113 protein-coding genes and 1 pseudogene are annotated in these 113,852 nt (G+C 55.6%); 50 read left to right on the top strand and 64 right to left on the bottom strand.

The window, feature by feature from the left end; genetic code table 11:
- Nucleotides 1–93: 93 nt before the first annotated feature.
- Nucleotides 94–954 (top strand): LysR family transcriptional regulator, encoded by an 861-nt coding sequence (locus F153LOC_RS17025; protein ID WP_102103915.1) that lies wholly within the window; start codon nt 94–96, stop codon nt 952–954.
- A 452-nt stretch (nt 955–1,406) separates the two neighbouring features.
- On the opposite strand, the gene F153LOC_RS17020 is transcribed toward F153LOC_RS17025, so the two are convergent.
- Entirely contained in the window at nt 1,407–2,534 is a 1,128-nt protein-coding gene (locus F153LOC_RS17020) for an MFS transporter (protein ID WP_102103916.1), read from the bottom strand.
- 106 nt (nt 2,535–2,640) lie between these two features.
- On the opposite strand from F153LOC_RS17020, the gene F153LOC_RS17015 reads away from it, so the two are divergent.
- Complete coding sequence (locus tag F153LOC_RS17015) at nt 2,641–3,435, top strand: helix-turn-helix domain-containing protein (protein WP_102103917.1); 795 nt, start codon at nt 2,641–2,643, stop codon at nt 3,433–3,435.
- A gap of 256 nt (nt 3,436–3,691) precedes the next feature.
- Here F153LOC_RS17015 and F153LOC_RS17010 read toward each other — a convergent pair whose 3' ends face one another.
- Together F153LOC_RS17010 and F153LOC_RS17005 are read right to left on the bottom strand one after the other, a co-directional pair.
- Nucleotides 3,692–4,573 carry a hypothetical protein gene (locus tag F153LOC_RS17010; protein WP_102103918.1) on the bottom strand — a complete coding sequence of 294 codons (882 nt, stop codon included), beginning with the start codon at nt 4,571–4,573 and terminating at the stop codon, nt 3,692–3,694.
- Between the two features lie 44 nt (nt 4,574–4,617).
- Nucleotides 4,618–5,175, bottom strand: coding sequence for a hypothetical protein (locus F153LOC_RS17005; RefSeq protein WP_102103919.1), 558 nt, complete (start codon nt 5,173–5,175; stop codon nt 4,618–4,620).
- Between the two features lie 491 nt (nt 5,176–5,666).
- Between F153LOC_RS17005 and F153LOC_RS17000 the strand changes: the two genes are divergently transcribed.
- From F153LOC_RS17000 to F153LOC_RS16985, 3 genes are all read left to right on the top strand, one after another.
- Nucleotides 5,667–6,242, top strand: coding sequence for a hypothetical protein (locus F153LOC_RS17000; RefSeq protein WP_102103920.1), 576 nt, complete (start codon nt 5,667–5,669; stop codon nt 6,240–6,242).
- 89 nt (nt 6,243–6,331) lie between these two features.
- Entirely contained in the window at nt 6,332–6,568 is a 237-nt protein-coding gene (locus F153LOC_RS16995) for a hypothetical protein (protein ID WP_102103921.1), read from the top strand.
- A gap of 605 nt (nt 6,569–7,173) precedes the next feature.
- Nucleotides 7,174–7,707 (top strand): GNAT family N-acetyltransferase, encoded by a 534-nt coding sequence (locus F153LOC_RS16985; RefSeq protein ID WP_102104133.1) that lies wholly within the window; start codon nt 7,174–7,176, stop codon nt 7,705–7,707.
- Here F153LOC_RS16985 and F153LOC_RS16980 read toward each other — a convergent pair.
- Together F153LOC_RS16980 and F153LOC_RS16975 are read right to left on the bottom strand one after the other, a co-directional pair.
- Nucleotides 7,700–8,110, bottom strand: a complete 411-nt coding sequence (locus tag F153LOC_RS16980) for an ASCH domain-containing protein (protein ID WP_199174650.1) — start codon at nt 8,108–8,110, stop codon at nt 7,700–7,702. The two genes, F153LOC_RS16985 and F153LOC_RS16980, sit on opposite strands and share 8 nt — an antisense overlap.
- Before the next feature lie 25 nt (nt 8,111–8,135).
- Entirely contained in the window at nt 8,136–8,546 is a 411-nt protein-coding gene (locus F153LOC_RS16975) for a helix-turn-helix domain-containing protein (RefSeq protein ID WP_102104135.1), read from the bottom strand.
- A 71-nt stretch (nt 8,547–8,617) separates the two neighbouring features.
- On the opposite strand from F153LOC_RS16975, the gene F153LOC_RS16970 reads away from it, so the two are divergent.
- Together F153LOC_RS16970 and F153LOC_RS16965 are read left to right on the top strand one after the other, a co-directional pair.
- A complete protein-coding gene (locus F153LOC_RS16970) occupies nt 8,618–9,103 on the top strand; it encodes a DUF2938 domain-containing protein (RefSeq protein WP_102103923.1) in 486 nt (161 codons plus the stop codon).
- 143 nt (nt 9,104–9,246) lie between these two features.
- Nucleotides 9,247–10,137 (top strand): oxidoreductase, encoded by an 891-nt coding sequence (locus tag F153LOC_RS16965; RefSeq protein ID WP_102103924.1) that lies wholly within the window; start codon nt 9,247–9,249, stop codon nt 10,135–10,137.
- Between the two features lie 22 nt (nt 10,138–10,159).
- Here F153LOC_RS16965 and F153LOC_RS16960 read toward each other — a convergent pair whose 3' ends face one another.
- Nucleotides 10,160–10,465 (bottom strand): cupin domain-containing protein, encoded by a 306-nt coding sequence (locus F153LOC_RS16960; protein ID WP_102103925.1) that lies wholly within the window; start codon nt 10,463–10,465, stop codon nt 10,160–10,162.
- 279 nt (nt 10,466–10,744) lie between these two features.
- Between F153LOC_RS16960 and F153LOC_RS16955 the strand changes: the two genes are divergently transcribed.
- From F153LOC_RS16955 to F153LOC_RS16940, 4 genes are all read left to right on the top strand, one after another.
- The gene (locus F153LOC_RS16955) at nt 10,745–11,581 is read left to right on the top strand and encodes an alpha/beta fold hydrolase (RefSeq protein WP_102103926.1); all 837 of its coding nucleotides are present in this window, start codon (nt 10,745–10,747) and stop codon (nt 11,579–11,581) included.
- A 145-nt stretch (nt 11,582–11,726) separates the two neighbouring features.
- Nucleotides 11,727–14,003, top strand: coding sequence for an FdhF/YdeP family oxidoreductase (locus F153LOC_RS16950; RefSeq protein WP_102103927.1), 2,277 nt, complete (start codon nt 11,727–11,729; stop codon nt 14,001–14,003).
- Nucleotides 14,004–14,016: 13 nt separating this feature from the next.
- Nucleotides 14,017–14,757, top strand: a complete 741-nt coding sequence (locus F153LOC_RS16945) for an AzlC family ABC transporter permease (protein WP_102103928.1) — start codon at nt 14,017–14,019, stop codon at nt 14,755–14,757.
- Nucleotides 14,757–15,077 carry an AzlD domain-containing protein gene (locus F153LOC_RS16940; RefSeq protein WP_100779875.1) on the top strand — a complete coding sequence of 107 codons (321 nt, stop codon included), beginning with the start codon at nt 14,757–14,759 and terminating at the stop codon, nt 15,075–15,077. Before F153LOC_RS16945 ends, F153LOC_RS16940 begins: the two co-directional genes overlap by 1 nt.
- 7 nt (nt 15,078–15,084) lie before the next feature.
- On the opposite strand, the gene F153LOC_RS16935 is transcribed toward F153LOC_RS16940, so the two are convergent.
- From F153LOC_RS16935 to F153LOC_RS16845, 19 genes are all read right to left on the bottom strand, one after another.
- Complete coding sequence (locus F153LOC_RS16935; RefSeq protein WP_102104137.1) at nt 15,085–15,873, bottom strand: phosphate/phosphite/phosphonate ABC transporter substrate-binding protein; 789 nt, start codon at nt 15,871–15,873, stop codon at nt 15,085–15,087.
- Nucleotides 15,866–16,828, bottom strand: a complete 963-nt coding sequence (locus tag F153LOC_RS16930) for a fatty acid desaturase (RefSeq protein ID WP_102104136.1) — start codon at nt 16,826–16,828, stop codon at nt 15,866–15,868. The genes F153LOC_RS16935 and F153LOC_RS16930 overlap by 8 nt, the downstream gene beginning before the upstream one ends.
- 120 nt (nt 16,829–16,948) lie before the next feature.
- On the bottom strand, nt 16,949–17,875 hold the full coding sequence (catA, locus tag F153LOC_RS16925; protein WP_102103929.1) for a catechol 1,2-dioxygenase: 927 nt from the start codon (nt 17,873–17,875) through the stop codon (nt 16,949–16,951).
- Between the two features lie 38 nt (nt 17,876–17,913).
- Nucleotides 17,914–18,204 (bottom strand): muconolactone Delta-isomerase, encoded by a 291-nt coding sequence (catC, locus tag F153LOC_RS16920; protein ID WP_100779872.1) that lies wholly within the window; start codon nt 18,202–18,204, stop codon nt 17,914–17,916.
- Nucleotides 18,205–18,215: 11 nt separating this feature from the next.
- Entirely contained in the window at nt 18,216–19,331 is a 1,116-nt protein-coding gene (locus tag F153LOC_RS16915) for a muconate cycloisomerase family protein (protein ID WP_102103930.1), read from the bottom strand.
- Complete coding sequence (gene pcaD / locus F153LOC_RS16910) at nt 19,315–20,094, bottom strand: 3-oxoadipate enol-lactonase (protein WP_102103931.1); 780 nt, start codon at nt 20,092–20,094, stop codon at nt 19,315–19,317. The genes F153LOC_RS16915 and pcaD overlap by 17 nt, the downstream gene beginning before the upstream one ends.
- Nucleotides 20,095–20,104: 10 nt before the next feature.
- Nucleotides 20,105–20,767 (bottom strand): 3-oxoacid CoA-transferase subunit B, encoded by a 663-nt coding sequence (locus F153LOC_RS16905; RefSeq protein WP_102103932.1) that lies wholly within the window; start codon nt 20,765–20,767, stop codon nt 20,105–20,107.
- Nucleotides 20,764–21,450, bottom strand: a complete 687-nt coding sequence (locus F153LOC_RS16900) for a 3-oxoacid CoA-transferase subunit A (RefSeq protein ID WP_102103933.1) — start codon at nt 21,448–21,450, stop codon at nt 20,764–20,766. The genes F153LOC_RS16905 and F153LOC_RS16900 overlap by 4 nt, the downstream gene beginning before the upstream one ends.
- Nucleotides 21,447–22,703: an MFS transporter gene (locus F153LOC_RS16895; protein WP_199174658.1), complete on the bottom strand. Its 1,257-nt coding sequence runs from the start codon at nt 22,701–22,703 to the stop codon at nt 21,447–21,449. The genes F153LOC_RS16900 and F153LOC_RS16895 overlap by 4 nt, the downstream gene beginning before the upstream one ends.
- Before the next feature lie 92 nt (nt 22,704–22,795).
- Nucleotides 22,796–23,290 (bottom strand): flavin reductase, encoded by a 495-nt coding sequence (locus F153LOC_RS16890; protein WP_100779866.1) that lies wholly within the window; start codon nt 23,288–23,290, stop codon nt 22,796–22,798.
- Between the two features lie 10 nt (nt 23,291–23,300).
- A complete protein-coding gene (locus tag F153LOC_RS16885) occupies nt 23,301–24,233 on the bottom strand; it encodes a PDR/VanB family oxidoreductase (protein ID WP_102103935.1) in 933 nt (310 codons plus the stop codon).
- 9 nt (nt 24,234–24,242) lie between these two features.
- Nucleotides 24,243–24,977, bottom strand: a complete 735-nt coding sequence (locus F153LOC_RS16880) for an SDR family NAD(P)-dependent oxidoreductase (protein WP_102103936.1) — start codon at nt 24,975–24,977, stop codon at nt 24,243–24,245.
- A gap of 10 nt (nt 24,978–24,987) precedes the next feature.
- Nucleotides 24,988–25,467 (bottom strand): aromatic-ring-hydroxylating dioxygenase subunit beta, encoded by a 480-nt coding sequence (locus F153LOC_RS16875; RefSeq protein WP_102104138.1) that lies wholly within the window; start codon nt 25,465–25,467, stop codon nt 24,988–24,990.
- Nucleotides 25,467–26,780: a Rieske 2Fe-2S domain-containing protein gene (locus F153LOC_RS16870; protein ID WP_102103937.1), complete on the bottom strand. Its 1,314-nt coding sequence runs from the start codon at nt 26,778–26,780 to the stop codon at nt 25,467–25,469. The genes F153LOC_RS16875 and F153LOC_RS16870 overlap by 1 nt, the downstream gene beginning before the upstream one ends.
- A 2-nt stretch (nt 26,781–26,782) precedes the next feature.
- On the bottom strand, nt 26,783–27,313 hold the full coding sequence (locus F153LOC_RS16865) for a nuclear transport factor 2 family protein (RefSeq protein WP_100779862.1): 531 nt from the start codon (nt 27,311–27,313) through the stop codon (nt 26,783–26,785).
- Nucleotides 27,314–27,317: 4 nt separating this feature from the next.
- On the bottom strand, nt 27,318–27,677 hold the full coding sequence (locus tag F153LOC_RS16860) for an IacB protein (RefSeq protein WP_102103938.1): 360 nt from the start codon (nt 27,675–27,677) through the stop codon (nt 27,318–27,320).
- 22 nt (nt 27,678–27,699) lie between these two features.
- On the bottom strand, nt 27,700–28,827 hold the full coding sequence (locus tag F153LOC_RS16855) for an acyl-CoA dehydrogenase family protein (RefSeq protein WP_102103939.1): 1,128 nt from the start codon (nt 28,825–28,827) through the stop codon (nt 27,700–27,702).
- A 96-nt stretch (nt 28,828–28,923) separates the two neighbouring features.
- Nucleotides 28,924–30,048, bottom strand: coding sequence for an amidase (locus F153LOC_RS16850; protein WP_102103940.1), 1,125 nt, complete (start codon nt 30,046–30,048; stop codon nt 28,924–28,926).
- A 333-nt stretch (nt 30,049–30,381) separates the two neighbouring features.
- Nucleotides 30,382–30,855, bottom strand: a complete 474-nt coding sequence (locus tag F153LOC_RS16845; protein WP_100779858.1) for a MarR family winged helix-turn-helix transcriptional regulator — start codon at nt 30,853–30,855, stop codon at nt 30,382–30,384.
- A 245-nt stretch (nt 30,856–31,100) separates the two neighbouring features.
- Between F153LOC_RS16845 and hpaX the strand changes: the two genes are divergently transcribed.
- From hpaX to gap, 3 genes are all read left to right on the top strand, one after another.
- Complete coding sequence (gene hpaX / locus F153LOC_RS16840) at nt 31,101–32,489, top strand: 4-hydroxyphenylacetate permease (protein ID WP_102103941.1); 1,389 nt, start codon at nt 31,101–31,103, stop codon at nt 32,487–32,489.
- A 31-nt stretch (nt 32,490–32,520) separates the two neighbouring features.
- Nucleotides 32,521–33,501: a GlxA family transcriptional regulator gene (locus F153LOC_RS16835; protein WP_102103942.1), complete on the top strand. Its 981-nt coding sequence runs from the start codon at nt 32,521–32,523 to the stop codon at nt 33,499–33,501.
- 77 nt (nt 33,502–33,578) lie between these two features.
- A complete protein-coding gene (gap, locus tag F153LOC_RS16830) occupies nt 33,579–34,589 on the top strand; it encodes a type I glyceraldehyde-3-phosphate dehydrogenase (protein WP_102103943.1) in 1,011 nt (336 codons plus the stop codon).
- Nucleotides 34,590–34,634: 45 nt separating this feature from the next.
- Here the strand turns inward: gap and F153LOC_RS16825 are convergent, their stop codons facing one another.
- Nucleotides 34,635–35,822, bottom strand: coding sequence for an MFS transporter (locus tag F153LOC_RS16825; protein WP_102103944.1), 1,188 nt, complete (start codon nt 35,820–35,822; stop codon nt 34,635–34,637).
- A gap of 116 nt (nt 35,823–35,938) precedes the next feature.
- Here F153LOC_RS16825 and F153LOC_RS16820 point away from each other — a divergent pair, with 116 nt between their 5' ends.
- The gene (locus F153LOC_RS16820) at nt 35,939–36,895 is read left to right on the top strand and encodes an AraC family transcriptional regulator (RefSeq protein WP_100779853.1); all 957 of its coding nucleotides are present in this window, start codon (nt 35,939–35,941) and stop codon (nt 36,893–36,895) included.
- 11 nt (nt 36,896–36,906) lie between these two features.
- Here the strand turns inward: F153LOC_RS16820 and F153LOC_RS16815 are convergent, their stop codons facing one another.
- Nucleotides 36,907–38,289 carry a carbohydrate porin gene (locus F153LOC_RS16815; protein WP_100779852.1) on the bottom strand — a complete coding sequence of 461 codons (1,383 nt, stop codon included), beginning with the start codon at nt 38,287–38,289 and terminating at the stop codon, nt 36,907–36,909.
- A gap of 415 nt (nt 38,290–38,704) precedes the next feature.
- Here F153LOC_RS16815 and F153LOC_RS16810 point away from each other — a divergent pair, with 415 nt between their 5' ends.
- Nucleotides 38,705–40,402 carry an alpha,alpha-trehalase gene (locus tag F153LOC_RS16810; RefSeq protein ID WP_102103945.1) on the top strand — a complete coding sequence of 566 codons (1,698 nt, stop codon included), beginning with the start codon at nt 38,705–38,707 and terminating at the stop codon, nt 40,400–40,402.
- 60 nt (nt 40,403–40,462) lie between these two features.
- On the opposite strand, the gene F153LOC_RS16805 is transcribed toward F153LOC_RS16810, so the two are convergent.
- Together F153LOC_RS16805 and F153LOC_RS16800 are read right to left on the bottom strand one after the other, a co-directional pair.
- Nucleotides 40,463–42,565 (bottom strand): TonB-dependent siderophore receptor, encoded by a 2,103-nt coding sequence (locus tag F153LOC_RS16805; RefSeq protein ID WP_102103946.1) that lies wholly within the window; start codon nt 42,563–42,565, stop codon nt 40,463–40,465.
- A gap of 118 nt (nt 42,566–42,683) precedes the next feature.
- Nucleotides 42,684–42,938 (bottom strand): GlsB/YeaQ/YmgE family stress response membrane protein, encoded by a 255-nt coding sequence (locus tag F153LOC_RS16800; protein ID WP_100779849.1) that lies wholly within the window; start codon nt 42,936–42,938, stop codon nt 42,684–42,686.
- 207 nt (nt 42,939–43,145) lie between these two features.
- Between F153LOC_RS16800 and F153LOC_RS16795 the strand changes: the two genes are divergently transcribed.
- Nucleotides 43,146–43,877: a flagellar brake protein gene (locus tag F153LOC_RS16795; protein ID WP_100779848.1), complete on the top strand. Its 732-nt coding sequence runs from the start codon at nt 43,146–43,148 to the stop codon at nt 43,875–43,877.
- A gap of 36 nt (nt 43,878–43,913) precedes the next feature.
- On the opposite strand, the gene emtA is transcribed toward F153LOC_RS16795, so the two are convergent.
- The gene (gene emtA / locus F153LOC_RS16790; protein ID WP_100779847.1) at nt 43,914–44,525 is read right to left on the bottom strand and encodes a membrane-bound lytic murein transglycosylase EmtA; all 612 of its coding nucleotides are present in this window, start codon (nt 44,523–44,525) and stop codon (nt 43,914–43,916) included.
- 111 nt (nt 44,526–44,636) lie between these two features.
- Between emtA and ldcA the strand changes: the two genes are divergently transcribed.
- Both ldcA and F153LOC_RS16780 read left to right on the top strand, forming a co-directional pair.
- A complete protein-coding gene (gene ldcA / locus F153LOC_RS16785; RefSeq protein WP_102103947.1) occupies nt 44,637–45,551 on the top strand; it encodes a muramoyltetrapeptide carboxypeptidase in 915 nt (304 codons plus the stop codon).
- Between the two features lie 97 nt (nt 45,552–45,648).
- Entirely contained in the window at nt 45,649–47,385 is a 1,737-nt protein-coding gene (locus tag F153LOC_RS16780) for a potassium/proton antiporter (RefSeq protein ID WP_100779845.1), read from the top strand.
- 40 nt (nt 47,386–47,425) lie between these two features.
- On the opposite strand, the gene dadX is transcribed toward F153LOC_RS16780, so the two are convergent.
- Complete coding sequence (gene dadX, locus F153LOC_RS16775) at nt 47,426–48,496, bottom strand: catabolic alanine racemase DadX (protein ID WP_102103948.1); 1,071 nt, start codon at nt 48,494–48,496, stop codon at nt 47,426–47,428.
- 12 nt (nt 48,497–48,508) lie between these two features.
- Nucleotides 48,509–49,807: a D-amino acid dehydrogenase gene (locus tag F153LOC_RS16770; protein ID WP_102103949.1), complete on the bottom strand. Its 1,299-nt coding sequence runs from the start codon at nt 49,805–49,807 to the stop codon at nt 48,509–48,511.
- A 323-nt stretch (nt 49,808–50,130) separates the two neighbouring features.
- Between F153LOC_RS16770 and F153LOC_RS16765 the strand changes: the two genes are divergently transcribed.
- A complete protein-coding gene (locus F153LOC_RS16765; protein ID WP_100779842.1) occupies nt 50,131–51,663 on the top strand; it encodes a SpoVR family protein in 1,533 nt (510 codons plus the stop codon).
- Nucleotides 51,664–51,767: 104 nt separating this feature from the next.
- Here the strand turns inward: F153LOC_RS16765 and fadR are convergent, their stop codons facing one another.
- A complete protein-coding gene (gene fadR, locus F153LOC_RS16760) occupies nt 51,768–52,487 on the bottom strand; it encodes a fatty acid metabolism transcriptional regulator FadR (protein ID WP_100779841.1) in 720 nt (239 codons plus the stop codon).
- Nucleotides 52,488–52,688: 201 nt separating this feature from the next.
- On the opposite strand from fadR, the gene nhaB reads away from it, so the two are divergent.
- Both nhaB and dsbB read left to right on the top strand, forming a co-directional pair.
- Nucleotides 52,689–54,227 carry a Na(+)/H(+) antiporter NhaB gene (nhaB, locus tag F153LOC_RS16755; protein ID WP_102103950.1) on the top strand — a complete coding sequence of 513 codons (1,539 nt, stop codon included), beginning with the start codon at nt 52,689–52,691 and terminating at the stop codon, nt 54,225–54,227.
- Between the two features lie 144 nt (nt 54,228–54,371).
- On the top strand, nt 54,372–54,902 hold the full coding sequence (gene dsbB, locus F153LOC_RS16750) for a disulfide bond formation protein DsbB (protein WP_100779839.1): 531 nt from the start codon (nt 54,372–54,374) through the stop codon (nt 54,900–54,902).
- Between the two features lie 43 nt (nt 54,903–54,945).
- Here the strand turns inward: dsbB and F153LOC_RS16745 are convergent, their stop codons facing one another.
- From F153LOC_RS16745 to F153LOC_RS16735, 3 genes are all read right to left on the bottom strand, one after another.
- A complete protein-coding gene (locus tag F153LOC_RS16745; RefSeq protein ID WP_100779838.1) occupies nt 54,946–55,389 on the bottom strand; it encodes a YcgN family cysteine cluster protein in 444 nt (147 codons plus the stop codon).
- 93 nt (nt 55,390–55,482) lie between these two features.
- The gene (locus F153LOC_RS16740; RefSeq protein WP_102103951.1) at nt 55,483–56,142 is read right to left on the bottom strand and encodes a fumarylacetoacetate hydrolase family protein; all 660 of its coding nucleotides are present in this window, start codon (nt 56,140–56,142) and stop codon (nt 55,483–55,485) included.
- A 47-nt stretch (nt 56,143–56,189) separates the two neighbouring features.
- Complete coding sequence (locus F153LOC_RS16735) at nt 56,190–56,465, bottom strand: YcgL domain-containing protein (RefSeq protein WP_102103952.1); 276 nt, start codon at nt 56,463–56,465, stop codon at nt 56,190–56,192.
- Nucleotides 56,466–56,588: 123 nt separating this feature from the next.
- Between F153LOC_RS16735 and minC the strand changes: the two genes are divergently transcribed.
- The 3 genes from minC to minE are packed head-to-tail and all read left to right on the top strand — an operon-like array spanning nt 56,589 to nt 58,405.
- A complete protein-coding gene (minC, locus tag F153LOC_RS16730; RefSeq protein ID WP_102103953.1) occupies nt 56,589–57,296 on the top strand; it encodes a septum site-determining protein MinC in 708 nt (235 codons plus the stop codon).
- A gap of 23 nt (nt 57,297–57,319) precedes the next feature.
- Nucleotides 57,320–58,132 (top strand): septum site-determining protein MinD, encoded by an 813-nt coding sequence (gene minD / locus F153LOC_RS16725; RefSeq protein WP_100779834.1) that lies wholly within the window; start codon nt 57,320–57,322, stop codon nt 58,130–58,132.
- 3 nt (nt 58,133–58,135) lie between these two features.
- Nucleotides 58,136–58,405 carry a cell division topological specificity factor MinE gene (gene minE / locus F153LOC_RS16720; protein WP_010432714.1) on the top strand — a complete coding sequence of 90 codons (270 nt, stop codon included), beginning with the start codon at nt 58,136–58,138 and terminating at the stop codon, nt 58,403–58,405.
- A 51-nt stretch (nt 58,406–58,456) separates the two neighbouring features.
- Here the strand turns inward: minE and rnd are convergent, their stop codons facing one another.
- From rnd to F153LOC_RS16695, 5 genes are all read right to left on the bottom strand, one after another.
- Nucleotides 58,457–59,584 (bottom strand): ribonuclease D, encoded by a 1,128-nt coding sequence (gene rnd / locus F153LOC_RS16715; protein ID WP_102104139.1) that lies wholly within the window; start codon nt 59,582–59,584, stop codon nt 58,457–58,459.
- A 72-nt stretch (nt 59,585–59,656) separates the two neighbouring features.
- Nucleotides 59,657–61,342 carry a long-chain-fatty-acid--CoA ligase FadD gene (fadD, locus tag F153LOC_RS16710; RefSeq protein ID WP_123427621.1) on the bottom strand — a complete coding sequence of 562 codons (1,686 nt, stop codon included), beginning with the start codon at nt 61,340–61,342 and terminating at the stop codon, nt 59,657–59,659.
- A 203-nt stretch (nt 61,343–61,545) separates the two neighbouring features.
- Entirely contained in the window at nt 61,546–62,130 is a 585-nt protein-coding gene (locus F153LOC_RS16705; protein ID WP_100779831.1) for a Slp family lipoprotein, read from the bottom strand.
- 37 nt (nt 62,131–62,167) lie between these two features.
- Nucleotides 62,168–62,863, bottom strand: a complete 696-nt coding sequence (gene tsaB / locus F153LOC_RS16700; protein ID WP_102103955.1) for a tRNA (adenosine(37)-N6)-threonylcarbamoyltransferase complex dimerization subunit type 1 TsaB — start codon at nt 62,861–62,863, stop codon at nt 62,168–62,170.
- 65 nt (nt 62,864–62,928) lie between these two features.
- The gene (locus tag F153LOC_RS16695; RefSeq protein WP_100779829.1) at nt 62,929–64,839 is read right to left on the bottom strand and encodes an ATP-dependent DNA helicase; all 1,911 of its coding nucleotides are present in this window, start codon (nt 64,837–64,839) and stop codon (nt 62,929–62,931) included.
- A gap of 127 nt (nt 64,840–64,966) precedes the next feature.
- Here F153LOC_RS16695 and F153LOC_RS16690 point away from each other — a divergent pair, with 127 nt between their 5' ends.
- Complete coding sequence (locus tag F153LOC_RS16690) at nt 64,967–65,311, top strand: RidA family protein (protein ID WP_102103956.1); 345 nt, start codon at nt 64,967–64,969, stop codon at nt 65,309–65,311.
- Between the two features lie 5 nt (nt 65,312–65,316).
- On the opposite strand, the gene F153LOC_RS16685 is transcribed toward F153LOC_RS16690, so the two are convergent.
- Complete coding sequence (locus F153LOC_RS16685) at nt 65,317–65,502, bottom strand: YoaH family protein (protein ID WP_100779827.1); 186 nt, start codon at nt 65,500–65,502, stop codon at nt 65,317–65,319.
- Between the two features lie 61 nt (nt 65,503–65,563).
- Here F153LOC_RS16685 and pabB point away from each other — a divergent pair, with 61 nt between their 5' ends.
- The 4 genes from pabB to F153LOC_RS16665 all read left to right on the top strand — a co-directional run bounded on the left by pabB (nt 65,564) and on the right by F153LOC_RS16665 (nt 70,840).
- The gene (gene pabB, locus F153LOC_RS16680) at nt 65,564–66,922 is read left to right on the top strand and encodes an aminodeoxychorismate synthase component 1 (RefSeq protein WP_102103957.1); all 1,359 of its coding nucleotides are present in this window, start codon (nt 65,564–65,566) and stop codon (nt 66,920–66,922) included.
- 3 nt (nt 66,923–66,925) lie between these two features.
- Nucleotides 66,926–67,504, top strand: a complete 579-nt coding sequence (locus F153LOC_RS16675) for a CoA pyrophosphatase (protein ID WP_102103958.1) — start codon at nt 66,926–66,928, stop codon at nt 67,502–67,504.
- Between the two features lie 183 nt (nt 67,505–67,687).
- Nucleotides 67,688–69,052, top strand: coding sequence for an L-serine ammonia-lyase (gene sdaA, locus F153LOC_RS16670; protein WP_100779824.1), 1,365 nt, complete (start codon nt 67,688–67,690; stop codon nt 69,050–69,052).
- Between the two features lie 189 nt (nt 69,053–69,241).
- A complete protein-coding gene (locus F153LOC_RS16665; protein ID WP_102103959.1) occupies nt 69,242–70,840 on the top strand; it encodes an EAL domain-containing protein in 1,599 nt (532 codons plus the stop codon).
- A 6-nt stretch (nt 70,841–70,846) separates the two neighbouring features.
- Here F153LOC_RS16665 and yoaE read toward each other — a convergent pair whose 3' ends face one another.
- The gene (gene yoaE, locus F153LOC_RS16660) at nt 70,847–72,406 is read right to left on the bottom strand and encodes a CNNM family cation transport protein YoaE (protein WP_102103960.1); all 1,560 of its coding nucleotides are present in this window, start codon (nt 72,404–72,406) and stop codon (nt 70,847–70,849) included.
- 463 nt (nt 72,407–72,869) lie between these two features.
- Between yoaE and manX the strand changes: the two genes are divergently transcribed.
- The 5 genes from manX (at nt 72,870) to mntP (ending at nt 77,027) form a co-directional block, all read left to right on the top strand.
- Entirely contained in the window at nt 72,870–73,832 is a 963-nt protein-coding gene (manX, locus tag F153LOC_RS16650) for a PTS mannose transporter subunit IIAB (protein WP_102103961.1), read from the top strand.
- A 48-nt stretch (nt 73,833–73,880) separates the two neighbouring features.
- Nucleotides 73,881–74,681 carry a PTS mannose transporter subunit IIC gene (gene manY / locus F153LOC_RS16645; protein ID WP_022648448.1) on the top strand — a complete coding sequence of 267 codons (801 nt, stop codon included), beginning with the start codon at nt 73,881–73,883 and terminating at the stop codon, nt 74,679–74,681.
- A 12-nt stretch (nt 74,682–74,693) separates the two neighbouring features.
- Nucleotides 74,694–75,545 (top strand): PTS mannose transporter subunit IID, encoded by an 852-nt coding sequence (locus F153LOC_RS16640; RefSeq protein WP_154125742.1) that lies wholly within the window; start codon nt 74,694–74,696, stop codon nt 75,543–75,545.
- 54 nt (nt 75,546–75,599) lie between these two features.
- Entirely contained in the window at nt 75,600–76,058 is a 459-nt protein-coding gene (locus F153LOC_RS16635; RefSeq protein ID WP_102103962.1) for a DUF986 family protein, read from the top strand.
- 402 nt (nt 76,059–76,460) lie between these two features.
- Nucleotides 76,461–77,027: a manganese efflux pump MntP gene (mntP, locus tag F153LOC_RS16625; protein WP_102103963.1), complete on the top strand. Its 567-nt coding sequence runs from the start codon at nt 76,461–76,463 to the stop codon at nt 77,025–77,027.
- Here mntP and rlmA read toward each other — a convergent pair.
- From rlmA to mgrB, 7 genes and pseudogenes are all read right to left on the bottom strand, one after another.
- Nucleotides 77,024–77,839, bottom strand: a complete 816-nt coding sequence (rlmA, locus tag F153LOC_RS16620) for a 23S rRNA (guanine(745)-N(1))-methyltransferase (RefSeq protein WP_102103964.1) — start codon at nt 77,837–77,839, stop codon at nt 77,024–77,026. The genes mntP and rlmA overlap by 4 nt on opposite strands.
- Before the next feature lie 66 nt (nt 77,840–77,905).
- Nucleotides 77,906–79,624, bottom strand: a complete 1,719-nt coding sequence (gene ftsI, locus F153LOC_RS16615) for a peptidoglycan glycosyltransferase FtsI (protein ID WP_102103965.1) — start codon at nt 79,622–79,624, stop codon at nt 77,906–77,908.
- A 219-nt stretch (nt 79,625–79,843) separates the two neighbouring features.
- Nucleotides 79,844–80,053 (bottom strand): transcription antiterminator/RNA stability regulator CspE, encoded by a 210-nt coding sequence (gene cspE, locus F153LOC_RS16610; protein WP_001062678.1) that lies wholly within the window; start codon nt 80,051–80,053, stop codon nt 79,844–79,846.
- A gap of 12 nt (nt 80,054–80,065) precedes the next feature.
- Nucleotides 80,066–80,210, bottom strand: a pseudogene (locus F153LOC_RS16605) (DUF2627 domain-containing protein).
- Between the two features lie 521 nt (nt 80,211–80,731).
- Entirely contained in the window at nt 80,732–81,721 is a 990-nt protein-coding gene (locus F153LOC_RS16595) for an MBL fold metallo-hydrolase (RefSeq protein WP_102104140.1), read from the bottom strand.
- Between the two features lie 22 nt (nt 81,722–81,743).
- A complete protein-coding gene (locus tag F153LOC_RS16590) occupies nt 81,744–82,034 on the bottom strand; it encodes a YebO family protein (RefSeq protein ID WP_102103967.1) in 291 nt (96 codons plus the stop codon).
- 73 nt (nt 82,035–82,107) lie between these two features.
- On the bottom strand, nt 82,108–82,251 hold the full coding sequence (gene mgrB / locus F153LOC_RS16585; RefSeq protein ID WP_100779813.1) for a PhoP/PhoQ regulator MgrB: 144 nt from the start codon (nt 82,249–82,251) through the stop codon (nt 82,108–82,110).
- A 160-nt stretch (nt 82,252–82,411) separates the two neighbouring features.
- On the opposite strand from mgrB, the gene F153LOC_RS16580 reads away from it, so the two are divergent.
- Nucleotides 82,412–82,651: a YobH family protein gene (locus F153LOC_RS16580; protein ID WP_102103968.1), complete on the top strand. Its 240-nt coding sequence runs from the start codon at nt 82,412–82,414 to the stop codon at nt 82,649–82,651.
- Nucleotides 82,652–82,711: 60 nt separating this feature from the next.
- Here F153LOC_RS16580 and kdgR read toward each other — a convergent pair whose 3' ends face one another.
- Nucleotides 82,712–83,503, bottom strand: a complete 792-nt coding sequence (kdgR, locus tag F153LOC_RS16575) for a DNA-binding transcriptional regulator KdgR (RefSeq protein WP_100779811.1) — start codon at nt 83,501–83,503, stop codon at nt 82,712–82,714.
- A 178-nt stretch (nt 83,504–83,681) separates the two neighbouring features.
- On the opposite strand from kdgR, the gene F153LOC_RS16570 reads away from it, so the two are divergent.
- Complete coding sequence (locus F153LOC_RS16570) at nt 83,682–85,055, top strand: MFS transporter (protein ID WP_102103969.1); 1,374 nt, start codon at nt 83,682–83,684, stop codon at nt 85,053–85,055.
- Nucleotides 85,056–85,109: 54 nt separating this feature from the next.
- Here the strand turns inward: F153LOC_RS16570 and htpX are convergent, their stop codons facing one another.
- From htpX to F153LOC_RS16550, 4 genes are all read right to left on the bottom strand, one after another.
- Nucleotides 85,110–85,991 carry a protease HtpX gene (gene htpX, locus F153LOC_RS16565; protein WP_100779809.1) on the bottom strand — a complete coding sequence of 294 codons (882 nt, stop codon included), beginning with the start codon at nt 85,989–85,991 and terminating at the stop codon, nt 85,110–85,112.
- A gap of 193 nt (nt 85,992–86,184) precedes the next feature.
- Nucleotides 86,185–88,233: a carboxy terminal-processing peptidase gene (gene prc, locus F153LOC_RS16560; protein WP_102103970.1), complete on the bottom strand. Its 2,049-nt coding sequence runs from the start codon at nt 88,231–88,233 to the stop codon at nt 86,185–86,187.
- 19 nt (nt 88,234–88,252) lie between these two features.
- On the bottom strand, nt 88,253–88,939 hold the full coding sequence (gene proQ / locus F153LOC_RS16555) for an RNA chaperone ProQ (protein WP_100779807.1): 687 nt from the start codon (nt 88,937–88,939) through the stop codon (nt 88,253–88,255).
- A gap of 97 nt (nt 88,940–89,036) precedes the next feature.
- Complete coding sequence (locus F153LOC_RS16550; protein ID WP_100779806.1) at nt 89,037–89,534, bottom strand: GAF domain-containing protein; 498 nt, start codon at nt 89,532–89,534, stop codon at nt 89,037–89,039.
- A 131-nt stretch (nt 89,535–89,665) separates the two neighbouring features.
- Between F153LOC_RS16550 and yebS the strand changes: the two genes are divergently transcribed.
- From yebS to F153LOC_RS16525, 5 genes are all read left to right on the top strand, one after another.
- On the top strand, nt 89,666–90,949 hold the full coding sequence (yebS, locus tag F153LOC_RS16545; RefSeq protein ID WP_100779805.1) for a membrane integrity lipid transport subunit YebS: 1,284 nt from the start codon (nt 89,666–89,668) through the stop codon (nt 90,947–90,949).
- Nucleotides 90,918–93,551, top strand: coding sequence for a PqiB family protein (locus F153LOC_RS16540; protein WP_100779804.1), 2,634 nt, complete (start codon nt 90,918–90,920; stop codon nt 93,549–93,551). The genes yebS and F153LOC_RS16540 overlap by 32 nt, the downstream gene beginning before the upstream one ends.
- A 75-nt stretch (nt 93,552–93,626) precedes the next feature.
- On the top strand, nt 93,627–95,069 hold the full coding sequence (gene rsmF, locus F153LOC_RS16535) for a 16S rRNA (cytosine(1407)-C(5))-methyltransferase RsmF (RefSeq protein WP_102103971.1): 1,443 nt from the start codon (nt 93,627–93,629) through the stop codon (nt 95,067–95,069).
- A gap of 104 nt (nt 95,070–95,173) precedes the next feature.
- Nucleotides 95,174–95,413, top strand: coding sequence for a YebV family protein (locus tag F153LOC_RS16530; protein WP_100779802.1), 240 nt, complete (start codon nt 95,174–95,176; stop codon nt 95,411–95,413).
- 105 nt (nt 95,414–95,518) lie between these two features.
- Nucleotides 95,519–95,710, top strand: coding sequence for a YebW family protein (locus F153LOC_RS16525; protein WP_100779801.1), 192 nt, complete (start codon nt 95,519–95,521; stop codon nt 95,708–95,710).
- Here F153LOC_RS16525 and pphA read toward each other — a convergent pair whose 3' ends face one another.
- Nucleotides 95,711–96,355, bottom strand: a complete 645-nt coding sequence (gene pphA, locus F153LOC_RS16520; RefSeq protein WP_102103972.1) for a protein-serine/threonine phosphatase — start codon at nt 96,353–96,355, stop codon at nt 95,711–95,713.
- 168 nt (nt 96,356–96,523) lie between these two features.
- Here pphA and F153LOC_RS16515 point away from each other — a divergent pair, with 168 nt between their 5' ends.
- A complete protein-coding gene (locus F153LOC_RS16515; protein WP_102103973.1) occupies nt 96,524–97,465 on the top strand; it encodes a VirK/YbjX family protein in 942 nt (313 codons plus the stop codon).
- A gap of 405 nt (nt 97,466–97,870) precedes the next feature.
- Here the strand turns inward: F153LOC_RS16515 and F153LOC_RS16505 are convergent, their stop codons facing one another.
- The 3 genes from F153LOC_RS16505 to yobA are packed head-to-tail and all read right to left on the bottom strand — an operon-like array spanning nt 97,871 to nt 99,473.
- Nucleotides 97,871–98,209, bottom strand: coding sequence for a YebY family protein (locus tag F153LOC_RS16505; RefSeq protein WP_100779798.1), 339 nt, complete (start codon nt 98,207–98,209; stop codon nt 97,871–97,873).
- A gap of 15 nt (nt 98,210–98,224) precedes the next feature.
- Complete coding sequence (gene copD, locus F153LOC_RS16500) at nt 98,225–99,097, bottom strand: copper homeostasis membrane protein CopD (protein ID WP_102103974.1); 873 nt, start codon at nt 99,095–99,097, stop codon at nt 98,225–98,227.
- A gap of 1 nt (nt 99,098) precedes the next feature.
- On the bottom strand, nt 99,099–99,473 hold the full coding sequence (yobA, locus tag F153LOC_RS16495) for a CopC domain-containing protein YobA (RefSeq protein ID WP_102103975.1): 375 nt from the start codon (nt 99,471–99,473) through the stop codon (nt 99,099–99,101).
- A gap of 137 nt (nt 99,474–99,610) precedes the next feature.
- Between yobA and F153LOC_RS16490 the strand changes: the two genes are divergently transcribed.
- The 3 genes from F153LOC_RS16490 to exoX all read left to right on the top strand — a co-directional run bounded on the left by F153LOC_RS16490 (nt 99,611) and on the right by exoX (nt 101,295).
- Complete coding sequence (locus F153LOC_RS16490) at nt 99,611–99,841, top strand: DNA polymerase III subunit theta (protein ID WP_100779795.1); 231 nt, start codon at nt 99,611–99,613, stop codon at nt 99,839–99,841.
- 110 nt (nt 99,842–99,951) lie between these two features.
- The gene (locus F153LOC_RS16485) at nt 99,952–100,608 is read left to right on the top strand and encodes a carbon-nitrogen hydrolase family protein (RefSeq protein WP_102103976.1); all 657 of its coding nucleotides are present in this window, start codon (nt 99,952–99,954) and stop codon (nt 100,606–100,608) included.
- Between the two features lie 24 nt (nt 100,609–100,632).
- On the top strand, nt 100,633–101,295 hold the full coding sequence (gene exoX / locus F153LOC_RS16480) for an exodeoxyribonuclease X (protein WP_100779793.1): 663 nt from the start codon (nt 100,633–100,635) through the stop codon (nt 101,293–101,295).
- On the opposite strand, the gene ptrB is transcribed toward exoX, so the two are convergent.
- Entirely contained in the window at nt 101,292–103,355 is a 2,064-nt protein-coding gene (gene ptrB, locus F153LOC_RS16475) for an oligopeptidase B (protein ID WP_100779792.1), read from the bottom strand. The two genes, exoX and ptrB, sit on opposite strands and share 4 nt — an antisense overlap.
- An 87-nt stretch (nt 103,356–103,442) precedes the next feature.
- The gene (locus tag F153LOC_RS16470; RefSeq protein WP_102103977.1) at nt 103,443–104,093 is read right to left on the bottom strand and encodes a tellurite resistance TerB family protein; all 651 of its coding nucleotides are present in this window, start codon (nt 104,091–104,093) and stop codon (nt 103,443–103,445) included.
- 177 nt (nt 104,094–104,270) lie between these two features.
- Here F153LOC_RS16470 and purT point away from each other — a divergent pair, with 177 nt between their 5' ends.
- The gene (gene purT / locus F153LOC_RS16465; RefSeq protein ID WP_102103978.1) at nt 104,271–105,449 is read left to right on the top strand and encodes a formate-dependent phosphoribosylglycinamide formyltransferase; all 1,179 of its coding nucleotides are present in this window, start codon (nt 104,271–104,273) and stop codon (nt 105,447–105,449) included.
- Nucleotides 105,450–105,526: 77 nt separating this feature from the next.
- Here purT and kdgA read toward each other — a convergent pair whose 3' ends face one another.
- The 3 genes from kdgA to zwf all read right to left on the bottom strand — a co-directional run bounded on the left by kdgA (nt 105,527) and on the right by zwf (nt 109,725).
- Complete coding sequence (gene kdgA / locus F153LOC_RS16460; protein ID WP_102103979.1) at nt 105,527–106,165, bottom strand: bifunctional 4-hydroxy-2-oxoglutarate aldolase/2-dehydro-3-deoxy-phosphogluconate aldolase; 639 nt, start codon at nt 106,163–106,165, stop codon at nt 105,527–105,529.
- A 39-nt stretch (nt 106,166–106,204) separates the two neighbouring features.
- Nucleotides 106,205–108,016, bottom strand: a complete 1,812-nt coding sequence (gene edd / locus F153LOC_RS16455) for a phosphogluconate dehydratase (protein ID WP_100779788.1) — start codon at nt 108,014–108,016, stop codon at nt 106,205–106,207.
- Nucleotides 108,017–108,249: 233 nt separating this feature from the next.
- Nucleotides 108,250–109,725 carry a glucose-6-phosphate dehydrogenase gene (zwf, locus tag F153LOC_RS16450; protein WP_100779787.1) on the bottom strand — a complete coding sequence of 492 codons (1,476 nt, stop codon included), beginning with the start codon at nt 109,723–109,725 and terminating at the stop codon, nt 108,250–108,252.
- 358 nt (nt 109,726–110,083) lie between these two features.
- Here zwf and F153LOC_RS16445 point away from each other — a divergent pair, with 358 nt between their 5' ends.
- The 3 genes from F153LOC_RS16445 to tssD form a co-directional block, all read left to right on the top strand.
- A complete protein-coding gene (locus F153LOC_RS16445) occupies nt 110,084–110,953 on the top strand; it encodes a MurR/RpiR family transcriptional regulator (RefSeq protein WP_100779786.1) in 870 nt (289 codons plus the stop codon).
- Nucleotides 110,954–111,058: 105 nt separating this feature from the next.
- The gene (pyk, locus tag F153LOC_RS16440; protein ID WP_100779785.1) at nt 111,059–112,501 is read left to right on the top strand and encodes a pyruvate kinase; all 1,443 of its coding nucleotides are present in this window, start codon (nt 111,059–111,061) and stop codon (nt 112,499–112,501) included.
- A 219-nt stretch (nt 112,502–112,720) separates the two neighbouring features.
- Nucleotides 112,721–113,852: type VI secretion system tube protein TssD (gene tssD / locus F153LOC_RS16435; protein WP_146003476.1), on the top strand; the 1,132-nt coding region annotated here is incomplete at its 3' end.

The following is a 113,852-nucleotide window of genomic DNA, read 5'->3' as shown; positions in this document are numbered from 1 at the left end:
GGTCTCCTCTGTTCGATAAAACAAGTCTAATGCTTTAATATTTTGATGAATAGCGCTATTTTATGATGATATTAATCGAATAAATAAATCATTATGAATAAAACAACGCTGGAACAATGGGCAATCCTGGACTGTGTGTTCACTACCGGCAGCTTTGCCCGCGCCGCCGATACGCTACACCGCAGCCAGTCTTCTATTAGCTATAATCTCGCGCAGCTCCAGACGCAACTGGGCGTGACGCTGCTGGTTCCAGAGGGGCGTCGTACGGTATTAACCCCAACCGGGGCCACGCTGTTGCGCCAGGTACGCCCGCTCCTGAAAACATTTAGTTATGTGGAGGCCCAGGCTGCAACTCTGCAGGAGGGGATGCGATCGCAGCTTAATTTGGTGGTGGACGTTATCTATCCTCGGGAGCGCCTGTTCTCTGCCCTGCAACAATTCCAGCAGCGCTGGCCGACTATTCGGGTGAAGCTAACGGAAGTCACCGAGAGCATGTTCCCCACCATGTCCGCTGTGGACGATGCTGATGTGATGATCGTGACCGACCGGCAAAATATTACTGGCCGGGGAGAGTGGCTAATGAACGTGGATTTTATTGCCGTGGCACATCGCGATCATCCGCTGCTGTCGGTATCCGGCACATTGACCGAAGCATTGCTCAGCAACTGGCCACGGATACAAATAGCAGATGGCGGGAAAGCGGCCACAGGGGATAGCCAAAACTGGGATTTCTCCACTCTGGATGCGGCGGCAGGCGCTATCGCGGCCGGACTTGGATACGGCTGGCTGCCGCAGGCCTCTATTCACCAACAACTGGCGGCAGGCATACTGCAACCATTGCCCCTCAGCCACGGCTCGCACCGCGTCACGCCATTACATATCATCCTGCGCCGGGATGTTCCGCCCGATGAACCGGTCAGTTTCCTGATATCAGCCCTGAAAAAGGCGCTGTAAACCACACCGACAAATGCGACATGCCGGTAAGCGCCTGATTACATTATTATATCGTACTCCCGTTGCAGTACGATATAAGCTTGTTATTGGGCGTCTGCCTGTTTGCTGGGGGACCTTATGACGTCAACGTCACACCGCCTTTTACCTCGGTGCTTTTCTTTAGTGTGCCGATTACGTGGTGGAACAACTTCGGCGTTATCGGATGCTTTGAAACACCCTACCCTTATCAAGTGTCGCGAGTAGTGCAGCCATTCTGATGGTGTTCAGGGAGCAGTGGGTTTGAAATATGAGAGTCCGCTTAGTGCCATTAGCGGACATTAATGGCTCAAGGAAGCAATAATTGCTAAAAGTAGTTCTTAGCTAACCGGACTGGAGTTGGCGTAAACCATTCAGTATTGCACCGGGAACCCATTCTCTAACAGGTTCCCGAGTTAATATTAAAGCCAGCAGCCTTAGTGGCGTGAAAGGCTGCAAAACCAGGCTATTACTGCACAAGCGGTCAGAACCAATCCCAGTTGTTGCACGATACCGGCAAGTCCCAGCATCATTCCCAGCAACATATAGTAGACTAATCCAAACAACGCTCCGGCCGCTCCGGCCTGTTCACGGTATTGGCTCAGGGCCTGGCTGAGCACGTTTGGAATCGCGATGCCATAGGCAACCACAATCCCGGCCATCGGCAAAAGGATCCAGACAGAATGCTGTAATATCCATGCTGCGATACCGGATAACAGGGCCAGCAGGCAGGCATTCTTCACCAGTTTTTCTGGTGACAAACCGATAGACAACAGTTTCCGGTTCCAGAGACTGCCCGATAGAGAAGCTAAAGCCAGTAAAATCCCCGTCCATCCGAAAGCACGGGGACTCCAGCCCAGTTGCCCGAAAAGAAACGGTGCCAGGCTGTAGTAACTGAAAAGCATCGTATTGAGCAGCGCAATAAGCATTGCATTTTTCCACAGCCTTCCATCACCCGCCATTCGGTAACCCAGTCCGCCAAAACGGGCACTGGAAGTATTTTCCGACCGCGTTTCAGGCAGCAATAATGCGGTCAGTGTCAGCAACGCCAGGGCCAGTGTCACCAGCGCAACGAACACGCCTGTATGTCCGTACAGGCTAACCAGCCAACCTCCACTTACCAGACCGAAAACCGGGCTTATTGCCAGCGCCGCTCCCATTACGGAAAAGACACGGGCTAAGACCGTTGATTCGTAACTATCCCGTAACATGGTCTGAACGACAACGGACCCGGCAGCTGCCCCCATGGCCGCCACCATGCGAGCCAGGAGTAAAACACTAAAGTCTGGAGTTACAAGCGCCAGTGCGGAACCGGTCCCGTAGCACAGAAGTCCGGCCATCATCGCCGGTCGCCGACCAATACGGTCACTTAGCCAGCCCCAGAGTGCAACGCCGACGGCAAACGCGACAAAATAGACTGAAAGTGTCTGCGTGGCACGTTCACTGCCTACCTGAAAAGCACGGGCGATGTCAGGCAATGCAGGGCTGTATATGGTTTCCACCAGTTGGGGAAACATAATCAGTATTGTCAGTAGCCACAACGGTGGCTGCTTATTGGTATTCATAACATTAATCCCTTAAATAAGCAGAACATGCGGCTATTATTGTGGAAATTTTCTTGTCACATTATAATTATAATGACTTCATATATTTAAAATCGGACATTAAAAAATGAAGATAAGCCCTGAAGATTCTTTCGATCCGGATCAGTACGATGAACCGGTTATCGGAATTGCATCCGATATGGGGATACATGATTCAGGGATGCATAGCCATCTTCGTCATCAGTTACTTTTTTCGGCAGCGGGAAGTATCACAATTGAGCTGGATAATACCCTTTGCCTGCTCCCACCCCGGCGTGCTGCCTGGATTCCTGCCGGCACGGTTCATCGTGCCATTACGAATGGTTCAATGGCCTATCGTTCTCTTTACTTTTCAAATAGCTTACCGCTATCGGCATTACCCCTGCAGATTGTAGAAGTTAATCCCCTGTTCTTTGAGGTGATCGAGCGGATGGCATTCTGGCAATGGGGAATGCCCGCAGAACAACAAAGCAGTCTAATCACTGTTTTCTGGGAAGAAATTAAAAATGCTCAACGTGAAAACTGGACGTTACGGTTTCCTTCAGATAGTCGACTTAATACCTGGCTGGACACGGTCCGCGAAGGCGAATTACCCCCACGGCTGGGCCAGTTAGTCCAGAAGGTCGGTGCATGTGAACGCACGATAAGCCGTATATTTATCCGGGAAACGGGAATGAGTTATCAGAGCTGGAGGCAACAGTGGAGGCTGCTGAAAGCGATGGAAATGTTGTGTGACGGTTGGTCGCTAAGTCAGGTTGCACAGCAGCTTGATTTTGTCAGTGACAGTGCCTTTATTGTCTTCTTCCGCCAATATACGGGGACAACGCCGACCCGCTACCTCCGGAATTCAATTGCTGAACATCAGGACGTATCTTCGGTTTAACAGCCAGTACGAACCTATTTTAATCGAGCTGCCATTGCGTTCTTCCATATTTAGCCGATGTGCGCTGGCAGAGGGTGAGTCGAGAGTTGATCGTAAAAGGTGTCCTGGATATTTTTGGGCATGATAACGTTCTGAATGCATTCTCTCTGAGACTCATCAGGAAGGCTGTTTATTGAGATTCTGGTTTCTATCAGACAGTGGTGTCATGTGTGCGAAGGTCCGCTTCTCGCTCAAAGCGGACTTTCTGTTTAGTCAGTTAGTTCCAGTATTCATATTTCGCCGTCATTACGGCGTTATGTTTGTCCACATACTGTTTTCCTGTCCGATCGGTTGGGGTGATCGTGATATCCATATTGGCATGTGTGCACTCTCCATGTGAGTTCCACTCCTTGCAGGTGGTCAGTTTTTTTTCAATCGTGAAATACGTCTGGGTCTTGCTCAGGGTCAACTCACGGCCCTCGTTGTCATAGCCATACTCTTCGATGGTTGAAGGTGATTGGGTTTTGATCAGGCGATGATTATCATCATAGCTATATACAATCGTATTATTATCTATCGCCATACTTCCTTTGCTTACCGCGCTTGCCAGTAATCCTGATGAATTAAAGGTGTAGTCGATTGTGCCAACTGCGGTTTTGTCTTTATCTCCCGGTTTTGTAGCCACGAAAACGGAACGATTAATCGCGCGGCTGATTATTTCTTTACTGTTAAGCTGGTACATTCCCTCAAGAGTCTGCCGATATATCTGCGTGGTTTTCTGGCTGTTTTTATCGGCTATGACCCCGTTTGAGTCTACCTGGATGCGCCAGCCAAATTCCGTTTTATTCAACTGAATATCAGAGGTTGCCGTGAAAACGCCGTTCTGGCCCGTTGAGGCTTTGACCTCTTTCATATGGCCGCTTATTAGCTCACCGCATTGACTGAAGTTGCTTTGAAGCGATGTGCGGAGATATCCATCAGGGCTATCAATAGTGACTGATACAGATTTGGGCGTTTCAGTTCTTGCCTGCTGACCAAGAAGGATGAAGTTGTTCAGTTTGTTTTTAGCGAGGGTTTCCACAGTGCATTGTGCTGCATAAGTCTGAAATGTGCAGAGGGATAAGAGAGTAATAAACAGGTTTTTATTATTGAATGACACTATTTGTTGTCCTCATGAACCAGTCGGTTATCCAGATTATCTCATTAAGAGGTAACCTGCTCCTGAGTGAGCTGGTAAACATCATACATCGATGAACTTTTCATCGGTTTAACCGACCAATGAAACCGTGTCCCTTTGCCAATCATGATAGCGCTACGAATTTCAGTAATTGGTTGAAACTCGTGATTCGACTTCTGAAACTCCATTTGCTTGTTGCGCAGTGGCGCCGCGCCGTAAATGTCTCGGAATTCATGAATGAGCATCGCTTCGAATTCAGAATATACCTTTGAGGCGTTTCTCGCCCGAGGGAAACAATAGCCAATGAGGAACTCATGCTCGCCTTGCAGGTCCGCAAGATCCATCAGCCAGTTCTTATGCTGAGTAATGCGCTGTTCAAAGTTTCCTTCGCCGATGTACACCGTGGGAGAAATGCCGCGTGGGTATTCAATAGCAAACAGGCCATCGAGCCTGATGACATAAACGCACCGTTTAAGATCCTCCTGACTAACGCCTCTGCTTTGCAATACAGGAAGAACATCTTTTTTCCAGGTCTGGCGGCAGTTCCACTTCAGCCAGTCCCACTTAATTTGAACAACTGCCACTTAATCACTCCTTATCAAGATTATTTTGCTCCCGCTGCACCCGCCTGTTGAGCTTATCGCTTCAATTATCCGGCGATAGCCAACAAAGTTGCAAATGGATAGCCAGGTGAAGACAAATGCTCTCTTTTCACCCTAAATACACCGTCATGATATATCGGCAGAGAAACGACTTTGATGAGTGGTTATTCATCTTCTCGCTATTGGTGAGCGTTACCTTCCCCTTAGCACTTCTGACTGTTGATGTACATTCACTAAGCCGTCCGCACCTGCCGCACCTGCCGCACCTGCCGCACAGCGGATCGTCAACCCAGTTAGCTGTCCGCGGTGTGCCAGAAGCGGACTTTTAATCTATCTAGAAATATCTCATGCCGTGGCCAAATTTTGTCGACCACTACACATTAAGGCGGCAATGAGATACGCTCATTTTGCGTCGGAACATTTCACCGAAGCCAGACTTTTGCCCCACTAAACAACATGGATTGGATGATGTTATGGAAAATAAATATACGCATGACTTACACGAAATTCTGTGTTTAAAAACGTTCGGTGAAGCTTTCGAAGCTTATCGCGTCGATGATTACGACAGAATGATCACCGAATGGGCAGAAAGAGAGCTACTCTCCCTCAATAGCTCTGAAACCTTATTAATTTTAGCCTCCCTCAATTTAGATAAACATCCTGAATCAGATGCGATTGAGCGCTACCTTCATGCATATATGCACGAAAAAAACATGATTGTCCCTGACATCAGCACTAGTTCAATTACGTGGCTAAGGTTTAAGGCTTGGTGTCTGATGCAAGCTGATTCTTCCACAGAAATAGAGTTACGGTTGCACCAAATCCCTGCTTTTCACCTATCTTTTGGTTCCCGTATTGTCAGCAACATCTGCTGGCAGCTTTACGGCATATACGATGAACTCTTTGATGATTGGGGGCCCGACTATCCCTCTAAGGCCTCAGCGATGAGCGAAGCAGACATTCTTGATTTTGTGAAATGCCGCGTGAAACCTTTCTATCGTGTTCTCTGTAGCAACGATTGGGCCTGGGTTTTGGCCCGAGCAGTATAAGCAATCTATTGTCTGCAAAGTGCCAGAAGCGGACTTTGCTAACATCGCGATATCTCAATTCATGGATGGCAGTCCATGGGGGTAAAATTATGAAGCACGAGCTGTGGACAAATGAAGCTGGTTTAGATTTGTTTTGTCTTGCCGGTCCACTGGGAGACTCTGCTCGGAAATTGCTGGATCTGGACTACAGATTAGTGTGGACATGTGATGCAGATTCGCACCTTGAAGCAATGAAAAAATATTATACGTTCCGTAATTGGGGTGAATATCAAACTGATTTCCCTAAACAGGATAGTAAGACCTACAAAGAAATGGGATGGGAGTAAAAAGCACAAAATCCACAACCTAGCCGCTCTTATCCTCATGTCTCTACGACGTCCGCTCCTCGCTCACAGCAGTCGCTCCTAGGTTTTCCATATAATAAAACGCTTTCATTAACTCATCTTCTGTAAGCGGCGATATCAAACTTGCCCCTGTATCTTTCTCAATCTTCATCAATAGCTCGCTGCGGGTTATGCCCAATCTATTCGCAACATGGTTAGCGCAACTCCGTGCGTGTGACGCTCTATGCGCAAGAAGGCCTTCTGCGGCTAGAACTTTTCTTCTTGATGACGAATGTGACATTGATTCCTCCTTTAGCCTAAATCACTCCCCATAAAAGCATTATGCGATAAGAAAAATAACGATGTTCTCGCTAGCTTTATTCTGGAAACACCATAAGCGCAACTTCGTAAACCACAATAGCTGAAGTGTCCGCTCCTCGCTCAAAGCGGATCAACCCGCTCTTTAACCAGTCCTCGTCATACCAGAAGCAAGCCTTGCCAACATCATGATATGCTCCATTCTGGACAGAAGAATGCCCCGTTATTCCCAATGCATTGCGAATGCATAGACCGTAAAAATAATGACATCACGCATGGAGAACCTTGTCATGGATTTCACTATCCGTCACGCACACCCTGAAGACTTCGACAGGCTACGCGCTATTGAATTGGCGGCTTTTGAAACCTTGCGCAATGCGGGTGCGGTAACAGACGAAGCGGGCGCATGTAGTCTGGCGGAATTGAGCGATTTCTGGCGTAACGGTCTCCTGCTTACGGCCTGTACGTCTGATTCTGTTCCAGTAGGGTTTGTCGCAGCTAACGTCGAAGAGACCTGGCTGCACGTTGCTGAAATGGATGTACATCCGGACTGGCAACGCCACGGTATCGGCAGACGGCTTATGCAGGCTATTCTCAATATTGGTCAGCAGCGTGGTCTGACGGGAGCCACGCTGACAACAGATAAAATGGCCGCTTTTAATGCCCGATTTTACGCCACATTAGGTTTTGAAATTGTAGAAGGTCTCGCACGCCCGCCGCATCTGGTAAGCCTGATAGCTGAAGAACTCGCGACAGGTTTCAACCCGGCGCGGCGTGCAGCGATGTGTATGACTTTCAGGGAAACTACAATCCGCCTCAAATAACCTCAACAACCTCAAACTCCTCTGCGATCAGCTCCATCTCTTCAGAGAAGTCCCCTTCGCGGGCGAAAAAGCGCTGATGTTCTTTCCGCCAGTACTCAAGGCTCAAATCGCCCTCCCCCTCTTTTCTGGCAAATTCATCGGTCACATCGCAAAAACGCACCAGGCGCATTGAAATCAATCTGATCACGCACACCGGCGCATTCTGACCATCAAGAACGATGTTATAGCTGCCGATTCGGGGCGCATTTTCCTCCTGTTGATACGAGGAGAAAGAGCCACATGAGGCCGTTTTAATCCCTTTTTTAATCAGGTCAGCAAGCTCGTTCGCCAGCTCAGGGCTGTCACCCATTTGCCAGGCATTGGCTCCCGGATACTTCACCTGCAGTTCATCCAGCGTCGTCATAATTATTTCCCTGTCATTTAGTGAGTTAACGGCTGCCAGACCGGACGAGCCGAAGCCCTCTTGAGACAATTTTTTGGAACTCTTCGCACTCGGTATGCTCTGGTTTTGTACAGCGTGCGGCATGCTTCAGCCCGCGACTGAGTAGCTGCAATCTGCGAATGGTGTTATCAATCTTCAGTGATTGCTGATGAAGCTGCTCGCGGTCAATTGCGATCGTCCCTTTCGCACCAAACATCGCTGCAATATCATCCAGAGAAAATCCTGCCGCCTGCCCCAGCGTGATCAGCTGCAGCTTATTAAGCACATTCTCATGATACTGCCTTCTCAGACCGTTGCGACCCACCGGCTGGATCAATCCTCTCTTCTCGTAATAGCGCAGCGCCGAGGGGCTAAAGCCCGAAAGGTCGGCGATTTCTCTGATATCCAGTTCTTTCATCGTTGACTTAAACCTGACTTTAACTTGCACACTGTCTGCCAGCTTAGCATTTCATCAGCAAGGAGAAGACTATGGATATGATGTTGGTGCTTAAAACAGTCATAACGGGGATGGGCGCAACAGGGGTGATGGATCTATGGTCCTGCTTTCAGAAACGCACTCTTAAGGTTCCGCCACTGAACTATGCCCTGGTGGGCCGCTGGATTTTGGGTTTGCCGGGCGGGACGTTTTGCCATCACACGATCGTCTCAGCGCCGCCACTACGCGGGGAGCTGTTGACGGGCTGGGTGTTTCACTATATCACCGGGATACTTTTTGCTGTCGTGCCGCTGATGCTGTACGGAGCAGAATGGTTCACTCACCCCTCCCTCTCGACAGGACTGCTCGCCGGTCTGTTAACGTTTTTTGCCCCCTTTTTGATTCTGCAGCCTGCGCTGGGTTTTGGCATTGCTGCGTCACGCACGCCTCGCCCGTGGCTGGCTCGGCTGTTCAGTGTACTCACGCATCTGGCTTACGGCGTCGGGCTTTATATCGCGGCCAGCGTGATGAGCGTTTAAGGGATAAGGCTTATCGTTACGCCTGACCGCCATGCGTCAGCCAAAACGTCGTAAGTCGGCATCATTTTTTCCTGTTAGACGCGATGGGCCTGCGGAGTATTATGATGAATCAGGTCTGCTTGCCCCATTCAGGAGGACAAAGAATGTCTGAACATCCCTCAGTAACGCTTATTGGCCCAGGTGCTATCGGTACCACCATTGCCGCGGCACTGCATGAAGTGGGCCGAACGCCCCTTCTTTGCGGACGCACCGCTCATCCACAGTTAGTGTTGCGCCACGATGACGGTGAAATCATCGTACCCGGTCCGGTCATCACCGATCCTGCGCGCGTCAGCCGCCCGGTCGCGCTTGTATTTGTGGCCGTGAAAACCACCCAGGTCGCTGACAGCGCCGGGTGGCTGGCTGCGCTGTGCGATGAAAACACCGTGGTCTGTGCGTTGCAGAATGGCGTTGAGCAAAAAGCGCAGCTCGAACCTTACGTTAACGGTGCCGCGGTCGTCCCGTCGGTGGTCTGGTTCCCGGCTCAGCGCGAGCCGGACGCCTCCGTGTGGCTGCGCGCCAAACCGCGCCTGACCCTCCCCGCTATCCCGCAGGCAGCACGGATCAGCGATGCGCTGAGCGAGACGCGCTGCGCGGTAGAATTGTCAGCGGATTTTGTCTCCATCGCCTGGCGCAAGCTGTTGCAGAATGCCGTCGCGGGCCTGATGGTGCTGGCGAACCGCCGTGCAGGGATGTTCTCGCGGCAAGATATCACGGAGCTGGCACTGGCGTACCTGCGCGAATGCCTGGCCGTGGCGCGGGCAGAAGGCGCATCGCTCGGCGAAAACGTTCCGCACGAGATCGTTGAGGGTTTTCATCGTGCCCCGGCGGATTTAGGCACGTCAATTCTCGCCGACCGTCAGGCCAATCGTCCGCTGGAGTGGGATATTCGCAACGGTGTGATCCTGCGTTATGGCGATAAGCATGGTATTCCTGTCCCTATCAGCCGCGTTGTGGTTCCGCTGCTGGCGGCGGGAAGCGAGGGACCGGGTTGACGTTAACGCTCAGGGCGAGCTTTTACTGCCGCCCCACGTCCACTATCACCAGTACCCCAAAACTCCCTTCCGGCACGGAATGCTTCGCCCCCTTCGGCACAAAAAAGAACTCCCCGGCTTTCAGGGTAAAGTGCCGCTCCTCCACCTCCAGCGGCAGCTCACCGTCCAGCACCAGCAGCAGTTCGTCGAAATCATCATGCGCCTCGGTTGGAAGTCCCTCCCCGCCCATCTTTAGCACTTTAATATTGGCGTTCCCGACGGTGCCAAGCACGCGCGAACGCCAGACATCCGGCAGGTCTGCCACCACGCTCGCAATTGAGGTTTTCATTGAACACTCTCTGTTTAGTCTGATCGGCGCTACCACCTTTAGCATGCCGCGAGTGAATTACCGTTATAAATTCATCAGGTTAAGGTTGCTGGATTTTAACTAAGCAAAGATAACGGACTAAATTTGAAGAACATTTTCACAAGCGAAGCCATTGAGCCAGCCGCAGAATTCCGGCACGCAATGACATTCTCAACTAGACTTGAATGTTGTTATTTGCCACCTGTTTGCACATCAACCTGAACTATCCATCTCCTTTCACTCCACCCGAGAGGTTCAATCATGTCATTTGTCACCACCAAAGATAACGTTGAGATCTTCTATAAAGACTGGGGACCAAAAGAGGCGCAGCCTGTCTTCTTCCACCACGGCTGGCCGCTGAGCGCTGACGACTGGGATAACCAGCTGTTGTTCTTTTTGGCGCAAGGCTATCGCGTACTGGCGTCCGACCGCCGGGGCCACGGGCGTTCAAGCCAGGTCAGCGACGGGCACGATATGGATCACTACGCCGCCGATGTCTCCGCCGTTGTGGAACATCTGGATCTGAAAAATGTGGTGCATATCGGGCACTCGACGGGCGGCGGCCAGGTTGCGCGCTATGTCGCAAAATATGGTCAGCCGCAGGGGCGCGTGGCAAAAGCGGTGTTGATCAGCGCCGTACCGCCGTTAATGGTCAAAACGCCGGAGAACCCAGGCGGCACGCCGATTGAGGTCTTTGACGGGTTCCGCCAGGCGCTGGCCGCCAACCGCGCACAATTTTATCTTGATGTCGCGACAGGCCCGTTCTACGGCTTTAACCGGGAGGGCGCGGAGATCTCACAGGGCACCATCCAGAACTGGTGGCGACAGGGAATGATCGGCAGTGCGAAGGCGCACTACGAAGGTATCAAGGCGTTTTCAGAAACCGACCAGACCGACGATCTGAAGGCTATCACCGTCCCTACCCTGATTTTGCAGGGCGATGACGACCAGGTCGTGCCGTATAAAAATGCGAGCCTGCTTCAGGACGAGCTTCTCAGCAACAGCACCCTCAAGGTCTATCCGGGCCTGCCACATGGGATGCACACCACCCATGCTGACCTGATTAACCAGGATCTTCTGGCGTTTATTCGCAGCTAACCCACCCTCGGTATAGCCGCCCAGGCTATACCGCCCCTCTCACCCGCACGCCTTCAATCATCATAAAAATGATGATTATTTGTTGTTATTTCGTTAACTCCAACGGTGTAGAATTGATCCATCGATCGACATAGTCGGAGCTTACATGAATAACAAACGCCGCTCGGTTCCAGGAATCCGGCACTATGATGGTCCTGCCGGGGGATGGGGGGCGCTGAAAGCCACCGCCATCGCCGTTCGCACGCAGATGGATACCCTCGATGCCCCCGCGACCCTGCTTCGCACCAACCAGCCTGACGGATTTGACTGCCCCGGCTGCGCATGGCCCGACAAAGAGCATAAATCCACCTTCCAGTTCTGCGAAAACGGCGCCAAAGCCGTGACCTGGGAAGCCACCAGCAAACGCGTCACCCCGGCGTTTTTCGCCGAAAATACGGTGACTTCCCTGCTGGCAAAAAGCGATTTCGAACTCGAAGGCTATGGCCGTCTGACGCACCCGATGGAGTATCACCGGGAGAGCGACACCTTCCGCCCGGTCGAATGGGAACAGGCGTTTGCACGCATTGGCGAAATACTGCGCGAACTCCCGCCGGATGCGGTCGAGTTTTACACCTCCGGTCGCGCCTCCAACGAAGCGGCGTTCCTGTTTCAGCTGTTTGCCCGCGAACTGGGCACCAATAATTTTCCTGATTGTTCCAATATGTGCCACGAAGCCACCAGCGTCGGTCTGCCGCGCTCCATTGGGATTGGCAAAGGAACCGTCTCGCTCGACGATTTTGATAACACTGAGCTTGTGATTTCAATCGGCCATAACCCCGGCACTAACCACCCGCGAATGATGGGGACGCTGCACGAGCTGGCCCGCCGCAAGGTGCCGATTATCGTGCTCAACCCGATGCGTGAGCGCGCGCTGGAGCGGTTTGCCGATCCGCAAAGCGTGATGGAGATGGCGACCTACAGCTCCACCGATATCGCCTCGACCTATTTCCAGGTGAAAGCGGGCGGTGATGCTGCCGCGCTGAAAGGCATCGCTAAACATCTGCTGGCGTTTGAAAACGCACTGGATACCGATTTTATCGCCACACACACCCAGGGCTTCGATGATTTTGCGGCGGATATCCAGGCGACAAGCTGGGCGTCGATTGAGCGCGAATCGGGCCTGTCGCGCCAGGATCTCCAGCAGGTCGCAGAGGCCTATGCCAAATCCAACGCCACCATCATCACTTACGGCATGGGCATCACCCAGCACAACAAAGGCACCTCCAACGTGCGTCTGATTGCCGACCTGCTGCTGATGCGCGGCAATATTGGCAAACCCGGCGCGGGGATTTGCCCTCTGCGCGGCCACTCGAACGTTCAAGGAAACCGCACCGTCGGGATCTCGGAAAAACCGACGGCGGCGTTTCTCGGCAAAATTAACGAGGTGTTTGGCTTTACGCCGCCTGCGGCGCACGGCCACGACGCGGTGCAGGCCACCGAAGCGATGATCAACGGCAGCGCCAGGGCGATGATCTGTCTCGGCGGGAATTTTGCCGTCGCCATGCCCGATCACGCGCGCGCTTTCCCGGCGATGCGCAGCCTCGATCTGAGCGTTCACGTCGGCACCAAGCTTAACCGCACGCATCTCCTGACGGCGAAACAGACCTGGCTGTTCCCCTGCCTTGGGCGCACGGAGCTGGATATGCAGCAAACGGGCCGCCAGTCCATTACGGTAGAAGATTCAATGTCGATGGTTCATGCCTCGTCCGGCAAGCTCAAACCCGCCTCGCCTGAGCTGCGCTCAGAGCCGGCGATTGTCGCCGGGCTGGCAAAAGCGACGTTGCCTCACACCCGCATCGACTGGACCACCCTGGTGTCGGATTACGATCTGATCCGCGATCTGATCGAAAAAACCATCCCCGGTTTTGACCAGTACAACCAGCGCATTCGTATTCCCGGTGGTTTTCGCATGCCGCTCCCGCCAACCGAACGCGTCTGGCCGACGTCCACGGGCAAAGCGATGTTTTCAGTATTTGAAGGCGTCGATGAGAACCAGCCGGGCGTCGGTGACAACGTGCTGCGGCTGGTAACGCTGCGCAGCCATGACCAGTACAACACCACCATCTACGCCCTCGATGACCGGTATCGCGGCGTGTTTGGCCGCCGCGATATTCTGTTTATGAACGAGGGCGATATGGCGCAGCTGGGTCTGGAGCACGGCGATCGTGTGGATATTTCCACCGCGTTGCAGGGCAGCGTTCAGCAACTGGAAGACATCACCGTGGTCGCTTACAGCATTGCCTCTGGTACGGTCGGTGCTTATTATCCAGAGGCTAACGTACTGGTTCCACTCGATTATCTTGACAAAGACAGCGGAACACCGTCCTATAAATCCGTGCCCGTCCGGGTAACGCTGCGATCAAAAGAGATCCGCGCACTATAAACGAGACCTATTGATGTTGATAAAAACCAAAACGTTGCCAGGGAATGAGGCCAACGCCGAGTTTCGCGCGGGCATTACCGCCTGTCTGCCCACCATTCCGGGCTACTGGAGCATCGGTTTTGCTGCGGGAGCCATCGGTACGCTCTCCGGCTTCACCACCCTACAAACCGCCCTGCTGGCGAGCGCACTCTACGCGGGTTCCGCCCAGTTCCTCTTTTATTCTCTGTGGGCCACCGGCGCGGAAATCGCCTCGGTGGTGCTGAGTGTGTTCCTGGTGAATCTGCGTTATCTGCTGATGAGCTCCGCCATGAGCGTGTTCTTTCGCGATTATACCACCCTGCAAAAAGTGGTCAGCGGCCTATTGCTGACGGACGAAACCTTTGGCGTCGCGGTTCAACAGGGCAGCCATCAGAGCAAAGTGCCGTTTGCGTGGATGCTGGGGCTGAACATGGCCGCGTGGCTGAACTGGATCCTCGCCTGCGTGGTGGGTGCCTGGCTCGCCTCCGCCCTGCCGCCGTCCCTGATGGAAGGGCTAAGTTTCAGCCTGGTGTCGATGTTTATCGGGCTGGTGCTGATGATCTGGTTTGCCAGCCGCCGCAAAGCGCTGGAATCCTTCAGCATCGCGGCGGCGGTGGTGATCACGCTGCTGACCGCCAGCCACACGGACATGAGCGTGGTGGTCATCGTCGCCGCATCGGTCTCTGCGACGCTGGCAACCCTCGGGCTGCGCCTCTTCTATAAAGGTGGTCACTAATGGAGCGCAATATTTTACTGGCGATCGTCGCCTGCGCCGTCGTGACGGCCCTGATGCGCACCGTGCCGATTCTGCTGCTCTCACGCTTTCGTCTGGCGCCGATCCTGCAACAGTGGCTGAGCTTTATCCCCTCGGCGATCATGGCCGCGATCATCACCGCCGAGCTGCTAGGCAAACCGGCGCTGACTTCGTCGGGGATCAGCATTTCTTTGCTGGCGGCAGCCGTTGCCGCGGTCGCGGGGATTTTCACCCGCAGCCTGTTCGCCACGGTCATCGCCGGGATGGTGGCGTTTTCCGGGCTGAGTTATCTGTTAGCCTGATTCCCTCTCAGAGCTGCGTCACCCCTGATTTCTCCGCCGCGTCGCGCCAGTCCAGCAACAGTGAATAGGGCTGGCGCGATACCTCACTGAATCCGCCGATCAGTACCGCCTCGCACACCTCGCGATAGTCGGGCGCCGTCACCAGAGTTTTCAGCGCATCGCGCAGAACAGAAAGCGTTTCTGCTGAGGTGCTGCCCGCCGTAATCAGCGGCAGTCCCGGCGCAGCTGGCGTTTCACCCACCACGCTGAGTCCTTTCAGTAATTCGGGTTCATGACGCTGCAACAGCGCCCAGGTCACGCAGTCGATGGCGGCGATATCCGCCCGCCCTTCTGCCAGGGTAATCAGCGATTGCCGGTGGCTACCGCTCAGAAGCGTTGCAGAGAAAAACCGTCCGTCGACCGCTAACGGCGCGATCAGGTTGCGCAGGGCGTTATAGCCCGACTGAGAGTCAACCGAATTGCACACCGCGCGCAGGCCGCGAAAATCGGCCAGCGTTTTGTCTCTGTTCGTGTCGCGTGCAACAAGAAAACTGCGGTAGTAAATTCCGTCGCAGCCGGGCGCGGTGTAGTGAAAACAGCCCACCGTCTGCACTGCCGGGAGCTGGGTCATCAGCGGAAATCCGCAGGTCTGGCTGAGCAGCAGTTCGGGGCTACGCCAGTGTGCGAGCAACGCCTCTCCGGCCCCGTCGCGGACAGACAGACCGCGCGCCTGCAAAAGTCCCTCCACCGCCTGCCACAGCCGCGCATTGTCTCTGGGGTTCACGGCATACATCGGAAACGCGAGAGTGTTAGTCATCATTTTTCACGCCAGGATGGACGGTAACATCGACAGCTTTCGCCCAGAACCGGCGCAGCCATTCCCCGTAGCCGCGCACCACAAAATGCAGGTTGCGCTGCTGATACTGCGCTTTATCACGCAGATAGATCGCCCGCAGGCCGTACCAGGGCACGCCGGGAAGATCGTGATGCACTGCATGATAGTTCAGATTGAGAAACAGCACCCGCCACACCAGTGCAGCTTCATTGATAACAGACCTTGCCAGCGGGTCGTCCGCCGCCTGATGCTCCAGGAACGAACGCACTTTGGTCAGCGCCAGAGCGGGATAACTCACGCCGATCACAAACCAGAGCGCAGAGAAGCCGAGCTGTTCCATCACGATAAACAGGGGCACCAGCAGCGCGCCATGGACCAGCCACATCGCCATATTCCTGAGCTCCAGATGGCGAAAGGCGCGACAGGCGCTGGCGAGCGTCTGGGCAATATCCAGAAGCGGGGCTAACAGCAGGCGACCGGGAAACGTATTGCGCACGTGAATCAGTTTGCGGCGCCACGGGGAGAATTTCGCCCAGCTTTCGTCGGTGAAATAGTAGGATTCAGGATCGTCCACCGGCACGGTCAGATGATCATGATTATGGTGAGCCAGATGCGAATCGCGGTACAGCCCGTACGGGTACCACACGGCCAGCGGCAGCGTGCCAAGCAGTTGATTAAACCACGCGCAGCGCGTCGGGTGACCGTGGATAAGCTCATGCTGCAGGGACATATACCAGGCGGTAAACCAGATCAGCAGCAGCGTAGCAGGAAGGCGCCCCAGCGTTTGCCAGTAAAACAGCGTAGCAAACCAGCCGCCGTAAACTACAACTACCAAGCTCCAGGTGGGAAATTCACTGCGCCACAGCCAGCTCCGGGAGAGGTGGCGAATCGTCTCGCGTTGTTGAGGGTGTAAATACAGGGGAGACCGTTTAGCCATCTGTTTCGATGCCATTTCCGTAATAGGACGTTATCCCACGAAGATGTGAGATAACGTCGGAAATAACAAAGAATTTAAATGGCTATGCTTTGCCAGAAATAGATAACAATGCGCCGGGTATTATTCTTTCACGCGGGCGCGTTTACCGCGTTCTTCTTGCTGGCTGTCGTCACTTGCCACCAGCGCGAAATTAAAGCTCACTTCCGTATGGGGACCGTTAATATCACGCGCTTGCGACAGTTTGCTGTCGGTGATTTTAATCGGGTCGGCAATCAGCTCTTCGCGGGTGGCGAAGGCAAAATCGTCCCACAAATATTGATCGCCATTGAGGTTGATCTGGGTCGTCAGATGTTTAAAGCCGGGCGCAGAGACAAAGAAATGGATGTGAGCCGGACGATTACCGTGACGCCCCAGTCCGTTCAGCAGTTTTTGCGTTGGACCATCCGGCGGGCAACCGTAGCCGCAAGGGACGATACTGCGCACGGCATAGCGGCCATCCGGCCCGGTCTGCACGCGGCGGCGCAGGTTGTATTCGCTCTGGGAAGCATCAAAGAACGAGTAGCCGCCGAGGGTGTTGGCGTGCCAGATATCGACGATGGCATCGGCCACCGGTTTCCCCTGCAGATCGGTGATGGTGCCGTGCAGCCACAGGGTTTCCGCGTGCTCACTGCCGTCATCCATGCGGGCATAGCCCTCGCTGAGCGGCGCGTTCGCCACATAAAGCGGCCCTTCGATGGTGCGCGGGGTGCCAACGTCATTCCCCGCCGCCGCCTCTTTTTCGTCGGCGCGCATATCGAGGTAGTGCTCCAGCCCTAACCCTGCCGCCAGCAGCGCCGCCTCTTTTCGCTCGCCCAGCTCATTTAAATAGTTCACCGCCAGCCAGAACTCTTCGTCGGTAATATCAAACTTTTTAATGGTCAGACATAGATCGCCGAGCAGCTGATGCATAATCGCTTTAAAACGCGGGTTGCCCTGCGTGGCATTTAATCCGCTGCTGATCGCGAGTAACGTTTCCAGTTCTGTTTGTTTTGCCGGATTCACTGACATTGCGTATTCCTCTTGTAGGGTAAGGTTTTTATTCGCTGTTACGACTTTTCAAAATAAATAGACGACGGATGAGCGCACAACGCCTGCACGGTTATCTCCATATAAGGAAAAAGCGGCAAGCCGGTTAATATGTCGTGCAGTTCCTGATTATCTTTCACCTCAAACAGACTGACGTTGGCGTATTGCCCGACCACCCGCCAGATATGCAGCCATTTGCCTTCGCGCTGTAATTGCTGCGAATAGGCTTTTTCTTGCGCCTTTATTTCCTCCACCTGTGCGACAGGCAGCGTGGAGGGAATATTCACCGTCATTTCCACTTTAAATAGCATGAGAGGCTCCTTTATTTTCTGGCGTAATAACGCAGTTTGTCTTCGTCAATCTCAACGCCCAGTCCCGGCCCTTGCGGTAAAGTCACCTGGCCGTCGCTGAAATCGAGGGGGGATACGACGATGTCATCTTTCAGCAGCAGCGGGCCGAACATTTCGGTGCCCCACTGCATTTTCACCGTCGACCAGGCGTGCAGCGACGCCACCGTGCCGAGCGTACCTTCCAGCATTGTGCCGCCGTACAGCGCAACGCCTGCGGCCTGCGCCACGTGCGCCAGCCTCAGGGCCTGTGCCGGGCCGCCCGCTTTGGCAATTTTGAGCGCATACGCGCCGGTAAACCCGCCGCTCGCCAGGGCATATCCGTCATAAGCGGTAGCCACCGCCTCGTCCGCCAGAATCGGCAGGGTAAAGCGCTGGCTCAAGGCGATCAGGCCGCGGGTATCCCACAGCAGAATTGGCTGCTCGACCAGGTCGATGCCGCCCGCCTGTAACAGCGCCATCCCCTTGATCGCGCTCGTCAGATCCCACGCCTGATTCACATCCACCCGAATGCTGACCTCTTCGCCCAGCGCCGATTTGATCGCCAGCGCGTGGCGGATATCGCTGTTCAGCTCGCCCGCGCCGATTTTCAGTTTGAAGGTGTTGTGCCGCCCTTGCGCCAGCAGGCGTTTGCCTTCCTCGATATCCCTGGCGGTATCGCCGCTCGCCAGCGTCCAGAGCACCGGCAGACGGGAAGTGAGTGCGCCGCCGAGCAGGCTGCTGACGGGCACATTCAGCTGTTTTCCCTGCGCATCGAGAAACGCGGTTTCCAGCGCCGATTTGGCAAAGGTGTTGCCTTTCACGCTGGCATTCATCTTCTCCGCAAGGGCCGCCACGCCGCTGAATGTCTGGCCACTCAGCAGCGGCGCGAGATAGGTCTCAATCGCCGAGCGGATCCCTTCCGGGCTTTCCGCACCGTAGCTCAGCCCGCCGATAGTGGTGGCCTCCCCCCAGCCAACCACGCCCTCGGCGCAGGTCATACGCACAATGGTCAGGGTCTGGCAGCCCATGGTCGCCATCGACAGTTTGTGCGGGCGAATAGTCGGAATATCCACTAGCCAGCAGGTGATGGATTCAATGGTTAAGCTCATGTGCGGCTCCTGCGGTGAGAAAAGTAGTCACATGCTGGTTAAACGCCGCCGCGCAGGCCACGTTCGAGAGGTGCGACGCCGGTAAAATGAGGGCGTGCGCGTGTGGCGCATCCACCACGATGGCCTCGGCGTCACGGGGCGTAGTGACCGGGTCGTGCTCCCCGGCAATCACCAGCATCGGACGGGTCATGTGCACGAGGTCATCGTGCAGATCGGCGACGGCCAGCGCGTCGCAGCAGGCGGCGTAGCCCTCGGCCGGGGTCGCGGCGAGCTGTTCGATCAGCGGATAAACCACCTCCGGATTGCTGTGGCGAAACGCAGGTGTAAACCAGCGGTCGGCTGCGCTCTCGGCGACGGGGGCCATCCCCTGCTCGCGCACCCGTGCCGCGCGCTGCCGCCAGCCCTCCTCCTGCCCAATGCGCGCGGCGGTATTGGCGACCACAATCCGATGAAAACGCTCTGGCGCGTGGCGGTTGAGCCACATCCCGGTCAGGCCGCCGAGGGAAATCCCACAAAAACAGGCCCGCTCCACGTCGAGGTGATCCAGCAGCGCAATCACATCCTGTCCGAGTCGCTCAAGGGTGACGGGCTGTTGCCCGACGGCTGAGCGCCCGTGCCCGCGCGTGTTGTAGCGCAGCACGCGAAAATGCGGCGTCAGCGCCGGGAGTTGTGCCTGCCACATCGTCCAGGTGGTACCAAGAGAGTTCGACAGCACCAGCAGCGGCGCGCCCTCAGGGCCATCAAGGCGGAATTCGATTTCCATATGTTCTCCTTTACGCCGTCGCGTCGTCGGTCAGCAGCGCAAAGGACAGCGCGACCGGCGTGACAGACTGCAAATACTCAGCGGTCACATCGCCAAACAGTTCGCGCACCACCACACCTTCGGGAGTGATATCCATCACCGCCATATCGGTGTAAATGCGATCGATGCAGGCCATCCCGGTCAGGGGATAGCTGCACTGTTCAACGATTTTGCACTCGCCTTTTTTGGTCAGATGTTCGGTCATCACGAACACCTGCTTCGCGCCAATCGCCAGATCCATCGCCCCGCCGACGGCAGGAATGGAGGACGGCGCGCCGGTGCTCCAGTTGGCGAGATCCCCGCGCGCCGACACCTGATAAGCCCCGAGCACGCAAATATCCAGGTGCCCGCCGCGCATCATGGTGAAGGAGTCGCCGTGGTGGAAATAGCAGCCGCCCGCCAGCAGCGTCACCGGCTGTTTTCCGGCGTTGATAAGCTCCGGGTCCTCCTCTCCCGGCGCAGGCGCCGGCCCCATGCCGAGAATGCCGTTTTCGCTGTGCAGGAAAATCTCGCGATCCGCCGGAAGATAGTTAGCAATCTGCGTCGGCATGCCGATGCCGAGATTGACGTAAGCCCCCTCGGGAATATCCCGGGCGATGCGCTCGGCAAGCTGTTGGTGAGTCAATGTGTTCACGCTGTCTCCTTGAATGACGTGGCGGACGCGTTAATCAGGCGCTGGACAAAAATCCCCGGCGTCACCACCGCTTCCGGGTCCAGTTCGCCGAGGGCCACAAACTCACTCACCTGCGCGATGGTGCAGCGGGCGGCGGCGGCCATAATGGGACCGAAGTTGCGGCCGGTTTTGTCGTACACCAGGTTGCCCCAGCGGTCGGCTTTCAGGGCTTTGATCAGCGCAAAATCGGCTTTGAGCGGCAGTTCAAACACGTAATCTCTGCCGTCGATGCGACGCGTCTCTTTGCCTTCGGCAAGCGCGGTGCCAAAGCCGGTGGGGGTAAAAATACCGCCTAACCCTGAGCCGCCCGCCTGAATCCGCGCCGCGAGATTGCCCTGAGGCACTAGCTCCAGCTCGACCTCGCCGCGACGATACAAATCGTCAAACACCCATGAATCCACCTGGCGCGGGAAGGAGCAGATCACCTTCTTCACGCATCCGGCTTTCAGCAGCGCCGCCAGGCCATAGTCGCCGTTACCGGCGTTATTGCTGATGAGGGTCAGTCCGCGCGGGCGACGGCGGATTAACGCATCCAACAGTTCCGACGGCTGCCCCGCCGGGCCAAAACCGCCGACCATGACCGTCGCGCCGTCAAAAATATCCGCCACTGCGTCATCCACCGTGGCAATCCGTTTATCAATCATTCCTGAGCCTCTTTGTTATTACCGGGCAGGCTGCGCAGGGCAATCCACGCCAGTAGCGCGTAAACCACCAGCAACAGTGAGACGGGCCACGAGGCGTTGAACTCCATCAGCAACGCCACCGCCAGCATCGGTCCCAGACCGCCGGAAAATATCGATCCCACTTCATGCCCCAGCGCCAGGCCGGAGTAGCGCACCCGCACCGGGAAGAGATCGCTCATGATGCAGGGCTGAGTGCCGATCATCGCCCCGTGGCAGAACGGCAGTCCGAGCAGCATCGCCAGCATTATCCAGCCGTACGTGCCGGTGGAGAGCAGCCAGAAGAACGGGAACGCCATCACCAGCAGGCCAATGACGCCGATGTAGTAGACCGGCTTGAGGCCGATGCGGTCCGACAGCGCGCCCCAGAACAGAATCGAGAAGAACTCCACCAGCATCGCCAGTGTTACGGCGCTGATGATCTCCCCGGTGCTGATACCGATATGACGGGCGTAGACCACCGAGAAGGTAAAGAAGATGTAGGACGCGCCGTTCTCCGGCAGGCGCAGAGCAATCGCCTGCAGCAGGGCTTTCGGGTGGTCGCGAATCAGCACCAGCAGCGGAATTTTATCGTGCTGCGCTTCCGGCTTCGCCTGGGTAAACGCCTTGCTCTCGCGGATGTTTTTGCGGATATAAACGCCGACTAAAAAGATGACGATGCTCAACAGGAACGGCACGCGCCAGCCCCAGCGCATAAAGTCCGATTCAGGCAGTTGCTGCACCAGGTAAAAGGCGAACGCCGAGAGGACAAACCCACCGGAGACGCCCATCTGGCTCCAGGCGGTGTAGTACCCACGACGCGAAGCGGGCGCGTTTTCGCTCAGCATCAGCACGCCGCCGCCCCACTCCCCGCCCGACGCCACGCCCTGCAGGAAGCGCAGAGTGATGAGCGACAGTGGTGCCCAGAGACCAATCTGCGCGTAGACCGGCAGCAGACCGATCACAAAGGTGGTGGCGCCCATTAGCGTCAGGGTCATGATCAGCGTCATTTTGCGGCTGTAGCGATCGCCGATATGCCCAAAGACTATCCCGCCCAGCGGCCGCGCCAGAAAACCCACCGCGAAGCCAGAAAAAGCCAGTAGCGTGCCCTGAAGCGGATCGCCGCCGACCGGGAAGAACAGCGGGCCAAACACCAGCGCCGCCGCCGTGCCATACAGAAAAAAGTCATACCACTCGAGCGCATTCCCCAGCACCGAGGCCACCACCAGTTTGCGCATCTGCTGCGCGTCCTGGCTGCCGGTGGCGGTGGTAGCGGTACTTTCAGTGACGACATTACTCATGACGCGCGTCCCCTCTTGTTGTGGTGGGCTTACGCCTGCACATCGCCACCGACGGTGTGATAGCGGCGGTTGAAGTAGACCAGCCCGCGCGGCTGCTCGCTGATGCGAATCGCCTGCACCTGGCAGTAGAAAACGCTGTGGCTGCCCACTTCATGACAGGTGTCGATGGTGCAGTCGAAGCTGGCGACGGACGAGCTGAGCACCGGCGCGCCGCTGCTCATCACCTGCCAGCTGTCGTGAAGAAAGCGCTCCTCCGATCGCAGACTGGCGTTGGCGAAAACGCCGGACAGCCCCTGGTGATCGCCGGAAAGCACGTTGACGCACAGGGTGCCGTTCTGTTTGAAATGCTGATGGGCGTAAGAGTTGCGGTTCATACACACCAGAAGCGTCGGCGGCTGATCCGTCACGCTACAGACCGCCGACGCGGTAAAGCCAAATTTCCCCGCCGGGCCGTCGGTGGTGATCACCGAGACTGCGCTGCCGAGCTGCGCCATCGCGTTACGAAATTCTGTTTGCAGTGTCATAAGTGATTCCTTACAAATCGATAACTAAACGGGGGCATTTCGCCCTGGAACAGCACAGCAGGATCTGATCGCCCTCGGCTTTCTCTTCGTCGGTCAGGTAGTGGTCGCGGTGATCCGGCTCGCCTTCCAGCACGTCCGTCAGGCAACTGCCGCAAATCCCCTGCTTGCACGACACATTTACCTTCAGCCCGGCCCCGGCCAGCGCCTCGACGATGGTCTGGTTTTCCAGCACTTTCACGGTGATCCCGCTGCTTGCCGCCACCACCTCAAACGCGCTGCCGCCGGTCTGGACCTCGGCGCTGAAACACTCCTGATGAATTTGCTCAGCGCCGTACCCCTGCGCGTTAGCCTGATCGGTCACCGCATCCATCAGCCGCGTCGGGCCGCAGGTGTAAACGTGAGTGTTGTCAGGGACGTCGCACAACACCGCCGCCAGATCCAGGCGCTGCTCATCGCTAAAGTGCAGATGTACTCGCCCGGCGAACGGTGCGTTTTCCAGCTGCGGAATAAACGCCGCCTGTGAACGCGAACGCGCGCAGTAGTGCAGCGAAAACGCGCGTCCGGCGGCGTGCAGCTCTGCGGCCATCGCCAGCATGGGCGTGATGCCAATTCCGCCGCCGATCAGCAGGCTGTATGCCGCGCTGTCATCCAGCACAAACAGGTTGCGCGGCTCGCTGACCTGAATTTCATCGCCTTCGCACAGGGCATGTACCGCCCGCGATCCGCCCTGCGAGTTCATCTCTTTCAGCACGCCGAGCTGGTAGTGCTGGCTGTTCTGCGGGTCGCTGCACAGGGAATACGGGCGAATCAGATCGGCGCTCAGGTGCAGATCGATATGGGCACCTGCGCGAAATGCCGGAAGCGGGCTTCCATCCCTGCGCGCCAGGGTCAGCAGCACCACCTCGCCCTGCTGTTCACGTCGGATGACCTGTAATGTCAGCATGAGAACTCCTTAGCGCATAAACAGGCCGCCGTTGATGTCCCAGGTGGCCCCGGTGACAAACGACGCCTGCGGTGAAGCGAGCAACGCCACGGCTTCGGCAACAAACTCCGCCTCGCCGAGTTTCCCGACCGGGATCACCTGCAGCAGTCCGGCCATTTTTTCTTCCGGCACCAGGGCGTGTACCGTCGGCAGATCCATCGGACCGGGCGCAATAGCATTGACCGTCACGCCCGAGCGACTCAGCTCGCGGGCGAAGACTTTCGTGAGGGTCAAAATGCCGCCCTTTGACGCCGCGTAATGGGCGCCGGACGCGGTACCGCCGTTTTGTCCGGCGAGGGAGGCCAGGTTGATAATGCGACCGTAGCCCTGAGCGGCAAAGTAGCGTCCCATCGTCTGGCAGCCGACAAAGGTGCCGCGCAGATTAGTGCTGAGCACCCGGTCGAACTCCTCGACGCCGATCTCCATCACCGGCGTGGCGAGGGTCAGCGCGGCGTTGTTCACCAGCACCTGTAAGCTGCCAAAACGGGCGAGCGTGGCATCGAGGGCACGGGTGAAGTCGCCCGGCTGGCGGATATCCAGCCCCAGCGCCAGTACGTTGTCGTGGTCCAGAGCGTCCGCCGCCTGTTGCGCACGCGCGGCGTCGACGTCCGTCAGCACCACCTGGAACCCCTGCGCCAGCAGGTGCGCCGCGATAACATTTCCCAGACCGGCTGCCGCGCCGGTCACTAATACGGTTTGCGTCATGAGCGATGCCTCAGAGGATGTAGCCGATGCTGTGCAGCACATCGTCGCTGTTGACCAGACGGATCACCTTTTGCTGGATGCGCAGGCGGTCGCCTTCGCGCTGCAGCTGCCAGGTGATATCCGCCGCGTAATGGCGGCTGTGACCTTTGCGGTGTTCCCACAGGGACTGCGCCCCGCGCACCACGATCAGGCCGTCCTGTGATTCCAGCAGACGAAAACGCGACAGCGTGCGCAGAGTACGTGCGCGCGGCGTAGTCGAAATCGACTCCCCGCTGTAGAGGCGGTGAACGCGTTTTTCGCGCATGTGGTGATCGTCACAGGCGTAGTTGAGGGTGTTTTTGAAATCGGTCTCGTTCGGATCGATCGGGACGACGTAGAGACCGTCGTGCTGCCACAGATCCAGCCAGGCGCTGAATTCGCCCTGATCGAGCAAGTCGCCCTCAAGGTTAATCAGCGTCATGGCGGCAAAGAGTTCAGATTCTAGGGTCATCATTGTTCGCTCTCCGTCATCAGTTTTTTCCACTGCTGGTAGGCGGCGCGCATCCCGGTTTCGGCGCTGACGTCGCTGCGCAGGCCGTCGTCGGTGCGGTACTCTCCCGCCAGCCCACGATTGAGCATGATCCAGAGATCATCCCCCGCCGTTGCCCCGCGCTGTACGCGCTCCCAGGCCTCCGAGTCATCCGGCGTGCCGAAGCCCATCGGCCCCTGGAAGTGTTCGTGCAGACGCAGACGCGCCTGGTTGGCAATTTCCGGCCCACCGTCCATGGTGATCACCGCGTGGTGGATTTCCGTTTCATTCACGGAAATTGGCTGGAGTACGCGGAAAAACGCCATCGAACAGGCGATGTTGGGGAAGATATTCAGGTTAAAGCCGGAGCCGCCGACGGCGCGCACGATACGGCGCACCTGCTGTTCGTCGTGATCGGCACGCAGGGCCTCTGCCAGCGCCGCAAAGCGCTCCGGGATCGGCGCGTCGAGGTTGGCGTCGAGATCCACCAGCTCCGGGATCATCACCATTACGCTGTGGCCGTTTCCCAGGTCTTCGACGTAGCCGCTGCCGTCAACGAAATTCAGCATCTCTTCCGTCTGCTTATCCACGGAGCTGAGGAACGAGCGGTGAACCACCGGGAAGTGGTAGCCGTCGGTGGTGTTTTCCAGCTGGATTTTCCAGTTGCCGGGGAAGCGGAAACGGTGGGCCGGTCCGGTTTTAATCGGGTAGCCCGCCCCCTGCTTCATAAACAGGTCCATCCATTTTTTCGCCGCGCCGAGGAACTCTTCCAGCGGTTCGATCTGATCGTTAAAGGTGGCGAAAATCATCCCCGCATACTGTTCCGTGCGCAGGGAAATCAGCCCCAGCTCGCCTTTTTCCAGCTGGTCGGCGTAGCTTTCCGGATGCGGTACGCCGCGCAGGCTGCCGTCCAGCGCGTAGCCCCAGCCGTGGTACGGGCAGACGAAACTGTTGGTTTTGCCGCTGCGGTGTTCGCACACCGTCGCCGCGCGGTGGCGGCAGCGGTTAAGCAGCGTGTGAACGTTACCTTTGCGGTCGCGCACCACGATCACCGGCTGGGTGCCTAGCTCAGTGGTTTTAAAGCTCCCGGTTTCCGGAATTTCACTGGCGTGCGCCACCCAGACCCAGGTCTTGCTGAAGATGCGATCCAGTTCGAGCTGGAACAGATCGTCCGAGGTGTAGAGCGACGTGTGTACGCGGTCGGACTGTACCAGCGCCCCTATCTCTGCCGCGTCCGGTATCGCCTGCGGCGAAGTGTCGATATTTTTGATGGTTATCAGGTGATCACATTGCATGTCTATTTCTCCTGCACGTCGTTATTTTTCTCAGGGACAGGTAACGCATCCGCCGCATGCCAGTGGTCCACCGGTCGGCTGAACAGGTTGCGGGTGGTGAAGTGGCGCATCGCCATGCCGTTCGCGTCGCGCGCAAAAGTGACGCAGATTTCCGCCGCGTTCAGGTGCGCGCCACCGGCGGTAAAGGCCGAGGTTTGCAGCATCAGCCAGCGCCCCCGCAGTTCGCCGTCCGGCGTGTGGCTTAGCGCCTCCGAGCAGAGAAAGTGCGCGTTCATGGCGAAATGGGCGGGTTGTCGCACGTAGCTCGCCATCAGGGTGATAATCGCCTCGCGGCCCTGATGTTTACCGAGCCGCGAGGCGTAGGGTTCGCCCAGCCCTTCCCAGCAGGCGTCGGCGGTAAAGAGCGCGCCAATCGCCTGCACGGTTTCAGGGCTGTCAAGCTGGTCGCACAGGCGCATGTAATCGCTGATACACACGCGGGCCGCCTGGCTGTCTTCGAGCTGCTGTAAGCGCAGCGCATCCTGTGCGTTCATGGTCTTAGCCCTGAATAATCAGTTCACGGCCCACGCGGGCTTCGATTTTGCAGTACTTCCACAGCTTGCTGCCGCCCTCACCGACCGGCGTGGTGCGGAACAGGTTGCAGACCGCCGCCACGTTTTCCAGTTTCTCCGCGTCTGCCAGCACGTAGGTGGTCCAGGGGGCGGTAGTGGACGGGCCGACCATCAGCTGGTCGTCATCCATGTTGCCGATGACGCGGATGCCCTGGGTCTCTTCGATCCCTTTCATCATTACGCCGAATGCACCCCACACCTGTTTGGCTTCCGCCGGACTGGCGTCGAAAAAGTTCTGGTTTACGCCGATGCAAAACAGCACGCGTAAGGTTGTTGACTGGCTCATCTGTTGCTCCTTTCGTTAAAAATCACAAATAACCGGGCAGCGGTTTTCCGCCGAAAAAGACCGTACCGGCGTTCAGGTACGAGAGATCGCCCATAAAGGCGTGCTGGGTGATCACCATGGTGTCGCGCACAAAACGTTGCAGCGGGCTGGTCATGGTGACGCCGCCCATGCCGTTCAGGGCCAGCGCCTGACGCGCCACGTCGGCAGCCACGCGGGTGACGTGAGTAGAAGAGAGTCGCAGAGCGTTGATCTGCGCGCAGCTCGCCTCGTTCCCGGCCAGCAGGCACTGCCAGACGTCGTCGATGGCCTCATAGAACCAGGCGCGGGCGGAGCGCAGTTCGGCTTCGCAGCGGGCAATTTGCATCTGCGCCTGCTGGCGATCGGCTAAACGCGGTGCGCCGGTGACAGACTGTTGACGATGGGCGATCGCGTAGATTTCGTTGAGCGCCGCGCGGGCCACGCCGAGTGCCACCACGGAGAGCACCTGGGTCGCCAGTGACAGCACCGGGTAACGGTACAGCGGCCCGTCGAAATTCAGCGCGCCGCCGCGAATGAAGGTCCACTCCTGCGGGACAAAGGCATCGTTAACCACCAGATCGTGGCTGCCGGTTCCGGCAAGGCCGACGGTGTCCCAGACGGGATCGATCTGCACGCTCGCCCGTGGCAGAACCGCCATGCGCGGCAGGGCCTGATCGCCCTCGGGCAAGATCCCGACGCCGAGCACCGATGCCCCCATGCTGCCGCTGGCAAAACTCCAGCGTCCGCTAACGCGGTATCCGCCGTCGACCTGCCGTGCTTTTTGCGTCGGGAAAATCCCGCCCGCAAAGACCACATCCGGCCCGTCGCGATAGAGCTCCTTTAGGGTTTCCGGCGGCAGTGCGCCGAGATAAAACGGGCTCATGCCAAAACTGGCTACCCAGCCTGCCGAGCCGTCGGCGGTGGAGATCTGCTCAATCAGCTCGCAAAACTGCGCCGGGGAGCACTCGTCTCCGCCGTACTGTTTTGGCACCAGGGCGCGGTAGACGCCCACCTGTTTGAAGCGGGTAATGATGTCGTCAGAGATATGGCGTTGATGCTCAAAATCGCCGCTGCGAGTCGCAACATCACTCAATAGCGGAACAAGCTCCTCACGAACATGGATGGCAGACATAGCGTCCTCCGAAAAGGGTTGTGCGGTGTGCGCGAGGCGAGCGCGTCCGCAATGAGTCGAACTCACTGAGTCATCAGGCAAAGAAAAACGGAATGTTTAGGGTTGTCGTCGTCCGGTGAGCCACTCGGCGGCCTGCACCAGCAGCCCGTCGTGGCCTTTGGCAGCTACCAGCTGGAGCGATACCGGGCGGCCATGCAGTTCATCTACCGCAAGGGTAATGGCCGGATGGCCGCTGAGGTTGAACGGGCGGACCAGGCGTGTGAGATTGACCACGCTCAGGGGATCGGCGGCCTCCTCAAGGGTAGGAGGCAATTCAGGCAGTGTCGCCAGCGCCAGCAACGGTGTTTTTGCCAGCAGTGCGTCGACCTGAGCGGTGAATTCACTGCGCACCTGTTCAGCTGATGCCAGCGCGTCGGCGCTGATATCTGCCCCGGCGCGAATACGGGCGGCCACATCCGCAGAGACGGCGTTGCTCGCCAGCAGCGGGCTGAAGGCCTGCCAGTTTTCATGGCTGATGAGGGTTAAACCTGCGCGATGCGCATCGTTCAGGGCGGGTAACCCGGCCTGCTCAGGGCGTACGCCGCATGCGGCAAGTACCTTGAGAATGCGGTCATCGATTTCCGGTAACGCGGCAGAGATGAAGGCCATCGGCGGCAGTTCGCTGAGCGGTTCCCCCACGGCGACGGAAAGCCGGGTCATCGCCTGGCGCAGCACTGTGGCATTGCGGGCAAAGACGCCCACACAGTCGAGCGAGCTTTGGACTGGCATAACCCCGTGACGGCTGAGCACGCCGTAGCCCGGTTTGAAGCCCAGCACGCCGCAGCAGGCGGCAGGCATTCTGACGGAGCCGCCCGTGTCGGTGCCGAGGGAGAAGTCGACCTCACCGGAGGCGACGACGGCGGCAGATCCGCTGGATGAACCGCCCGGAATCAGCGCCGGATAGCGCGGGTTCACCGGCGTGCCGCTCCAGGGGTTGATCCCGGTGACACCAAACGCCAGCTCATGCAGCGTGGTTTTGCCCGTCAGCTGGCATTGGTTTTCCAGTAGCGTCGCAACCACGCTGGCGTGCTGGCGGGCCAGCGGTGCGTTTTCCAGCGCCGGACAGCCTGCGCGGGTCGGGTGCCCGGCAATATCCAGGGTGTCTTTGACCGCAAATCGCAGGTCGCCCTCACCGAGGGTAAATTGCTCAACGTAACCATTGCTCTCATAAACTGGCTTCATGATTGATACCTTAACCAGAAAAAATGAATCATATTCAGGCGGGCAGTCAGTGCTGCCTTTTTGTCCTGACTAACGTTAGGTCAATCATGGAAGAATTAGATGAAAATTCAAGTAATCTTTCACGTTAATTTCACGTGGATGCAACATTTAATCAACCTTTACTTCAATAAGGTTACTGATTCAGGGTGATGAAAAATAAGACAAAATGGCGGGAAACGCAAAGGGATGCCGCCCTGAGTATTCAGCGCGGCATAAGAAAATTAATTGTGAAATTACAGAGAGTTAGAAAGAAAGACTACGGAGTTCACAAATTTGTCATCGGATATTTTGACCTCACAGTTCGTTGAGGTTATCCAGTACCTTTGCCAGGGAGAGATTCATTTTTTCGACCTGACTGGCCGTCATGCCCTTGAAGCCTTTTTCGAACACTTTGCTGGTGTATGCGTAGGCCTCTTCCACTTTTTTGCGACCGGCCTCCGTGAGCATCACTTCCGTGACGCGCGCGTCCTGTTCGCTGCTTGCGGTGGTGACCAGGCCGTCATCGCGCAGCCGTCCGACGATTTTGGTGACCGTGGGCATTTTCGCCATCGCGTACTCGGAAATCTGCGAAATACTGGCCTTACCGTACTGGTGAGTCACCATCAGAACCCGGAAGCGAGAGACATCCAGCTGGGCTTTTTTCAGTGTAATTTCCATGATTTGCGTGTAACGCGCATACACATTCACGATCCAGTAGAACGGAAACTCTTCGCGATGAAAGGCGGGATCGTCAGGTGCGCCGTCCGGGGTATTTTTTATTGTTGTCATGCGTTTCCTTACCAAAAAAAGCGTCAGAGTGAACGATTATACCCTGCGAATCTGCGGCGACTAAGCCTATCTGAACGGGTGCTGAAAAGTATAAGAGATCCCGATCGCATTATGATTCAAAAATGCTAACTGATTAACAATTACGTATCATTTTTTACACATTGCATTGACGGTTGCGGTGGCTGTTTTCTATACGTTTAGCCGACCTGTACGCTAATTCTAATAATCGCAATGTGGAGCTATTCATGAACGAACGTTCTTCTGTGGAGCAGACGCGCCCGCCGTCGTCTGCGCCCGACGCTCTGGACCCTCGCCAGCAGGCCGTGATCAAAAAGCTGTTCCGTCGGCTGATTGTGTTTTTATTTATTTTGTTTGTTTTTTCCTACCTCGACCGCATCAACATTGGCTTTGCCGGCCTGACAATGGGCAAAGATCTGGGTCTGACCAGCACCATGTTTGGCCTCGCGACCACCCTGTTCTACGTGATGTATGTCATTTGCGGTATTCCCAGCAATATCATGCTGAGTATCGTCGGCGCGCGACGCTGGATCGCGGTGCTGATGGTGGTGTGGGGGATCGCGTCCACCGCCACCATGTTCGCCACCGGACCGAACAGCCTGTACGTGCTACGTATGCTGGTCGGGATTGCGGAAGCGGGCTTTTTGCCGGGCCTGTTGCTCTATTTAACCTACTGGTTCCCGGCCCATTACCGTGCGCGCGCTAACGCGCTGTTTATGATTGCGATGCCGGTCACCATGGCGCTCGGTTCGCTGGCCTCCGGGTATATCCTGAACATGGACGGCCTGCTGAATCTCAAAGGCTGGCAGTGGCTGTTCCTGCTGGAGGGCTTCCCGTCCTTGCTGTTGGGTCTGGTGGTCTGGTTCTGGCTGGATGACAGCCCGTCGAAGGCCAAATGGCTGACGGAAGATGACAAAGCCTGCCTGGCGGAGATGCTGGAAGCGGATAAGATCGCTGCGCGCAAAACGCAGGTGGATGCGAGCACGTCGCTGTTGCCGCAGCGCAGCGTGGCGCGCGAACTGTTTACCCCCATCATTATTCTCTACACGGTGGCCTATTTCTGTCTCACCAATACCCTCAGCGCCCTGAGCGTCTGGACGCCGCTGATTCTGCGCAGCTTCAACGAAACCAGCAGCAATGTCACCATCGGGTTGCTGAGTGCCATTCCGCAGGTGTGTACCATTGTGGCGATGGTCTGGTGGAGTAAGCGTTCCGATCGCCTGAACGAGCGTAAAATCCACACCCTGCTGCCCTATCTGTTTGCCGCGGCGGGGTGGATGTTAACCGCCTCCAGCACGCAGGCGGTGCTGCAGTTCACCGGGATTGTGATGGCGTCGGCAGGCGCGTTCGCGGCGATGGTGATCTTCTGGACCACGCCGGATCGCTATATCTCCCTGCGCGCTCGCGCCGTCGGGATTGCGGTGATTAACGCCACCGGGATGACCGGTGCGGCACTCGGGCCGCTGCTGATGGGCTGGATGAAAGACGTCACCGGAAACTTCAACGCCGGGATCTTCATGGTGGCCGCTTTCCTGGTGCTGGGCGCGCTGATCATTGCGCTGATCCCGATGAGCAAAACCCAGCCGCAGAACGCTGCCGCCCCACTCTCGACTTGACTTATTGTGTAATAAAGATACTTTTCAGGACATGAAGAAAATCCTGATTATCGTCCCTGACGGCGGCATGTTGTTCGAAGCCGCCGGTATCGCAGACATTCTGATGCAGGCCAACCAGCTCCATCCGGAAGGCCTCGCCCAGCCTCGCTATCGCATTATTATCGCCACCACCCAGCCGCACCAGGTGATCCACGGTCAGTCCGGGTTAAACCTGCTGGCGGACTATCGTCTGCCGGAGCTGGATCCGCGTGAGCCGCTCGACACCATCATCATCACCGGCCGCGGGATGAACGAGCAGGAGAGCACCGCCGTGGTGGACTGGCTGCATCTGGCCGCGCCCCATGCCCGGCGCATCGCCTCAATTTGCGGCGGCGCGATGCTGCTGGCACAAAGCGGCCTGCTGGACGGACGCCGCGCGACCACCCACTGGCGGCTGCTGGAGACGATGCAAAAAAGCTGGCCTGCCATCAACGTCGTAGGCGGCCCGCTCTATATTCAGGATGGTCCCATCTGGACGTCCGGCGGGGTGAGTTCCGGGTTTGATCTCACGCTGGCGCTGGTTGAAGAGGACTACGGTTTTACCCTGGCGCGAGACGTGGCTCAGGATCTGGTGATGTATTTGCGCCGTCCTGGCGGACAGCTGCAGTTCAGCCGCTATAACCTGAATTCATCCGCCAGTGCCGGGCCGGTCAGCGAATTGCAAACCTGGATACTTAACAATCTCACGGCCGATCTGTGCGTCGAAAAACTGGCGGAGCAAGCGGCCATGAGCCCGCGCAATTTCACCCGCGTCTTTACCCGTGAAACGGGCGCTTCTCCGGCACGCTACGTGATGGAAGCCCGTCTCGCCGCAGCCCGTCAGCTGCTGGAGCAGACAAGCGAGCCGCTGGACCGCATCGCCGAGCAGAGCGGATTTGGCAGCAGCATCAACCTGCGCCGGGTGTTTGAGAAACAGCTTCACCTTACCCCCAGCGAGTATCGCCAGCGATTCCACTGCCGCAAAATGGCGTAATCTGATCCTTTTTTGTCATTTACGCCATTTCACCTGAAGCCTACAGTGACCCCTGACACACAGTTAAGGAGTGCATCATGGTTAAGGTCGGTATTAATGGTTTCGGCAGAATCGGTCGCAATTTCTTACGCGCCGCCCTCGATAACCCGGAGATTCAGATCGTGGCGATTAACGATCTGACGGACAGCAAAACCCTCGCCCATCTGCTGAAATACGACTCCCTGTTAGGGACGCTGCCGGTATCCGTTGAGGCTGCCGATAATCATCTACAGGTGGATGACAAACAGATTAGGGTCTTCAGCGAGCGCGACCCGGCTGCTATTCCGTGGCGTAACGTTGAAGTGGACGTGGTGATTGAAGCGACCGGCTTCTTCACTGACCGCGAGAAAGCGGCGGTGCATATTGAGAGCGGCGGCGCAAAACGCGTCATCATCTCCGCCCCGGGTAAAAACGACGATTTGACCGTGGTGATGGGCGTGAACGATCGGCTGTACGATCCGGCTCAGCACTTTGTGGTGAGCAACGGCAGCTGCACCACGAACGGTCTGGCACCCGCCGCGCAGGTGCTGCATCAGCACTTCGGCATCGAACATGGCCTGATGAATACCACTCACGCCTACACCAACAGCCAGGCGCTACACGACCAGCCGGAGAAAGATCTGCGCGGCGCGCGGGCGGCGGCCCTGTCGATTGTCCCCTACTCCAGCGGCGCGGCGAAGGCGCTGGGGAAAGTGATTCCTGAGCTGGACGGACGTCTGACCGGGTATTCCCTGCGCGTTCCGGTGCCGGTGGTGTCGATTGTCGATTTGACCGTCACCCTGAGCCGGGAGGTAACAGTGGATGAGGTCAACGCCGCGTTTCGTGAAGCGGCCTCTGCCGGGCCATTGCAGGGCATTCTGGGCTACAGCGACGAGCCGTTAGTATCAAGTGATTATCAGGGCGATCCGCGCTCATCGATCATCGACGGGCTTTCTACGCTGGTCATCGGCGGCAATATGGTGAAGATCCTCGCCTGGTATGACAACGAGTGGGGCTTCTCGAACCGCCTGGTCGATCTGGCGCTGCTGATGGATCGCAAAGGGGTGTAAAAACCGCGTCGGGTGGCGACATCGCCGCCACCCGGCTTTTAACCGTTATTCCGCTTTGACACGAACGCCCATCAAGACAATTACCATTGCGCTTACCAGCAGCAAGCCGCTTCCGGCGAATACCCCGCTGGCACCGTTGAGATCAAACACCGCCCCACCGCCTGCCGCACCTGCACCAATCGCAAACTGAATCGACGCCACCAGCAAGCCACCCGCACTTTCAGCTTCGTCCGGCACCGTGGTCGCAAGCCAGGTCGACCAGCCCACCGGCACCAGGCCAAAGGCAAAGCCCCACAGCGCCACCAGCAGACCGTCGAGCATCGCCAGATGGCCGTATGCCACCATGATCAGCGCCAGAACGCCCATTACAAACGGCACCAGCGCCAGCGTCAGACGTAAATTGCGCGCCAGCAGATGCCCGGCAATCGAGGTGCCGACGAAATTGGCGAGGCCAAAGCCCAGCAGGATCAGCGAAATGCTCTCGACGCTCGCCTGTCCGACGGTTTCAAGGAACGGACGCAGGTAGGTAAAGAAGGCAAAGTGACCGCTGAAAATCAGCACCGTGGCCAGCAGCCCGCCGATCATGCCAGGGCGGCGCAGCACGCGCAGCAACGTCCCGAGACTGCCACTGCTCTCCGGTTTCATTGACGGGAGCACCCACAGCTGCCAGAGCAGCGCCAGCATGCTCGGCAGAATGCAGAGGATAAAGACGTTACGCCAGCCGATCAGGCTGCCCAGATAGCTGCCGAGCGGCGCGGCGACCACGGTTGCGATCGACACGCTGGAGAAGATCACCGCCAGCGCTTTCGGCACTTTATCGGCCGGAACCAGCCGCATCGCCGTGGCCGTGGACATTGCCCAGAAGCCGCCAATAGCGATGCCTAACAGCAGGCGTCCCATCAGCAGTACCTGCAAATTCGGCGCAAAGGCCACCAGCAGACTGGAGATAATTTGCAGCACAGAGAAAAACATCAGCACCCAGCGGCGGTCGATGCTTTTGGTGGCGGGCGTAATCAGCAGCCCGGTCACCAGTGCGACCAGCGCCGTTGCGGTCACCGCCTGCCCGGCCATCCCTTCACTGACGCCGAGACTGGCAGCCATCGGCGTTAACAAACTGGCCGGTAAAAACTCCGCCGTAATCAGGCCAAACACCCCCAGTCCCAGTGAATAGACCGCTCGCCAGGCGGGTTTTGCGGGCGCTATGGCCTCGCTCGCCGCGATAGTTGAATTCATCTGTTGATCTCCCGTTAGAAAAATGTGACAACCGTCGCAAAAGCATAGAGCGTTCCCCCTGGACGATCTATGACATATAATCTTCACTTATTGATAATTCGTCCGGAGTTGTGCCCATGACCGTTCAGTCGCCCGATTTAATCAGTGAGCTTTTACGTGGAATGCGTCTCTCCGGCGTGAAGTACCGCCGCATCGAGGCCAGCGCCCCTTTTGGCGTGGCGTTCACCCAGGCCCCCGGCAAGGCGCAGTTTCATTTCGTCAGCCACGGTTCAGCGGTGCTGCGCATGGAGAGCGGCGCGGTGTTTACCCTGAGCAGCGGCGATGCGCTGTTTATTCCCAACGGCAATGCCCACGCCCTGCTGTCGGATGAAAATGCCACTGTCACCCCGGTGTCGGCGTTTCCCAGCGAGCCGATTTGCAACTCCGTGTGCGCCATCACCTGCGAGCCGTGCCCGGAAAGTGAAAACGTGGTGATATTCAGCGGATGTATGGATTTTGAGCTGGGCGGGATGCAGCCCCTGATCAAAGCGATGCCGGAAGTGATGATGGTGAGCCGTCTGATGTCGACCTGGCCGGAGATCCACCCGCTGCTGGCGGCGATGGAGCGGGAATCCATGACCCGGCAGGTCGGTTTCGCCGGGATTCTGGCCCGTCTCGCCGATGTGGTGGCCGCCCTCATCGTGCGCGGCTGGGTGGAAGCGGGCTGCGGAAAAGCCACGGGCTGGGTGCAGGTACTGCGCGACCCACGTCTGAGCCGTGCGATTTATGCCATGCACCAGCAGCCGGGCGTCAACTGGAGCGTGGCGGAGCTGGCAAAAGAGGCCGGCACCTCGCGTTCGGTCTTTGCCGAACGGTTTTTATCCGCCACCGGCACCACGCCTGCCAAATATTTGAGTGAACTCAGGATGCGCCTCGCCATTCAGTACATTCGCCATGAGCATCAGGCGATTGAAACCGTGGCGTTGCGGCTGGGATATGGATCGCTGGCGGCCTTTAGCCGGGCGTTTAAACGCATCGTCGGCCATGCGCCGGGAACCCTGCGGGAAACCAGCCAGACCCCCGAAGAGGTCTGACTGGCGAGGCGTCAGAAGTAGTACTTGAAGCGAACGCGGCCGCCGTAGCGATCGTCGTTATTATCAGCGCCCTTATTCGGATGCGCCTCCACCCAGGAGGCGTACGCCCCGAGATAGATATTAAAGTTCTTCATATTCATCACGTTCGGGATGAGATACGACGCGTGAAGGGTATGGATATCGTAATCCCCTGGATCGGTTATCCAGCAGTCGTTATCGCAGTTATCGTACACATTCGCGGAGTTAAATTTATCCACCTCGTTGTGGGCGTAAATGTAGCCCAGCTCGATGTTGTGCCACAGGGCGTTAGTCCCCGCGGTAAAATCGGTTTCATCCGTGGCATCCATGTAAGCGGTATTGAGGTTCACCACAACGCCGTCTTGCGGATCGGTTTGCTGCCCATTCCAGGTCATCGTGAAACCGTAACCGGTGCGATCGGACTGATCGACCCACTGCCCTGACGCATCGCGATAGCCGTAGGCGTTGTTGACGAGGTTACTCTCCATCGCCACTGCCGTTGAGAAGCGTCCGCTCTGCCAGGCGATGACCGGGCGGATATAGGCCACGTTTTTGTCGTTATCGAGATTGATGCCGTGATACTGCTTGTCGACGAACAGCGTGCTGCCGTCTTCCAGCAGCGTGTTGACCTCGAAATACCAGTTATCCAGGGTTTTGCTCATCAGGAAGTTGCCACCGCTGTCGCTACGTCCCCGGCCCTCTTTCATCATGTAGATATAGCCATAGCCGTCGCTGTAGAGATCGTTGGCCGTATTCCCGGAATATTCGATAAAGGTATCCTGATTGAGCGGGAACATATCGTAGGCTTCAAAACGCCCGACTTTGATCTTCCAGTTATTCTCATTGCCGAAGAAGAATACGGCATCATCGAGATTCATTTTGCCGGTGAGATCTGCCAGCGGCTGCACTGAGAATCCGGCAAAATTACCGTCATCCATTCGACGATAACCGTCAAAGCCTAACAGCAGTCGCCCGTTAATATCCCAGCGTTCATTATTTCCCGATGCCCAGTCTTTATTCGCACTGGTTTTTATCGACGTTAATGCACCGCTCCTGCTGGCCGCATCCATGTTAAATTCGACGTCGCCGTAAAATTTAATATCGCCGTAGCCAGAAAGCGTCAGTTTCGGTAACGCCGACGCGGTGACCGGCTCGGCTGATTCCACCGTCACGGTCGGCTCTGTTTTGGCGACGACCGTCTGCTGTTGCTGTAATTGCTCAATTTGCGCTTCGGCCTTCTCCGCCCGGCTTTCAGCCTTTTCCAGACGTGCTTCCAGCTGTGCAAGTTTCTCTTCCAGAGTGGGCGCGCGGTGCGCAGCATATCCTCCCGCCGAGCAAATTACGCTGACGGCTAACACAATCAACTTTATTCTCATGGATTCCTTCCTGATAAATTACTGCGGCCAATAAACAGCGATATTTCGCCTAATTGTGACCGACGGTTCCATTACGTTTTTTCATCCGTTAATTATGTTTTTTAATTTATGTGATCGCTAAGAAGTGTTTCTTCATTAAAACGGCAATAAATAATGCACGCGATCACATTTGTAATTAGTGAGAGCCTTAATTCATTCAGGCTTATTCAATCACATTACCTATTAAGAATTTAAAAACAATAAACAGTGGATATATATTAACGCTTTATTACTGATTATTTCTGTGTGGGTAAAGAGTCTGGTTTTGCGAAAAATGGGATATTCGACACGCGAAAACGGCCATATTCGTCTAAGGTTTTCAGGTGATTGACGGCAGCGGCGACGCTGCTCGCGAGAATAAAAAGGAGAAAAACCGATGACGAGAACTGAAATGCGCCGTCCTGCACGCCTGCCGCTGGCGCTGCGTGTGGCACTGGGGGGCGCGATGCTGAGCGTCGCCGCACTGAGCTTCGCTGATGAGTTACCTTCCACACAAAAACAGTCGCCGGATATTCTGCTCGGTCCCCTGTTCAGTGATGTGCAAAGCGCTAAGCTGTTCCCCGATCAAAAAACCTTCGCCGACGCGGTGCCGAAAAGCGATCCCCTGATGATTCTGGCGGATTACCGTATGCAGCATCTGCAACGCGGATTTGACCTGCGCCATTTCGTCGAAATGAATTTTACCCTTCCTGCTGAAGGCGAAAAATACGTTCCGCCTGCCGGACAGAGCCTGCGCGAGCATATTGATGGCCTGTGGCCGGTGCTGACGCGCACCACCGATAAAGCCGATAAGTGGGATTCGCTGCTGCCGCTGCCGAAACCGTATGTGGTGCCGGGTGGCCGTTTCCGCGAAGTCTATTACTGGGACAGCTATTTCACCATGCTGGGGCTGGCCGAGAGCGATCACTGGGACAAAATCAGCGATATGGTGGCCAACTTCGGCTATGAGATCGACACCTGGGGCCATATTCCCAACGGCAACCGTAGTTACTATCTGAGCCGTTCGCAGCCGCCGTTTTTCTCCCTGATGGTCGAACTGCTCGCCACGCACGATAAAGAGGCGCTGAAAACCTATCTGCCGCAGATGGAAAAAGAGTACACCTACTGGATGGAGGGCGTCGAGACGCTGCAGCCGGGTCAGGCCAACAAGCGGGTGGTGAAACTGGATGACGGCGCGATTCTGAACCGCTACTGGGACGATCGCGACACGCCGCGCCCGGAGTCCTGGCTGGATGACGTGACCACCGCCAAAAACAACCCGAACCGTCCGGCGACGGAAATCTACCGTGACCTGCGCTCCGCTGCCGCCTCCGGCTGGGACTTTAGCTCCCGCTGGATGGACGATCCGCAAAAGCTTGGCACTATTCGTACCACCAGCATTGTGCCGGTAGATTTGAACGCCCTGCTGTTCAAAATGGAAAAATTGCTCGCCAAGGCCAGCCAGGAATCAGGTGATACCGAGCGCGCAAATCGCTATGAAACCCTGGCCAACGCGCGGCAAAAAGCGATCGAGACTCACCTGTGGAACGACAAAGAGGGCTGGTACGCCGATTACGATCTGAAGAGTAAAAAGGTACGTAATCAGCTGACTGCCGCCGCCCTGTTCCCGCTGTACGTCAACGCCGCCTCCAACGAGCGGGCCGATAAAGTGGCGAGTGCCACCGCGTCACGCCTGTTGAAACCGGGTGGCGTGACTACCACCACCATCAACAGCGGCCAGCAGTGGGACGCGCCAAACGGCTGGGCACCCTTGCAGTGGGTGGCGGCCGAAGGGCTGCAAAACTACGGTCATAAGAAAGTGGCGATGGATGTCACCTGGCGCTTCCTGACGAACGTGCAGCATACCTACGACCGCGAGCAGAAGCTGGTGGAGAAATATGATGTGTCGACCACCGGCACCGGCGGGGGCGGCGGTGAGTATCCGTTGCAGGACGGTTTCGGCTGGACCAACGGCGTGACGCTGAAAATGCTCGATTTAGTCTGTCCGAAAGAGAAACCGTGTGACAGCCTGCCAGCGACTCAGCCTGCGGCGAACGATGATGTGGCGCCTGTGCAGAAGAGTGCCGCGCAGTAGGATTGTGCGGCTGGTGCTCTCACCCTCTCACGCAAGAGAGGGTGAGACATCAGAGGAAAATCAGAAGCTGTAGCTCGCCCCCACCTGAACCGTGCGATCGCGACCAATCCAGCAGTTTGTCGCGTCGTAGCAGGTAAACGTCTCTTTGTTGGTGATGTTCTGCGCGCTGGCTTTCAGGGTCAGCCCTGCCAGCGACGGCAGAACTTCACCCATCTGATAAGAGGCGGCCAGATCGTACTGCGTCGTGCCACCCAGTTTACCCTGATCGTTGGTCGGCGCGATCTCCATCGGCCCGGTGTAGCGTGCGCCTGCACCGAGGTTCAGCCCTTTCAGCGGCGTGCTGTCGAAAGTGTAATCTCCCCACAGGTTAAAGGCGTTTTCCGGCACCTGCGTCGGGCGTTTCCCCTGGTATTTGTCATCTTCCGTGTTGATCGCGTGGGTGTAGGCGTAATTGGCGATCAGCGTCAGGTTATCCGTCGGACGACTGACGGCAGACAATTCCGCCCCTTTCGATTCCACTTCACCGGTCTGACGATAGTTCAGGAAGCCCGGATCGGTCGTGACCACATTTTTCTGGCGAATGTTAAACACCGACGCGGTAAAGGTGGTCGCATACTCTTCCAGCAGGTATTTCACCCCGCCCTCCACCTGTTTACTGGTGGTTGGCTTGACGTCTTTAGCGGTCAGCGTGCCCTGCGGTGAAACGGGCGCAAAGCCTTCGGAGTAGCTGATAAACGGCGAGATACCGTTTTCAAAGGCGTACAACGCCCCCAGACGTTTAGTGACGCGATCCTGCGATACCCAGGCTTTATCACCGTTTTGCAGATAGTCGGTGGTGACGGAGCGATAGTCGTCGTAGCGCAGGCTGCCGAGCAGATTCAGCCCGCCGAATTCGATCTGATCCTGCAGGTAGTACCCGTTTTGCTGATAGCTCAGGCGATTTTTCTGCGCGGTGTAGAGACCGAGCGAACCGTCGTTGACCTGCGTGTAGTCCGGGTTACGCATATCGATACCCGGCGTATTTGCCGCATAGCGATAGTGGAAGTGGGAATTGAGCTTCTGGTAGTCGAAGCCTGCCAGCAAATGGTGCTTCCAGTCGCCCAGCTCCAGCGTTTTGGTAACCTGGTTATCCATGTTGAAACTCTGCAGGTCTTCGTCGGTGGTGTAAGCAAAGCGATTTAGCTCGTACACGTTTGCGCCTGGCCCTGTGGAGTAAATGCTGCGCTGGTGCGTATCCACGTCGAAATAGCGCGCTTTCTGACTGAAGCCCCAGCCGCTATCAAACTGATGTTCAAAGCTGTAGCCCAGCATCCACTGGCGCTGTTTGAAGCCGCTCCATTCGTCGCCTGCATAATCGCGGCGATCGGCATATTTGGAACGCAGATACGCAAGCGGAAGCGGGTTGGACGGCGTCAGGCTCGGGCTGTTTTGCGCGAGCGCATCAAGGGTCAGACGCGTTTTGCTGTCTGGCTGCCAGGTCACGGACGGCGCCACCAGGTAGTTTTCCGTGCGCGTGGTGTGCGGCTGATCGTCGCCTTCCGTCGCTTTGCCCAGCAGACGATAGTCCCAGTCGCTGTCGGCAATCTGCCCGGTGGAATCGAGATAGCCCTCTTTCAGATTGCGCGTCCCGGTGTTAAAGCCCACTTCCGTTTGCGCGGTTTTTTGCGGCTTTTTGCCCTGAATATTGACCAGCCCGCCCGGCGAGCCGCCGCCGTACAGCACAGAGGCGGGGCCTTTAAGGATGTCCACGCTCTCGATCAGCAGCGGATCGATGCGCGCTTTGGTGTTCCCGGTGACATTGTAGGGCAGCTGCAGACCGTTGTAATACTCCTGCTCGACGGTGAATCCACGGATCTTATATTCACTCATATAGGAGGTATTGCCGCGCACTTCCGTCGACACGCCCGGCGCATAGCGCAGGATTTCGTTGATCGAATTCGCGTGACGCTGTTCGATCTCCGTGGCGGAAATGGTGTTGATGACCTGTGGGGTTTTACTCTCGGCAACGGCTGATTTGGTGGCACTGTTCGTCCACTCAGGAAGCTGACTGCCCTGTTCCGATCCGGTCACGAGAATGGTGGATTCTTCCGCAAACGCGCAAGTCTGCAACGCCAGTGTGACCGCGCCTGCCAACGCACATACTGCAAAACGCGAGGTGTTCATAGTGTCGTCTTATTATTAGATGATATAAAGAACGACAATTATTCTCATTTCGATTAACAAAGCAATATGCGGACAAAAAAAACGGCCCTCAGGGAGAGCCGTTTGCGTTTTTAGCGGTTTATGTGCGTCTGAGCAGTCTGAAAATGGCAAGGACGACGATGGCACCGACCACCGCCACCAGGAAGCTGTGCAGGTTAAATCCGCTGACGCTGCCGCCGACGCCAAACATGGTCGCCAGCCAGCCGCCGACAACCGCACCGATAACCCCCAGCACGCAGGTCAGAATGAAGCCGCCACCATCACGCCCCGGCATAATGAATTTTGCGATCACGCCGGCGATAAGACCAAAAACAATCCAGGCGATAATACCCATAGCGATGCCCTCTTGCAGATGAAATGCATGCGCTGAAAATGTTTCGCGCAAGTGACTTAAGTATAGGTCACCGCGCTAAAACCGTTTTTTCTCACCGACTTAATTCCCTCTCATTTTTGAAAAAAAATCACCGGTTTGTATTAAGTTCTGACGCCCATTGCCGATACTTCAGGGACAGTCCGTCAGACAACCGAGGAGCCATTCGGCGTGAGTAATTACAGTGAGCAGTTCCTGAAGCAAAATCCGCTGGCTGTATTAGGGGTATTACGCGACCTGCACAAGGGCGAAGTGCCGGTGCGCATCAGCTGGGCGTCGAACCAGTTTATCAGTAAGATTCTGGAAGCCACTCCGGAGCGTCTGGTCATCGACCTCGGTAGCCAGGAGTATGAAAACCGGGCGGTACTGCGCGCAAAAAATCTTTCTGTGATGGCGGAAACCAAAGGGGCAAAGGTTGAGTTTGTCCTGCCTCATGTGGAACAAGGTGATTATCTCAATCTGCCCGCTTTTATCACCCCGCTGCCGGAGAGCCTGTGGTTTGTCCAGCGTCGGGAATATTTTCGGATTAACGCCCCGCTGCATCCTTCCTATTTTTGTAAGGCCAGAATGCCGGACAAAAAAGAGATTCGCTTTCGCCTGTTCGACCTGTCGCTCGGCGGGATGGGCGCGCTGATGGACACACCCCGACCGGACGGACTGGTGGAAGGGATGCGTTTTTCACAAATCGAACTGGATATGGGCGGCTGGGGGCGTTTTTATTTCGATGCACAGCTGATTGCTATCAGCGAACGCAAAGTGGTGGACAGCAAAAATGAGACCATCACCACACCACGACTCAGTTTTCGCTTTCTGAATGTCGGGCCTGGGGCCGAAAGGGAGCTTCAACGTATTATCTTCTCGTTAGAGCGAGAAGCGCGAGAACGCGCGAATAAGGTTCTCTGAAGGCGCCGGACAGCATCTCGCTGCCCGGCCAGGGCATTACATGGCGTCCATCGCTTTCTGAACTTTCCAGATGTAGCGTGGAGCCTGTGGTGCCGGATGGTTGTTCACCACATGCTCAAAGAATTCGTCTTTGTCCATGCCGTTGATCTCATTGATGGCCTTTTTGCGATCCGACGAGAAGGTTCGCAGCAGCGCCCCCGCCCCGTTCACATACGACACCACCAGCGCATACTGCATCACTTCGGGATCTTCGATGCCTTTCAGCACACCGTGCTCCAGAATGCTCAGATACGCGGTACCCATGGAGATATTACGCTCCGGATTTTTCAGCTCGCTGGTGGACGGCTGCCCGCTCCAGCCCATGTAGCGATAGACTTCACGCCCGGCGGTGGAGGCTTTCAATTGCATTAAGCCCACTGCATTTGATTTGCTGACCAGCGTCGGGTTGCCGCCGGATTCGACTGCAATAATGGCTGTCACCAGTCGCGGACTGACGCCCCACGCTTTCCCGGCCTTTTCGCTGATCGGCATCCACTGCATGGCACGTTTGACAGGGACTTCCGGGTTCCACGGCGGATTTTGATAATCCTGTTTTGAACTACAGCCCGCCAGCAATACAATCAAAAAAGCAAACCATCTCAATTTCACGTCATCTATCCTTATAGCCGATCATCGCGGTTACGCATCCGCCCCTTGAAGCAGACCGCATACAGGCGGCATGATATAGGCATTTAGTTTCTCATTCAGCAAGGATTTGCCATGTCTCAGTTTCATCTTGTTGCCCCGTCCGGCTACTGCATTAATCAGGACGCCGCCCGGCTTGGCGTAACGCGTTTAGAGGCATCCGGCCATCGGGTGGATAATCAGACGATCATCCCCCGCCGTCTGCAGCGTTTTGCCGGGACTGAGCAGCAAAGAGTGGCTGATATCAACGTCCTGGTCACCCTCGAAGGCGAAAACCAGATTATTCTGGCGGTGCGCGGCGGGTATGGCGCGAGCCGTTTGCTGGAAACCATCGACTGGGCCGGGCTTGCCCGACGCCAGCAGCAGGACCCGCTGCTGATTTGCGGTCACAGCGATTTCACCGTGATTCAGCTCGGCCTGCTGGCCCTGCATAACGTCATCACCTTTAGCGGGCCGATGCTGGCGGGGAACTTCGGCGCACCGGAGTTGAACCGTTTTACCGAGGAGCATTTCTGGCGCGCCTTGAAAAATCCGACGTACAGCGTGGAGTGGCAGGGCAACGGCCCGCAGTGTGAGTGCGAAGGCCAGCTGTGGGGCGGCAATCTGGCGATGCTGGTGTCGCTTATCGGCACGCCGTGGCTGCCGCAAATTGAGAACGGCATTCTGGTGCTGGAGGATATCAACGAGCATCCGTTCCGCGTCGAGCGCATGCTGTTGCAGCTGATGCACGCCGGTATTCTCGGGCGTCAGCGCGCGGTTGTGTTAGGCAGCTTCAGTGGTGCAACGCCGAACGATTACGATGCGGGTTATACGCTGGAAACCATGATCGATTACCTGCGCTCGCGCCTCGACATTCCGGTGATCGACGGGCTGGCGTTTGGCCATGAGCAGCAAACCGTCACCCTGCCGCTGGGCGCTCAGGCGACGCTTTGGCACTCGCAGGCGGGCAGCCGGTTAACCCTGCGCGGTCATCCTGTCTTAAAGGCATAAAAAAGCGGTTTAACCACCTCAATAAAACGCTGTTTTTGTCGTTAATATGATAGGGTTTTATTATCAGCAACAACATTGAGGTGGGAGTAAGACAACATTGGATGCCGCAGCGATAATCAGTCTTTTCATTCTGGGTTCCGTATTAGTAACCTGCAGTATTTTATTAAGTTCATTTTCATCGCGTCTCGGCATACCTATCCTTGTTATCTTCCTGGCCATCGGCATGCTCGCGGGCATCGATGGCGTCGGCGGGATTCCATTCGATAATTATCCTTTCGCCTACATGGTGAGTAACCTCGCGCTGGCAGTGATTTTGCTGGACGGCGGGATGCGCACCCAGGCCAGTTCGTTTCGCGTCGCCTTAGGCCCGGCCCTGTCGCTGGCAACCGTCGGCGTGCTGATCACCTCCGGCCTGACCGGTATGATGGCCGCCTGGCTGTTTCATCTTAATATCATGGAAGGATTGCTGATTGGCGCGATTGTCGGCTCGACGGATGCGGCGGCGGTGTTCTCCCTCCTCGGCGGCAAAGGGCTGAACGAGCGTGTCGGCTCGACGCTGGAGATTGAATCCGGCAGCAACGACCCGATGGCGGTGTTCCTGACCATCACCCTGATTGAGATGATCCAGCAGCACGAATCCGGCCTGAGCTGGATGTTTGCCTGGCATATTCTCCAGCAGTTTGGCCTCGGGATTATCATCGGCCTTTCCGGCGGCTATCTGTTGCAGCAGATGATTAACCGCATCTCCCTGCCTGCCGGGCTGTACCCTTTGCTGGCGCTTAGCGGCGGTATTCTGATTTTCGCCCTGACAACGGCGATGGACGGCAGCGGTATTCTCGCCGTTTATCTCTGCGGCTTCCTGCTGGGAAATCGCCCGATTCGCAACCGCCACGCCATTTTGCAGAACTTCGACGGCCTGGCCTGGCTGGCGCAAATCGGCATGTTCCTGGTGCTGGGGCTGCTGGTGACGCCGTCCGATCTGCTGCCGATTGCCATTCCGGCGCTGCTCCTCTCGGCGTGGATGATCTTCTTCGCCCGTCCGCTGTCGGTGTTTGCCGGCCTGCTGCCGTTCCGTGGGTTTAACCTGCGCGAGCGTATTTTTATCAGCTGGGTGGGCCTGCGCGGAGCGGTGCCAATTATTCTGGCGGTCTTCCCGATGATGGCGGGGCTGGATAATTCACGGCTGTTCTTCAATGTCGCGTTCTTCGTGGTGCTGGTGTCGCTGCTGTTCCAGGGTACGTCCCTCGGCTGGGCGGCGAAAAAGGCCAAAGTGGTGGTGCCACCGGTTGGCCTGCCCGTTTCGCGCGTGGGGCTGGATATTCATCCGGAAAACCCGTGGGAGCAGTTTGTCTACCAGCTGAGCGCCGATAAATGGTGCGTGGGCGCGTCGCTGCGCGACCTGCATATGCCGACGGAAACGCGGATTGCCGCGCTGTTTCGCGATAACGCTCTGCTGCACCCGACGGGCAGCACTCGCCTGCGTGAGGGCGACATTCTCTGCGTCATTGGTCGTGAGACCGATTTGCCTGCCCTCGGGAAGCTGTTCAGCCAGTCACCGCCCGTGGCGCTGGATCAGCGGTTCTTCGGTGATTTTATTCTGGAAGCGAACGCCAAATTTGCCGACGTGGCCCTGATTTACGGCCTCGACGAGGGGCTGGAGTATCGCGATAAACAGCAGACGCTGGGTGAAATCGTGCAGCAGCTGCTGGGTGCCGCGCCGGTCGTGGGCGACCAGGTGGAGTTTGCCGGTATGATCTGGACGGTGGCCGAGAAAGAGGATAACGCGGTGCGCAAGGTGGGCGTGCGTCCGATGGAGGACGAGGGTTCAGAATGATGTTTTGCCGGGTGGCAACAACGCCACCCGACATTTAACGTTACACTGTCACTACTGGCACTCTCGGAGCCAGTGCCGTTAACATTTCATAGCCTACCGTTCCCGCTGCCGACGCCACGTCATCGACTTTCACCTCATTCCCCCACAGCTCTACGGGCGAACCGATGCCTGCCTGCGGGCATGGGGTTAAGTCCACCGCCATCATATCCATTGAAATGGTGCCAACGGTGCCGGTACGCACGCCATCGACCCACACCGGCGTGCCGGTTGGCGCAAGACGTGGATAACCGTCAGCATAACCGCCCGCCACGATACCAATACGCTGTTCGCCTGAGGCACGATAGCGGCTGCCATAGCCCACCGTATCGCCCGCTTTCAGCGTCTGAATGCCGATGATTTCACTGCGCAGGGACATAACCGGTTTCAGCCCGCTGTTGGCGATGTCCTGCCACTGACCGGACGGCGACGCGCCGTAGAGAATAATGCCTGGACGTACCCAGTCGTAATGGGCTTCCGGGTGCCAGAGCGTGGCGGCGGAGTTCGACAGCGAACGGGCGCACTCCAGCCCTTCTGCCGCCTGATTGATACGCACCATCGCCTCGGCAATGCCGTCCGGTTTTTCGGCATCGGCAAAGTGCGCCATCAGTGTCATCTCACCGACATTTTTCAGGGCGCGCAGCTGCTGCCACATCGTATGTACGCGCTCGGGCTGGAAACCTAAGCGGTTCATACCGCTATTGACCTTGAGATAGATATCCAGCGGCGCATGCAGTTTTGCGTTTTGCAGCGCTTTGATTTGCCAGTTGCTGTGAACGCTGGTGGTGAGTCGGTACTTGTCCAAAAGCGGCAGTTCGTCTGCGTGGAAGAAGCCTTCGAGCAGCAAAATTGGCCCTTTCCAGCCGCGTTCGCGCAGCAGGATCGCCTCTTCCAGATTCAATAGCGCAAAACCATCGGTGGCGCTCAGCGCGCTCCAGATGGACTCAATTCCGTGGCCGTAGCCGTTGGCTTTCACCACCGACCATACGCGAGAGCCCGGCGCAGCACGGCGGACAATCTGCAGGTTATTTTTTAACGCCTGCAGATCCAGCTGAGCCAGAATAGGACGGGACATGACAGCTCCTTGTTAATTATGCGCGCCATGCAGATGCTGCGGGCGAGATGGCGTAAATCCGGATTGATAGCGCGCGGCGCTTAAATCATCAAACGGAATTGCCGGGGTGCGGCCCGAGATCAAATCGCTCAGCAGTTGCCCTGAACCGCAGGCCATGGTCCAGCCCAGCGTGCCGTGGCCGGTGTTAGTCCATAAATTCTTGAACGGCGTACGGCCGACAATCGGCGTGCCGTCAGGCGTCATAGGACGTAACCCGGTCCAGAAGGTGGCCTGTTCGACAAAGCCCCCGCGCGGGAACAGATCGCGAACCACCATCTCAAGCGTTTCGCGGCGCGGTTGCAGCAATTCCGTGTTAAAGCCGACAATTTCCGCCATTCCGCCGACGCGGATCCGGTTATCAAAGCGGGTGATGGCGATTTTGTAGGTTTCATCAAGAATAGTTGAAACAGGCGCACCGTTGTCCTCTTTCACCGGAATGGTGAGGGAGTAGCCTTTCAGCGGATAGACCGGAATATCGAGCAGACCCTTCAGCATCGCCGTGGAGTAGGAGCCAAACGCCATTACATAGGCGTCGGCTTTGATCACTTCGTCGCCGCACTTCACGCCGTAGATTTTTTCGCCTTCTGACAGCAGCTTATCGACCGAGGTGTTATAGCGGAATGTCACGCCTGCCTGTTCACACATCTTCGCCAGACGCTGAGTAAAGAGCTGGCAGTCGCCCGTTTCGTCATTTGGCAGGCGCAGCCCGCCCGTCAGTTTGTGTGCCACTTCTGCCAGCGCCGGTTCAACCTGCGCCAGCTGGCTGGCTTCGAGGAGCTGATACGGCACGCCTGCATCTTCCAGCACGGCGATATCGCGGGTGGCGTTTTCATACTGCTGCGCGGTGCGGAACAGCTGCAATGTGCCGCCCTGCCGCCCTTCGTATTCGATGCCGGTGGTGTTGCGCAGTTCTTTCAGGCAGTCGCGGCTGTACTCTGCCAGGCGCACCATGCGGCCTTTGTTTTCCATGTAGTGGCGAGTGTCGCAGTTGCGCAGCATCTGCCACATCCACTTGAGCTGGAATTGCGTGCCGTCGAGGCTAATCGCCAGCGGCGCGTGACGCTGGAACATCCATTTGATGGCTTTCAGCGGCACGCCCGGTGCCGCCCACGGCGCCGCATAGCCTGGGGAGATCTGCCCGGCGTTCGCCGCGCTGGTCTCCAGTGCCGATCCCGGTTCGCGATCGATGACCGTCACCTCGTGTCCCGCCTGACTTAAATACCAGGCGCTGGTGACGCCGACAACCCCACTTCCCAGTATGACAACACGCATAGCCACTCCGTTATGTGCAAAAGAACAATCTTCTAATTACAGATTGATAACCTAGTTGAAAATATTATTCAACATACGACTTTTTTATGGTGACTTAACTCACATCTTCCCCAGCCAGCGGGGATGGCGCTTATTTAGGATCTTTTACTGCGCGTTCTTTTTAACCAGCAGAAAATTCTGCGAGATAACCGTTTTCACCGGTATCGAAAATCGGAAATCGCAAAGAAAAAATATCTGCGTCAGCACGCTTTTCAACGCGTTGTTCTATGCTTGAAAAGAGGTTCTCCAGACTAGAGAGAGCTATCAACAACGAGGGCGCGCTAATGGCTACACTTGACTCAATGAACAAGGACAGCACTCGTCTCAGCGATGGACCCGACTGGACCTTCGAGCTGCTGGATGTCTATCTGGCCGAAATCGACCGGGTGGCGAAGCTGTATCGACTGGACACCTACCCGCACCAGATCGAAGTCATTACCTCCGAACAGATGATGGACGCCTACTCGAGCGTCGGGATGCCGATCAACTATCCGCACTGGTCGTTCGGTAAAAAATTCATTGAGACCGAGCGACTCTACAAGCACGGCCAGCAAGGGCTGGCGTATGAGATCGTCATTAACTCCAATCCCTGCATCGCCTATCTGATGGAGGAGAACACCATTACCATGCAGGCGCTGGTGATGGCGCACGCCTGCTACGGGCACAACTCGTTCTTCAAAAATAACTACCTGTTCCGCAGCTGGACCGATGCCAGTTCGATTGTCGATTACCTGATTTTCGCCCGTAAGTACATCACCGAATGCGAGGAGCGCTACGGGGTGGACGAGGTGGAAAAACTGCTCGACTCCTGTCACGCGCTGATGAATTACGGCGTGGATCGCTACAAACGCCCACAAAAAATCTCCCTCCAGGAGGAGAAAGCGCGGCAGAAAAGTCGCGAAGAGTATCTGCAAAGCCAGGTGAATATGCTGTGGCGTACCCTGCCGAAACGCGAAGAGGAGAAAACGATCGCCGAAGCGCGGCGTTATCCGTCTGAGCCGCAGGAGAACTTACTCTACTTTATGGAAAAAAATGCGCCGCTGCTGGAGCCGTGGCAGCGTGAAATCTTACGCATTGTGCGTAAGGTGAGTCAGTATTTTTATCCGCAAAAACAGACGCAGGTGATGAACGAAGGCTGGGCGACGTTCTGGCATTACACCATCCTTAACCACCTGTATGACGAAGGCAAAGTGACCGAGCGCTTTATGCTCGAGTTTCTGCACAGCCACACTAACGTGGTCTTCCAGCCGCCGTATAACAGCCCGTGGTACAGCGGGATTAACCCCTATGCCCTCGGCTTTGCGATGTTCCAGGATATCAAACGCATCTGTCAGTCACCGACGGAAGAGGATAAATACTGGTTCCCGGACATTGCCGGTTCCGACTGGCTGGAGACGCTGCATTTCGCGATGCGCGACTTTAAAGACGAGAGCTTTATCAGCCAGTTTATGTCACCGAAAATCATGCGTGATTTCCGCTTCTTTACCGTTCTGGATGACGATCGTAATAATTATCTGGAGATATCGGCGATTCACAACGAGGAAGGCTACCGTGAGATCCGCTCGCGCCTCTCCTCTCAGTACAACCTGAGCAATCTGGAACCCAATATCCAGGTGTGGAACGTGGATTTACGCGGCGATCGCTCTCTGACGCTGCGCTATATTCCGCACAACCGTGCGCCGCTGGATAAAGGCCGCAAAGAGGTGCTCAAGCATGTGCATCGCCTGTGGGGCTTTGACGTGTTGATGGAGCAGCAAAACGAGGACGGGAGCGTGGAACTGCTGGAGCGCTGCCCGGCGCGGGGAAACACGCTGTAATCGCATTGCCGGGTGGCGACGCATCTTCCCCGGCTTTCGTATGACTCAGCTTCAGGCCCTTTAAGCGGGCAAAAAAAAGCCTCTCAGTCGAGAGGCTTTTTCTTTTAATGACCGTGAATCGCTAAATCGCCCGGCAGATTTTTCTGCATCCGGTGCCAGATCTCGCCGCTGTCATGGCCGTAACGACGCACCGTTTCATAGACCTGATCGTGCTGGCCTTCGGTGCAAAGCTGGCTTAACTTGTGGTAGAAACCGAGCGCCAGGCTGCGCGCTTCCGGATTGGCGAAATAGTGGCGACCAATGCGGGTGTACAGCCCTTTCATGCCGTTAAGGATCAATCCATAAATCGGATTTCCCGACGCAAACGCCAGGCCACGGAAGATGTTGTAATCGAGGGTCGCAAACGCATCCGCGTGATCGTCAACCGCCGTCGCCGTCGCCAGCACTTCCAGCGCCTTTTCAGGATGCTGACGGAAGGCGGTACGGATAAAGATGGTAGAAATGTTGGTGCGCACCGACAGCAAATTATCGATCAGCTGTGGAACGCTCTCGTGATCGAGACGGGCGAGCGTTTCAAGAATGTTCAGACCCGACGTTTCCCAGAAGTTATTCACTTTGGTCGGTTTGCCGTGCTGAATCGTCAACCAGCCATCACGCGCCAGACGCTGAAGAACTTCGCGTAAAGTGGTACGTGTTACGCCAATCAGTTCAGACAATTCACGTTCAGCGGGAAGAATCGTTCCAGGAGCGAAACGGTTATTCCAGATGCTTTCAATGATGTACTCTTCAGCGAAACCCGCCGGGCTTTGCGCCTTTATGACCATAGTGAGATTTCCATTACACAGCTTTAACTAATTCACTCATCATACCAGAGGCTGACAGTGGCAGATAGCGCAGCGACGCGGGAAAAAAGGGATCACCGTTTCATTTTTATCAAATACAGCATCCTGGTCGACAGCCGTTATTCATGCAAATTGTGCGTATAATAATGTTTTGCTTAACTTTGGCGAGGAAGGAACTCTCTGGTGGAAATGTCTTACGGACGCGCCCTGTGGCGCAATTTTTTAGGTCAGTCACCCGACTGGTACAAGCTGACGCTGCTCATTTTTCTGATCGCTAACCCGGTGGTGTTTATCTTCTCGCCGTTTGTGGCCGGCTGGCTGCTGGTGGCCGAGTTTATCTTTGCCCTGGCGATGGCGCTGAAATGCTACCCCCTGCTCCCCGGCGGGCTGCTGGCGATTGAAGCGGTGTTTATCGGCATGACCAGCGCAGAGCGCGTGAAAGACGAGCTGGCCTCTAACCTGGAAGTGCTCCTGCTGCTGATGTTTATGGTGGCCGGGATCTACTTTATGAAGCAACTGCTGCTGTTTATCTTCACGCGGCTGCTGCTGAGTATTAGCTCCAAAACGGTGCTTTCCCTCTCCTTCTGTCTGGCCGCCGCGTTTCTCTCCGCATTCCTCGATGCGCTGACGGTCGTTGCGGTGGTGATAAGCGTCGCCGTCGGTTTTTACGGCATTTATCATCGCGTGGCCTCAACGAAAACCGAGAGTGATTTGCAGGATGACAGCCAGATTGACGTGCCGAAGCGCGACGTTCTGGAACAGTTTCGTGCGTTCCTGCGCAGCCTGATGATGCACGCGGGCGTCGGCACGGCGCTCGGCGGCGTAATGACGATGGTCGGCGAGCCGCAAAACCTCATTATTGCGAAAGCCGCAGGCTGGAACTTTACCGAGTTCTTCCTGCGCGTGGCGCCGGTGAGCGTCCCGGTCTTTGTCTGTGGGCTGCTGACCTGTGTGTTGCTCGAGAAAACCAAAAGCTTCGGCTATGGCGCCCAGTTGCCCGGCCCGGTTCGCGATGTGCTGCATGAATTTGATCTGAAAAGCCGCAGCCAGCGCACCCGTCAGGAAAAACTGGCGCTGATCGCCCAGGGTATCATCGGCGTGTGGCTTATCGTCGCGCTGGCATTCCACCTGGCGGAAGTGGGGCTTATTGGCCTGTCGGTGATTATTCTGGCGACGTCGTTTACCGGTGTGACCGACGAACATGCGATCGGCAAGGCGTTTACCGAAGCGCTGCCGTTTACTGCCCTGCTGGCGGTCTTTTTTGCCATTGTGGCGGTGATTATCGATCAGCAACTGTTCTCACCGATTATTGACTTTGTCCTGCAGGCGTCACCCGACTCGCAGCTGTCGCTCTTTTATCTGTTTAACGGCCTGCTCTCTTCTATTTCCGATAACGTGTTTGTTGGATCGGTGTATATCAATGAGGCCAAAGCGGCGCTTGAACATGGGGCCATTAATATTAACCAGTTTGAGCTGCTGGCCGTGGCGATTAATACCGGCACCAATTTGCCGTCAGTGGCGACGCCAAACGGACAGGCGGCGTTTCTGTTCCTGCTGACCTCGGCGCTGGCTCCCCTGATTCGTTTGTCCTACGGTCGGATGGTGTGGATGGCGCTGCCGTATACGCTGGTATTAACCGTTGTCGGCTTGCTGTGCGTCAAATTTACCCTCATTCCTTATACGCAATGGTTGTTGCAAATAGGTATACTGGCCGCGCATTAAGTCCCTGAATTCGGGTGGTTCGCTGCCCGGTTTGACTTTCTGCATTATAAACATCCAATTACGTTTTATTTTGCCAGGAGCATCTGGCGCTAAAATCGTTTTGGTTTACACTGCGCTTTCTAAGCCTGTTCCAGGGAAATGATTATGTTGCGATTTTTGAACCAATGCTCTCGCGGTCGCGGAGCGTGGTTATTGATGGCCCTGACCGCCTTTGCGCTGGAAATGGTAGCGCTCTGGTTCCAGCATGTGATGTTGCTGAAACCCTGTGTGCTGTGTATTTACGAACGTTGTGCGCTGTTCGGTATTATGGGTGCAGGGCTGGTGGGTGCGATTGCGCCAAAATCCCCGCTGCGTTATGCCGGGATTGCCCTCTGGTTGTACAGTGCCTGGAAAGGCATTGAGCTGGCGTGGCAGCACACCATGATGCAGCTGCATCCCTCCCCGTTCCAGACCTGTGATTTTGCCGCCCGCTTCCCAGGCTGGCTGCCGCTGGACAAGTGGCTGCCGCAGGTGTTTGTGGCCTCCGGTGATTGCTCTGTTCGTCAGTGGGAATTCCTGACGCTGGAGATGCCGCAGTGGCTGGTCGGTATTTTCGTCGCCTACTTCGTGGTGGCGCTGCTGGTACTGATTGCCCAGCCGTTCAAACCGAAAAAACGCGATTTGTTCGGTCGATAAGCACAAACAGCACCCAACAAAAAACCCGCCTCGGCGGGTTTTTTTATGCGTGTTTGGGATGGTTGAGAATATGGTCTTCCCAGTCCTGCACTTCGGATTCTTTCACCGCGATATGTCGCACCGAAATGCGCTCGCCGTGCATCGCCGCTTTTGAGCCGGTCAGCAGCGGATGCCAGTCCGGCAGCCCTTTTCCTTCCGCCAGCAGGCGATAGGCGCAGGTGTGAGGCAGCCATTCAAAGGTCGGAAGATTGTCGCGGGTCAGCTTGATGCAGTCCGGCTCGTACTCGAAACGGCGCTCGTAGTTGCGGCACTGGCAGGTTTTGATGTTCAGCTGCTTGCAGGCGACGTTGGTGAAGTAGATTTCGTCCGTGTCTTCGTCCATCAGCTTATGCAGGCAGCACTGCCCGCAGCCGTCGCACAGCGATTCCCACTCCACGTCGGTCATTTCGTCGAGAGTCTTGCTTTGCCAGAAAGGGGTTTCGCTCATAAGGATGTCCACACGTCAAAAGAAAGCGCACCTTATAACCAGTCTGGCACGTGGATGCAAGTTTTGCCGCCGATTAACAGCGGCAAGGGCATTTTACAGCACGCGCGTCTTAACGGATTGTCCGTTAAAACCGATTTCCAGTTCGTCACCGCTCAGCAGCGGCCCAACGCCTTCTGGCGTACCGGTGAGGATCACATCGCCCGGCTTGAGGGTGAAGTAGCGGCTCATGTAGGCGATAAGCGGCAGGATCTTATGGATCATTTCAGACGTATTCCCCTGCTGGCGAATTTCGCCGTTCACTTTCAGGCTCAACGGGGTATTTTGCGGATCGGCGTGGAATTCGGCGGCCGGAATAAAACCGGAGATCGGGCAGGAATTATCAAAGCCTTTGGCTTTTTCCCACGGCTGGCCGGCTTTTTTCATTTTGCCCTGCACATCGCGCAGCGTCAGATCCAGCGCAACTCCGTAGCCTGCGATGGCTTTCTGCACGTGATCCTCAGATGCCTGACGCAGCGTGCCGCCAATCAGCACCGCCAGTTCGACTTCATGGTGTACCGAACCCAGCCCCTGCGGTAGCGCCAGCGGCTGGCGAATATCGCAAATAGCGGTTTCCGGCTTGATAAACAACACAGGCTCTTCTGGCACGGCACTGCCCATTTCCTGAATGTGCTTCGCATAATTGCTGCCTACGCAGACCACTTTGCTTACAGGGTAATCCAGTAATGCGCCTTGCCAGTTGTGATGTTGATACATGCTCGTCCCCTACACGGTTGATATGTCACCCACGGAGTTGGCCGGGGTTATTTTTTTCCGTCACCTGCGAGATGCTGTTTTAATAAATTCTCAGGAGGTGGCGGAAGCTGTAAATAATAGCCTTGTTCTTTCAGGGCGGTTTTCACTTTATCCAGATCGGCATTCACCAGTTTTTTACGACCGTCCAGCGGCAATAGCATCGCCAGCTGCGGAGTACCGAAGCCTTTCATTAATTCTTCCGGTACGCGGGAAAAATCGTCTTTTTTCTCGACATAAAGGTAGGTCTGGTCGCGTTTAGTACTTCTGTAGATCACACAAAACATGTTTTTACTCTGAATTATCGGTGGTTGCTTGCCTCAATATACCAGTGACTATAACATGCCTGATACTCTTCGGAATATCGCAACGAATGTGCTGCGATTAACAGCAAATTGAGTAAGGCCAGGATGTCAAACACGCCCATCGAGCTTAAAGGCAGTAGCTTCACCTTATCAGTGGTTCATTTGCATGATGCAAAACCCGAGGTTATTCGTCAGGCGTTAGAAGACAAAATCGCGCAGGCACCCGCTTTTCTGAAACACGCCCCAGTGGTGGTGAATGTCAGCGGTCTCGACGCGCCTGTGAACTGGCAGCATCTTCAGCAGGCGGTCGCCTCGACCGGGCTGCGTATTGTTGGCATTAGCGGCTGCAAAGATGCCCGTCTTAAAGATGAAATCGAGCGTGCCGGTCTGCCCCTTCTGACTGAAGGCAAAGAAAAAACCGTCCGTTCTCCGGCGAAAGCCGCTCCGACGCCTCCACCGCCCGCGCAAACTGTTACCCCTATCACAAAAACGCGAATGATTGATGTGCCGGTTCGTTCCGGTCAGCGCATTTATGCACCAAACTGTGATCTGATTGTGACAAGCCACGTCAGCGCTGGCGCTGAGCTGATTGCCGATGGCAATATTCACGTCTACGGTATGATGAGAGGACGCGCGCTGGCCGGTGCCAGTGGCGATCGGGAAGCACAAATATTTTGTACCCATCTGACGGCGGAACTGGTTTCCATCGCAGGTGAATATTGGCTGAGTGACAAGATCCCAGCCGAATTTTATGGCAAAGCGGCACGCCTGCGACTCGCAGAGAACGCTTTGACTGTTCAACCGTTGAATTGATCCCTTTTTAACAAGGAATTTCTATGGCACGCATTATTGTTGTGACTTCGGGTAAAGGAGGCGTTGGCAAGACCACCTCCAGCGCGGCCATCGCTACTGGTTTGGCCCAGAAGGGAAAGAAGACAGTTGTTATCGATTTCGATATCGGCCTGCGTAACCTCGACCTGATCATGGGCTGTGAGCGTCGCGTTGTGTATGACTTTGTTAACGTCATTCAGGGCGATGCCACCCTTAACCAGGCGCTGATTAAAGATAAGCGCACGGAAAACCTCTTTATTCTTCCTGCTTCTCAGACGCGCGACAAAGATGCGCTGACCCGCGAAGGCGTGGAGAAAGTGCTCGACGAACTGAAAAAGATGGAGTTCGACTTTGTGGTCTGCGACTCCCCTGCCGGTATCGAAACGGGCGCGCTGATGGCGCTGTACTTCGCTGACGAAGCCATTATCACCACCAACCCGGAAGTCTCCTCTGTACGTGACTCTGACCGTATTCTGGGCATTCTGGCGTCTAAATCTCGTCGCGCGGAAAATGGTCAGGACCCGATTAAAGAGCACCTGCTGCTGACCCGTTACAATCCGGGTCGCGTTAATAAGGGTGACATGCTGAGCATGGAAGACGTGCTGGAGATCCTGCGCATCAAACTGGTTGGCGTCATTCCGGAAGATCAGTCCGTGCTGCGCGCCTCTAACCAGGGCGAGCCGGTGATCCTCGATACGATGGCAGACGCGGGTAAAGCCTACGCTGATACCGTTGACCGTCTGCTGGGAGAAGAACGTCCTTTCCGCTTCATTGAAGAAGAGAAGAAAGGTTTCCTCAAACGCCTGTTCGGAGGATAAGTTATGGCATTACTGGACTTTTTTCTCTCGCGGAAAAAAAGCACCGCCAACATCGCGAAAGAGCGACTGCAAATTATCGTTGCGGAACGTCGCCGCAGCGATGCTGAACCACACTATTTGCCGCAGCTGCGCAAAGACATCCTGGAAGTGATTTGTAAGTATGTGCAGATCGACCCGGAGATGGTCACCGTGCAGCTGGAGCAGAAGGATGGGGATATTTCGATTCTGGAGCTGAACGTGACACTGCCGGAAGCGGAAGAGTCACGTCCATAGCATTATGAACGTATCAATGCCGGGTAGCGCTTCGCTTACCCGGCAATTTTATTACTGCGGATAGTCTGCCAGCAGGGTTTTCAGACGTTCGCCCATCAACTCCCCGCGCCAGCCCGCAATCAGTTCCGGCAGGCCATTTTGTGGTTTTAACTTCCAGTGCCAGTTCAGCAGCTGATTGATCTGACGGCGTGACGCCAGCAGCTCTGGGCTTATCTTGTTTTCCGTTCCCACTTCCAGCACCAGTGCTTTGATCTCTTTGAACGCTTTGCGATAGCCTGGCATATCCATCAGGTTCAACAGTGGCTCCGGCAGTTCATCGTCCGGCAACTGATGGGCTTTAGCGACCAGAGCCAGCAACGTTTTACCGTGGAAGCGAATTTCACTGCCCGATAATCCGATACTGTCCAGTTCGCCCATGCTGCCCGGCATATAGCGCGCAACCGCCCACAGATGCTCTTCGCGTACGACAAAATTGACCGCCAGATCGCGCTCGCGCGCTTTGCGCAGACGCCAGTCGGCCAGCAGCTGCAGGCAGGCAAGCTGACGGGTACGCAGCTGCCAGGCATTGGTGATATCGCGCCAGGCGTCTTTCGGGTCGACCACTTCCTGACGGCGCTGCTGTGTCATACGGCATTCGTTGAGCGCTGCATCCAGCCAGCCAGCGTCTTCAGCCTCTTTCATTAGCTGGCCGCAAATCGGCAGCAGGTAAAAGACATCGGCAGCGGCGTAGTCCAGTTGACGTTCAGTCAGTGGACGCGCCAGCCAGTCGGTGCGCGACTCGCTCTTATCCAGCGCAATGCCGGTATACTCTTCGACCATCGCGGCAAAGCCCCAGGAGAGCGGACGGCCGGAGAAAGCGGCGAGAATTTGCGTATCAATCAGGGGTTCCGGCATCACGCCAAAGGTATTGAGGAATACCTCCAGATCTTCACTACCCGCATGCAGATATTTGGTCACGGCGGTATCGAGCAGAAGTTCACGCATTGGCGCCCAGTCCGTGATACCCAGCGGGTCAATCAGCGAGACCTTTTTGCCATCGTACATTTGGATCAAACCCAACTGGGGATAGTAGGTTCGCGTGCGAACAAACTCGGTATCCAGAGCAATGGCGGGAAAGTCGCGGGTGACGTTGCACAGCGTTGCCAGCTCGTCGTTGGTTGTGATCATCTGGTAATTCAAAACGGTTTCTCTCTGGTTTGCGCCCATAAAAAACGCCGGCTAACCGGCGTGTGGTGGCGACTCACTCGAAGCTTAGGCTTTATTGTCCACTTTGGAACGCGCTTCGTCACGTAATTCTCGTCGTAATATCTTCCCGACGTTCGATTTTGGCAGCTCCGTGCGGAACTCCACCAGCTTCGGCACTTTGTAACCGGTGAGCTGACGACGACAGAACGCGATCAGTTCATCTTCGTTCAGCGAGGGGTCTTTTTTGACCACGAATATCTTCACCGCTTCGCCGCTGCTGCCGGACGGCACGCCGACGGCAGCCACTTCCTGCACCCCCTCGTGCTGCATCACCACGTCTTCGATCTCGTTAGGATAGACGTTAAAACCAGAGACCAGAATCATGTCTTTTTTACGATCGACAATGCGCAGGAAACCTTCGTCGTCCATCACCGCGATGTCGCCCGTGTAGAGCCAGCCGTCTTTGATGATTTCATCCGTCGCATCCGGGCGCTGCCAGTAGCCGAGCATCACCTGCGGGCCTTTGACGCACAGTTCGCCCGGCTCACCGTGAGGCACTTCGTTGCCTGCGTCGTCGACCAGTTTGGCCTCCGTTGACGGCACCGGCAGACCAATGCTGCCGCTGTGATAATCGATATCATGCGGGTTAACGCTGACCAGCGGCGCGCACTCTGTGAGGCCGTAACCCTCGAGCAGATACTGCCCGGTGAGTTTCACCCAGCGGTCGGCCACCGCCTGCTGAACCGGCATGCCGCCGCCCGCAGAGAGGTGCAGCGTGGAGAAGTCGAGCTGCTGGAACTCTTTGTTGTTGAGCAGTGCGTTAAACAGCGTGTTCACCCCGGTCATGGCGGTGAATGGATATTTCGCCAGCTCTTTCACCAGCCCCGGAATATCACGCGGGTTGGTAATCAGTAAATTCTGTCCGCCCAGCTCGATAAACAGCAGGCAGTTCATGGTCAGAGCAAAAATGTGATACAGCGGCAGCGCCGTGACCACCAGCTCTTTGCCTCGGTGCAGCAGCGGGCCGTAGGTCGCATTCACCTGCTCAAGGTTCGCCAGCATGTTGCGGTGGGTCAGCATCGCCCCTTTCGCAACGCCGGTGGTACCCCCGGTGTACTGCAGGAAAGCCAGATCGTCTGAGACCACTTCCGGCTTCACATACTGCATGCGATAGCCGCTCTGCAGCGCACGGCGGAAGGAGATGGCATCCGGCAGATGGTATTTCGGCACCAGACGCTTCACGTATTTGACGACAAAGTTAACCAGCGTCCCTTTGGCGGTGGAAAGCTGATCGCCCATGCGGGTCAGGATCACGTGGCGGACCTGAGTTTTATCGACCACTTTTTCCAGCGTATGGGCAAAGTTGGAGACAATCACAATCGCCGCCGCGCCGCTGTCATTCAACTGGTGCTCCAGCTCGCGCGGAGTATAGAGCGGGTTGACGTTAACCACGATCATCCCCGCCCGCAAAATACCGAACAGTGCCACTGGATACTGGAGCAGGTTTGGCATCATCAGTGCGACGCGGTCCCCTTTCTTCAGGCCCAGGCCTTCCTGCAAATAGGCGGCAAAGGCCCGGCTGCGCTCTTCCAGTTTGCGGAAGGTCATCACTTCGCCCATGTTCACAAACGCAGGCTGATCCGCGTAGCGCGCGACCGAGTGCTCAAATAATTCAACCAGGGATTGATAACGGTCAGGATTGATCTCCGCAGGAACATCTGCGGGATAACGGTTAAGCCAAACCTTTTTCAATGCATCACCTCTGAAATGAGTGTTCGTCGTCATCACAACCCCGATAATAAACAGTTCGTTAACATTATATTAACTCAGCGTACCAGTTTATTAATTGTTCGAATTTAAGGTTGCGAAGCGCGTCACTCTTTTTTTTGTGTTATATCCGTAAAAAACAGAGACAGCGGCTGAGCCGCTGTCTCTTATCTAATAATAACAGTAAGTTATTCTGTAACGATGGTCTGAACCTGAGCCGGGCCTGGATTGTACCAGCCCCATCCACCGTAGCCGCCATAACGGTACGGGTGCGGACCCCACATCCACGGGTCGATAGGCTGCGGTGGCAGCATGACCTGTTGGGTCAGGTGCCAGCGTTTGTAGCCGGTGGCCTGCAGGGTCATAAATTTATACGGCGTGTTACCGATTTTCCCCTGTACCGTACCGGTGATTGGCCCTACGACCGTCACCAGCTGGCCACGGAAATCGACCGGATCGAGGAAACCGTTCACGTCTGCATAAATCCGCCCGCGCGAAGGTTCGCCCAGAACTGGCCGCGCGCCGCTGTCCAGCGGCACCGTCGCAATTTCCAGACGGGTTTTGCCCTGCTGGTTCTGGATGTCCACCACTTTGCCGCCGAAGCGTGCCTCCTGGCCGACGTAAAGCTCAGGCGCATTCATCACCCGCACCAGATCCTGCTGCGGTGTTGGACTGCTTCCTTTGATCGCGTCAGGAACGGTGACACATCCACTTAATGCCACAGCGATAGCGCCCGCTATGAAGAGGCGTACAACCTTTGTTTGAACCGCCATGATGCGACTCCCTTTTCTCAGTGCTTATTACTGAGATTCACGCCCTGCCCGGAAGTTTCTTCCAGGCCACTTCATTTCGCAAATAAACCGGCTCAGCGTGTTCAACGGCCACGGTTTTTCCCGCGCTCAGCAGCTGACAGGCGATCGGCAGCATATCTTCTGCATGGGGGAGTAATACCTGACCATCGACCAGCGTCAGACCGCTGTCATTTGCCATATCCGGCCAGGCTGGCCAGCCTGTACCCACAGTAGCCCACTCGCCGGAAAGTTGTTTCAACCGTTCAGCAACGGCGTCCGGTTTGAGCACCGACTCGGTCTCTTCACCCTGCCAGACGCCCTGCTCATCGCGCGTATACTCGCCCCAGTAGACTTCGCCCATGCGCGCATCAATCGCGGCCAACACACGCGTCGCGCCAGTGCTGCGCCATGCGCCCTGCGCCATGGTAGCGAGTGTGGAAACGCCAATCATTGGCAGATCGGCGCCCAGCGCCAGGCCCTGCGCGATACCAATGCCGATACGCACGCCGGTGAAGCTGCCTGGCCCACGGCCAAAGGCCAGCGCGTCGAGTTCAGTTAAAGTGGAGTTGCCCTGGTGAAGGATCTCTTTCACCAGCGGCAGAATACGTTGGGTATGTTCCCGGGGGCACTCTTCAAAATGGGCAAAGAGGGTACCGTTATCCCACAGGGCAACGGAGCAGGCCTCTGTAGCGGTATCAATAGCCAGAATTCGCATGGGTCTCGCGCTCTCGCAATGGGTAGTCACAAAATGGCGCGCATCTTAGCACACTCCAGGGCAAATTACTCCGCCGTTGGGTTCGCCAGGAAACGCACCGCGCGATTAATGTCCCGCGTGCGGGGCGCGGGTGGCAGGCTGGCGAGGAATGTCGCACCGTAAGGGCGCATCACCAGGCGATTGTCGCAGATCACCAGCACGCCGCGGTCGTCCGTATCACGGATCAGACGCCCGACGCCCTGCTTCAGGGTGATAACCGCGTCCGGGAGCTGTACGTCGTCAAAAGGATCGCCCCCGCGGAGGCGGCAGTCTTCCATGCGCGCTTTCAGCAGCGGATCGTCAGGAGAGGTAAAGGGCAGTTTGTCGATGATCACCAGGGAGAGCGCATCCCCCCTCACGTCCACCCCTTCCCAGAAACTGCTGGTTGCCACCAGCAGCGCGTTACCGGCAGTCACAAACTGCTGCAACAGCTGGCCTTTACTGGTTTCGCCTTGCAACAGCACGGGTAAGGTCATGGTGGCGCGAAACTGTTCGGCCAGATCGCGCATCATGGCGTGGGAGGTGCACAGCATGAAGCAGCGGCCATTGTTAGCCTCGATCATCGGTTTGAGCATTGCCGCCAGATGTTTCGCCGCGCCCGGCTGGTTCGGTAGCGGTAAATTGCGCGGCACGCAGAGCAGCGCCTGGGTTTCGTAATCGAACGGGCTGGGCAGCAACAGCGAATCTGACTCTTCAATCCCCAGTCGCTCGGTGAAGTGGTGCAAATCGTCGTTCACGGAGAGCGTCGCGGAGGTAAATATCCAGCTCCCCGGTTTCTGCGCCATCACCTCTTTGAATTTATCGGCCACGGTCAGCGGCGTGAGCGCCAGGGTGAACTGGCGCGCGGTGCATTCATACCAGTAGCTAAAGCCGGGCTGGTTGATCTCTTTGAGACGTTTCAGGCGCGTGCGGTACAGCGTGGCGCGCTCAAAAGCGGCGTCAAGCAAGGCGCTGCGCCCGAGAGACAGTTTAGCCACGTCATAACACAGCTCCAGCGCATCATCGAGCAGCAGCAGCGCGCGCTGGATATTGCTGTCGGCTAACAGTTCGCGCAGATTCCCGCGATAGCCGGGTTCGCCCAGCTGCATACGAAAATCCTGTGCGCTTTGCGCCAGCCGGTCAGCGCATTTCTGCAGCTGCTGGGTGTCGCGCAGTTCGGTGCGATAGGCAATGGTGAAATCTTTGGCGAGATCCTGGAGCTGACGGCTGGAGAGCGACTGACCAAAATACTGGCTGGCGATATCCGGCAGCTGATGGGCTTCATCGAAGATCATCACTTCCGCTTCCGGAATCAACTCACCAAAACCGCCGTCCTTAACCACCATATCCGCCAGGAACAGATGGTGGTTCACTACCACCACGTCGGCATCCATCGCGGTTTTACGCGCTTTGACGACAAAACAATCTTTATACAGCGGGCAGTCGCTGCCGAGGCAGTTGTCGTTGGTGCTGGTCACCAGCGGCCACGCCTGAGAGTCTTCGGCGACGCTGGCGCAGGTGCTGATATCCCCGTCAATGGTTTGATTCGCCCAGGCGCGGAGGATGATCACATCGCTCAGGGTCTGGACCGGCAAATCGCCGCCAGCCAGCGCCTGCTGTTCGAGGCGCTCCAGACAGAGATAGTTTGAGCGCCCTTTCAGCAGTGCCAGGCGGCCTTTATAGTTCAGGGCTTTTGCCACCGTCGGCAGGTCGCGACTGTAGAGCTGATCCTGCAACGCTTTCGAGCCGGTTGAGATGATCACTTTCTTTTTCGCGCGCAGCGCAGGGGCAAGATAGGCGTAAGTTTTGCCCGTCCCGGTGCCTGCCTCGACCACCAGCGACTGGGTATTTTTGATGGCGCGGGTGACCGCTTCCGCCATATGTCGTTGCGGCTCGCGCGGTTTAAAACCGGGAATCGCCTGCGCTAACTGACCATCTGCTGAAAAATCGTCTGCCACGTTGCTCTCTCACTGTATTTTTGCACAGGGATTATGTCAGCCCGCCCTCTCCTGTGCCAGTCGAAATAGACCTTGACGGAACATTATGGCAGTCTTGCGGCCTGAAACCATTTATGAGGAAAGGTTTATGACAATTGTGCGCATTGATGCGGAAGCCCGCTGGTCTGACGTAGTGATTCATAATCAGACGCTCTACTACACGGGTGTCCCCGAAAACCTGGACGCTGATGCGTTCGAGCAAACGGCCAATACGCTGGCGCAAATTGACGCGATTCTGGAAAAACAGGGCAGCGATAAATCCCGCATTCTGGATGCGACCATTTTCCTGGCGAATAAAGACGATTTTGCTGCGATGAATAAAGCCTGGGATACGTGGGTAGTAGCGGGTCACGCGCCTGTACGCTGTACGGTACAGGCCACGCTGATGAAGCCGCAGTATAAAGTTGAAATCAAGATAATCGCGGCGGTGTAAGACGATTATTCGTCGTCTTCGTCATCCTCGAAACGCGCCACAATCCGATCGCCGGTATGGGTGGCGCGAATTTCCTGGGCTACGGTCGTAATCGCTTGTCCGCTGCTCATTCCCTGGGACATCAGTTCCTGAATACGCTCGACGGCTTTTTGCTGCTGTTCATGACTGAGGGAAGGTAAACCTGCAAACATTATCAACTCCTGCTAAATTATCTGCGCTAATAAATTCACGCTGCCCGGTAGTATGCCACACATGAACCCGTTACCCCCTACTGTCATTTCATTACCCTGGCGTCATGACGCCGCCGAATTCTGGTTTGCGCGCTTAAGCCATCTCCCGTGGGCGATGCTGCTGCACTCCGGGCATGCCGATCACCCTTACAGCCGCTTTGATATTCTTGTCGCCGATCCGCTCACCACCCTGACGACCCGTGGCGATTTCACGCAGATATCGTCAAGTGACGTTGTCACATCCACTGAGGATCCGCTCGCCCTGCTTGAGCGCGAACTGAACGCCCTGCCGTTCAGCGCCACAACGGATCTTGATTTGCCTTTCCAGGGGGGCGTGCTGGGGCTGTTTGGCTATGACCTGGGCCGCCGATTTGAAACGTTGCCAGAGCACGCGCAGAAGGATATTACGCTGCCGGATATGGCCGTAGGGCTGTACGACTGGGCGGTGATTGTTGATCACCATAAACAACGGGTTTCACTGCTGAGCCACAGCGACGCTGACGCGCGGCTGGCGTGGCTCGAGGCGCAGCAGCCCGTTCCGGCCATTGATTTTACGCTCACCTCCGCGTGGCGTTCCAATATGAGCGCGGATGAGTATGCGCAGAAGTTCGCTCAGGTGCAGGCGTATCTGCACAGCGGTGACTGCTATCAGGTGAACCTCGCCCAGCGTTTTCAGGCAACTTATGCGGGCGATGAGTGGCAGGCGTTTACGCGCCTGAACGCCAGTAATCGCGCGCCATTCAGCGCCTTCCTGCGTCTGGAACAGGGCGCAGTCCTGAGCCTCTCGCCGGAGCGTTTTATTCATCTCGCCGATGGCACTATCCAGACGCGCCCGATTAAAGGCACCCTGCCGCGCCTCACGGACCCTGACGCCGATCGGCTGCAGGCGGAGAAACTCGCCGCCTCGTCAAAAGATCGCGCCGAGAATCTGATGATTGTCGATCTGATGCGTAATGATATTGGCCGCGTCGCGGAGCCGGGCAGCGTGCGCGTTCCCGAGCTGTTCGTGGTGGAGCCATTTCCGGCGGTGCATCATCTGGTGAGCACGATTACCGCGCGCCTCCCGGCAAGCCGTTCTGCCTGCGATCTCCTACGTGCGGCGTTTCCTGGCGGGTCGATCACCGGCGCGCCGAAAGTGCGCGCCATGCAGATCATTGACGAACTGGAACCGCATCGCCGCAACGCCTGGTGTGGCAGCATTGGCTATCTGAGCCGGTGTGGCACGATGGATACCAGCATAACCATCCGTACCCTGACCGCCAGCGACGGGCAGCTCTACTGTTCGGCAGGCGGCGGGATTGTGGCCGACAGCCAGGCAAACGCGGAATATCAGGAAACGTTTGATAAAGTTAACCGCATCCTGCATCAACTGGAGAGCTAACATTTGGATACCCACGATCTGACCCTGGATGATTTTCTGTCGCGCTTTCAGCTTTTGCGCCCGCAGGTGAATCGTGATGCGCTGAACAGCCGCCAGGCGGCGGTGTTGATCCCGGTGGTACGCCGCGAGCAGCCAGGATTGTTGCTGACCAAACGCTCGTCGCATTTACGTAAGCACGCAGGCCAGGTGGCGTTTCCCGGGGGGGCAGTCGATGCCTCCGATGCCTCACTGATTGCCGCTGCCCTGCGCGAAGCCCAGGAAGAGGTGGCGATCCCGCCAGAATCCGTTGAGGTGATTGGCGTGTTACCGCCAGTGGACAGCGTGACCGGCTTTCAGGTAACGCCGGTCGTCGGGATTATCCCGCCCAATCTGCACTATCACGCCAGCGAAGATGAAGTGGCGGCGGTGTTCGAAATGCCGCTGGCGGAAGCCCTGCGACTTAGCCGATATCATCCGCTGGATATTCAACGGCGTGGACACGATCACCGGGTGTGGCTGTCGTGGTATCAGCATTATTTTGTCTGGGGCATGACGGCGGGCATTATTCGTGAGCTGGCACTGCAAATCGGCCTGAAGCCTTGACTATACTTTATATTCTGAATTTTTCTTCGGGTTTGCGAGGGGCGTCGCACCATTAGCAAAACAGGGGTTATTCATTAGTTTAATTCATGTGAATAGTTCAGCCGACCTGTAACTTCCCTCTTACACTATGCGCAGTTATAACATCGTTACTGGAACCCCGGTAACCCTGTCAGGAGTAAGAAAGTGATTAGTATATTCGACATGTTCAAAGTGGGGATTGGCCCGTCTTCTTCCCACACTGTAGGGCCGATGAAGGCCGGTAAACAGTTCGTCGATGATCTGGTCGAAAAAGGATTACTGGAAAGCACTACCCGTGTAGCCGTTGACGTTTACGGTTCACTCTCTTTAACGGGTAAGGGCCACCACACCGATATCGCCATTATTATGGGTCTGGCAGGTAACATGCCGGACACTGTGGATATTGACGCCATTCCGGCGTTTATCCGCGACACTGAAACACGCGGTCGTCTGCTGCTGGCTAACGGCAAGCACGAAGTGGATTTCCCCCACGACGACGGCATGCGTTTTCGCAGTGATAACCTGTCACTGCACGAAAACGGCATGCAGATCCACGCCTTCAACGGCGACAAAGTGATCTACAGCAAAACCTATTACTCCATCGGCGGCGGTTTTATCGTCGACGAAGAGCACTTTGGCAAAGACACGGCGGGCGACGTTAACGTCCCTTATCCGTTCAAGTCTGCACAGGAAATGCTCGACTACTGCAAACAGACCGGCCTGTCGCTCTCCGGCATGGTGATGCAAAACGAACTGGCGCTGCACAGCAAAAAAGAGATCGAAGACTATTTTGCTAATGTGTGGCAGACCATGCAGGCCTGTATCGACCGTGGGATCAACACCGAGGGCGTTCTGCCTGGGCCACTGCGCGTACCGCGTCGTGCCTCTGCCCTGCGCCGTATGCTGGTAACGACCGATAAATTCTCCAACGACCCGATGAACGTGGTTGACTGGGTGAATATGTTTGCGCTGGCGGTGAACGAAGAGAACGCCGCCGGTGGCCGCGTGGTGACGGCACCCACTAACGGCGCATGCGGTATCGTTCCGGCGGTGCTGGCCTATTACGATCACTTTATCGAGCCGGTGACGCCTGACATTTACATCCGCTATTTCCTCGCAGCGGGTGCCGTGGGCGCATTGTACAAAATGAATGCGTCCATCTCCGGTGCTGAAGTGGGCTGTCAGGGTGAAGTGGGCGTAGCCTGTTCCATGGCGGCGGCGGGCCTGTCTGAACTGCTGGGTGCCAGCCCGGAACAGGTTTGCGTGGCAGCGGAAATCGGGATGGAGCATAACCTTGGTCTGACGTGCGACCCGGTCGCAGGCCAGGTGCAGGTACCGTGCATCGAGCGTAACGCCATCGCCTCCGTGAAAGCGATCAACGCCTCGCGTATGGCCATGCGCCGCACCAGCGAGCCGCGTGTGTCGCTGGATAAGGTCATCGAGACCATGTACGAAACCGGCAAAGACATGAACGCCAAATACCGTGAAACCTCTCGCGGCGGCCTGGCGATCAAGGTGCAGTGCGACTAACCATTTCGACTGTCCCCTGAATACGTCACGCCGCAGGATGTGTAATACGGCGTGAAGTATGACGGGGATATGCCCATCTGCAACGGATGGGCGAATTTTCTCCGCTGTCTCGTCACCTTAACATTTCCCCACTACACTTTCTGTGTTGCCCCGGCGCCTGGTGCTGGCGGCTTATCGAGCGTCCTTTTCATGCAAACTGCGCAAAGGATCATTAAAAGCTATCGCCGAAACCGCATTATTGTCTGTGTGCTGGTGGCGCTTTTTACGCTCTTTTTGACCCTGAGCTTTCGGTTTATTTCACAGCGTAATGTCAATCAGGACCGTATTCACGCCTTTGCAAACCACTCTGTGAATGCACTGGACAGTATCCTTATTCCCCTTGAGAGTGGCCGCGAAAAACTGCAATCCCTGGTGGGTGCCCCCTGCGTTGATATCCACCTGTCGTTACGAAAACAGGCTGCAACTCTGCAAACCGTGCGCTCTATTGGGCTGATCAAAGACGGGATCCTCTACTGCTCCAGTATTTTTGGCATCCGCGACGTGCCGATCCGGCAGATACAACCGGCATTACCCTCAAGCCAGCCGCAGCTGGTGCTATCGACGGATAAATCGCTGCTGAAAGGCAGCCCGATTTTAATCCAGTGGTATCCCGTCTCTGACAGCGGCGAAGACGGCGTGATGCAGGTTGTGAATATTGAGCTTATCACCCGCATGATGCTTGAGCCGCAGCCTCCGCTGATCACTGACGTGAGCTTAAGCGCGGGCAATAAATTTCTTCGCTACGGTCAGAATGTGACCGACACGCTCACCTATACCGATGACGCGATGATCCTGCGTCAGTCTTCGGCCCATTTCCCCTTCACCATTACCGTCAGCGGGCCTGGCGCGAGCCAGCTGGCGCTGAAAAATTTGCCCTCGCAACTCCCACTGGCGGTGCTGTTGAGCCTGCTGCTGGGCTATATCGCCTGGCTTGCCACCGCCAGTCGCATGAGCTTTACGTGGGAGCTTAATCTCGGCCTGGCTGCACGCGAGTTCGAGCTGTTTTGCCAGCCGTTACTCAATGCCCGCACGCAGAAATGTGTCGGCGTGGAGATCTTGCTGCGCTGGAATAACCCCCGTCAGGGGTGGATCTCCCCGGATGTTTTTATTCCGCTGGCGGAGGAACACAATCTGATTGTTCCTCTGACGCGCTACGTAATCGCAGAAACCGTCCGTCAGATTGGCTATTTTCCCGCTAATAAAGGCTTTCATATCGGGATTAACGTGGCGGCCAGCCATTTTCGCAACGGGATGCTGTTACAGGATTTGAACCGCTACTGGTTCAGCGCGCATCCCAAACAGCAGCTGATTGTTGAACTCACCGAACGGGATGCCCTGCTGGACATGGATTATCGCATTGTGCGGGAGCTGCATCGCAAAGAGGTCAAACTGGCAATTGATGATTTTGGCACCGGCAGCAGTTCACTCTCCTGGCTGGAGAAACTGCGCCCTGACGTGCTGAAAATCGATAAATCTTTCACCACGGCGCTCGGGACGGATGCGGTGAATTCGACGGTGACAGATATGATTATCGCCCTGGGCCAGCGGCTGAATCTTGAACTGGTAGCGGAAGGGGTGGAGACGCAGGAGCAGGCGCGCTATTTGCGCGATCACGGCGTGACGATTTTGCAGGGATTTTTGTATGCGCGGCCGATGCCGCTGAAAGATTTTCCGCGGTGGCTGGCGGAAAGCTCGCCTCCACCAGCACCGCGGAATGGGCATATCGTTCCGATTATGCCCTTACGCTAAGCCTGATTACTCTTCTTCGTCGTGGGCGGACTGCTCTTTAACAATACGCACCAGGTCTACGCGGTAATCATTTGCCTGCATGATGGTGATTTGCAGCGGCGGCAGCTCAATGATATCGCCAACGCGCGGGATCTGGCCGTTCACGGCAATCACTAATCCGGCAACGGTCGCGATATCTTCTTCATCGTTGATGACGTTATCGAGACCCAGCGTGTGCTGCAGAGCGTGCAGATCGGTTGTCCCTTTGACCAGCCAGCCGTCGCCATCCGCCACGATTTCTGGCGTTTCATCGGCGTCCGGGAATTCACCGGCAATGGCTTCCAGCACGTCCAACGGCGTGACCAGGCCCTGTACTACGCCAAATTCGTTAGTGACGATCACAAAGCTACCGCGCGCACGACGCAGCACGCCCAGCAGGTTGATCGGGTCCAGCGTTTCCGGAACCACAATCGCCGGTGCAGCCGCCGCAATCGCTTCGACGTTAACGCCCTCTTCCAGCGCCACCAGCAACTCTTTGGCACGCACGACACCGATGATTTCATCCAGCTCACCGCGACACACCGGGAACAGGCTGTGCGGTGAGGAGAGCAACTGCTGGCGGATTTCATCGACGCTCAGGTTGGCATCGACCCAACTGATTTCACCGCGTGGCGTCATAATGCCGCGCAATGAGCGGGAGGCCAGCGACAGCACGCCGTTAATCATGTAGCGCTCCTCTTCAACGAACGCCCCTTCCGGAACCGGCACCGGGTTACCGTTCGCGTTTTCCGGTTGGACGGTGGTCTGGCGGCGACCGCCCATCAGACGCAGGATGGCGTCAGCGGTACGGGCACGCAGCGGCTGATTCGACTGCTGCTTAATGAAGTTGCGACGCGCAATCTGGTTAAACAGTTCGATAATGATCGAGAAGCCAATCGCGGCGTACAGGTAGCCTTTCGGAATATGGAAGCCGAACCCTTCTGCGACCAGGCTCAGACCAATCATCAGCAGGAAGCTAAGACACAGCACCACCACCGTTGGATGTTCGTTCACAAAGCGAGTCAGTGGCTTCGAGGCCAGCAGCATCACGGCCATCGCAATCACAACCGCAGCCATCATCACCGGCAGGTGGTTCACCATACCGACGGCGGTAATTACCGCGTCCAGGGAGAACACGGCATCGAGCACCACGATCTGTGCGACAACAACCCAGAAACTCGCATAGCCTTTACCGTGCCCGTCGTCGTGCTGGCGGTTCTCCAGCCGTTCATGCAACTCGGTGGTGGCCTTGAACAGCAGGAATAGCCCCCCCACCAGCATGATCAAATCACGACCGGAGAAGGTGAAATCCCAGACGGTAAACAGCGGTTTGGTCAGGGTAACCATCCACGAAATAACGGACAGCAGCGCAAGACGCATGATCAACGCCAGCGAAAGACCGATTAAACGCGCTTTGTCGCGCTGTTTAGGCGGCAGCTTATCCGCAAGGATGGCGATAAACACCAGGTTGTCGATACCAAGAACAATCTCTAGAACAACCAGCGTGAGTAATCCCACCCAGATTGACGGGTCCATTAAGAATTCCATGACAAGCTCCTGCTAAAGGAATGACAAAACGGCGCCCCGGAAAGCGTGGGCGAAATGGCGGTAGACATGTTCAACGAGTGGCGAGGATCGCCGGCGTGCGAGGCGCAAAATGGCCTGGAAGATGACTGACGTCGGTGACGGTCCATACAGTGGGCTGTAGCCCTATACTCCTGGTAATTAAACGGAGGCTAAACATATCAGAGACAATGGCTTTTTAGCAAAGATTTACTTTCCTTTGCAAAGATCTGTAACAGAGTCGATTTTCATTTGGGATAAATCTCCTCTGTGAAGCTAAATTACGGATCTTCATCACATAAATTATTTTTTCACTATCTAAAATAATTCACGGAAGTCTTCGTTAATTTAACTCTAACCCTTTATCTGAATCGATTCGGTACGCCGGGGAAGATTCTCAGTACATCTGCCTGGCAGATGTACTCATGATAATAAAAGGAGGTAGCAAGTGACCATTGCTATTGTGATAGGCACACATGGTTGGGCTGCAGAGCAGTTACTCAAAACCGCAGAAATGCTGTTGGGTGAGCAGGAAAACGTTGGCTGGATCGATTTCGTCCCTGGCGAAAACGCTGAAACGCTGATTGAAAAATACACTGCTCAGCTGGAGAAACTGGATACCAGCAAAGGCGTGCTGTTTCTCGTTGATACATGGGGTGGCAGTCCGTTTAACGCCGCCAGCCGCATTGTCGTCGATAAAGAGCATCATGAAGTTGTCGCTGGCGTAAACATCCCGATGCTGGTGGAAACGCTGATGGCCCGTGACGATAACCCGAGCTTTGACGAACTGGTCGCTCTGGCAGTCGAAACCGGTCGCGAAGGCGTGAAAGCGCTGAAAGCACAACCGGTTGAGAAACCGGCTCCGGTCGCAGCGGCAGTGAAAGCAGCGGTCCCGACAAAACCGATGGGCGCGAACGATTACATGGTGATCGGGCTTGCGCGTATCGATGACCGTTTAATCCACGGCCAGGTGGCAACACGCTGGACCAAAGAGACCAACGTGAAACGCATTATCGTCGTCAGCGACGAAGTGGCTGCCGATCACGTGCGTAAAACCCTTCTCACCCAGGTTGCTCCTCCGGGCGTTACCGCACACGTCGTGGACGTCGCCAAGATGATCCGCGTGTATAACAACCCGAAATATGCGGGCGAGCGTGTGATGCTCCTGTTCACCAACCCGACAGACGTCGAGCGCATTGTTGAAGGCGGCGTGAAGATCACCTCCGTCAACATTGGCGGTATGGCGTTCCGTCAGGGCAAAACGCAGGTGAATAACGCGATTTCAGTCGATGAAAAAGATATCGAAGCCTTCAATAAGCTGAATGCACGCGGTATTGAGCTGGAAGCCCGTAAGGTTTCCACGGATCAGAAACTGAAAATGATGGATTTGATCGGCAAAGTTGGGAAATAACCCAGGCGCTGATTTTTCACATAAAGCTTATGTTATAGGAGAAGTACAATGGAGATTACCACTCTTCAGATTGTGCTGGTGTTCATCGTCGCGTGTATTGCGGGTATGGAATCCGTACTTGATGAATTTCAGTTCCACCGCCCTCTGGTGGCCTGTACGTTGATTGGCGCCGTTCTTGGCGATATGAAAACCGGTATTATCATCGGTGGTACGCTGGAAATGATCGCCCTGGGCTGGATGAACATCGGTGCGGCGGTTGCACCTGATGCAGCGCTGGCATCTATCATCTCAACGGTTCTGGTTATTGCCGGTCACCAAAGCATCGGTGCAGGTATCGCACTGGCCATCCCACTGGCAGCAGCAGGCCAGGTTCTGACCATCATCGTTCGTACTATCACCGTGGCCTTCCAGCATGCGGCGGATAAGGCGGCCGATAATGGCAACCTGACGGCCCTCTCGTGGATCCACGTTTCCTCTCTGTTCCTGCAGGCCATGCGTATCGCTATCCCGGCGGTTATCGTGGCGATTTCTGTGGGTACCAGCGAAGTCCAGAGCATGCTGAACGCGATTCCAGAAGTCGTGACCGGCGGTCTGAACATTGCGGGTGGCATGATCGTGGTAGTCGGTTACGCGATGGTCATCAACATGATGCGCGCAGGCTACCTGATGCCGTTCTTCTACCTCGGCTTTGTTACTGCGGCGTTCACTAACTTCAACCTGGTTGCTCTGGGTGTGATTGGTGCGGTGATGGCGATTCTGTACATCCAGCTGAGCCCGAAATATAACCGCGTCGCGGGTGCACCAGCGCAGGCTGCTGGTAACAACGATCTCGATAACGAACTGGACTAGCAGGTGAGCGAAATGGTTGATATGACAAAAACTACCACTGAGAAAAAACTCACTCCGGGTGATATTCGTGGCGTATTCCTGCGTTCTAACCTGTTCCAGGGGTCATGGAACTTCGAACGTATGCAGGCGCTGGGCTTCTGCTTCTCCATGGTACCGGCCATCAAACGCCTGTATCCGGAAAACAACGAAGCGCGTCGCCAGGCGATTAAACGTCACCTGGAATTCTTTAACACCCATCCTTACGTTGCAGCTCCGGTTCTGGGCGTGACGCTGGCGATGGAAGAGCAGCGTGCGAACGGCGCAGAGATTGACGATGGTGCCATTAACGGTATCAAAGTCGGTTTGATGGGGCCGCTGGCAGGCGTGGGCGACCCAATCTTCTGGGGTACCGTGCGTCCGGTCTTCGCGGCACTCGGCGCGGGCATCGCGATGAGCGGCAGCCTGCTCGGTCCACTGCTGTTCTTCATTCTGTTTAACGCCGTTCGTCTGGCGACCCGTTACTACGGCGTCGCTTACGGCTATCGCAAAGGTGTCGATATCGTTTCTGATATGGGCGGTGGCTTCCTGCAAAAACTGACTGAGGGGGCGTCAATTCTCGGCCTGTTTGTCATGGGGGCACTGGTTAACAAGTGGACGCACGTTAACATCCCGCTTGTCGTCTCGACCATTACCGGTCAGGACGGACAAACGCGTGTGACCACCGTGCAGACCATCCTTGACCAGTTAATGCCGGGCCTGGTGCCGCTGCTGCTGACCTTCGCCTGTATGTGGCTGCTGCGTAAGAAAGTGAACGCCCTGTGGATTATCGTTGGCTTCTTCGTCATCGGTATCGTGGGCTACGCTATCGGCCTGTTGGGTCTGTAAGTTTTTGCTTTATCCGCCGGGGGCTTGCCCCCGGTTTTTTATTCTGGAGGACGAATGACGGTTACGGACATCGTACTGGTTCTGTTTATTATTGCCCTTCTGGCGTACGCCATTTACGACGAATTCATCATGCCGCGCCGCCACGGCGAGACACTCCTTGCCATCCCCCTTCTGCGTCGCGGTCGGGTTGATGCATTTATCTTCGCCGGTCTGCTCGCCATTCTGATTTACAACAATGCGATGAGCCACGGTGCTTTATTAACCACATGGTTATTATGTGCGCTGGCATTAATGGCGATTTATCTCTTCTGGATCAGAGTGCCAAAGATCTTCTTCAAAAGTCATGGCTTTTTCTTCGCCAATGTATGGATAGAATATAACCGTATTAAAGAGATGAATTTATCCGAGGATGGCGTACTGGTTATGCAATTAGAGCAGCGCCGGTTGCTCATCCGCGTGAAAAATATTGATGACCTTGAGAAAATATACAAATTAATGGTTAAAACTCAATAGGTTATCATTATAGCAATGGCTATATATTGTCTACAGCTCACACGCACAATATATAGCCACAGCTATATTCCCTTCAGAATTAACTTATATTCCTTAACGTTATTCTCACCAATAAATCTAAATGAAAATCGTTATCAATTGATTAATAGAATAATACCTTCCTGTTGTTGTTTTATATTCTCAAAATATGTTAAGGTTGCGCCGTCGTTGGGGAGTAGCCGATTTCCCGTCCCCGGGAAATGTACGTGTCAACATACTCGTTGAAAAACGTGGTGCGTACGGATCGCTTTCTGCACAGTCAGTTCATGTGCACTGAGATCAGGCGAGACCATTGAGACATCAACTGCTGTTTACTGGGGGCAGTGATGTGTCATATGGATATCCCCGGTCTGGACGCTTTAAATGAATATCTCTGCAACGATCCTTCTCGCTTTCGGCATGTCCATGGACGCTTTCGCTGCTTCCATCGGTAAAGGTGCCACACTCCACAAACCTAAATTCTCAGAAGCCCTTCGTACAGGTCTTATCTTTGGCGCTATCGAAACCCTCACTCCGCTGATCGGCTGGGCGCTTGGCATGCTCGCCAGTCAGTTTGTGCTGGAATGGAACCACTGGATTGCCTTTATTCTGCTGGCGTTCCTCGGCGGGCGAATGGTTATCGAAGGCTGCCGCGGTAATTCCGATGAAGATGACGCGCCGATCCATCGCCACGGCTTCTGGCTGCTGGTCACCACCGCGATCGCCACCAGTCTGGATGCGATGGCGGTCGGCGTCGGTCTGGCATTCTTGCAGGTCAATATTATCGCCACAGCGCTGGCTATCGGCTGCGCGACGTTGATTATGTCGACGCTGGGAATGATGGTCGGACGATTTATCGGCCCGCTGTTAGGTAAGCGAGCCGAAATTCTGGGCGGTATTGTTTTAATCGGGATTGGCGGACAGATTCTCTGGTCGCACTTCTACGGTTAACTCTCGCGCTGCCAGCAGTGAAGACTAAAATCTGTCTGGCAGCGGAACACGTCTTGCTTTCCTAAGATTTCCCACACTTCCGGTTTGGCCCGCCACGCAAATGGCGTCATCTGTAACAGCGCCACCGCCTCTTCACCCGTCAGGCTCATTTCATAGCCCAATGACTGCGCGTGGCGCAGCGTAAAACCGCTAAGCTGTTCAGAATGCGGCGCATGCAGGCGAACCTCATCGTAAATCAGCCCTTTCATTTCCATCAGGTGTTTTGGCCCTGGCGTTACCGTGATGACCCATCCGCCCGGTTTAACCACTCGCGCCAGCTCTTCTGCCTTGCACGGGGCGTAAATACGGATAATGGCGTCCTGGCTGGCATCGTCAAACGGCAGACGATGGCTGGAGGCGACGCAGAAAGTGACCTGCGGATAGCGCTTCGCCGCCGCACGGATCGCTGATTTCGACACATCCAGGCCGACTGTTTGCGCGCCTTTTTCGCTGGCTACCTGGGCAAATGCCGCCGTGTAGTAGCCTTCTCCGCAGCCAATATCGAGTACAGAAGTGGCGTTCTGCTCAAGCATTGTGGCGAGCCACTCCGCGACAGCGTTGCGCAACGGCTGATAATGCCCGGCGTCGAGAAACGTGCGGCGCGCCTGCATCATCTCAGCGGAATCACCCGGATCGCGGGAGCGTTTGTGCTGAACGGGCAGCAAATTCACATACCCTTCTTTCGCCTTGTCAAACCGGTGCCCCTGCGGACAGGTATAGCTATTTTCGTCGTGCGTCAGCAGCGCGTGGCATAAGGGACAACTGAATGACATGGTAACTCCAGACAATATCAAAGGGCGAAAGTGTACCGCTATTCGCCCTGGTATAAAACGCCTGGCTTAACGCATCACGATAAGATGGTTCGAATCAGGCGGTAAACCGTCCGGCTCAACGTTCTCAATGCGCAAAACATCTCCCATAATCTGGCTGAAGACCGGTGCAGAGACCGCCCCGCCGTAATAGCTGCCGTTTTGCGGATCGTTGATCACCACAGCCAGGGCAAACATCGGATGACTGGCTGGCGCCACGCCTGCCGTGTAAGCGACATATTTGTCGACATACTTCCCGTCATCGCCAATCTTTTTCGCGGTACCTGTTTTTATGGCCACCCGATAATCGCGTACCGCCGCTTTAATCCCGCCACCGCCCGGCAGCGCGACGCTCTCCATCATATGTTCCACCTGATGCACTATCTCTTCCGGCATCACCTGGTGCCCCATAACCGGTGGATCGATACGCGTGATCGACAGCGGCCGCTCCAGGCCATAGCTGCCGATCGTGGCATACACATGCGCCAGCTGCAGCGGCGTGACCATCAGGCCATAGCCAAACGCAAAGGTGGCGCGATCGAGCTGACTCCAGAATTTACGCTGCGGTAGCAGGCCGCTGCTCTCCCCGGTCAGCCCCAGCCCGGTGGACGTCCCAAAACCGAAGCCCTGATAGGTATCCAGCAGATACTGAATCGGCATCGCCAGTGACAGGCGGGAGACGCCCGTATCGCTCGATTTTTGCAGGATGCCGGTAAGGGACAGCTCCGGATAGTAGCCGACATCGCGAATGCGGTGTCCGTCGAGCGTATAGGGATGGGTATCAATCACGCTGTCGGGCTGGACGAGGCCCTGCTGGAGCGCGGTCATTAAAACCAGCGGTTTGACGGTTGATCCCGGTTCGAAGGTATCGCTGATCGCCCGATTACGGAAATCATTCAGCGTGGCCCCTTCCCTGTTATTCGGGTTGAAATCCGGGAAACTCGCCATTGAGAGAATTTCCCCGGTTTGTACATTGATCAGCACCGCCGCACCCGACTCGGCTTTGTTCCACGCGACGGCGTTGTCCAGCGCGTCTTCGGTGATGGTCTGGAGTCGCTCGTCGATGCTCAGCTGGATATTGTGCGCAGGAACCGGCGAGACCTCCGTCAAATTCTCGATCACGTGACCGTAGCGATCTTCCCTCACCCGCCGCACGCCAGGTTTACCGGACAGCTGCGCGTTGAAACTCTTTTCTACGCCTTCAATCCCCTGCCCGTCGATGTTAGTGAATCCGAGCAAATTGGCCGCCACATGCCCGGCGGGATAAAAACGGCGCGATTCGTCGCGCAGATTGATCCCCGGCAGATTGAGCTTATCGATCCACTGCGCCTGAGAGGGGTCAACCTGACGGGCAAGGTAAATAAAGCGCCCCTGAGGGGTGCTGTTGATCCGCGCAGCCAGGCTGCTCAGCGAAATATGCAGCGCACTGGCAAGCGCCTGCCAGCGGTCATCAAAACCGACACCGCCTTTCGCCAGCACCGTTTTCGGATCGGCCCACACTGCCTGTACCGGCACACTCACCGCCAGCGGACGGCCTTCGCGATCGGTGATCATCCCACGCGGGGCGTTTATCGCCACTTCGCGCAGAGATCGCATATCTTCCTGTTTTACCAGGTTGTCAGGCTTGATGATTTGTAGCCATGCGACGCGGCCCAGCAGAAAGGCAAGACTACCTAGAATGGCGATACACAGCAGGACAAAACGCGCCGGGGTGAAGTTTCCGGCAGGATCAGAGGTTTTCTTTTTCACCCGGACTCCAGGTTAGATTAACAACGCCCTGATTTAACTGGAAAAACGTGACATTAGGTGCGAAAACAATGCTTCTAATCTCGCAGCTTTGCAACAAACTACGAACAGAAGCGAACGGGGTAACATTTTGAAAAAAGAGGATTAAAAAAGCCCCGCATACGCGAGGCTTGATGTCTGAGTGTGAGGCGCCGTAGCGCTTCTAAGTCAGCAGGGATTCGATCAGATAGCGGTTACGTTAACAGCAGCCGGACCTTTCTGGCCGTCCTGAATTTCGAACTCAACGTTCTGGCCTTCAGCCAGAGTTTTGAAGCCGTTACCCTGGATTGCAGAGAAGTGTACGAACACATCTTTGCTGCCGTCAGCAGGAGTAATGAAACCAAAACCTTTAGACTCGTTGAACCACTTAACTTGACCTTTAATCTTTGCCATTTGCAAAATTCCTTAGATTGTTTTCTTAGCCCGCAGGCATTGACATAGATAAAACTGAGACATTACTGCTTGAGGCACTAATATAAGGTTCGGCAGAGAAGCGGTATTCAACGACAACGTGTTTACTCAGGACTTCTTTACTGAAAATGCCACACATAAACAGAACTGTACCTCGTTTGACCCAAAACGTGTTATTACATACAACGATAATTATGGCAAGCCATTTTTAAACGTGTCTAGATCCGCCGCACAAACTCCGATCTCAGCCTGCGACATTATGCACAACTGCATGCGCACGCTACCGCCGCCAGACCAAAGCGAACCGCAAGACAGGCGCCAGCGTAGCGCCTGTAATCTAAAGCAATTTTACCTTAGCTCAATCTTTGATATAGATCCAGCCAGCGCCGAAAGTTTAATGAATGCAATGATTGAGTTAGAACAATTTGCGAAAAGTTATGCTGAAATCAACGTAAGGGTTTGAGTTTTACACTGAAATAAACCGGCTATAAATTGTGCGGCTTCATCATATATGTCGGAGATGACAGTTTGGTGTATTGCACCAAAATAATGAAACGTCTTTCATCCTGGTGCAAAAGAAAGCAAGAAAAACGTTTCGATGGAAATACATCTGAGGGACAGGGTTGGAATAGAGAATATATTCAGCGAGGCGGTATTAGATCACAGGGATAAATATTGACCAATTTTCAATATTCTAAACTTGTCGTTAATCCCCGCTTCATTTTCCAGCGCCTGAGTAAGCTCCTGCACCGGCTCGTCGAGGGACTCATCGGCCAGCTCGAACACCCCCCAGTGGATCGGAAATGCGAGCGGCATTCCCATTTGCTGCCAGAGCTTGATGGCAGATTGCGGATCCATATGATGGGCCGACATGAACCAGCGTGGTGCATACGCCCCGGCGGGCAGTGCAGCGGCGGTAATCTGCCCTAAGCGCTGCGGGATGGTGAGCAAATCTGGCGTATAACCCGTATCACCGCTAAACCAAAAACGCTGATCTGCCCCTTCAAATACCCAGCCGCACCACAATGAGCGATTTCTGTCCCAGAAAGTGCGCATACTCCAGTGCTGGGCCGGAACGGCGGTCAGCGTAATCCCCTGAAACACAGCGCTCTGCCACCAGTCCAGCTCAAGAATATTTTTAGCACCGCGACGACGAAACCAGTCGCCGAGGCCCAGCGGCACAAACACAGTGAGTTCAGGGAAACGCCGCAACAGGTGGCGGACAGTAGCGGAATCGAGATGATCGTAATGGTTGTGGGAAATCACCAACGCATCAATGTGTGGAAGCGTGTCGACGGTTAAAACCGGGGATGTCTTGCGTTGCGGTCCAAGAAAAGGGAGCGGCGAGGCGCGTCGGGAAAAAACAGGATCGGTCAGCAAATATTGCCCGCTTAAACGCAGCAGCACACTGGCATGTCCCAGCCACCAGACGCCATCTTCTGGCCGGTCGTTCAGTTCGGCAGGCTGCCACCACTGGCGGATAAATTCGTCATAACCCGGCGTGGGCGGTTTGGGTAATCCCGCCGCTTTGCGCTCCTTGCGCCACCGCTCGACGTCACCGGGCTGATGGCCAGTAAAGTCGAGGTTGCGAAACCCATCGGGAGCATGATGTTTCAGGGAGGGGTTATACCAGGGATTTTTCCAGACCACAGCCACCTCCCCCGCTCATTCGTTAGCGTTCAGCCACCAGACGAATGAAATCATCTTCGTCTTCGTTTACCACTGCTTCAGCGGCTTTAGGGACTTCTTTCTCTTCCGGCTCGTTAGCTTCGCACAGACGACGCAGCAACGCATTCTGGCGTTTCTGCTGATCAAGCAAGGCTTCCAGCAGTTCAATCTGCTCATCCGTGCGAGAACTGGCGCGATTCACAAAGAACCACAGCGCCAGGCCGATAATCATCACGATCAGAGAGATCGCCAGTGAGGCTACGTTCAGTAGCCCCGAATTCAGTAACTCACCCATTTTACCACCTCAATAAAAACGCCATTTTAGCACTGACGCAGAGGAAGGGTACCATCTGTTAGAAAAATGAATGCTACCAGGGGATGAATTGATTTATTGCGCAAATGCCGCTAAAAAACTGTACATCCTGATCGCACATGACATTGATCGTCTGTGTCCACAAAATGACACAGGCAATCAGTACAACAACCAGAATTACCCAGCGAAACTTTTTCACTCCACACTCCGTCTTTTGACCTGATATGACCAGGTTATCACGGTTATCTTAAACAAGGGCTAACTGTACCTGCATCAGAAAATTTTCGGAATCATGCACTTGTTTCATAGAGTAAAACTATTACGCTTAACAGCATTATTAGCAAAAAAATGAGGCATTCATGCGCATCATTATTCGGACAATTATTGTCCTGGCCATTTTATGGATTGGTTTGTTACTGACGGGATACGGCGTGCTGGTGGGGAGCACAGAAAACGCAGCAGGACTGGGGATTCAGTGTAAATATCTGACTGCCAGAGGCACCAGCACCGCGCAATATCTCCACAGTGACAGCGGAATTATTGGTTTATCAAACTGCCCGGTTCTGCGCAAAAGCCAGACAGTAGTCGACAACGGATAAGTCGATTGACTCACAGATACAGAAACGCCGCATTTTCAGCGGCGTTTTTTATTGTCGGATTCAGAACGGATAGTCGTTGTAACCCATTTGTTCTGATATCTTGCGTGCTGCGGTGTGCAGCATGGCAACATACTCGTGCAGACGCTCTTCAGAGAAGCGCAGCGTCGGGAACGAAATACTCAGGCCTGCAATGACGACACCGAAGCGGTCAAACACTGGAACGCCGATACAACGCAGCCCCTCTTCCTGCTCCTGATTGTCTTCGCCGTAACCCTGCTCACGCACGTGATCCAGCACGGCCAGCAACTCTTCAGTGCTGGTAATTGTGCGCTCGGTGCTGCGTTTGTATTCCACACCTTCAAGGATCTCTTTGACTTCCTCGCGATCGCGCCACGCCAACAGCACTTTACCGATGGCGGTACTATAGAGCGGGTTACGACGACCAATGCGCGAATACATGCGCAGGTTGTACATAGAGTCGATTTTATGGATATAGACAATGCTGTCTTCATCCAGCGCGCCCAGGTGGACGGTCTCTTTTGTTAAGCGTGAAAGCTCGCGCATCTGAATATCCGCGCTGCGGATCAGATCGACGTTTTGCAGCGCGCGGGCACCAAGTTCGAACAGTTTCAGGGTCAGAGAATATTTCTCTGATTCACCTTCCTGTGCGACATAACCCAGGGATTTCATGGTTTGCAGAAAGCGATAAACGGTGCTTTTTGACATCATCACACGCTGCGATAACTCTGTAATACCAATTTCGCGCTCTTCACCCAGCGCCTGTAAGATGCCAAACACCTTCAGCACGGAAGAAACAGAATCTGGCTGCTTATCCAAATCTGCGATTGCCATTTATCACCTCATTGAGAGTGTTTTATAAAAATCAGAACCGGTTTTTATTATAAATTCGTGACCGAGATGCTGCAATCAATCTGCGTTTACTTCGTTACAAATCTGCGACATAAAACCGAAATAACAGTGCTAAAATAGTGATTCTGATAATAATATCACTCTGAGCGTTTCATTTCCCATGGAAAAACTGTCCTCTGATGGCTTGCCCTTACCGCAACGGTACGGCGCGATCGCGACCATTATCATTGGTATTTCAATGGCGGTGCTTGATGGTGCCATAGCCAACGTGGCGCTCCCGACCATCGCCAGCGACCTGCACGCGTCTCCCGCCAGCTCCATTTGGGTGGTCAATGCTTACCAGATCGCCATCGTAGTTTCGCTGCTTTCGTTCTCGTTTCTCGGCGACATGTTCGGCTATCGCCGCGTCTACCAGTGCGGGTTGGTCGTCTTTACCCTGACCTCTCTTTTTTGCGCCCTGTCTGACTCGCTGCACACCCTGACATTTGCGCGTATTGCGCAGGGGTTCGGCGGGGCTGCGCTGATGAGCGTCAATACCGCACTGATCCGCCTGATATACCCTCAGCGCCAGCTTGGGCGCGGGATGGGGATCAACTCTTTCATTGTCGCAGTCTCTTCTGCCGCCGGGCCGACTATCGCGGCAGCGATTCTCTCGGTGGCGTCGTGGCAGTGGCTGTTCCTGATTAACGTTCCGCTGGGGATTATCGCCCTGCTCTTTGCCCTGCGCTATTTGCCTGAAAACAGTGCTAAGAGTGCTATGCCACGTTTCGATCTTCCCAGCGCAGTGATGAATGCCCTGACCTTTGGTCTGCTGATCACGGCGCTTAGCGGATTTGCTCAGGGACAATCCCTCACGCTCATTGCCGCTGAAATCGTTGCGATGCTGATCATCGGCTACTTTTTCGTGCGCCGTCAGCTGGCGTTGCCCGTCCCTCTTTTGCCTGTTGATCTGCTGCGTATTCCTCTCTTTTCTCTTTCCATCGGGACGTCCATCTGCTCGTTCTGCGCCCAGATGCTGGCGCTGGTTTCGCTGCCCTTTTTCTTGCAAGGCGTGATTGGACGAACGGAAGTGGAGACCGGGCTGCTGCTGACCCCCTGGCCGCTGGCAACCATGGTGATGGCCCCGCTTGCGGGCTATCTCATTGAACGCGTTCATGCGGGTTTACTGGGTGCGCTAGGACTGGTGGTGATGGCAACCGGGCTATTCGCGCTGGCGATGTTGCCTTCTGCGCCAACGGATCTGGATATTATCTGGCGAATGGTGCTTTGCGGAGCCGGTTTTGGTCTGTTCCAGTCACCGAACAACCACACCATCATTACTGCCGCACCGCGCCATCGCAGCGGCGGCGCCAGTGGAATGCTCGGCACCGCGCGCCTGTTAGGTCAAAGTTCTGGTGCCGCACTGGTGGCGCTAATGTTTAACCTTGCCGGGCAGAATGGCACACATCTGGCCCTGTTTACCGCCGGAACGCTGGCGACTATCGCCGCCATTATCAGCGGCCTGCGCGTGACGCAACCCCGATCACAGGCATAAAAAAAGCCGGGCGGCAATGTCTGCTCAACCCGGCTTCTTTCTCATACTGCTCGCTTACTTGATGTATTCCCCACTGCGCAGCGCTTCGATACGTTTATCCAGCGGCGGGTGAGTCATGAACAGTTCGCTCAGCGATTTCGATTTACCATTGATGCAGAATGCCATCATGCTGGTCGCTTCCTGCGGTTCGTAGCTGGTTTTCAGACGCTGCAGCGCAGCAATCATCTTCTCGCGGCCCACCAGTTTTGCCGAGCCCGCATCCGCATGGAACTCACGATGACGGGAGAACCACATGGTAATAATGCTCGCCAGAATACCGAACACCAGTTCCAGCACTGTCGCTACAGCGAAGTAAATCAGCGGGTTGCCGTTGCTCTCTTCACCTTCATCACGATTTCCGCCCATAAATCCGGCAGCAATCTGCGCCAGAATACGAGAGATGAAGATAACGAAGGTGTTTACCACGCCCTGAATCAAGGTCATGGTGACCATGTCACCGTTGGCGATGTGGCTGATTTCATGAGCAATAACCGCTTCCGCTTCGTCACGGCTCATGTTCTGCAACAGACCGGTGCTCACGGCCACCAGCGAGGCATCGCGGCGCGCACCGGTAGCAAAGGCGTTAATGTCCGGCGCGTGGTAAATCGCCACCTGCGGCATAGCGATACCCGCCTGGCGAGACTGTTGTGCCACCGTGTTCATCAGCCACTGTTCCATATCGTTCCGTGGCTGCTCGATCACTTCCCCACCGACCGATTTTAGTGCCATCCACTTGGACATCAGCAGCGAAATAAACGATCCACCAAAACCGAACAGCAGCGCCATAATCAGCAGACCTTGAACGCTGCTCGATTGGATCCCTGTCAGGCTTAGCACAAGCCCGAAAACCACCATAACCGCAAGGTTGGTGACCAGGAAGAGCGCGATTCGCATCATAATTTTCTTTTAACCTCTGTTTAACAAAACGCACTATGCGATTACCCACATCGTATGGGTATTGTGGCCATTTTCAAGGATTCAGGGGGCGTAAGTCACCAGAAAGACACAACTTTACATTGTTTATGGGCTTGCTGACGGGAGGATGCAGAACTAAAAAAAACAGGCACAATTTCTTGTGCCTGTTGAGGTGTTATTTTGCCGGAGCGGGCTGAACGGCGGGCTTGCTCTTTTCCTGGTTTGCCAGGTCGAGAGCGATATGCACCGTCTCATCCAGATACGGATCGGGCTCCTGGTAATCCTTCGGCAGGTCATCCAGGTTTTTCAGTAACGGCTTGCCTTCACGTTTAAAGCGATCGTTGATGCGTGCCAGACGCGTGGCATCATCTTCGTTGTTCTCTTTTTCACGCTGAGCGAAGTTAAGCGAGACGATATTCCGTTTTTCTTTCAGTGCATTAAAGCGAGCAATGTCCTTCATGATGTACTGGAATTCCGGATCTTTCGCGATGCGATCGTTATGCGCTTTCAGCAGCTCAGGACCGAACTGGGTCATGTCGCCCGCTTTCACGAAGGTGGCAGCATTAATGCTGTCCCACGGCAACGCATTGTCTTCAAACTTCTCGCCTGTTTCCGTCTCTTCGGTACCGGTCGGCATCATGATATCTGGGGTCACGCCTTTACGTTGCGTACTGCCGCCATTCACGCGATAGAACTTCTGAATGGTGTACTGTACGGAACCCAGCGCAGGCCACTCAGGACGCAGCATCTGATCGTAAATACGGTTAAGGGAACGGTACTGCTGCACCGTGCCTTTACCGAAGGTTGGTTCACCCACAATCAGCGCACGACCATAGTCCTGCATCGCCGCGGCAAAGATTTCTGATGCTGAGGCGCTAAAGCGATCGACCAGCACCACCAGCGGACCTTTGTAGTACACGACACCATCGGTATCAGCGTCTTCACGCACTTTACCGTTGTTATCGCGAACCTGAACAACCGGACCCGATGGGATAAACAGGCCAGAAAGCGAAACCGCTTCGGTCAGTGCCCCACCGCCGTTGGTACGCAGGTCGATAATCACGCTGCTGACATTCTGCTTTTCAAGCTTCTGCAACTGGACTTTGACATCGTCTGTCAGGCCAACGTAGAAGCCCGGAATATCAAGCACGCCGACTTTTTCTTTGCCGACGGTTTTCACGGACATTTTCACAGCGCGATCTTCAAGACGAATGCGCTCACGCGTCAGGGTCACGATACGGGTTTTGGTGCCTTTACCCGCAGGCAGGATCTCAAGGCGAACCTTGCTGCCTTTCGGGCCTTTGATCTGCGCGACCACGTCATCCAGACGCCAGCCGATCACATCGACCATGTTCTGGCCCGTTTGACCGACGCCGACGATACGATCGCCTACGCTAATCGCTTTGCTTTTCGACGCCGGGCCGCCTGCCACCATGGAGTTGATGACCGTATAGTCTTCATCCATTTGCAGCACCGCACCAATCCCTTCCAGAGACAGGCTCATCTCGGTATTGAATTGTTCAGTGTTGCGTGGGGAGAGGTAGTTCGTGTGCGGGTCGATTTCGTGAGCAAAGGCGGTCATCGCCAGGGAGAACACGTCTTCACTGTTGGTCTGTGCGAGACGACGAATGGCTGATTTGTAACGACGGGTCAGCGTTTCGCGGATCTCTTTCTCATCTTTACCGGTGAGTTTGAGGCTCAGCTCATCGAATTTCACTTTGCCGTCCCACAGCGCATTCAGCTCGGCTTCTTCTTTTGGCCAGGGCGCTTTGCTGCGGTCAAGATTAAAGTTGTCGTTGCCGGTAAAGTCCATTGGACGTTCCAGCACTTTCAGCGCGTATTGATAACGTTCAAAACGACGCTTCTGGGATAGGTTGTAGAGATCGTAGAACAGGTCGAGTTTACCGCTGCGCAGCTCATCGCCCACGTCGGTTTTACGTTTTGCGAACTGTTCAATATCACTGGCCAGCAGCACGTTGTGGCTGTAATCCAGCAGGTTCAGATACCGATCGAAAATCTTAGCCGAAAAGGCCTGATCGAGATCGAACTGACGATAATGTGAACGGGTGAAGCGCGAAGTGACGCGCTCACTGACCGTTGCGTGCTGGGTCTCTTCCTTTAAAACCGGGATTTGATCCGCACGCGTGATATCGTCCACTGCGAAGGCGTGGCCTGTTATCGCAAACAGGCCAGCCAGCGCGGTGATCTTAAAAAGAGTGTTCATGCCAGGCTTGGCCTCCGTTTCAGAACACCAGGTGTTCTGCGCGTACAATCATTGACATACCAGAAGTCAGCTGTACACGAACGCCATCTTTGGTGATTTCGAGTACGGTGGCGTCCATCGCATTGTTACCCGCTTTCACCTTCAGAGCCTGACCGACGCTCAGGGCGTTAATGTCAGAAACTGGAGTGTGGCGTTGTTCTTCGCGAGGCGCACGCTGTGCTTTAGCGGCTGGTTTATCAGCACGCGGTTTGCGATCGCTGTTCTCACTACGACGTGGAGCAGGACGCGGTTTACGCTCACGGCGAGGCGCTTCTTCTTGGCCATTTGCCGCAGCAGCTTCGCGTTTTTTCGCCTGCTGCTCAGCACGCTGTGCCTGAACACGCGCTTTGGCCTCTTCAAGCTGCTTACGTGCGTGCTCAACGTGCTGTTCGTCCAGCTCACCGCAAGGGTTGCCGTCGAGATCGACACGGGTCGCGCCCAGCTTGATACCGTAAAGGTAACGCCAGCTTGAAGTATAAAGACGTAAGGCAGAGCGCAGTTGAGTTTTGCTGAGATTCATCTCACCCTCAACGCGCGCTACCAGATCCTGAAAAATACCAATTTTCAGGGGACGAGCTTCGCCTTCAGCAGTGAAACACTGTGGGAAACGCTCAGCCAGAAAGGCAATGACTTCTTTACTACTGTTCAACTTAGGTTGATTTTCCATGAAATTTCCTGATTACAACGGACGTTGCCAACTAGCCGCAGGCATGAACAGGCGACATTATAATGACGCCATCAGTAAATGCTACGTTATCCGTTGATTATCCTGCGACGCTCGCAAAGAATTTTTGATAATCGGTCGCGTTTAATACGTTTTCGAGATTAGCGACCAGTTCACGCAGCCCTTGTTCGTCCTCGGCGCTAAAGCGTCCAAAGACCGTGCTGTCGATATCCAGTACGCCAATAATCTGATTTTTCACTGTCAGCGGCAGAACGATTTCGGAGTTACTCGCCGAATCGCACGCAATGTGTCCGTCGAAGGCATGCACATCTTCAACGCGCTGAACCTGATTTTGCGCCACCGCAGTTCCACAAACACCACGTCCCACAGGGATCCGCACACAGGCAAGCTTGCCCTGGAAGGGTCCGAGCACCAGCGTTTCCCCTTCCAGAAGGTAGAAACCAGCCCAGTTCACATCCGACAGACGCTCAAACAGCAGCGCACTGGTGTTGGCCAGTGTCGCTAAAAAACTGGTCTCACCTGTCATCAATGCCTGGAAATCGCGGTTCAAATCCGCGTAGAATTCTGTTTTGTTCATTAATCAATCACTTGGTTGTCGTACAAAAAAGAGAGCATAGCCTAATAAAATAAACATTAAATGCGCTCATTCTCAAGATGAATCCCAAGATGAGTTAATATAACGTTAATTAATCCTTTAATGCGCGACTGATGGCACTCAATACTCCAAGAATTACGCCGGCAAAAAAGATCACTGTCCACTCGGTCAGCGATGCGCTGCCTCGTGAACATTATCAGCGTTGTCCGCAGTGCGATACGCTTTTTATGTTGCCGAAGATGAAATCGCATCAGAGCGCGTATTGCCCGCGCTGCGACGCTAAAATTCGCGATGGACGCGACTGGTCTCTCACCCGTCTGGCGGCGATGGCCGTCACCATGCTCCTGCTGATGCCCTTCGCATGGGGCGAACCGCTGCTCAAATTGTACCTGCTCGGCGTGCGTATCGACGCCAACCTGCTGATGGGGATCTGGCAAATGACCCAGCAGGGCGATCCTCTGACCGGCGCAATGGTGCTGTTTTGCACCGTCGGCGCGCCGTTAGTGCTGGTGGCTGCCATTGCCTATCTCTGGTTTGGCAATATTCTGGGCATGAATCTCCGCCCGGTCCTGCTGATGCTCGAGAAGCTCAAAGAGTGGGTGATGCTGGATATCTATCTGGTCGGCATCGGCGTGGCGTCGATCAAGGTACAGGACTACGCTTTTTTACAGCCCGGCATCGGCCTGTTTGCCTTTGTCGCGCTGGTATTACTGAGCATCATGACGCTGATCCATCTGAATGTGGAACAACTCTGGGAGCGCTTTTATCCTCAGCGCCCTGCGACGCGGCCTGATCCCAGTCTGCGCGTCTGCCTCGGCTGTCATTTTACCGGCCTGCCCGACGCACGGGGTCGCTGCCCGCGCTGTCACATTCCGTTACGTCTGCGCCGTAAGCAAAGCCTGCAAAAATGCTGGGCCGCACTGATTGCCTCCATCGTGCTGCTGCTTCCCGCTAACCTGTTACCGATTTCGATCATTTACGTTAACGGTGCGCGGCAGGAAGACACTATCATGTCGGGGATTGTGTCACTGGCGAGCAGTAACTTTGCCGTGGCGGGAGTGGTTTTTATTGCCAGTATCCTTGTGCCCTTTACCAAAGTTCTGGTTATGTTCACCTTGCTCATCAGCATTCAGTTTAAGTGTGAGCAAGGATTACGCACGCGGATCCTGTTACTGCGGTTTGTGACCTGGATTGGCCGCTGGTCGATGCTCGATCTGTTTGTTATTTCGTTGATGATGTCGCTGATCAATCGCGATCAGTTACTCGCTTTTACCATGGGACCCGCGGCTTTTTATTTCGGCTCTGCGGTGATATTGACTATTCTTGCAGTGGAATGGCTGGATAGCCGCTTACTTTGGGATGCACATGAGTCAGGAAACGCCCGCTTCGACGACTGAAGCGAGAATTAAAACAAAACGCCGCATTTCGCCATTCTGGTTGCTGCCCGTCATCGCATTGATGATTGCGGGTTGGCTGATCTGGACGAGTTATCAGGATCGCGGCAATACCATCACCATTGACTTCCAGACGGCGGACGGCATCGTCGCAGGGCGTACCCCTGTGCGCTTCCAGGGCGTCGAAGTGGGAACCGTCGAGGATATCCGGCTCGGCAAAGATCTGAACAAAATTCAGGTTCGCGCCAGTATTAAAGCCGATATGCAAGACTCCCTGCGCAGTGATACGCAGTTCTGGCTGGTGACACCTAAAGCCTCTCTGGCGGGCGTTTCCGGGCTGGACGCGCTGGTCGGCGGGAACTATATCGGCATGATGCCCGGTAAAGGTGAGCCGCAAGACCATTTCACCGCGCTGGACACCCAGCCAAAATACCGGCTGAACAATGGCGATCTAATGATCCACCTGCATTCGCCGGATTTAGGCTCGCTCAACAGCGGATCGATCGTCTACTTCCGTAAAATTCCGGTTGGGCGCGTGTATGACTACGCCATTAACCCCAACAAACAGGGCGTGACTATCGACGTCCTGATCGAGCGGCGCTTCACCGGCCTGGTGAAAAAAGGCAGCCGCTTCTGGAATGTGTCAGGCGTGGATGCCGACGTCAGTTTCAGCGGCGCGAAAGTGAAGCTTGAAAGCCTGGCGGCACTGGTTAATGGGGCTATCGCCTTCGACTCACCGGAGAACTCTGATGCAGCCACTGCCGATGATAACTTCGGGCTGTACGCCGATCTGGCCCACAGCCAGCGCGGCGTCATTGTCAAACTGGCCCTCTCAGACGCCAAAGGGCTGAACGCCGGTTCAACGCCGTTAATGTATCAGGGATTGCAGGTGGGCCAGCTCACCAAACTGACGCTGAACCCTGGCGGCTCCGTGACCGGCGAAATGACGGTGGACCCGAGCGTGGTCGACCTTCTGCGTGAAAAAACGCGCATCGAGCTGCGGAACCCGAAAATCTCGTTGAGTGACGCCAGCATCAGCAGCCTGCTGACGGGCAGCACCTTCGAGTTGATCCCAGGGGAAGGCCAGCCTAACAACAATTTCGTTATCGCCCCTGCCGATAAAGCCTTACTGCAAAAACCTGGTGTCATGACACTGACCCTGACGGCACCTGAAAGCTACGGTATCGAAGCCGGTCAGCCGCTGATTCTGCACGGCGTGCAGGTCGGCCAGGTTCTGGAACGCAAGCTGACGGAAAAAGGCGTCACCTTCTCCGTCGCCATCGATCCGCAATACCGGGATCTGGTACACGGCGACAGCAAATTTGTGGTTAACAGCCGGGTAGACGTTAAGGTCGGACTTGACGGCGTAGAGTTCCTTGGAGCCAGCGCCAGCGAATGGATCAACGGCGGCGTTCGTATTCTGCCTGGCCAAAAAGGTGAGATGCGTGACAGCTATCCACTGTACGCCAATCTGGACAAAGCGATTGAAAACAGCCTGAGCGATATGCCGACCACCACCCTCACCCTGCGAGCCGACACGCTGCCGGACGTGCAGGCCGGATCTGTGGTGCTGTACCGCAAGTTTGAGGTGGGCGAAGTAATCACCGTGCGCCCACGCGCCGACGCGTTTGATATCGAACTGCATATCAAGCCGGAGTACCGCAATCTGCTGACCGCCAACAGCGTCTTCTGGGCCGAAGGCGGCGCGAAAGTGCAGCTTAACGGCAGCGGCCTGACCGTGCAGGCCTCTCCCCTCTCCCGCGCGCTGCGCGGTGCCATCAGCTTCGATAATTTAAGCGGCGCAGGGGCCAATCAGCGTAAAGGCGATAAACGCATTCTCTATCCATCAGAAACGGCGGCGCGCGCAGTGGGCGGCCAGATTACGCTCCACGCCTTTGATGCGGGCAAGCTCTCTGAAGGGATGCCGATTCGCTATCTGGGCATTGATATCGGGCAGCTCCAGAAGCTGACCCTGATTACCGCGCGTAACGAAGTGCAGGCCACTGCGGTGCTGTATCCGGAGTACATGCAAAACTTTGCCCGCAACGGCACGCGTTTCTCGGTGGTGACACCGCAGATCTCTGCCGCCGGCGTTGAGCATCTCGATACCATTCTCCAGCCGTACATTAACGTCGAGCCGGGTAACGGTAACGTGCGCCGAGACTTTGAGCTGCAGGAAGCGACCATCACTGACTCCCGTTATCTGGACGGGCTGAGCATTGTGGTCGAAGTCCCGGAAGCCGGTTCAATGAGTATCGGCACGCCGGTGCTGTTCCGTGGAATTGAAGTAGGAACCGTCACCGGCCTGACGCTGGGAACCCTGTCAGATCGTGTGATGGTGGGTCTGCGCATCAGCGAGCGCTACCAGCATCTGGTGCGCAACAACTCCGTCTTCTGGCTGGCATCGGGATACTCCCTCGATTTCGGTCTGACCGGCGGCGTGGTGAAAACCGGGACCTTTAATCAGTTCATTCGCGGCGGGATCGCCTTTGCGACTCCACCAGGCACACCGCTCGCACCGAAAGCGCAGCCGGGCAAACACTTCCTGTTGCTCGAAAGCGAACCGAAAGAGTGGCGTGAATGGGGCACCGCGCTGCCACGTTAATCATCAGCTCCGGTGTCAACGCACCGGAGCCTTTATGATACACTGCGCGCCTTATCTACTCCCTGTGGTACGCCCGTGGCTCAACATTCTGCTTTTCTTCCTGACGAATTCCTGGCGCACATGCGCGAGGCACTTCCCGCTCATCTCTCAATGGATGATTTTATCGCCGCTTGCCAGCGTCCGCTGCGTCGCAGCATCCGCGTCAATACGCTTAAAATCAGCGTGGCCGATTTCCTGGCACTGGTTTCGCCCTACCGCTGGCAACTGACGCCGGTGCCCTGGTGTGCGGAAGGATTCTGGATTGAGCGTGATGACGAAGATGCCCTGCCGCTGGGAAGCACCGCCGAACATTTAAGCGGGTTGTTTTATATTCAGGAAGCCAGCTCCATGCTGCCCGTTGCCGCGCTGTTTGCCGACGAAAATCAGCCGCTGCGCGTGATGGACGTGGCCGCCGCACCAGGGTCTAAAACCACACAGATCGCCGCCCGCATGGGCAATCAGGGCGCAATTCTCGCCAATGAGTTTTCGGCGAGCAGGGTTAAAGTTCTGCATGCGAATATCAGCCGCTGTGGGATCAGCAACGTCGCCCTGACCCACTTCGATGGCCGCGTCTTTGGTGCCGCCGTGCCAGAATCTTTCGATGCCATCCTGCTGGATGCGCCGTGCTCGGGCGAAGGCGTGGTGCGTAAAGATCCCGATGCGCTTAAAAACTGGTCTGTCGCCAGCAATCTTGAGATCGCCGCCACCCAGCGCGAGCTGATTGACAGCGCCTTTCACGCTCTGCGCCCGGGTGGAACGCTGATTTACTCCACCTGCACCCTGAACCGCGATGAAAACGAATCCGTGTGCCTGTGGCTAAAAGAGCAGTATCCGCAGGCCGTCGAATTCCTGCCGCTGAATGCGCTTTTCGAGGGGGCCAAAGCGGCGCTGACTCCCGAAGGTTTCCTGCACGTGTTCCCGCAGATTTTCGACTGCGAAGGGTTTTTCGTCGCGCGACTGCGTAAAACAGCGGCGATCGACGCCTTACCGGCACCTAAATTTAAAGTTGGCAATTTCCCATTCGCCCCGTTAAAGGGCCGTGAAACCGCGCAGATCACCGAAGCGGCACAAAAAGTTGGCCTTCACTGGGATGAAAACCTTCGCCTGTGGCAGCGTGATAAAGAGATCTGGCTCTTCCCGGTCGAGATCGAACCGCTGATTGGCAAAGTGCGCTTCTCCCGTATCGGCATGCGCCTGGCCGAAGTGCATAACAAAGGCTATCGCTGGCAGCATGAGGCCGTCATCGCCCTTGCCGGTAGCGACAATACATTTGCACTGACCCACAAAGAGGCAGAAGAGTGGTATCGCGGTCGCGACGTCTACCCGGAACAGACGCCACCGGCTGACGAAATGATCGTCACTTATCAGGGCTTCCCGCTGGGTCTGGCGAAAAAAGTCGGCTCACGCCTCAAGAACAGCTACCCGCGTGAACTGGTTCGCGATGGTCGCCTGTTTACCGGTAACGATCTCAGCGAATAAAAAACAGCACATTTTCACTGGCACTTTTGCTCTCCTGCACTACGCTGAAAAATGGGCGACAACACTGGTCGTACCAGATTTTCAGCAAACCTGCGGAGAGCATTATGACGAAAACCAGCGTGCGTATTGGCGCTTTTGAGATCGACGATGCAGAATTGCGCGGCGATAATCAGGGCGATCGAACGTTAACCATTCCCTGTAAATCCGATCCCGATTTATGTATGCAGCTTGATGCCTGGGACGCTGACACCAGCATTCCGGCTATCCTGGATGGCGAACATTCCGTGCTATACCGTGAACATTACGATCAGCAGTCCGATGCCTGGGTCATGCGCCTTGCCTGATTCCAATAGAACCCGCCCGAAGGCGGGTTATTTATGCCCCTCGATTTCCCCTGCGACAAATCCTCCCCTACACTAACCATTCGGAAGCCAGATTCAGAGGATGAGATGTTCGCACTGGTACTGTTTGTTTGTTACCTGGACGGCGGCTGCGACGACATCGTGATTGATGTCTACAACACCGAGATGCAGTGCGTTGCCTCGAAAAAAGAGCAGCGAATTCGTCACGGCGGTTGTTACCCTGTCGAGGAGTTTATCGATAGCTTCTGGACACCGGCCCAGGAGTACAGTGACTTTTAGCTACTGGAGCTGGGCGAGCGTCAGCGTGCCGCCAAACACGGCGCCGGTGTCGATATAGTGCAGATTGCCGAAATCACAGCGCTTCGCAAGCGGCGTGTGACCAAACCAGAAATGATCCGCGCCGCTAATCCCTTCACCTTTGCCCGCCATCATGCCCGTTAACCGCGAGCGATCCCACAGCACACGGTGCTGACTGACGGGCTTACCGCGCAGATAAGTGTCCGCTGGGTAATCGGCATGAGCCACCACATTTATCCCGCGGGTGCAGATTATTTCAATAATTAGCGGTAATTGTCGGCACGCGTCGAGCAATGCAATAGCGTCTAATTTTTGCGGGTTTGTCAGACGGGAAAACCATATACCCCCATTGAGGGTCCAGAGAGCAAAATCGTTATTACTGAGCGCGTCAATCGCCATTTGCTCATGATTCCCGCGCACCGCGCGAAACCATTTTTCGCGTATAAGTTGCAGAGATTTAACGCTCTCCGGCCCGCGATCGATCAGGTCACCCACCGAAATAAGTAAATCCTCATAGGGATTAAAATGGCGCTGTTTTAATTCATCCATAAGCGGGTGGTAGCAACCATGAATGTCGCTCACGACCCAGATATGACGCCACTGTTGACCATCAAGTATTTGGTACATAGCCCCTCCATAAAGAAGTATAGCGAATACCCGATTTTCAGGATCTGGCGTCATGACACAGCTAACTTCAATCGAAATTAAACGAAACCGAAATAAAGGTTTAGCAGCTCTTAAATCGTTACATCCTGACCCTTAGAATAGAGCCAGAATTCTAAAGAGGTCACCATCGTGTCGAACACCAGCCTGCAAAATGATGTGCCAGAGGCACAGCCTGCCAATATTATTTCCTCTCTGACAACGGGTCAGCTTATCCCAGGCCCAATCTGGAGAAAGCGCGATTATCGGATTAAGTTCTTTCTGCGCTCACTGTTATTCTGGTCTTCGACAAACCGCATGCTAAGTGCGCTGGCTCATCGCGCCGATTTTGACCGTTTGCTGGCAGCGCAGGTCACCCTGCCGAGCAAAACCCATCGTCAGTACCTGACGCGCGGGATAAATGCGAATCAGCGTGCCGAGGCGATCGTTCGCCACTATGAGTGGATCGATGCCCTGCCGGATACCCGTCTTGCCAATGCGTTCACTCATCCGGTGGCTCAGCCGGTGGTTCACTTCCAGGCCAAGGATGACGCGCGCTACAGCGTTTATGCCTCGTCCGCCAGCAAAGCGGAGCGCGAAGGTGAGAGCACCCTGTGGCTGCGTGATGAAGAGGACACCCTGCTGGCAAGCCTGACCTTCAGCGTTGTTCCTGAGGGCGAGCATTCGGCGCTGGTCATTGGCGGATTGCAAGGCCCGCGTCGCGGAGTGACGCGTGAAACGATCAAGAAAGCGACCCGCGCCTGCCACGGCCTGTTCCCGAAACGGGTGCTGATGGAGGTCATTTTTAACCTCGCCGCTCATAGCGATATAAAATCCATTTACGGCGTCAGCGACGAAGGGCACGTCTTCCGCGCCCTGCGCTATCGCCTGAGCAAAGGCCGCCATTTCCACGCCAGCTACGACGAATTCTGGGCCTCCATCGACGGGCAGAAAGTCTCCAGCTTCCGCTGGCAGTTGCCGCTGCAGATGGAGCGTAAATCTCTGGAAGAGATTGCCAGCAAAAAACGTGCAGAATATCGCCGCCGCTTTGGCCTTTTGGATGAAATTGCCGATGCGATTAACGCTCGCTTTTAATCTGTGTGGTGGCGTTCGCCTTCGCACAAAAATTTAACAAAACCGCCAAAAAGCGCTGGACTTTCGCCCGTCTGATTGTGGTATGGTTAAATCAGAGGCGCAGGACGTTCCTCATCTGTCATGAGTGAGAGCAGGAAAAGACTTTTACTTTCATGCAGATAAAAAGAGACCGAATACGATTCCTGTATTCGGTCCAGGGAAATGGCTCTTGGGAGAGAGCCGTGCGCTAAAAGTTGGCATTAATGCAGGCTCAAGTCGCCTGACACTTTAAGAATAGATGACGACGCCAGGTTTTCCAGTCCGCAGCAAAAGTGGCCGGAAAATTTCACGTTCGAGCATCCTGAAACGAAAAAACCGCAGTACTTCCTGTAAGAAGACTGCGGTTTTTTTATTGGAAAGCAGAGACTAGCAGAGCGTCTCAGCTCGCTCGATAAAGGGTGCAAGACTCATCTTCTGACTCGGGTTTTGCGGGTCGTCAATCTGGATGATACTGATAGGCTGACCGTTGCTTTTGCCGCTGGCGACCTGCTTCTCGGCGACGTCATTCAGCGGATACTGCACCAGCGTGCTCGGGTTGATGGCGTACAGCGCATGGCCCGGACGGCAGGTCAGCATCACCTCTTCACGGTTAAAGGCCCATTTGTCTTTACCCACCTCGAAGCGACTCACGGTAATCACCTGTGGGGCGGCAAACGCGGAACCGGCGCACGCCAGCAATACGAGAGAAAGGACTGTTTTTTTCATACGTTTTAAACCTTGTCAGAAAGGCTCCCAGGTCGCGAAAAGACTGACGATTGCCAGCACCAGCGCGCCCAGAACCACCTCAGCCTGTGTCATCCAGATAAAGAATTGTTGTTCGCGCCCCGATTCAGGACGAAATCGTGGCACCAGAAAATACCGATTCAGCAGCGCAATTACCACCATCATCGCCACCAGCGCACATTTCAACAACAGCAGTTGCCCGTATTCCGTGCGCCACGGCCAGTTCAGCCCGAGGATCAGCAGCATATTGATGACCCCGGTCAGGATCACGCCCGCCACGGCATAATGTCCCACGCGGGAAAAACGCATCATGGTATAGATAGCCGGAACGCGCCAGCGCCCTTTCGCCAACCGCATGCAAAAGACGAGTGGCAGCAACGCGCCCACCCAGGTGGCTGCGCTGAGCAGATGGACTGCGTGGTTCAGGCGTTGCACGATCCCCGCAACTCCGTCACGCATCGCCGCATGGCCGACTCCCGCCAGCAAAATAAACTGGCCGATAGCAAGCAACAGCAGTAGACGCGCGCTTTTCGCAGGTGCGATCCACGCCGCACAAGCGGTCAGGACCGCAAAGACGATTTGCCACAGCCAGACGCCGCCAAAGCGGGTGCTGGCCACTGCGTGCCAGATCTGCGGCTGGATAACATCACCCCAGCCGTCGCCCATCAGCCCGCCCTGCACAGCCAGCATCAGCAGCACCGCCGACAAACTCGCCAGCGCCGCGATCTTTTGCTGCCACTGGAAGCGGCGCGTCATCAGCCGTTGCAGGGAAAAGGGAGCCAGCCACGCGCTGTAAAACGCATTGCCAAAAATCAGCATCAGCGCCGCAAAATGGATAAAGCGCAGGGCGACGTAACTGAACGCCAGCATGTTACTTCACGCTAAAGTGATAGCTGCCTTTGGTTTTGTGGCCGTCGACCGAAACGACATGCCAGTCCACGGAATAGGTCCCCGGCGTTAATGCCTGTTCAAGGGGAACAATCAGCTGGTTATTGTCATTCTCTGCGCGCTTCACGACACCGGTTTTAACGATCTGCTGTTTATCGCCGGTGATCGACACGCCGCTAAATTTCGGTTCGATGCCTTCCGAGAAATTGAGCGTCAACGCCTGCGGCGCAGCCGTCACCGCCGCATCGGCGGCCGGGTACTGATGTTTCAGGTGGGCATGAGCCAGTGCAGCAGGAGCCGTTGCGACGGAAAGCAGAAATGCCAGAGCGCAAGCCGCGCGGGATGCGGTGAATACCATATCAATCATTCCTTTTGGTTATGTCTATATGACAGAGGATAACGCTGTATAATATCGGAGTCGAGGATGATCCTGCGCAGGCTTGTCAACGCAGGGTAACCGCGGTAACGTTGGCGCCGCATAAACAGGAGAAGGCAATGAACATTAATCTGGCTACCCTCCCCCAGGATGAGATGGACAAAGTGAATGTCGATCTCGCCGCTGCGGGCGTGGCATTTAAAGAGCGCTATAACATGCCGGTGATCGCCGAAGTGGTTGAGCGCGAACAGCCCCCTCATCTGCGCGACTGGTTTCGCGAGCGCTTGATCGCCCATCGCCTGAAATCCGTGACCCTTTCGCGTTTGCCGTACGAACCTAAAGTTAAGTAAACCCGGCGCGTCGTTACATTTCCTTACATGGATTGTGGCAGGATAAGAAAACCCTGAAGTATTCAGGTGTATTATCAATAACCCTGCGACTAGTGTATAAGGAAGTCACGATGTCCCAATGGAATATTGCCGCCGCGCAGTATGCCTCCCGGCATAACTGCATCGATGCCCACGTGCAGCATCATCTTCGCTTTATCGACGCTGCTGCCCGCCAGCAGTGCAATCTCCTGGTTTTCCCTGAGCTTTCACTGACCGGCCCTGCCACAGATAACACTACCTTACCCGAACCGCCCAGCGAGCAGGCCCTGCTGCCGATAGTTGACGCAGCGCACGCGCTGGCCATCACGGTGATTGCAGGTATTACTCTTGAGACTGACGGCGCACGTAAGAAAGGTCTGGCGCTATTTTGTCCTAATCAGCGCCAGCCCATGCGTTACCCGCAGGGCAGCGGCGCGTGTCTTATCCCCGGCGATCCGCAGCTGACGATTGTTGAGGGGAAAACGGAACTGCTGAATATTGATCCGCTGGCTGCGCTGTATACCTGCAGCCAGGCGGTAGGCGAAACGCGCTGGCGAGACGCTATCAACCGCCTGCAACGCTTTGCCCATAAATATGCGATCACGGTACTGATGGCGAATTCAGACGGGCACAGCGCGCTGTGGGATTCGAGCGGCCAGCTCATTGTTCGCGCGGATCGGGGCGAGCTGTTATTAACCGGAACATGGGGTAAGCAGGGTTGGCAAGGTGATATCATTCCATTACGCTAACGTTTTTACGGCCAGGAGTGAGCCATGCTGCGTGTAATCGACACCGAAACCTGTGACCTTCAGGGCGGGATTGTAGAGGTGGCGTCTGTTGACGTTATTGACGGACAGATCGTCAACCCCATGAGCCATCTGGTTCGGCCTGACCGCCCTATCAGCGCGCAGGCGATGGCTATCCACCGCATCACAGAATCGATGGTGGCCGACAAACCCTGGATTGAGGATGTCATCCCGAACTATTTCGGCAGCCAGTGGTACGTGGCACATAACGCCAGTTTCGACCGGCGCGTGCTGCCGGAGATGCCAGGCGAGTGGATTTGCACCATGAAACTGGCGCGTCGGGCGTGGCCGGGGATTAAATACAGCAATATGGCGCTGTATAAATCCCGTAAGCTCAGTGTGAAAACGCCGGAAGGGTTGCACCACCACCGTGCCCTGTATGACTGCTATATCACGGCGGCGTTGCTCATTGATATCATGAATACCACCGGCTGGACGCCGGATGATATGGCGACCATCACCGGCCGTCCGGCGCTGCTGACCACGTTTACCTTTGGTAAATACCGCGGCAAACCGGTGTCCGAAGTGGCTGAGCGCGATCCGGGCTATCTGCGCTGGTTATACAATAACCTCGACCGCATGAGCCCGGAGCTGCGCCTTACACTTCGTCACTACCTCGACGACGCTTAATCTGTCGCAACATGGCCTGGCAGCGTCTCCTGCGCCAGGCCAATCAGAAAGGCATACTCCAGCGCCACCCCTTCATAAGATTTAAATCGCCCCGATTTCCCGCCGTGGCCGGAATCCATATCCGTACACAGCAGCAGCAGATTATCGTCCGTTTTCAATTCCCGCAGTTTTGCCACCCATTTTGCCGGCTCCCAGTACTGCACCTGCGAATCGTGCAGGCCCGTCGTCACCAGCATGTGCGGATAGGCTTTCTCTTCGACGTTGTCGTAGGGGCTGTATTCCTTCATGTAGCGGTAATAGGTTTCGTCCTGCGGATTGCCCCACTCTTCAAATTCACCGGTGGTTAGGGGGATAGATTCGTCGAGCATGGTCGTGACAACGTCGACAAACGGCACCTGCGCGACGATGCCTTTAAACAGCTCGGGACGCTGGTTAATGACCGCCCCCATCAGCATGCCACCTGCGCTGCCGCCCATGCCAAAGCACAGGTGCGGATCGCCGTAACCCTGCGCAATCAGCCCATCGCACACGTCGAGATAGTCGTTAAAAGTATTTTTCTTCTTCAGGAATTTCCCTTCTTCGTACCAGTGCTGCCCCAGCTCGCCGCCGCCACGTACGTGGGCAATGGCGAAGACAAATCCCCTGTCGAGCAGGCTCAGCCTGCTGCTGCTGAAATCTGCGTCCATGCTGGCGCCGTACGAGCCGTAGCCGTACACCAGCAGCGGATTCTTACTCTTGTGAAAATGATCTTTGTGATACACCAATGACACCGGGACTTCCACGCCGTCGCGCGCGGTGATCCACAGGTGTTCGCTGCGATAGCAGCTGGCATCGAAACCGGCCACTTCAGCCTGTTTCAGCACGCGCCGCTGCCCAGTATTCATATCGAGTTCAAACAGCGTGTCGGGAGTGGTCATCGACGAATAGCCGTAGCGCAGCCGCGACGACTCCGGCTCCGGGTTGTAGCCAATCCAGGTGACATAGGCCGGATCGTCAAAGGCTATGCCCACCACTTCGCGGGTTTTGCGGTTGATCTGGCGAATACTGGTTAGCCCGCGCTGGCGCTCTTCCACCACCAGCCAGTCGGTAAACAGAGTGAAACCTTCGAGCATCACCTGCTCGCGCGCCGGGATCAGCACTTCCCATTTGCGTTCATCGCGTACTTTGGTTTTATACAGGCCAAAGTTTTTGCCCTCGCGGTTAGAGCGCAGGTAGAAGGTGTGCTGGAAATGGTCGAGGCTGTACTCGTGATCTTTGCGGCGCGGCAGGAAACAGAGCGGCTGCGCGTCGGGCAGTTCCGCGTCCAGCAGCAAGACTTCGGTGGTCGTCGCACTGGCCAGCGAGATAATCACATAGTGGCGCGAAGTGGTTTTATGCAGGCTGACGTAGAAGGTTTCGTCTTTTTCCTCGTACACCAGCTCATCGTTGCCTGAAGATGTGCCCACCGTGTGCCGCCATACCTGATAAGGCAGCAGCGTTGAGGCATGCTTTTTAACGTAATAGACGGTTTCGGAGTCGTTCGCCCAGACAAAATCAGACGAGACGTTATCCAGCATTTCCGGATACCAGTTTCCGCTTTCCAGATTACGAAACCGCAGACCGTACTGGCGGCGTGACAGATAATCCTCTGCCAGCGCCATAATGGTGTTATCAGGCGAAATACCTAGCCCACCGAGCGTATAGAACTCACTGTGCGCCGCGCGCTGATTGGCATCGAGCAGCGTCTCCCACTCATCCCATTCGGCGCTAAGCACCGATTGACGCTGGTAAATCGCATACTCACTGCCCGGCTCGTAGAGATGGCGATAGCGGTAGCCGTTTTTAGTCCAGGGGGCGGAAATATCGCGCTGTGGCACGCGCGCCACCATTTCACCGAGAAGGCTGTCCTGAAGCGCCTGCTGTGAAGACATCACCTTTCGGCCGTAGTCATTTTCCTGATGCAGGTAATCAAGCACTTCTGGCTGCGAGCGATCGTCGTCCCGCAGCCAGTAGTAATTATCGATGCGCGTATCACCATGGGTGGTGATCGCTTTGGGAATGCGTCGGGCTTTTGGCAGCATGTCAGTTTTTCTTTTTGGTTTTACACCCTATAAGGGTGGCAAAACACACGCACGATGCAAGCGAAACGTGACAACCGCCAAATAATACTAGCCCGGTAATGCCTGTTTTTGCTGCTTAATATCCTGCTCAATCCCGTCGCGTACGTCCTGCGGAATTTTCAGCGCGTCGCCGAGTGCGTTCAGATAGCTGCGCTCCATAAAGTGATCAATATCGATGGCCGCACAGCTCAGGAAATAGAGCTCCAGCGCCTCTTCCTCGTTTTTCACGCTCTGCGCCAGACGCATCGGGTCGAGCGGTTGTTCAATCGCCTGCGCCACCAGCGCCCGCCCCTGCGCCTCGACGCCCGCTTCCCGCATCTGCTGTTCGATGGCGGCGCGTTCATTATCGTCGATATGACCGTCACTTTTGGCGGCAAACACCAGCGCCAGGATCAGCCGTTCAGTGCGGACATCCAGCGACGAGGCCTGTTGACCAAACTGCGGCTCGTCCTGATGGGCAGTGCGTACTCTGTCTTTATACTTGTTCCACAGCACTGTTCCGGCGATTGCCCCGCCGCCCGCCAGCAGTGCGCCGGTGCCGTATTTCGCCAGCAGTTTGCGGGAGGATTTATTGGCGACCAGCAGACCCGCCAGCCCGCCCAGCGCACCCGGCACCAGCAGTTTGCTCAGTCCTTGCTCACTGGACGACGACGCTTTCTGACCTAACATGGACTGCAGTTGATTCAACCAGCCTGACATAATATTCCCCACTCTACGGTTCGTTATGGTTACAGCCTATGCGAGGCGATGTCAGGAAATGTCTGCCCGCACTAAAGAAGCGCAAATTTCCCCCTGCGCTCAGGACATCTGCGCCTGGTGGAAGACAGACGCAAACGTTTTCGTTTATACTGCGCGCAACTTTTTTAGGGGGATATGATGACTCTTTTAGGAACTGCTTTGCGTCCATCTGCGACGCGCGTCATGCTGTTGGGTTCTGGCGAGCTGGGAAAAGAAGTGGCCATTGAGTGCCAGCGTCTCGGCATTGAAGTGATTGCCGTCGATCGTTATGCGGATGCACCGGCGATGCACGTCGTGCACCGCGCGCATGTCATCAATATGCTCGATGGCGACGCTCTTCGCGCGCTGATTGCACAGGAAAAGCCTGACTTTGTGGTCCCGGAAATCGAAGCGATTGCCACCGACACGCTTATTGCCCTTGAGCAGGAAGGTCAGCGTGTGGTGCCTTGTGCCCGCGCAGCCAAACTGACCATGAACCGCGAAGGCATTCGTCGCCTGGCAGCCGAAGAGCTGGCGCTACCGACTTCCAGCTATCGTTTTGCCGATGGAAAAGCGGATTTCCTGCAAGCCGTCGAACAAATTGGCTACCCGTGCATCATTAAGCCGGTGATGAGCTCCTCCGGTAAAGGCCAGAGCTTTATCCGCGACGAAACCACGCTTGATAAGGCGTGGGATTATGCCCAACAGGGCGGCCGCGCCGGTGCCGGGCGCGTCATCGTCGAAGGCGTCGTGAAGTTTGATTTCGAAATCACCCTGCTGACGGTCAGCGCCGTTGACGGTGTTCACTTCTGTGATCCCATTGGCCATCGTCAGGAAGACGGCGATTACCGGGAATCCTGGCAGCCGCAGCAGATGAGCGCGCTGGCGCTGGAGCGCGCACAGGAGATTGCCCGCAAAGTGGTGCTGGCGCTGGGCGGTTACGGTCTGTTTGGCGTGGAACTGTTCGTCTGCGGCGATGAGGTGATTTTCAGCGAAGTCTCTCCGCGTCCTCACGACACCGGGATGGTGACGCTGATTTCCCAGGATCTCTCGGAGTTCGCCCTGCACGTTCGCGCGTTTCTAGGGCTGCCGGTGGGCGGGATTCGTCAGTATGGCCCGGCGGCCTCTGCGGTGATCTTGCCCCGGCTGACCAGCCAGAATGTCACGTTTGGCAATGTGGAGGCCGCCGTCGGCGCGGGTCTGCAGCTGCGTCTGTTTGGTAAACCAGAAATCGACGGAACCCGTCGCCTGGGCGTGGCGTTAGCCACCGGCGATAGCGTGGAAACAGCGGTTGAGCGGGCGGTCAGTGCGGCGCAAGCCGTGAGTGTGAAAGCATAAAAAAGCCGGGCAACGCGTGTTTGCCCGGCCAGTATTTTCGGTTTTGTCGGGCGGGTTCACACCCGCCACTGCAAAAATTACTTCGCGCCTTCCACAGCTTCGCGCGCCAGCTTAGTAATGCGATCCCAGTCGCCCGCTTCCAGCGCATCGGCCGGAACCAGCCACGAGCCACCGATACACAGCACGCTTTTCAGTGCCAGATAGTCACGGTAGTTCGCCGGAGAGATACCGCCAGTCGGGCAGAAACGCACCTGAGAGAACGGACCAGCAATCGCCTGCAGAGCTTTGGTGCCGCCGTTAGCTTCAGCCGGGAAGAATTTGAACTCTTTCAGGCCGTAATCCATACCCAGCATCAGTTCAGACACGGTGCTGATACCCGGGATTAACGGAATGGTGCCTTCGGTTGCCGCTTTCAGCAGTGGCTCAGTCAGGCCTGGGCTGATTGCGAACTGTGCGCCCGCTTCGGTCACTTCCGCCAGCTGCTGCGGGTTCAGCACGGTACCGGCACCGATAATCGCTTCCGGCACTTCTTTTGCGATAGCGCGAATCGCGTCCATCGCGCAGGCGGTACGCAGCGTCACTTCCAGAACACGAACACCACCTGCAACCAGCGCTTTCGCCATTGGGACGGCGTGCTCCAGTTTGTTCACTACGATAACCGGCACTACCGGGCCAGTTGTCAGGATTGCTTCTGCACTTGTTTTCCAGTTTTTCATCAGTGTTTTTCTCTCGCCAGATCGATAATTCTTGTCGTCTTAAAACGTAATACAGGTTGCGCCCTGCTCAGCACCGGAGAGTTTCTCGCGCAGTGCACTGAACATTTCGCGCCCTGTTCCCACACGCGACGCGCTCAGGTCAGGAATATGCGGCTTACGGGCTTCCAGTTCGGCTTCATCCACCAGCAGGGTCAGCTCGCCTGTCTGGCCGTTGACGCGGATGATATCGCCATCGCGTACTTTCGCCAGTAACCCACCGTCATAGGCTTCGGGGGTGACGTGAATCGCTGATGGCACTTTACCTGATGCGCCAGAGAGTCGTCCATCGGTGACCAACGCAATTTTGAAACAGCGGTCCAATAATACACCAAGTGGTGGCATAAGTTTATGTAATTCTGGCATGCCGTTCGCTTTTGGTCCCTGATGACGAACCACGACGACGCAGTCTTTGTCCAGCAGGCCGGCCTCGAACGCAGGCAGCACGTCGTGCTGGCTTTCAAAAATCACCGCAGGGGCTTCTACAATCTGGTTTTCAACAGGCACAGCGGAGGTTTTCATCACCGCGCGACCCAGGTTGCCGCTCAGCACTTTGGTGCCGCCGTGATGTGAGAATGGCTTCGCAAACGTGGCGATAACCTGGGCGTCGAGAGAACTCTGCGCGCCTTCGCGCCAGTCGAGCTGGCCGTCGTTCAGCCATGGCTCCAGGGTGTAACGCTGCAGGCCAAAACCGGCTACGGTGTTGACGTCTTCGTGCAGCAGGCCGCCTTTCAGCAGCTCACGGATAAGCACGGGCACACCGCCCGCCGCCTGGAAGTGGTTGATATCCGCCGGGCCGTTCGGATAGAGACGCGCCATCAGCGGCACAATTTCAGACAGCTCAGAGAAATCATCCCAGTTAATCAGAATACCGGCCGCGCGTGCCATCGCCACCAGGTGCATGGTGTGGTTAGTTGAACCGCCGGTTGCCAGTAGGGCAACAATCCCGTTCACCACCACTTTTTCGTCCACCATTTTGCCGAGCGGCATCCACTCGTTGCCGTTGCCGGTCAAACGCGTGACCTGACGCGCAGCGGCTTCGGTCAGCGCCTGGCGCAGCGGAGCATCTGGCTGTACGAAAGAGGAACCCGGAAGCTGCATGCCCATGAATTCCACCACCATCTGGTTGGTGTTGGCGGTGCCGTAGAACGTACAGGTTCCCGCGGCGTGATACGACGCGGCTTCGGCTTCCAGCAGCGCAATTCGATCCACTTTGCCTTCGGCATACAGCTGGCGAATACGGACTTTTTCTTTATTTGGCAGACCGCTCGCCATTGGGCCTGATGGCACAAAAATCGCAGGCAGATGACCAAAGGAGAGCGCAGCCATCGCCAGTCCCGGGACAATTTTGTCACACACGCCGAGGTACAGGGCGCCGTCAAACATGTTATGGGACAGGCCTACTGCCGCAGACATGGCGATCACTTCGCGGCTCAGCAGGGAGAGTTCCATACCATCCTGGCCCTGAGTTACCCCGTCGCACATGGCGGGTACGCCACCCGCCACCTGCCCGACCGCGTTAGCGCTGTGCAGCGCTTTGCGAATAATTTCCGGGTAGTGTTCGTACGGCTGGTGAGCGGAGAGCATGTCGTTGTAGGAGGTGATGATCGCAATATTGTTACGCAGCATGCTTTTCAGCGAGGCTTTATCGTCCGGCTGGCAGGCGGCGAAACCGTGGGCCAGGTTACCGCAGGCGAGCTGCGAACGATGTACCGTGTCGGTCTTCGCCTGCTGGATGCGGGCGAGGTAGGCAGAACGTGTCTCTTTTGAGCGCTCAACAATGCGTTGCGTTACGCGTAACAATACAGGATTCATAAAAGCTCCTCTAATTTATCTGTCCAGGCTCGGGAGTTAACAAGATGAATCGCTTGTATTAACAAGGCTGAAACGCTTGCAGTCCGTAGCTCGGGGGCAAAATCGCTTCAGCCAGTGTAATAAAAAAAGCTCCACGGGTGAATCCACGTGGAGCTTAAATGATTAAAAATTGTGCCACAATCTGTGTTAGATCATGTTACCGGTAAAATAACCCGTTTGGATTAGCTACTGGTTTACTCGAACTCGTTCCATGAACGGCCATCGCGGGTGATCATCGCCACGGACGCAACCGGTCCCCAGGTACCTGCCTGATACGGTTTTGGCGCATCCTGATCGGCAGCCCAGGCTTCAGTAATGGAGTCGACCCACTTCCAGGCTTCTTCCACTTCGTCGCGGCGTACGAACAGCGCCTGAATCCCACGCATGGTTTCCAGCAGCAGACGCTCGTAAGCATCGGCCAGGTGCGTTTCGTTGAAGGTTTCGGAGTAGCTCAGATCCAGTTTGGTGGTTTGCAGGTTGTGCTTGTGATCCAGGCCCGGCACTTTATTCAGCACCTGAATATCCACGCCCTCATCAGGCTGCAGACGGATCGTCAGCTTGTTCTGTGGCAGCTCCTGCCAGGATTCTTTAAAGAGGTTCAGCTCCGGGTTCTTGAAATAGACCACAACTTCAGAGCATTTGGTCGGCAGACGTTTACCGGTGCGCAGATAGAACGGCACTCCCGCCCAACGCCAGTTGTCGATATCGACACGGATCGCCACGAAAGTCTCGGTGTTGCTGGACTTGTTCGCGCCCTCTTCTTCCAGATAGCCAGGGACTTTTTTGCCCTGCGCGAAACCGGAGGTGTACTGACCGCGGACGGTTTTCTCACGCACATTCGAGCGATCGATACGGCGCAGAGATTTCAGCACTTTCACTTTCTCGTCGCGAATGTTATCCGCTGAGAGGTCAGACGGCGGAGACATGGCGATCATGCAGAGAATTTGCAGCAGGTGGTTCTGGATCATGTCGCGCATCTGACCGGCCTGGTCAAAGTAACCCCAGCGGCCTTCGATGCCCACTTCCTCGGCCACGGTAATTTCCACGTGATCGATGGTGCGGTTGTCCCAGTTGTTGGCAAACAGGGAGTTCGCAAAACGCAGCGCCAGAAGGTTCAGTACCGTCTCTTTACCGAGATAGTGGTCGATACGGTAGACCTGGCACTCTTCGAAGTATTCGCCCACCTGGTCGTTAATTTCACGAGAGGTCGCAAGCGAGGTGCCCAGCGGCTTTTCCATCACTACGCGCGCCGGTTTGGCGTTGAGTTTGGCTTCGCCAAGGCCCTTACAGATGGCGCCGAAGGTGCTTGGCGGCATCGCGAAATAGTTAATGGTCACACGGTTTTTCTGGTCCAGCATCTCGCCGAGACGACCAAACGCAGAGGTGTCGTTAACATCCAGGTTGCAGAAATCAAGACGACCGCTCAGCGCATCCCACAAACTTTCATCAATTTTCTCTTTCATGAACGTTTCGAGCGCTTCACGCACCACTTTGGTGTAGCCGTCTTTATCCCAGTCAGCGCGGCCCACACCCAGGATGCGAGTGTCCGGGTGGATCTGGCCTGCTTTTTCCAGTTGATACAGGGAAGGCAGCAATTTACGGCGTGCAAGATCGCCTTTCGCGCCGAAAATGACCAGGTCACATGCCTGGGCTGTTTGCGTTACCGCCATGTCATTCTCCTCAGTTGGATATCCTGGTGCTTTTGCCAGAATATCGTTGTAATTTTATTACAATGCACTGTACTGCTTTTACGTCATTCCCGAAACCATTAGCGCTTAACGTCGCGTGCGATAACGCGATTTTTCGATGATTGCACGCTTCAGTGACAGCAATGACCACAAATTCGTTGATTCTTTGTGCCGCCGGGCCGTTGCCAAAACCCGACCGCGATCAAGTAATGAAAAAAAACAACAACATTTGCTGTTGTTCATTACCCTTTGACCAGGTCAGAGGGGTATATTCTTCCTAATTCGAATCACGATTTCATCAATTTATGAAATCGCTTCCACCCATGAGTGTCTTGTCATCATGAACATGCTGGAAAAAATCCAGTTTCAACTGGAACACCTTAGCAAATCCGAGCGTAAAGTGGCTGAAGTAATTCTCGCCTCGCCCACTCAGGCCATCCATTCCAGCATCGCCGCTCTGGCGCAGGAGTCGGGGGTCAGTGAACCTACCGTCAACCGGTTCTGTCGCAGTCTTGAGACGCGCGGTTTTCCCGATTTTAAACTGCATCTGGCCCAGAGTCTGGCAAACGGCACGCCCTATGTAAATCGTAATGTCGATGAAGATGACAGCGTAGAAGCGTATACCGGCAAAATTTTTGAATCGGCAATGGCGACGCTCGACCATGTGCGTCAATCGCTGGATAAAGCATCACTCAATCGCGCCGTCGATTTGCTCACCCAGGCGAAAAAAATCGCCTTCTTCGGGCTGGGCTCTTCTGCTGCGGTTGCCCACGATGCGATGAACAAATTTTTCCGCTTCAATGTCCCGGTCATCTACTCTGATGACATAGTGCTGCAACGCATGAGCTGTATGAATTGTAACGAAGATGACGTGGTCGTGCTGATCTCTCACACCGGTCGGACCAAAAGCCTGGTGGAACTGGCGCAGCTGGCGCGTGAAAACGATGCCATGGTGATCGCGATCACCACCGCGGGCACACCGCTGGCGCGAGAATCAACGCTCGCAATCACACTGGATGTGCCGGAAGATACCGACATGTATATGCCGATGGTGTCTCGGCTTGCGCAATTAACCGTCATCGACGTGCTGGCCACGGGTTTTACGCTGCGTCGTGGCGCGAAATTCAGAGATAACTTGAAGCGTGTCAAAGAAGCGCTCAAGGAATCGCGTTTTGATAAAGAATTGCTCATTAAGGGCGATGTACCCTAAATGTTGTTATAAGGTTGTTACTTTTTTCGGTATTCGGTAATTTCTACACAGCACCGAATCTATGTTCACGCAACACCAAAGTTGTTTCAGTCAACGGAGTATTACATGTCCAGAAGGCTTCGCAGAACCAAGATCGTTACCACCTTAGGTCCGGCTACTGACCGCGATAATAACCTCGAGAAAATTATCGCCGCGGGCGCCAACGTGGTACGCATGAACTTCTCTCACGGGACGCCAGAAGATCACAAATTACGTGCAGACAAGGTCCGTGAGATCGCGGCAAAACTGGGACGTCACGTGGCTATCCTCGGCGACCTGCAGGGTCCTAAGATCCGCGTCTCGACGTTTAAAGAAGGCAAAGTTTTCCTTAACATCGGTGATAAATTCCTCCTCGACGCCAACCTGGGTAAAGGCGAAGGCGATAAAGAGCGTGTGGGTATCGACTATAAAGGTCTGCCTGCTGACGTTGTAACGGGCGATATCCTGCTGCTTGATGATGGTCGCGTACAGCTGAAAGTGCTCGAAGTTCAGGGCATGAAAGTGTTCACCGAAGTGACCGTTGGCGGCCCGCTCTCCAACAATAAAGGCATCAATAAACTTGGCGGTGGTCTCTCCGCTGAAGCCCTGACCGAAAAAGACAAAGCCGACATCATCACTGCCGCGCAGATTGGCGTCGACTATCTGGCCGTCTCCTTCCCGCGCTGCGGCGAAGACCTGAACTACGCTCGCCGTCTGGCGCGTGATGCAGGCTGCGACGCCAGCATTGTCGCGAAAGTTGAGCGTGCAGAGGCCGTCTGCAGCCAGGAAGCGATGGACGATGTGATTCTCGCGTCTGATGTGGTGATGGTTGCCCGTGGCGATCTGGGCGTTGAAATCGGTGACCCGGAACTGGTCGGCATCCAGAAAGCGCTGATCCGTCGTGCACGTCAACTGAACCGCTCCGTGATCACCGCGACCCAGATGATGGAGTCGATGATCACCAACCCAATGCCAACCCGTGCGGAAGTGATGGACGTGGCAAACGCCGTGCTGGACGGTACCGATGCGGTAATGCTCTCTGCTGAAACGGCAGCGGGCCAATATCCTGCTGAAACCGTCGCGGCGATGGCGCGCGTGTGTCTGGGCGCTGAGAAGATCCCAAGCATTAACGTCTCTAAACATCGTCTGGACATTCAGTTCGATAACGTGGAAGAAGCGATTTCCATGTCTGCCATGTATGCGGCGAACCACCTGAAAGGTGTCACCGCGATCATCACCATGACCGAATCTGGTCGCACCGCGCTGATGACATCCCGTATCAGCTCCGGCCTGCCAATCTTCGCTATGTCGCGTCATGAGCGCACTCTGAACCTGACTGCCCTGTATCGTGGCGTGACGCCGGTGTACTTCGACAGCACCAACGACGGCGTTGCAGCCGCCAACGATGCCGTCAATCTGCTGCGCGATAAAGGCTATCTGGTCTCTGGTGACATCGTAATCGTCACCCAGGGCGATGTAATGAGCACCATCGGCTCAACGAACACCACGCGTGTGATGACTGTCGAGTAATTGCATTCTCGCCATACTGTCGGGGGATTCGCTCCCGACAGTTTTTTCCTCTTCTTGCTCCGCATTTTTTCTCACTCAATCAAGTCCAATCACGTGATATTTATTTTCTGATTCCATGACATCAACTGTGATATTGAATAAATTAAAAGACTACACTTCTCATCCTATTTATTAATTATCGCAATGCATTTTATTAAGTAATGATAAGGACATCATTGAGTGAGCAACGTTATCTATTTAACGCTGACGGGTGAGCATCAGGGGGAAATATCCGCAGGCTGTGGAACAGAGAAATCTATTGGTAATCGCTTTCAGTATCGCCATGAAAACGAAATTCTGGTTTATCAGCTCTCCTCCAGCAGCGTCAGCACCGCGGGCGGCGTGCATCATCAGGGCCTGCGCTTCACCAAACCCACCGACAAAAGCTCGCCACTCCTGACCACCGCCATTAATGAGAATGAAAAACTGCGGCTCAGTTTTGACTATTACCGTACTAACCGCTTCGGCCGTCAGGAAAAATATTATCATATCGAACTGCGCGGGGCGTCGATTAAGGGGATAACCAGCTCGCATAATAAAGACAGGCTGGATACGGAAAGTATCACTGTGAGTTATGAATATATTCGCAGTAAACATCTTATTGCGAATACGGAGTTCAGCAATCTGCTCCTGCCTGACGCCTATAACCAACTGTTTCCACCCGATGAAATAAAACAACCTGAAAAACGCAATATTACCCTGACGCTCGGTGTTTTTTTTGATGGAACCGGTAATAACGCCGTGAACACGCAAAATATGCTCGCGGCCTGCACCGCCGCGCACTTTGACATTTCTGATCCGGATGCAGAAAGCATTCTTGCCCGCATGGCGCAGGAGCAGATGGGCGTCTCCGGCACAGGGGCCACCAGCTATACCGGCGGGTATACCAATATTCACTGGTTAAATACGTTGTACAAAACGGATCTCCCGATTGAATCAGGACAGGCGCAGGCGGCCATTTATGTGGAGGGGATTGGCACCGAAGCCGGCAGACCAGACAGCATGATTGGCCTGAGTTTAGGCGTGGCCGATACGGGGGTGATCGCGAAGACGGACCTTGCGGTGAAGCAGATTGCAGAGGCGATCAATAAGTTTTTCGTTGAAGTTACTAAAACTGTGTCCGTACCCTCACTTAAAGTGACTGAACTCAGATTCGATATCTTCGGTTTTAGTCGCGGTGCAGCGGCGGCACGCCACTTTGCCAATCGCATTCAGACGGAAGATCGGGACATTATCAATGCGATTCGCTACGGGATGAATGATGTCGAGTATGCTGGCGCACCGGCCGGGAAAACGCGATTTATCGGTATTT

Source organism: Lelliottia sp. F153, from assembly GCF_002870005.1.
Lineage (GTDB): Bacteria > Pseudomonadota > Gammaproteobacteria > Enterobacterales > Enterobacteriaceae > Enterobacter > Enterobacter nimipressuralis.
Note: the sequence above shows the minus strand (reverse complement) of the source record. Positions and strands in the feature narration are given on the sequence as shown.

Excerpts from the sequence above, each read along its gene's own strand:
- F153LOC_RS17025 (WP_102103915.1), top strand. The coding sequence starts at position 94 with ATGAATAAAACAACGCTGGAACAATGGGCAATCCTGGACTGTGTGTTC.
- F153LOC_RS17020 (WP_102103916.1), bottom strand. The coding sequence starts at position 2,534 with ATGAATACCAATAAGCAGCCACCGTTGTGGCTACTGACAATACTGATT.
- F153LOC_RS17015 (WP_102103917.1), top strand. The coding sequence starts at position 2,641 with ATGAAGATAAGCCCTGAAGATTCTTTCGATCCGGATCAGTACGATGAA.
- F153LOC_RS17000 (WP_102103920.1), top strand. The coding sequence starts at position 5,667 with ATGGAAAATAAATATACGCATGACTTACACGAAATTCTGTGTTTAAAA.
- F153LOC_RS16995 (WP_102103921.1), top strand. The coding sequence starts at position 6,332 with ATGAAGCACGAGCTGTGGACAAATGAAGCTGGTTTAGATTTGTTTTGT.
- F153LOC_RS16985 (WP_102104133.1), top strand. The coding sequence starts at position 7,174 with ATGGATTTCACTATCCGTCACGCACACCCTGAAGACTTCGACAGGCTA.
- F153LOC_RS16980 (WP_199174650.1), bottom strand. The coding sequence starts at position 8,110 with ATGACGACGCTGGATGAACTGCAGGTGAAGTATCCGGGAGCCAATGCC.
- F153LOC_RS16975 (WP_102104135.1), bottom strand. The coding sequence starts at position 8,546 with ATGAAAGAACTGGATATCAGAGAAATCGCCGACCTTTCGGGCTTTAGC.
- F153LOC_RS16970 (WP_102103923.1), top strand. The coding sequence starts at position 8,618 with ATGGATATGATGTTGGTGCTTAAAACAGTCATAACGGGGATGGGCGCA.
- F153LOC_RS16965 (WP_102103924.1), top strand. The coding sequence starts at position 9,247 with ATGTCTGAACATCCCTCAGTAACGCTTATTGGCCCAGGTGCTATCGGT.
- F153LOC_RS16960 (WP_102103925.1), bottom strand. The coding sequence starts at position 10,465 with ATGAAAACCTCAATTGCGAGCGTGGTGGCAGACCTGCCGGATGTCTGG.
- F153LOC_RS16955 (WP_102103926.1), top strand. The coding sequence starts at position 10,745 with ATGTCATTTGTCACCACCAAAGATAACGTTGAGATCTTCTATAAAGAC.
- F153LOC_RS16950 (WP_102103927.1), top strand. The coding sequence starts at position 11,727 with ATGAATAACAAACGCCGCTCGGTTCCAGGAATCCGGCACTATGATGGT.
- F153LOC_RS16945 (WP_102103928.1), top strand. The coding sequence starts at position 14,017 with ATGTTGATAAAAACCAAAACGTTGCCAGGGAATGAGGCCAACGCCGAG.
- F153LOC_RS16940 (WP_100779875.1), top strand. The coding sequence starts at position 14,757 with ATGGAGCGCAATATTTTACTGGCGATCGTCGCCTGCGCCGTCGTGACG.
- F153LOC_RS16935 (WP_102104137.1), bottom strand. The coding sequence starts at position 15,873 with ATGACTAACACTCTCGCGTTTCCGATGTATGCCGTGAACCCCAGAGAC.
- F153LOC_RS16930 (WP_102104136.1), bottom strand. The coding sequence starts at position 16,828 with ATGGCTAAACGGTCTCCCCTGTATTTACACCCTCAACAACGCGAGACG.
- catA (WP_102103929.1), bottom strand. The coding sequence starts at position 17,875 with ATGTCAGTGAATCCGGCAAAACAAACAGAACTGGAAACGTTACTCGCG.
- catC (WP_100779872.1), bottom strand. The coding sequence starts at position 18,204 with ATGCTATTTAAAGTGGAAATGACGGTGAATATTCCCTCCACGCTGCCT.
- F153LOC_RS16915 (WP_102103930.1), bottom strand. The coding sequence starts at position 19,331 with ATGAGCTTAACCATTGAATCCATCACCTGCTGGCTAGTGGATATTCCG.
- pcaD (WP_102103931.1), bottom strand. The coding sequence starts at position 20,094 with ATGGAAATCGAATTCCGCCTTGATGGCCCTGAGGGCGCGCCGCTGCTG.
- F153LOC_RS16900 (WP_102103933.1), bottom strand. The coding sequence starts at position 21,450 with ATGATTGATAAACGGATTGCCACGGTGGATGACGCAGTGGCGGATATT.
- F153LOC_RS16895 (WP_199174658.1), bottom strand. The coding sequence starts at position 22,703 with ATGCGCAAACTGGTGGTGGCCTCGGTGCTGGGGAATGCGCTCGAGTGG.
- F153LOC_RS16890 (WP_100779866.1), bottom strand. The coding sequence starts at position 23,290 with ATGACACTGCAAACAGAATTTCGTAACGCGATGGCGCAGCTCGGCAGC.
- F153LOC_RS16885 (WP_102103935.1), bottom strand. The coding sequence starts at position 24,233 with ATGCTGACATTACAGGTCATCCGACGTGAACAGCAGGGCGAGGTGGTG.
- F153LOC_RS16880 (WP_102103936.1), bottom strand. The coding sequence starts at position 24,977 with ATGACGCAAACCGTATTAGTGACCGGCGCGGCAGCCGGTCTGGGAAAT.
- F153LOC_RS16875 (WP_102104138.1), bottom strand. The coding sequence starts at position 25,467 with ATGACCCTAGAATCTGAACTCTTTGCCGCCATGACGCTGATTAACCTT.
- F153LOC_RS16870 (WP_102103937.1), bottom strand. The coding sequence starts at position 26,780 with ATGCAATGTGATCACCTGATAACCATCAAAAATATCGACACTTCGCCG.
- F153LOC_RS16865 (WP_100779862.1), bottom strand. The coding sequence starts at position 27,313 with ATGAACGCACAGGATGCGCTGCGCTTACAGCAGCTCGAAGACAGCCAG.
- F153LOC_RS16860 (WP_102103938.1), bottom strand. The coding sequence starts at position 27,677 with ATGAGCCAGTCAACAACCTTACGCGTGCTGTTTTGCATCGGCGTAAAC.
- F153LOC_RS16855 (WP_102103939.1), bottom strand. The coding sequence starts at position 28,827 with ATGTCTGCCATCCATGTTCGTGAGGAGCTTGTTCCGCTATTGAGTGAT.
- F153LOC_RS16850 (WP_102103940.1), bottom strand. The coding sequence starts at position 30,048 with ATGAAGCCAGTTTATGAGAGCAATGGTTACGTTGAGCAATTTACCCTC.
- F153LOC_RS16845 (WP_100779858.1), bottom strand. The coding sequence starts at position 30,855 with ATGACAACAATAAAAAATACCCCGGACGGCGCACCTGACGATCCCGCC.
- hpaX (WP_102103941.1), top strand. The coding sequence starts at position 31,101 with ATGAACGAACGTTCTTCTGTGGAGCAGACGCGCCCGCCGTCGTCTGCG.
- F153LOC_RS16835 (WP_102103942.1), top strand. The coding sequence starts at position 32,521 with ATGAAGAAAATCCTGATTATCGTCCCTGACGGCGGCATGTTGTTCGAA.
- gap (WP_102103943.1), top strand. The coding sequence starts at position 33,579 with ATGGTTAAGGTCGGTATTAATGGTTTCGGCAGAATCGGTCGCAATTTC.
- F153LOC_RS16825 (WP_102103944.1), bottom strand. The coding sequence starts at position 35,822 with ATGAATTCAACTATCGCGGCGAGCGAGGCCATAGCGCCCGCAAAACCC.
- F153LOC_RS16820 (WP_100779853.1), top strand. The coding sequence starts at position 35,939 with ATGACCGTTCAGTCGCCCGATTTAATCAGTGAGCTTTTACGTGGAATG.
- F153LOC_RS16815 (WP_100779852.1), bottom strand. The coding sequence starts at position 38,289 with ATGAGAATAAAGTTGATTGTGTTAGCCGTCAGCGTAATTTGCTCGGCG.
- F153LOC_RS16810 (WP_102103945.1), top strand. The coding sequence starts at position 38,705 with ATGACGAGAACTGAAATGCGCCGTCCTGCACGCCTGCCGCTGGCGCTG.
- F153LOC_RS16805 (WP_102103946.1), bottom strand. The coding sequence starts at position 42,565 with ATGAACACCTCGCGTTTTGCAGTATGTGCGTTGGCAGGCGCGGTCACA.
- F153LOC_RS16800 (WP_100779849.1), bottom strand. The coding sequence starts at position 42,938 with ATGGGTATTATCGCCTGGATTGTTTTTGGTCTTATCGCCGGCGTGATC.
- ldcA (WP_102103947.1), top strand. The coding sequence starts at position 44,637 with ATGTCTCAGTTTCATCTTGTTGCCCCGTCCGGCTACTGCATTAATCAG.
- dadX (WP_102103948.1), bottom strand. The coding sequence starts at position 48,496 with ATGTCCCGTCCTATTCTGGCTCAGCTGGATCTGCAGGCGTTAAAAAAT.
- F153LOC_RS16770 (WP_102103949.1), bottom strand. The coding sequence starts at position 49,807 with ATGCGTGTTGTCATACTGGGAAGTGGGGTTGTCGGCGTCACCAGCGCC.
- F153LOC_RS16765 (WP_100779842.1), top strand. The coding sequence starts at position 50,131 with ATGGCTACACTTGACTCAATGAACAAGGACAGCACTCGTCTCAGCGAT.
- fadR (WP_100779841.1), bottom strand. The coding sequence starts at position 52,487 with ATGGTCATAAAGGCGCAAAGCCCGGCGGGTTTCGCTGAAGAGTACATC.
- dsbB (WP_100779839.1), top strand. The coding sequence starts at position 54,372 with ATGTTGCGATTTTTGAACCAATGCTCTCGCGGTCGCGGAGCGTGGTTA.
- F153LOC_RS16745 (WP_100779838.1), bottom strand. The coding sequence starts at position 55,389 with ATGAGCGAAACCCCTTTCTGGCAAAGCAAGACTCTCGACGAAATGACC.
- F153LOC_RS16740 (WP_102103951.1), bottom strand. The coding sequence starts at position 56,142 with ATGTATCAACATCACAACTGGCAAGGCGCATTACTGGATTACCCTGTA.
- F153LOC_RS16735 (WP_102103952.1), bottom strand. The coding sequence starts at position 56,465 with ATGTTTTGTGTGATCTACAGAAGTACTAAACGCGACCAGACCTACCTT.
- minC (WP_102103953.1), top strand. The coding sequence starts at position 56,589 with ATGTCAAACACGCCCATCGAGCTTAAAGGCAGTAGCTTCACCTTATCA.
- minD (WP_100779834.1), top strand. The coding sequence starts at position 57,320 with ATGGCACGCATTATTGTTGTGACTTCGGGTAAAGGAGGCGTTGGCAAG.
- minE (WP_010432714.1), top strand. The coding sequence starts at position 58,136 with ATGGCATTACTGGACTTTTTTCTCTCGCGGAAAAAAAGCACCGCCAAC.
- F153LOC_RS16705 (WP_100779831.1), bottom strand. The coding sequence starts at position 62,130 with ATGGCGGTTCAAACAAAGGTTGTACGCCTCTTCATAGCGGGCGCTATC.
- tsaB (WP_102103955.1), bottom strand. The coding sequence starts at position 62,863 with ATGCGAATTCTGGCTATTGATACCGCTACAGAGGCCTGCTCCGTTGCC.
- F153LOC_RS16690 (WP_102103956.1), top strand. The coding sequence starts at position 64,967 with ATGACAATTGTGCGCATTGATGCGGAAGCCCGCTGGTCTGACGTAGTG.
- F153LOC_RS16685 (WP_100779827.1), bottom strand. The coding sequence starts at position 65,502 with ATGTTTGCAGGTTTACCTTCCCTCAGTCATGAACAGCAGCAAAAAGCC.
- pabB (WP_102103957.1), top strand. The coding sequence starts at position 65,564 with ATGAACCCGTTACCCCCTACTGTCATTTCATTACCCTGGCGTCATGAC.
- F153LOC_RS16665 (WP_102103959.1), top strand. The coding sequence starts at position 69,242 with ATGCAAACTGCGCAAAGGATCATTAAAAGCTATCGCCGAAACCGCATT.
- yoaE (WP_102103960.1), bottom strand. The coding sequence starts at position 72,406 with ATGGAATTCTTAATGGACCCGTCAATCTGGGTGGGATTACTCACGCTG.
- manY (WP_022648448.1), top strand. The coding sequence starts at position 73,881 with ATGGAGATTACCACTCTTCAGATTGTGCTGGTGTTCATCGTCGCGTGT.
- F153LOC_RS16640 (WP_154125742.1), top strand. The coding sequence starts at position 74,694 with ATGGTTGATATGACAAAAACTACCACTGAGAAAAAACTCACTCCGGGT.
- F153LOC_RS16635 (WP_102103962.1), top strand. The coding sequence starts at position 75,600 with ATGACGGTTACGGACATCGTACTGGTTCTGTTTATTATTGCCCTTCTG.
- mntP (WP_102103963.1), top strand. The coding sequence starts at position 76,461 with ATGAATATCTCTGCAACGATCCTTCTCGCTTTCGGCATGTCCATGGAC.
- rlmA (WP_102103964.1), bottom strand. The coding sequence starts at position 77,839 with ATGTCATTCAGTTGTCCCTTATGCCACGCGCTGCTGACGCACGACGAA.
- cspE (WP_001062678.1), bottom strand. The coding sequence starts at position 80,053 with ATGGCAAAGATTAAAGGTCAAGTTAAGTGGTTCAACGAGTCTAAAGGT.
- F153LOC_RS16590 (WP_102103967.1), bottom strand. The coding sequence starts at position 82,034 with ATGGGTGAGTTACTGAATTCGGGGCTACTGAACGTAGCCTCACTGGCG.
- F153LOC_RS16580 (WP_102103968.1), top strand. The coding sequence starts at position 82,412 with ATGCGCATCATTATTCGGACAATTATTGTCCTGGCCATTTTATGGATT.
- kdgR (WP_100779811.1), bottom strand. The coding sequence starts at position 83,503 with ATGGCAATCGCAGATTTGGATAAGCAGCCAGATTCTGTTTCTTCCGTG.
- F153LOC_RS16570 (WP_102103969.1), top strand. The coding sequence starts at position 83,682 with ATGGAAAAACTGTCCTCTGATGGCTTGCCCTTACCGCAACGGTACGGC.
- htpX (WP_100779809.1), bottom strand. The coding sequence starts at position 85,991 with ATGATGCGAATCGCGCTCTTCCTGGTCACCAACCTTGCGGTTATGGTG.
- prc (WP_102103970.1), bottom strand. The coding sequence starts at position 88,233 with ATGAACACTCTTTTTAAGATCACCGCGCTGGCTGGCCTGTTTGCGATA.
- proQ (WP_100779807.1), bottom strand. The coding sequence starts at position 88,939 with ATGGAAAATCAACCTAAGTTGAACAGTAGTAAAGAAGTCATTGCCTTT.
- F153LOC_RS16550 (WP_100779806.1), bottom strand. The coding sequence starts at position 89,534 with ATGAACAAAACAGAATTCTACGCGGATTTGAACCGCGATTTCCAGGCA.
- yebS (WP_100779805.1), top strand. The coding sequence starts at position 89,666 with ATGGCACTCAATACTCCAAGAATTACGCCGGCAAAAAAGATCACTGTC.
- F153LOC_RS16540 (WP_100779804.1), top strand. The coding sequence starts at position 90,918 with ATGAGTCAGGAAACGCCCGCTTCGACGACTGAAGCGAGAATTAAAACA.
- F153LOC_RS16530 (WP_100779802.1), top strand. The coding sequence starts at position 95,174 with ATGACGAAAACCAGCGTGCGTATTGGCGCTTTTGAGATCGACGATGCA.
- F153LOC_RS16525 (WP_100779801.1), top strand. The coding sequence starts at position 95,519 with ATGTTCGCACTGGTACTGTTTGTTTGTTACCTGGACGGCGGCTGCGAC.
- pphA (WP_102103972.1), bottom strand. The coding sequence starts at position 96,355 with ATGTACCAAATACTTGATGGTCAACAGTGGCGTCATATCTGGGTCGTG.
- F153LOC_RS16505 (WP_100779798.1), bottom strand. The coding sequence starts at position 98,209 with ATGAAAAAAACAGTCCTTTCTCTCGTATTGCTGGCGTGCGCCGGTTCC.
- copD (WP_102103974.1), bottom strand. The coding sequence starts at position 99,097 with ATGCTGGCGTTCAGTTACGTCGCCCTGCGCTTTATCCATTTTGCGGCG.
- yobA (WP_102103975.1), bottom strand. The coding sequence starts at position 99,473 with ATGGTATTCACCGCATCCCGCGCGGCTTGCGCTCTGGCATTTCTGCTT.
- F153LOC_RS16490 (WP_100779795.1), top strand. The coding sequence starts at position 99,611 with ATGAACATTAATCTGGCTACCCTCCCCCAGGATGAGATGGACAAAGTG.
- F153LOC_RS16485 (WP_102103976.1), top strand. The coding sequence starts at position 99,952 with ATGTCCCAATGGAATATTGCCGCCGCGCAGTATGCCTCCCGGCATAAC.
- exoX (WP_100779793.1), top strand. The coding sequence starts at position 100,633 with ATGCTGCGTGTAATCGACACCGAAACCTGTGACCTTCAGGGCGGGATT.
- ptrB (WP_100779792.1), bottom strand. The coding sequence starts at position 103,355 with ATGCTGCCAAAAGCCCGACGCATTCCCAAAGCGATCACCACCCATGGT.
- F153LOC_RS16470 (WP_102103977.1), bottom strand. The coding sequence starts at position 104,093 with ATGTCAGGCTGGTTGAATCAACTGCAGTCCATGTTAGGTCAGAAAGCG.
- purT (WP_102103978.1), top strand. The coding sequence starts at position 104,271 with ATGACTCTTTTAGGAACTGCTTTGCGTCCATCTGCGACGCGCGTCATG.
- kdgA (WP_102103979.1), bottom strand. The coding sequence starts at position 106,165 with ATGAAAAACTGGAAAACAAGTGCAGAAGCAATCCTGACAACTGGCCCG.
- edd (WP_100779788.1), bottom strand. The coding sequence starts at position 108,016 with ATGAATCCTGTATTGTTACGCGTAACGCAACGCATTGTTGAGCGCTCA.
- zwf (WP_100779787.1), bottom strand. The coding sequence starts at position 109,725 with ATGGCGGTAACGCAAACAGCCCAGGCATGTGACCTGGTCATTTTCGGC.
- F153LOC_RS16445 (WP_100779786.1), top strand. The coding sequence starts at position 110,084 with ATGAACATGCTGGAAAAAATCCAGTTTCAACTGGAACACCTTAGCAAA.
- pyk (WP_100779785.1), top strand. The coding sequence starts at position 111,059 with ATGTCCAGAAGGCTTCGCAGAACCAAGATCGTTACCACCTTAGGTCCG.